This window comes from Xanthomonas pisi DSM 18956 (genome assembly GCF_001010415.1).
GTDB classification, from domain to species: domain Bacteria; phylum Pseudomonadota; class Gammaproteobacteria; order Xanthomonadales; family Xanthomonadaceae; genus Xanthomonas; species Xanthomonas pisi.
In genome coordinates this window covers 1-115,343 of the sequence record NZ_JPLE01000017.1, presented here as the reverse complement: position 1 = coordinate 115,343, position 115,343 = coordinate 1, and the positions used below count along the sequence as shown (strand labels likewise).

General features: G+C 64.2%; 101 protein-coding genes and 3 other RNA genes (1 of these 104 running past the window's edge). 43 read left to right on the top strand and 61 right to left on the bottom strand.

Annotated features, from left to right (window positions below; translation table 11 throughout):
- The 3 genes in view from Y887_RS05210 to Y887_RS05200 are tightly spaced (at most 48 nt apart) and all read left to right on the top strand, a layout consistent with a single transcriptional unit that may run on beyond the window.
- Window positions 1-38 carry the end of a class I SAM-dependent methyltransferase gene (locus tag Y887_RS05210; RefSeq protein WP_084725930.1) on the top strand. The gene continues 1,024 nt to the left of window position 1, outside the view, so only the last 38 of its 1,062 coding nucleotides appear in the window; its start codon lies beyond the left edge, outside the window; it ends in the stop codon at window positions 36-38.
- Window positions 39-86: 48 nt separating this feature from the next.
- Entirely contained in the window at window positions 87-2,594 is a 2,508-nt protein-coding gene (locus Y887_RS05205; protein WP_046963326.1) for a glycosyltransferase family protein, read from the top strand.
- Window positions 2,591-3,568, top strand: a complete 978-nt coding sequence (locus Y887_RS05200; RefSeq protein WP_046963325.1) for a CgeB family protein — start codon at window positions 2,591-2,593, stop codon at window positions 3,566-3,568. Before Y887_RS05205 ends, Y887_RS05200 begins: the two co-directional genes overlap by 4 nt.
- 49 nt (window positions 3,569-3,617) lie before the next feature.
- Here the strand turns inward: Y887_RS05200 and Y887_RS05195 are convergent, their stop codons facing one another.
- Together Y887_RS05195 and Y887_RS05190 are read right to left on the bottom strand one after the other, a co-directional pair.
- On the bottom strand, window positions 3,618-4,088 hold the full coding sequence (locus tag Y887_RS05195; protein WP_146093403.1) for a hypothetical protein: 471 nt from the start codon (window positions 4,086-4,088) through the stop codon (window positions 3,618-3,620).
- Window positions 4,089-4,193: 105 nt separating this feature from the next.
- On the bottom strand, window positions 4,194-5,912 hold the full coding sequence (locus tag Y887_RS05190; protein WP_046963323.1) for a hypothetical protein: 1,719 nt from the start codon (window positions 5,910-5,912) through the stop codon (window positions 4,194-4,196).
- 196 nt (window positions 5,913-6,108) lie between these two features.
- On the opposite strand from Y887_RS05190, the gene Y887_RS05185 reads away from it, so the two are divergent.
- Together Y887_RS05185 and Y887_RS20115 are read left to right on the top strand one after the other, a co-directional pair.
- Window positions 6,109-7,713 (top strand): hypothetical protein, encoded by a 1,605-nt coding sequence (locus Y887_RS05185; RefSeq protein ID WP_146093404.1) that lies wholly within the window; start codon window positions 6,109-6,111, stop codon window positions 7,711-7,713.
- Between the two features lie 20 nt (window positions 7,714-7,733).
- Complete coding sequence (locus Y887_RS20115; RefSeq protein WP_146093405.1) at window positions 7,734-8,255, top strand: hypothetical protein; 522 nt, start codon at window positions 7,734-7,736, stop codon at window positions 8,253-8,255.
- Between the two features lie 41 nt (window positions 8,256-8,296).
- On the opposite strand, the gene Y887_RS05180 is transcribed toward Y887_RS20115, so the two are convergent.
- The 12 genes from Y887_RS05180 to Y887_RS05130 all read right to left on the bottom strand — a co-directional run bounded on the left by Y887_RS05180 (window position 8,297) and on the right by Y887_RS05130 (window position 19,621).
- Window positions 8,297-9,781 carry a hypothetical protein gene (locus Y887_RS05180; protein WP_046963321.1) on the bottom strand — a complete coding sequence of 495 codons (1,485 nt, stop codon included), beginning with the start codon at window positions 9,779-9,781 and terminating at the stop codon, window positions 8,297-8,299.
- Between the two features lie 73 nt (window positions 9,782-9,854).
- Window positions 9,855-10,247 carry a GtrA family protein gene (locus Y887_RS05175; RefSeq protein WP_046963320.1) on the bottom strand — a complete coding sequence of 131 codons (393 nt, stop codon included), beginning with the start codon at window positions 10,245-10,247 and terminating at the stop codon, window positions 9,855-9,857.
- Complete coding sequence (locus Y887_RS05170; protein WP_046963319.1) at window positions 10,244-11,542, bottom strand: NAD(P)/FAD-dependent oxidoreductase; 1,299 nt, start codon at window positions 11,540-11,542, stop codon at window positions 10,244-10,246. The genes Y887_RS05175 and Y887_RS05170 overlap by 4 nt, the downstream gene beginning before the upstream one ends.
- A gap of 40 nt (window positions 11,543-11,582) precedes the next feature.
- Window positions 11,583-12,527: an NAD-dependent epimerase/dehydratase family protein gene (locus tag Y887_RS05165; RefSeq protein WP_046963318.1), complete on the bottom strand. Its 945-nt coding sequence runs from the start codon at window positions 12,525-12,527 to the stop codon at window positions 11,583-11,585.
- A gap of 31 nt (window positions 12,528-12,558) precedes the next feature.
- Window positions 12,559-13,230 carry a class I SAM-dependent methyltransferase gene (locus Y887_RS05160; RefSeq protein WP_046963317.1) on the bottom strand — a complete coding sequence of 224 codons (672 nt, stop codon included), beginning with the start codon at window positions 13,228-13,230 and terminating at the stop codon, window positions 12,559-12,561.
- 29 nt (window positions 13,231-13,259) lie between these two features.
- Window positions 13,260-13,988, bottom strand: coding sequence for an SDR family oxidoreductase (locus tag Y887_RS05155; RefSeq protein WP_046963316.1), 729 nt, complete (start codon window positions 13,986-13,988; stop codon window positions 13,260-13,262).
- Window positions 13,989-13,990: 2 nt separating this feature from the next.
- On the bottom strand, window positions 13,991-15,292 hold the full coding sequence (locus tag Y887_RS05150; RefSeq protein WP_046963315.1) for an FAD-binding oxidoreductase: 1,302 nt from the start codon (window positions 15,290-15,292) through the stop codon (window positions 13,991-13,993).
- Window positions 15,292-16,680, bottom strand: a complete 1,389-nt coding sequence (locus tag Y887_RS05145) for a UbiA family prenyltransferase (RefSeq protein ID WP_046963385.1) — start codon at window positions 16,678-16,680, stop codon at window positions 15,292-15,294. The genes Y887_RS05150 and Y887_RS05145 overlap by 1 nt, the downstream gene beginning before the upstream one ends.
- A 95-nt stretch (window positions 16,681-16,775) precedes the next feature.
- Window positions 16,776-17,771, bottom strand: coding sequence for a lysylphosphatidylglycerol synthase transmembrane domain-containing protein (locus Y887_RS05140; protein WP_046963314.1), 996 nt, complete (start codon window positions 17,769-17,771; stop codon window positions 16,776-16,778).
- Window positions 17,772-17,794: 23 nt separating this feature from the next.
- Window positions 17,795-17,870: non-coding RNA, sX9 sRNA (locus Y887_RS18645), on the bottom strand.
- Window positions 17,871-17,930: 60 nt separating this feature from the next.
- On the bottom strand, window positions 17,931-18,875 hold the full coding sequence (locus Y887_RS05135; RefSeq protein WP_046963313.1) for an electron transfer flavoprotein subunit alpha/FixB family protein: 945 nt from the start codon (window positions 18,873-18,875) through the stop codon (window positions 17,931-17,933).
- Window positions 18,875-19,621 (bottom strand): electron transfer flavoprotein subunit beta/FixA family protein, encoded by a 747-nt coding sequence (locus Y887_RS05130; RefSeq protein ID WP_046963312.1) that lies wholly within the window; start codon window positions 19,619-19,621, stop codon window positions 18,875-18,877. The genes Y887_RS05135 and Y887_RS05130 overlap by 1 nt, the downstream gene beginning before the upstream one ends.
- A 231-nt stretch (window positions 19,622-19,852) precedes the next feature.
- On the opposite strand from Y887_RS05130, the gene rfbB reads away from it, so the two are divergent.
- From rfbB to rfbD, 4 genes are read left to right on the top strand one after another with little or no spacing between them, the layout of a single operon-like run.
- A complete protein-coding gene (gene rfbB, locus Y887_RS05125; protein ID WP_046963311.1) occupies window positions 19,853-20,908 on the top strand; it encodes a dTDP-glucose 4,6-dehydratase in 1,056 nt (351 codons plus the stop codon).
- Between the two features lie 57 nt (window positions 20,909-20,965).
- Entirely contained in the window at window positions 20,966-21,853 is an 888-nt protein-coding gene (rfbA, locus tag Y887_RS05120) for a glucose-1-phosphate thymidylyltransferase RfbA (RefSeq protein ID WP_046963310.1), read from the top strand.
- The gene (gene rfbC, locus Y887_RS05115; protein ID WP_046963309.1) at window positions 21,850-22,407 is read left to right on the top strand and encodes a dTDP-4-dehydrorhamnose 3,5-epimerase; all 558 of its coding nucleotides are present in this window, start codon (window positions 21,850-21,852) and stop codon (window positions 22,405-22,407) included. The genes rfbA and rfbC overlap by 4 nt, the downstream gene beginning before the upstream one ends.
- A complete protein-coding gene (rfbD, locus tag Y887_RS05110) occupies window positions 22,404-23,312 on the top strand; it encodes a dTDP-4-dehydrorhamnose reductase (RefSeq protein WP_046963308.1) in 909 nt (302 codons plus the stop codon). Before rfbC ends, rfbD begins: the two co-directional genes overlap by 4 nt.
- 104 nt (window positions 23,313-23,416) lie before the next feature.
- Here the strand turns inward: rfbD and Y887_RS05105 are convergent, their stop codons facing one another.
- Both Y887_RS05105 and Y887_RS05100 read right to left on the bottom strand, forming a co-directional pair.
- Window positions 23,417-24,820: a mannose-1-phosphate guanylyltransferase/mannose-6-phosphate isomerase gene (locus Y887_RS05105; protein WP_046963307.1), complete on the bottom strand. Its 1,404-nt coding sequence runs from the start codon at window positions 24,818-24,820 to the stop codon at window positions 23,417-23,419.
- Window positions 24,821-24,869: 49 nt separating this feature from the next.
- Window positions 24,870-26,216 (bottom strand): phosphohexomutase domain-containing protein, encoded by a 1,347-nt coding sequence (locus Y887_RS05100; RefSeq protein ID WP_046963306.1) that lies wholly within the window; start codon window positions 26,214-26,216, stop codon window positions 24,870-24,872.
- 133 nt (window positions 26,217-26,349) lie between these two features.
- Between Y887_RS05100 and Y887_RS05095 the strand changes: the two genes are divergently transcribed.
- Both Y887_RS05095 and Y887_RS05090 read left to right on the top strand, forming a co-directional pair.
- On the top strand, window positions 26,350-27,081 hold the full coding sequence (locus tag Y887_RS05095; RefSeq protein ID WP_046963384.1) for a CoA transferase subunit A: 732 nt from the start codon (window positions 26,350-26,352) through the stop codon (window positions 27,079-27,081).
- Window positions 27,081-27,716: a CoA transferase subunit B gene (locus Y887_RS05090; RefSeq protein ID WP_046963305.1), complete on the top strand. Its 636-nt coding sequence runs from the start codon at window positions 27,081-27,083 to the stop codon at window positions 27,714-27,716. The genes Y887_RS05095 and Y887_RS05090 overlap by 1 nt, the downstream gene beginning before the upstream one ends.
- 32 nt (window positions 27,717-27,748) lie before the next feature.
- Here Y887_RS05090 and Y887_RS05085 read toward each other — a convergent pair whose 3' ends face one another.
- Together Y887_RS05085 and Y887_RS05080 are read right to left on the bottom strand one after the other, a co-directional pair.
- A complete protein-coding gene (locus Y887_RS05085) occupies window positions 27,749-29,836 on the bottom strand; it encodes a glycoside hydrolase family 99-like domain-containing protein (protein ID WP_046963304.1) in 2,088 nt (695 codons plus the stop codon).
- On the bottom strand, window positions 29,833-31,482 hold the full coding sequence (locus tag Y887_RS05080; protein ID WP_046963303.1) for an electron transfer flavoprotein-ubiquinone oxidoreductase: 1,650 nt from the start codon (window positions 31,480-31,482) through the stop codon (window positions 29,833-29,835). The genes Y887_RS05085 and Y887_RS05080 overlap by 4 nt, the downstream gene beginning before the upstream one ends.
- 125 nt (window positions 31,483-31,607) lie before the next feature.
- Here Y887_RS05080 and Y887_RS05075 point away from each other — a divergent pair, with 125 nt between their 5' ends.
- A complete protein-coding gene (locus Y887_RS05075; protein WP_046963302.1) occupies window positions 31,608-32,204 on the top strand; it encodes an alpha-ketoglutarate-dependent dioxygenase AlkB family protein in 597 nt (198 codons plus the stop codon).
- A 296-nt stretch (window positions 32,205-32,500) separates the two neighbouring features.
- Here the strand turns inward: Y887_RS05075 and Y887_RS05070 are convergent, their stop codons facing one another.
- The 4 genes from Y887_RS05070 to Y887_RS05055 all read right to left on the bottom strand — a co-directional run bounded on the left by Y887_RS05070 (window position 32,501) and on the right by Y887_RS05055 (window position 36,222).
- Window positions 32,501-33,145 (bottom strand): ABC-type transport auxiliary lipoprotein family protein, encoded by a 645-nt coding sequence (locus tag Y887_RS05070; protein WP_046963301.1) that lies wholly within the window; start codon window positions 33,143-33,145, stop codon window positions 32,501-32,503.
- A complete protein-coding gene (locus Y887_RS05065; protein ID WP_005991785.1) occupies window positions 33,142-34,068 on the bottom strand; it encodes an MlaD family protein in 927 nt (308 codons plus the stop codon). The genes Y887_RS05070 and Y887_RS05065 overlap by 4 nt, the downstream gene beginning before the upstream one ends.
- A gap of 2 nt (window positions 34,069-34,070) precedes the next feature.
- Window positions 34,071-34,907, bottom strand: coding sequence for an ABC transporter ATP-binding protein (locus Y887_RS05060; RefSeq protein ID WP_046963300.1), 837 nt, complete (start codon window positions 34,905-34,907; stop codon window positions 34,071-34,073).
- Between the two features lie 85 nt (window positions 34,908-34,992).
- Window positions 34,993-36,222, bottom strand: coding sequence for an ABC transporter permease (locus Y887_RS05055; RefSeq protein ID WP_181113082.1), 1,230 nt, complete (start codon window positions 36,220-36,222; stop codon window positions 34,993-34,995).
- Window positions 36,223-36,271: 49 nt separating this feature from the next.
- Between Y887_RS05055 and Y887_RS05050 the strand changes: the two genes are divergently transcribed.
- The gene (locus tag Y887_RS05050) at window positions 36,272-37,531 is read left to right on the top strand and encodes a threonine/serine exporter family protein (RefSeq protein ID WP_046963298.1); all 1,260 of its coding nucleotides are present in this window, start codon (window positions 36,272-36,274) and stop codon (window positions 37,529-37,531) included.
- Window positions 37,532-37,590: 59 nt separating this feature from the next.
- On the opposite strand, the gene Y887_RS05045 is transcribed toward Y887_RS05050, so the two are convergent.
- From Y887_RS05045 to Y887_RS05035, 3 genes are all read right to left on the bottom strand, one after another.
- A complete protein-coding gene (locus tag Y887_RS05045; protein ID WP_046963297.1) occupies window positions 37,591-38,055 on the bottom strand; it encodes an H-NS histone family protein in 465 nt (154 codons plus the stop codon).
- Between the two features lie 147 nt (window positions 38,056-38,202).
- Entirely contained in the window at window positions 38,203-39,894 is a 1,692-nt protein-coding gene (locus tag Y887_RS05040; protein ID WP_046963296.1) for a proline--tRNA ligase, read from the bottom strand.
- Window positions 39,895-40,157: 263 nt separating this feature from the next.
- Window positions 40,158-40,556, bottom strand: a complete 399-nt coding sequence (locus tag Y887_RS05035; protein ID WP_046963295.1) for a DUF4124 domain-containing protein — start codon at window positions 40,554-40,556, stop codon at window positions 40,158-40,160.
- Window positions 40,557-40,679: 123 nt separating this feature from the next.
- On the opposite strand from Y887_RS05035, the gene pssA reads away from it, so the two are divergent.
- The 6 genes from pssA to Y887_RS05005 all read left to right on the top strand — a co-directional run bounded on the left by pssA (window position 40,680) and on the right by Y887_RS05005 (window position 45,748).
- Complete coding sequence (gene pssA / locus Y887_RS05030; RefSeq protein ID WP_046963294.1) at window positions 40,680-41,453, top strand: CDP-diacylglycerol--serine O-phosphatidyltransferase; 774 nt, start codon at window positions 40,680-40,682, stop codon at window positions 41,451-41,453.
- A gap of 10 nt (window positions 41,454-41,463) precedes the next feature.
- Window positions 41,464-41,928, top strand: coding sequence for an alanine acetyltransferase (locus tag Y887_RS05025; RefSeq protein WP_046963293.1), 465 nt, complete (start codon window positions 41,464-41,466; stop codon window positions 41,926-41,928).
- Window positions 41,925-42,407 (top strand): ribosomal protein S18-alanine N-acetyltransferase, encoded by a 483-nt coding sequence (gene rimI, locus Y887_RS05020; RefSeq protein WP_181113085.1) that lies wholly within the window; start codon window positions 41,925-41,927, stop codon window positions 42,405-42,407. The genes Y887_RS05025 and rimI overlap by 4 nt, the downstream gene beginning before the upstream one ends.
- 288 nt (window positions 42,408-42,695) lie before the next feature.
- Window positions 42,696-42,920, top strand: coding sequence for a hypothetical protein (locus Y887_RS20110; protein WP_157004312.1), 225 nt, complete (start codon window positions 42,696-42,698; stop codon window positions 42,918-42,920).
- A 310-nt stretch (window positions 42,921-43,230) separates the two neighbouring features.
- A complete protein-coding gene (locus Y887_RS05010; RefSeq protein WP_046963290.1) occupies window positions 43,231-44,364 on the top strand; it encodes a pectate lyase family protein in 1,134 nt (377 codons plus the stop codon).
- Window positions 44,365-44,650: 286 nt separating this feature from the next.
- Window positions 44,651-45,748: a pectate lyase family protein gene (locus tag Y887_RS05005; RefSeq protein WP_211256980.1), complete on the top strand. Its 1,098-nt coding sequence runs from the start codon at window positions 44,651-44,653 to the stop codon at window positions 45,746-45,748.
- A 279-nt stretch (window positions 45,749-46,027) separates the two neighbouring features.
- Here Y887_RS05005 and Y887_RS05000 read toward each other — a convergent pair whose 3' ends face one another.
- On the bottom strand, window positions 46,028-48,001 hold the full coding sequence (locus Y887_RS05000; protein ID WP_046963288.1) for a transglycosylase SLT domain-containing protein: 1,974 nt from the start codon (window positions 47,999-48,001) through the stop codon (window positions 46,028-46,030).
- A 272-nt stretch (window positions 48,002-48,273) separates the two neighbouring features.
- Between Y887_RS05000 and Y887_RS04995 the strand changes: the two genes are divergently transcribed.
- Window positions 48,274-51,153: a TonB-dependent receptor gene (locus tag Y887_RS04995; RefSeq protein ID WP_046963287.1), complete on the top strand. Its 2,880-nt coding sequence runs from the start codon at window positions 48,274-48,276 to the stop codon at window positions 51,151-51,153.
- 201 nt (window positions 51,154-51,354) lie between these two features.
- Here Y887_RS04995 and Y887_RS04990 read toward each other — a convergent pair whose 3' ends face one another.
- From Y887_RS04990 to Y887_RS04950, 9 genes are all read right to left on the bottom strand, one after another.
- The gene (locus Y887_RS04990) at window positions 51,355-52,557 is read right to left on the bottom strand and encodes an FAD-dependent monooxygenase (protein ID WP_046963286.1); all 1,203 of its coding nucleotides are present in this window, start codon (window positions 52,555-52,557) and stop codon (window positions 51,355-51,357) included.
- A 58-nt stretch (window positions 52,558-52,615) separates the two neighbouring features.
- On the bottom strand, window positions 52,616-53,068 hold the full coding sequence (locus tag Y887_RS04985; RefSeq protein ID WP_046963285.1) for a MarR family winged helix-turn-helix transcriptional regulator: 453 nt from the start codon (window positions 53,066-53,068) through the stop codon (window positions 52,616-52,618).
- Window positions 53,069-53,260: 192 nt separating this feature from the next.
- The gene (gene betA / locus Y887_RS04980) at window positions 53,261-54,931 is read right to left on the bottom strand and encodes a choline dehydrogenase (protein WP_046963284.1); all 1,671 of its coding nucleotides are present in this window, start codon (window positions 54,929-54,931) and stop codon (window positions 53,261-53,263) included.
- 157 nt (window positions 54,932-55,088) lie between these two features.
- Entirely contained in the window at window positions 55,089-56,561 is a 1,473-nt protein-coding gene (betB, locus tag Y887_RS04975; protein WP_046963283.1) for a betaine-aldehyde dehydrogenase, read from the bottom strand.
- A 38-nt stretch (window positions 56,562-56,599) separates the two neighbouring features.
- On the bottom strand, window positions 56,600-58,579 hold the full coding sequence (betT, locus tag Y887_RS04970) for a choline BCCT transporter BetT (RefSeq protein ID WP_046963282.1): 1,980 nt from the start codon (window positions 58,577-58,579) through the stop codon (window positions 56,600-56,602).
- Window positions 58,580-58,713: 134 nt separating this feature from the next.
- Entirely contained in the window at window positions 58,714-59,451 is a 738-nt protein-coding gene (locus Y887_RS04965; protein WP_046963281.1) for an endonuclease/exonuclease/phosphatase family protein, read from the bottom strand.
- Between the two features lie 49 nt (window positions 59,452-59,500).
- The gene (locus tag Y887_RS04960) at window positions 59,501-60,316 is read right to left on the bottom strand and encodes a thiol:disulfide interchange protein DsbA/DsbL (protein ID WP_046963280.1); all 816 of its coding nucleotides are present in this window, start codon (window positions 60,314-60,316) and stop codon (window positions 59,501-59,503) included.
- Between the two features lie 91 nt (window positions 60,317-60,407).
- Window positions 60,408-61,058 carry a thiol:disulfide interchange protein DsbA/DsbL gene (locus Y887_RS04955; protein ID WP_046963279.1) on the bottom strand — a complete coding sequence of 217 codons (651 nt, stop codon included), beginning with the start codon at window positions 61,056-61,058 and terminating at the stop codon, window positions 60,408-60,410.
- A 95-nt stretch (window positions 61,059-61,153) separates the two neighbouring features.
- Window positions 61,154-61,942, bottom strand: coding sequence for a c-type cytochrome (locus tag Y887_RS04950; protein WP_046963278.1), 789 nt, complete (start codon window positions 61,940-61,942; stop codon window positions 61,154-61,156).
- Window positions 61,943-62,085: 143 nt separating this feature from the next.
- Between Y887_RS04950 and yihA the strand changes: the two genes are divergently transcribed.
- Together yihA and Y887_RS04940 are read left to right on the top strand one after the other, a co-directional pair.
- Window positions 62,086-62,709 carry a ribosome biogenesis GTP-binding protein YihA/YsxC gene (yihA, locus tag Y887_RS04945; protein ID WP_046963277.1) on the top strand — a complete coding sequence of 208 codons (624 nt, stop codon included), beginning with the start codon at window positions 62,086-62,088 and terminating at the stop codon, window positions 62,707-62,709.
- Between the two features lie 333 nt (window positions 62,710-63,042).
- Window positions 63,043-64,407, top strand: a complete 1,365-nt coding sequence (locus Y887_RS04940; RefSeq protein ID WP_046963276.1) for a glutamate--cysteine ligase — start codon at window positions 63,043-63,045, stop codon at window positions 64,405-64,407.
- A gap of 274 nt (window positions 64,408-64,681) precedes the next feature.
- On the opposite strand, the gene Y887_RS04935 is transcribed toward Y887_RS04940, so the two are convergent.
- Together Y887_RS04935 and Y887_RS04930 are read right to left on the bottom strand one after the other, a co-directional pair.
- Complete coding sequence (locus tag Y887_RS04935) at window positions 64,682-66,166, bottom strand: ATP-binding protein (protein WP_046963275.1); 1,485 nt, start codon at window positions 66,164-66,166, stop codon at window positions 64,682-64,684.
- Window positions 66,163-66,882: a response regulator gene (locus Y887_RS04930; protein WP_104611981.1), complete on the bottom strand. Its 720-nt coding sequence runs from the start codon at window positions 66,880-66,882 to the stop codon at window positions 66,163-66,165. Before Y887_RS04930 ends, Y887_RS04935 begins: the two co-directional genes overlap by 4 nt.
- A 137-nt stretch (window positions 66,883-67,019) precedes the next feature.
- On the opposite strand from Y887_RS04930, the gene Y887_RS04925 reads away from it, so the two are divergent.
- Window positions 67,020-68,120, top strand: coding sequence for a glycosyltransferase (locus tag Y887_RS04925; RefSeq protein ID WP_046963383.1), 1,101 nt, complete (start codon window positions 67,020-67,022; stop codon window positions 68,118-68,120).
- A 297-nt stretch (window positions 68,121-68,417) separates the two neighbouring features.
- Here Y887_RS04925 and Y887_RS04920 read toward each other — a convergent pair whose 3' ends face one another.
- A complete protein-coding gene (locus Y887_RS04920; RefSeq protein ID WP_046963273.1) occupies window positions 68,418-69,590 on the bottom strand; it encodes a TDT family transporter in 1,173 nt (390 codons plus the stop codon).
- A 107-nt stretch (window positions 69,591-69,697) separates the two neighbouring features.
- On the opposite strand from Y887_RS04920, the gene Y887_RS04915 reads away from it, so the two are divergent.
- From Y887_RS04915 to Y887_RS18640, 9 genes are all read left to right on the top strand, one after another.
- Entirely contained in the window at window positions 69,698-70,612 is a 915-nt protein-coding gene (locus tag Y887_RS04915) for a LysR family transcriptional regulator (protein WP_046963272.1), read from the top strand.
- 219 nt (window positions 70,613-70,831) lie between these two features.
- Window positions 70,832-71,107: a metal/formaldehyde-sensitive transcriptional repressor gene (locus Y887_RS04910; RefSeq protein WP_046963271.1), complete on the top strand. Its 276-nt coding sequence runs from the start codon at window positions 70,832-70,834 to the stop codon at window positions 71,105-71,107.
- Window positions 71,108-71,171: 64 nt separating this feature from the next.
- A complete protein-coding gene (locus Y887_RS04905) occupies window positions 71,172-72,281 on the top strand; it encodes an S-(hydroxymethyl)glutathione dehydrogenase/class III alcohol dehydrogenase (RefSeq protein ID WP_005993098.1) in 1,110 nt (369 codons plus the stop codon).
- Between the two features lie 67 nt (window positions 72,282-72,348).
- Window positions 72,349-72,924 (top strand): S-(hydroxymethyl)glutathione synthase, encoded by a 576-nt coding sequence (gene gfa / locus Y887_RS04900; protein WP_046963382.1) that lies wholly within the window; start codon window positions 72,349-72,351, stop codon window positions 72,922-72,924.
- Between the two features lie 59 nt (window positions 72,925-72,983).
- Window positions 72,984-73,814, top strand: coding sequence for an S-formylglutathione hydrolase (gene fghA / locus Y887_RS04895; protein WP_046963270.1), 831 nt, complete (start codon window positions 72,984-72,986; stop codon window positions 73,812-73,814).
- A gap of 715 nt (window positions 73,815-74,529) precedes the next feature.
- Window positions 74,530-74,889 carry an ArsR/SmtB family transcription factor gene (locus Y887_RS04890; protein WP_211256979.1) on the top strand — a complete coding sequence of 120 codons (360 nt, stop codon included), beginning with the start codon at window positions 74,530-74,532 and terminating at the stop codon, window positions 74,887-74,889.
- A 9-nt stretch (window positions 74,890-74,898) separates the two neighbouring features.
- Complete coding sequence (locus Y887_RS04885; protein ID WP_046963268.1) at window positions 74,899-75,114, top strand: hypothetical protein; 216 nt, start codon at window positions 74,899-74,901, stop codon at window positions 75,112-75,114.
- Window positions 75,111-75,572, top strand: a complete 462-nt coding sequence (locus Y887_RS04880; RefSeq protein ID WP_211256978.1) for a hypothetical protein — start codon at window positions 75,111-75,113, stop codon at window positions 75,570-75,572. The genes Y887_RS04885 and Y887_RS04880 overlap by 4 nt, the downstream gene beginning before the upstream one ends.
- Complete coding sequence (locus tag Y887_RS18640) at window positions 75,518-76,333, top strand: DUF4386 domain-containing protein (RefSeq protein WP_211256977.1); 816 nt, start codon at window positions 75,518-75,520, stop codon at window positions 76,331-76,333. The genes Y887_RS04880 and Y887_RS18640 overlap by 55 nt, the downstream gene beginning before the upstream one ends.
- Before the next feature lie 348 nt (window positions 76,334-76,681).
- Here the strand turns inward: Y887_RS18640 and Y887_RS04870 are convergent, their stop codons facing one another.
- Window positions 76,682-78,091, bottom strand: a complete 1,410-nt coding sequence (locus tag Y887_RS04870) for an aminotransferase-like domain-containing protein (RefSeq protein WP_046963267.1) — start codon at window positions 78,089-78,091, stop codon at window positions 76,682-76,684.
- Window positions 78,092-78,221: 130 nt separating this feature from the next.
- On the opposite strand from Y887_RS04870, the gene Y887_RS04865 reads away from it, so the two are divergent.
- Both Y887_RS04865 and Y887_RS04860 read left to right on the top strand, forming a co-directional pair.
- Entirely contained in the window at window positions 78,222-79,013 is a 792-nt protein-coding gene (locus Y887_RS04865; protein ID WP_046963379.1) for a PhzF family phenazine biosynthesis protein, read from the top strand.
- Window positions 79,010-79,930 (top strand): DMT family transporter, encoded by a 921-nt coding sequence (locus Y887_RS04860; RefSeq protein WP_046963266.1) that lies wholly within the window; start codon window positions 79,010-79,012, stop codon window positions 79,928-79,930. Before Y887_RS04865 ends, Y887_RS04860 begins: the two co-directional genes overlap by 4 nt.
- A gap of 39 nt (window positions 79,931-79,969) precedes the next feature.
- On the opposite strand, the gene Y887_RS04855 is transcribed toward Y887_RS04860, so the two are convergent.
- On the bottom strand, window positions 79,970-80,308 hold the full coding sequence (locus Y887_RS04855) for a hypothetical protein (RefSeq protein ID WP_046963265.1): 339 nt from the start codon (window positions 80,306-80,308) through the stop codon (window positions 79,970-79,972).
- An 86-nt stretch (window positions 80,309-80,394) separates the two neighbouring features.
- Window positions 80,395-81,339, bottom strand: coding sequence for a DegV family protein (locus tag Y887_RS04850; RefSeq protein ID WP_046963264.1), 945 nt, complete (start codon window positions 81,337-81,339; stop codon window positions 80,395-80,397).
- Between the two features lie 448 nt (window positions 81,340-81,787).
- On the opposite strand from Y887_RS04850, the gene Y887_RS04845 reads away from it, so the two are divergent.
- Entirely contained in the window at window positions 81,788-82,603 is an 816-nt protein-coding gene (locus Y887_RS04845; RefSeq protein ID WP_046963263.1) for a GH12 family glycosyl hydrolase domain-containing protein, read from the top strand.
- 360 nt (window positions 82,604-82,963) lie between these two features.
- Complete coding sequence (locus Y887_RS04840; RefSeq protein WP_104611964.1) at window positions 82,964-83,755, top strand: GH12 family glycosyl hydrolase domain-containing protein; 792 nt, start codon at window positions 82,964-82,966, stop codon at window positions 83,753-83,755.
- Window positions 83,756-83,941: 186 nt separating this feature from the next.
- Here the strand turns inward: Y887_RS04840 and Y887_RS04835 are convergent, their stop codons facing one another.
- From Y887_RS04835 to Y887_RS04805, 7 genes are all read right to left on the bottom strand, one after another.
- Window positions 83,942-85,543 carry a rhamnogalacturonan lyase B N-terminal domain-containing protein gene (locus Y887_RS04835; protein ID WP_046963262.1) on the bottom strand — a complete coding sequence of 534 codons (1,602 nt, stop codon included), beginning with the start codon at window positions 85,541-85,543 and terminating at the stop codon, window positions 83,942-83,944.
- 211 nt (window positions 85,544-85,754) lie between these two features.
- Complete coding sequence (locus Y887_RS04830; RefSeq protein ID WP_104611982.1) at window positions 85,755-86,087, bottom strand: hypothetical protein; 333 nt, start codon at window positions 86,085-86,087, stop codon at window positions 85,755-85,757.
- A 22-nt stretch (window positions 86,088-86,109) separates the two neighbouring features.
- The gene (locus tag Y887_RS04825) at window positions 86,110-86,865 is read right to left on the bottom strand and encodes a hypothetical protein (RefSeq protein ID WP_245879414.1); all 756 of its coding nucleotides are present in this window, start codon (window positions 86,863-86,865) and stop codon (window positions 86,110-86,112) included.
- 21 nt (window positions 86,866-86,886) lie between these two features.
- On the bottom strand, window positions 86,887-87,306 hold the full coding sequence (locus Y887_RS04820; RefSeq protein WP_046963261.1) for a ribosomal maturation YjgA family protein: 420 nt from the start codon (window positions 87,304-87,306) through the stop codon (window positions 86,887-86,889).
- The gene (locus Y887_RS04815) at window positions 87,303-87,884 is read right to left on the bottom strand and encodes a hypothetical protein (RefSeq protein WP_046963260.1); all 582 of its coding nucleotides are present in this window, start codon (window positions 87,882-87,884) and stop codon (window positions 87,303-87,305) included. The genes Y887_RS04820 and Y887_RS04815 overlap by 4 nt, the downstream gene beginning before the upstream one ends.
- A gap of 265 nt (window positions 87,885-88,149) precedes the next feature.
- Window positions 88,150-89,430: an amidohydrolase family protein gene (locus Y887_RS04810; protein ID WP_046963259.1), complete on the bottom strand. Its 1,281-nt coding sequence runs from the start codon at window positions 89,428-89,430 to the stop codon at window positions 88,150-88,152.
- Window positions 89,427-90,827 (bottom strand): amidohydrolase, encoded by a 1,401-nt coding sequence (locus tag Y887_RS04805; protein ID WP_046963258.1) that lies wholly within the window; start codon window positions 90,825-90,827, stop codon window positions 89,427-89,429. The genes Y887_RS04810 and Y887_RS04805 overlap by 4 nt, the downstream gene beginning before the upstream one ends.
- Before the next feature lie 140 nt (window positions 90,828-90,967).
- Between Y887_RS04805 and Y887_RS04800 the strand changes: the two genes are divergently transcribed.
- Window positions 90,968-91,528 (top strand): DUF924 family protein, encoded by a 561-nt coding sequence (locus Y887_RS04800; RefSeq protein ID WP_046963257.1) that lies wholly within the window; start codon window positions 90,968-90,970, stop codon window positions 91,526-91,528.
- Between the two features lie 92 nt (window positions 91,529-91,620).
- On the opposite strand, the gene Y887_RS04795 is transcribed toward Y887_RS04800, so the two are convergent.
- Entirely contained in the window at window positions 91,621-92,490 is an 870-nt protein-coding gene (locus Y887_RS04795; RefSeq protein ID WP_046963256.1) for a hypothetical protein, read from the bottom strand.
- A 96-nt stretch (window positions 92,491-92,586) separates the two neighbouring features.
- Window positions 92,587-93,513: a Grx4 family monothiol glutaredoxin gene (gene grxD / locus Y887_RS04790; RefSeq protein WP_046963255.1), complete on the bottom strand. Its 927-nt coding sequence runs from the start codon at window positions 93,511-93,513 to the stop codon at window positions 92,587-92,589.
- A 45-nt stretch (window positions 93,514-93,558) separates the two neighbouring features.
- Between grxD and Y887_RS04785 the strand changes: the two genes are divergently transcribed.
- Together Y887_RS04785 and Y887_RS04780 are read left to right on the top strand one after the other, a co-directional pair.
- Entirely contained in the window at window positions 93,559-94,356 is a 798-nt protein-coding gene (locus Y887_RS04785; protein ID WP_181113088.1) for a polysaccharide deacetylase family protein, read from the top strand.
- Window positions 94,357-94,838: 482 nt separating this feature from the next.
- A complete protein-coding gene (locus Y887_RS04780) occupies window positions 94,839-96,956 on the top strand; it encodes a TonB-dependent siderophore receptor (protein WP_245879415.1) in 2,118 nt (705 codons plus the stop codon).
- Between the two features lie 4 nt (window positions 96,957-96,960).
- Here the strand turns inward: Y887_RS04780 and Y887_RS18635 are convergent.
- The 4 genes from Y887_RS18635 to Y887_RS04765 form a co-directional block, all read right to left on the bottom strand.
- Window positions 96,961-97,036, bottom strand: a non-coding RNA gene (locus Y887_RS18635) — sX9 sRNA.
- A gap of 142 nt (window positions 97,037-97,178) precedes the next feature.
- Window positions 97,179-97,850, bottom strand: a complete 672-nt coding sequence (locus tag Y887_RS04775) for a methyltransferase (protein ID WP_046963252.1) — start codon at window positions 97,848-97,850, stop codon at window positions 97,179-97,181.
- Between the two features lie 456 nt (window positions 97,851-98,306).
- Window positions 98,307-98,957: an SGNH/GDSL hydrolase family protein gene (locus tag Y887_RS04770; protein ID WP_046963251.1), complete on the bottom strand. Its 651-nt coding sequence runs from the start codon at window positions 98,955-98,957 to the stop codon at window positions 98,307-98,309.
- Window positions 98,957-100,228, bottom strand: coding sequence for a pyridoxal phosphate-dependent aminotransferase (locus Y887_RS04765; RefSeq protein ID WP_046963250.1), 1,272 nt, complete (start codon window positions 100,226-100,228; stop codon window positions 98,957-98,959). The genes Y887_RS04770 and Y887_RS04765 overlap by 1 nt, the downstream gene beginning before the upstream one ends.
- A gap of 152 nt (window positions 100,229-100,380) precedes the next feature.
- On the opposite strand from Y887_RS04765, the gene rsgA reads away from it, so the two are divergent.
- The 3 genes from rsgA to Y887_RS04750 all read left to right on the top strand — a co-directional run bounded on the left by rsgA (window position 100,381) and on the right by Y887_RS04750 (window position 103,574).
- A complete protein-coding gene (rsgA, locus tag Y887_RS04760; RefSeq protein WP_046963249.1) occupies window positions 100,381-101,472 on the top strand; it encodes a ribosome small subunit-dependent GTPase A in 1,092 nt (363 codons plus the stop codon).
- Window positions 101,472-102,734, top strand: coding sequence for a flavohemoglobin expression-modulating QEGLA motif protein (locus tag Y887_RS04755; protein ID WP_046963248.1), 1,263 nt, complete (start codon window positions 101,472-101,474; stop codon window positions 102,732-102,734). The genes rsgA and Y887_RS04755 overlap by 1 nt, the downstream gene beginning before the upstream one ends.
- A gap of 159 nt (window positions 102,735-102,893) precedes the next feature.
- Window positions 102,894-103,574 carry a type 1 glutamine amidotransferase domain-containing protein gene (locus Y887_RS04750; protein ID WP_046963247.1) on the top strand — a complete coding sequence of 227 codons (681 nt, stop codon included), beginning with the start codon at window positions 102,894-102,896 and terminating at the stop codon, window positions 103,572-103,574.
- Between the two features lie 100 nt (window positions 103,575-103,674).
- On the opposite strand, the gene Y887_RS18630 is transcribed toward Y887_RS04750, so the two are convergent.
- The 3 genes from Y887_RS18630 to Y887_RS04740 form a co-directional block, all read right to left on the bottom strand.
- Window positions 103,675-103,750, bottom strand: a non-coding RNA gene (locus Y887_RS18630) — sX9 sRNA.
- 287 nt (window positions 103,751-104,037) lie between these two features.
- Window positions 104,038-105,957, bottom strand: coding sequence for an alpha-amylase family protein (locus Y887_RS04745; protein WP_046963246.1), 1,920 nt, complete (start codon window positions 105,955-105,957; stop codon window positions 104,038-104,040).
- A 35-nt stretch (window positions 105,958-105,992) separates the two neighbouring features.
- Window positions 105,993-108,446, bottom strand: a complete 2,454-nt coding sequence (locus tag Y887_RS04740) for a TonB-dependent receptor domain-containing protein (protein WP_046963245.1) — start codon at window positions 108,444-108,446, stop codon at window positions 105,993-105,995.
- Between the two features lie 266 nt (window positions 108,447-108,712).
- Between Y887_RS04740 and Y887_RS04735 the strand changes: the two genes are divergently transcribed.
- A complete protein-coding gene (locus Y887_RS04735) occupies window positions 108,713-110,038 on the top strand; it encodes an MFS transporter (RefSeq protein ID WP_046963244.1) in 1,326 nt (441 codons plus the stop codon).
- A 171-nt stretch (window positions 110,039-110,209) separates the two neighbouring features.
- Here Y887_RS04735 and Y887_RS04730 read toward each other — a convergent pair whose 3' ends face one another.
- The 4 genes from Y887_RS04730 to Y887_RS04715 all read right to left on the bottom strand — a co-directional run bounded on the left by Y887_RS04730 (window position 110,210) and on the right by Y887_RS04715 (window position 115,214).
- On the bottom strand, window positions 110,210-111,241 hold the full coding sequence (locus tag Y887_RS04730) for a LacI family DNA-binding transcriptional regulator (protein ID WP_046963243.1): 1,032 nt from the start codon (window positions 111,239-111,241) through the stop codon (window positions 110,210-110,212).
- A 377-nt stretch (window positions 111,242-111,618) separates the two neighbouring features.
- A complete protein-coding gene (phbB, locus tag Y887_RS04725) occupies window positions 111,619-112,359 on the bottom strand; it encodes an acetoacetyl-CoA reductase (RefSeq protein ID WP_046963242.1) in 741 nt (246 codons plus the stop codon).
- A 116-nt stretch (window positions 112,360-112,475) separates the two neighbouring features.
- On the bottom strand, window positions 112,476-113,804 hold the full coding sequence (locus Y887_RS04720) for a CitMHS family transporter (RefSeq protein WP_046963241.1): 1,329 nt from the start codon (window positions 113,802-113,804) through the stop codon (window positions 112,476-112,478).
- 216 nt (window positions 113,805-114,020) lie between these two features.
- Window positions 114,021-115,214 (bottom strand): OprO/OprP family phosphate-selective porin, encoded by a 1,194-nt coding sequence (locus Y887_RS04715; protein ID WP_046963375.1) that lies wholly within the window; start codon window positions 115,212-115,214, stop codon window positions 114,021-114,023.
- Window positions 115,215-115,343: the final 129 nt, after the last annotated feature.

Below are 115,343 nucleotides of genomic sequence, written 5' to 3'. Positions count from 1 at the left end.
TGGGGCCATTGCGGCGGGTGCGCAGATTGTTCGGTTGATTTGCACCTGATTACCCACCACCCCACGGCGACGAATGGTATGTCTCGATGAAGCAATGGCGCGTTCTGATCCTCGATACGAAGAAGAGCAATCCGAATCACTACATCTGCTTAGCCATGGCCAGGGCCTTGGCCGAAGTGGACGCGGTGGAGTGCGTGGTGCGTGCAGACTACGCCGACGCCGTTTTGGCAGCCGAGCGTAGTGCCTGCAATCTCTTCATCGCCTTCGACGGGGAGCAACTGGACCGCCCCATCGTCGAGCGCGTCGCTCAGGTGTGCGGACGCAGCGTACTTTGGGTGACTGAGGACCCGTACGAACGCAGCATCAACGTCGCTAATGCTGATCTTTTCGATCTGGTGTTCACCAATGACTCGGGAAGTGTGTCTGGATATGGCGGCAAGGGAGTGTCGCTGCCGCTGGCAGCCGATCCACGCTTCCATTTTCATGCCATTCCCGATGATCACGACGATGCCCATTATCTGTACGATCTGTTTTTCGCAGGTACGGCATGGCCCAATCGCTCCGACTTCCTTGCGCGCCTGCAGTCGGCGATTCCGGAGATTAATCTGAAGCTGGCATTGCCCGCTAATCCTTATATTCCGGCACCCAAACTCGGCATGGATCCGAGCGCCTACGACTGGCGCACGCCAAATACCGAATTCGCCCGGTTCGCCAACCGTAGCCGTTCGGTTCTGACCCTGCATCGTTCATTCTCGTCTTCTGGTAACGATCCAGTGGCGCATACGCCTGGTCCGCGTTTCTTCGAAGTCGCGCTGGCGGGTGGTTTTCAGCTGGTCGATGTTTCTATTCCTGAGATCCGGGTCCAGGACTATTACCAAGACGGCCGCGACTACATTGGCTTCGACGGTCCTGCAGATTGTATTGAAAAACTCAGGCACTACCTAGCCCGTCCCGGGGAGCGTATGGCGGTCGCCCGATCGGCGCAGGCGGTTACGCTGAAGCAGCATCTATACCTACACCGGGTGGAGTATCTACTGTCTTGTGTGGAGGCTTTGCAGAGCGAGCCCGAGTCAATCAAGAAGCCTGGCGAGCTTTCTCCACTGGCTCGACGTAAAGTTCTGGTCGTGTCGCACAATATCCTCGGTGTAGCTCCTTACGGAGGCGTGGAGGTCTATCAAGAATCAGTACGCCAGGCATTGGCTGGCGAGATCGAGTTCCTATTTTATACGCCCGACCGTAGCGTCCAGCCTAGCGGCAGCCGCTATACATTGCGCAACGAAGCACTGGAAGTCATCGAATCGATCGACTTTGATGGAGGGCTGGACGAGGCCGCATTGACCTGTTCCCTGCGCGAAGAAGCTTTTTCCGGGTTGCTTTACAAGTACGGCATTGAACTGGTGCATTTCCAGCACCTGATAGGGCATCCGCCTTCGATCTGCCTGCTGCCTGCAGCTTTAGGGTTGCGTTGTCTCTTCAGTCTCCACGACTACTATGCCGTATGTTCTCGCTTCAATCTGCTCGATTATCGCGAGGTGTACTGCAATATTCCCTCGTTGCCGATCGAAACTTGCGATGTTTGCCTAAATGCTTCGCGGGGTGCTGACACCGGCAGCCAAGCACGCCGACGCGCTTTCTTCAGTCGCGTGCTGGAAAACATGGACGTGCTGCACGCAAATACGCCCGGAGTCGCTGCGCTCTACGAGCGGATGTATCCGGGTCTGTCGGACTCCGGCCGTCTTCGCGTCAATGCGGTCCCCATGCCAAAGGATGACGAAATAGCTGCTGTGCCGTTGCCGCAGTTACACCGGGGCAAGTTGAGGGTTGCCATACCCGGCAACTTCACTCGCAACAAGGGCGGCAACGAACTGATCCATGTGCTCAATCAACTGCGTTACGATGAGGTGGAAATCAGTATTGTGGGTCCGGTTCCGGCTGAATACCAGACGATTCTGGATATTCTTAAGATTCCCAACCTGAAGCTGCATGGTGCCTATAAACCAGGAACCTTGAAGCAGATCCTGGCAGGTTATGATCTGTCGATCCACTTCTCGATTTGGCCCGAAACCTACTGCATTAGCCTGTCCGAAGCATGGTCTGCCGGAGTGGTTCCGATTGTTTCTGATATCGGGGCTCTGGGAGAGCGGGTGATCCATGGGGAAAATGGCTACGTAATTCCAGTCAGCGAAGCCGGCAGTATGGTTTGCCTGATCCGCCAGCTGATTGCCGACCGTTCCGGCTTGGAAGCCATACGTGGCCGCGTGTTGGCGGCGACCACGCAACACCATGACGAACACATGCGGTGGCTCCGTGACCTGTATGTCGAGCTGCTGCCGCTGCAGCCTTTCGTGCGGCGTACGCAAAATTACCCGCGCGGCAACACCATTCGAGATCTCGGCATTTTACTCGTCGAACCGAACTGGGTAATCCCGCCGCGTGCGGCAAGCGTCGCCGATGGAGGTAATGGCCCAACTCCGGTCCTCCCGGTAGGCCTCGTACGCAAGGCATACCGTTTCTATAAGAAAAACGGGCTTGGAACTACGATCGCGAGAGTTCTACAGGAAATTGCGCGGCGCCTCGGAGGAGTGCGAACATGACTGCTATTGCGCAAAAGATCTTAGTCAGCGGGGCATCTCCTGACAACCAGAACCGCAATGTCGTTCTGCGCGAGTATGTGGCAGAAGGGTTTGCGCAACTGCCGCAAGTAGTGCAAGCGTTGGCAACCCCGCTGGAGTTTGCCGCTGAACGTGCGAGCGAGCTGCAGCCAGATGTAGTTGTCTGTTTTGGTTCGTGCATGCCTGACGATGCCGAGTATGCGCGTCTCCGCCGTTACTGCACGCAGGCTGGTGTGCCTATGGTGTTCTGGCTGCACGATGACCCTTATGAGTTCGATTACAACTACAAGATCCGTCACGTTGCCGATATCGTCTTCAGCAATGACCGCTGGTGCGCCGAGCACTATGCACACCCGTTTGCGCGGCACTTACCTCTGGCTGCTAGCCAGCGAGCACATTGGCGGCCGGTTCACGCGGACAAAGACATCAACATTTTTTTCTGCGGCGTCGCTTTCGCTAACCGTAAGCGCCTCTTGGGCGACCTGCGCAAGACCCTGCAGTCATACGATGCGATGATTCTTGGTGATGGCTGGCCCAATGAGCTCGCGTTCTGCAGCAATCGTCGACTGCCTAATGATCAGCTGTCCGATCACTATGCGCGGTCTTTGGTGACACTCAATATGGGCCGTGATTTCAATTACGCCAACGATCGCTTCAAACTCGAGCCTTCTACACCTGGGCCGCGAACCTTCGAGGCTGCTATGGCCGGAACCACTCAGGCGTTCTTCGTCGAGAGTCTAGAGATCACCGAATACTACCGCCCTGGTAGCGAAATCCTGCTTTACAACTCGGCTGCTGAGTTTGCACACCTGATGGATCAGGTACTGTCGGATCGTAGTGGGTGCGCACGTATCGCAGAGGCGGCGCAACGCCGCACCATCAACGAACATACCTACCAGGCACGCGCGCAGCACATTCTCGATGTCGTAGACGAGTGGCGCGCGTTAGGTAATTGAGCCCTCATCGGGTCTGAAGACGGGGGGCGACGCTCCCACGCCCCGGTTACTACTGTGCGGCCACTTCCGCCACCACGACCTTGGGATCTCGCATTAGCGTCCAGATCCCCTGCTGCGCACTCGGTACCAGCTGAATCTTTACGTTATCTCCAGCCAGTGGTGCAAGGTCCAGTTCAATTCGGGTCCATTCGGTCTGTTTTTCCAGGCTGGGCGTCAGTGTCGCCTGCAGGGGCGGCTTGCCCGGCGCGAGTGCAAGCACTCGGAACTCGACTTCGGTAGCACGGTCGCGGGGCCACTCCGGATGCACGCGAACCTCAGCGACAAAGCGACTGCGCCGCGTCGCCGGCACATGATCGAAACGCAGCCATTGTCCAGTATTGATCCATGATTCGTGGTGCAAGGGCGGGTCACGATCTGGCCGATTTATGCCGAGAATCGCCCCCCCCGTTCCGATAGACAGAAATTCGAGTCCAGCGACCGAGGTCGACTTGCTCGCCATTCTCGACAAAGCCGCCGTCATTGCTGAGTCGGTAGACCAGGCGAGGAGCAACGAGTGCGCTGACTGCAACGAAACCGACTGCAACAGCCATGCAGAGATTAGGAGTCAGCCATTGCAGATGACGGCTCATCGAACATGCTCCGGAATTCCTCCTGGAAGGGGCAGCCGGAGTGGCCGCGGCCAAGCGATGCATGCAGCGGTAAACAGCATGCCTACCGCGATTGCGGCGAGGTAGTAAGCGTTGAACTCGCCGACGTAGCGTCCTGGTGGGTAGCGCCAGAAGTAGATCATCAGGTACTCGGCAATCATCGCCAATCCAATGACAGTCATCGTGCTGTTGCGCAGCAAGTGGAATCCGATGGAAAACGATATCAGTACTGGTATCGCTGCGAACATCATGATCGGCAGAAGGAAATGATCGTCGCGTCGGTATAGCCCAAGGCCTGGAATCAGGGGCAGGAGGAAGAATGCAATTAGCGCCAGCCGCGGCAACCACTGTGATGAAGTGGCATGTGTCAGGCCTCGGTAAGCGACAGCGCCGCCAATCAGCCCCAGTGCGAACCAGGCGCGCATGAATTGCGTGCGGAATAGAGTCTCACCCAGTGCGCGCCAGCCGGTCGCCTCGTTCGAGAGGCGATAGTTGAGTATCAGGTCGAGCGTTTCGATTGGCAAAATTCCCTTGATTATGTTTATCCATGGCAGGTTCACGAGGTTCGTAGCATTCGTCGAGGCATAGAATCCCTGCGCGATCTGTTCGGCGCTATGGTGCAGGCCATGGGTGACCGAAACGTTGTAAAGATAATATGTACGAAGCGGGGTGGCACTTCCGGTCAAGTGTTCCGCTGCGAACCAAGCGGCCGGTACAGCCAGGCAAATGAGTAACACTGCTGCCAATCGGGGCCAGGCCATTGACGACTGTCTCCACCCTTGGGCTATTAGGGTGAAGATCAGTACTCCCCCAAATGACAAATGGGCCCAGAGGAAGGACCCGTGTGCGAAGAACGACGCACCGCTGAGCAACATTGCTGCAATCCACTTTTGGCGTAGCGCTTGATTGCAGGCATAGCACAAGAGCGCAAGTGCCAGCAATTTGGGCCATGCCCCAATGCTGTTGAACACAAGGAAGGGTGATGCCAGAACCAACAGGCTGATGATCAACGCGCTACGGCCACGACTGAAGCGTTCGACGATGCCCAGAAGGCTGAGTGCAGCGATTGCGTTGATCGCAATCCATAGGCTGACATAAGCGAACGCGGTCAGTTCTGAGTAGTCGAAGAACCTGGAAGGTAGACGGATGCCGAAAGCGGGTAGGGTGCCGGCGGTGATGATTCCACCTAGGAATGGGCGGTCGAACAGAGCAAAATCCTCTGCGCCGATAAGGTTTTTGCCAAACAGTAGGTATTGCGCCTGCAGCGCTGCCTGGGGCGAGTCACCCGGAGTGATGTTGGTCAGCGTGTAGATGCTCCAGAAGATCGTCACGCCACGCCCTGGACCACCGTGGAAGCTAAGTAGCAACCCGAAACAGACCAAACTGTAGGATATAACCAGCAGGGTCGGCATGCACAGGCCTGCAAGCTGAGGCCGCCGCCAGCGCCAACTAACCAAGCAACCGGCAAGCAGGATCCAAAGCGATGCCCCGCTCCAAGACGGCGCGACAATGAGAAACGCACTGGCCAATAATACGTGGGCCAGCAAACCGGCAAGCAGCACCGAGGCGCCGCTTTCCCAGCGGCATGTGATGCCGCGGACCCATGTGTGCCCGACGGTGCTCCCGACAAGACAAAGAAGTACTAGGTAGGCGGGACCTACCAGCGCCGCTAGAGTGGCGGTCTGTAGCTGACTCATCCTGTGATCCCAAAGCTTGCGTTGCCGTAATCGTCCGGTGCAGACGATTCACTATTATAAGGTTGCCGCGTACCAAGTAAGCCGAAGCATCCTAGCGATACGATGGCGTGATCAGACTGCAGAATTGCTCTATCCTCTAGCCATCGGGCTGCAGTCTCGGGAGCTGCAGCCCATTTTTCTTACGGGGGTGTTGAAGATGATGGCGATGCTGGTGGCACTGGGGTTGATCGCATTGACCGCCTTATTGGTGCTTGTGGTAGGCGGAGCCATTGTTGCCTGTTCTGCGCGTGGCCGTATGCTCATGGGATTGGAGTTGTTGTCTTACTCCATTGGGTTCGGGATCTTGGGGCTCGCGATTCTAGGCGTGGGCGTCGTTTCGGTGTCTCTGGATTATCAGACCAATGCATGGGTGCTGCTCTCCATCGGATTGCTATTGTCGTGTGTCCAGTGGTACCGAACAAACATCTTTTCGCGCATGTTTGGATCCAAGGCAGGTACGTTAGCGACGGATGCACGAATTGCGATACTGGGATGGCTGTTGATGGCCAGTATCCCGATGTTGATTACCTTCTTACCGGTCAAGATGCCCTCTGACCTGCCGGATGGCGCATACGTGATCAAGAACGACCACTTGCATGTCAGGGTGCAGGTGATGATGGGGGCAATGCCAGCCGACAATTTCATTCCTTTCGCTGCAACGGAGTACTTGCTGCGCGATATCTCCTTCGCGGAGGAGCGGCCCTTGATGCCGGGCCAGGAACTCGCCAACCGACCTATCTTGATGTCGCTAGCGGCTGTGCCGCTGCGTGCTGCAATGGGCCCTCCGCAAAAGGTGGTCGGGCCGTTGCCTACGTTTCGCTATGTTGGCAAGCAGTGGCCTGACGTCGGAAGCTTTGGCGACGATCGTAGCTACCGTCGGTTTCTGGCAGTGGCTTTGGTCCTGAATGCTTCGCTCTTTGTCGGCGCTGCATTGCTCTTCCAATACTTCAGGCTGCGGCGCGGCTACTGGGTCGCGGGTCTACTGGTCTTCGGCAGTAGTCCTTATTTTATCGGGCAGACGCTATTCGCCTGGCCAAAATCGCTTGCTGCGTTCTTCTTGTTGCTGAGCGCCTTTACCTTGCTGGCCCGCGACCGCACCTGGGTCGCTGGCCTGTTGGCTGCTTTGGCCTATTGGTCGCACCCGTATGCCGTAGTGTTCATCGGTGCATTTGCTTTGTATCTCTTGATCCGGGAACGAAACGATCAAAACCCTCGCCGCGGACTGTTGCCGTTTGCGATAGTCGCCACCGGAGGACCAGTGGTTTGGTGGGCGTGGGCGTACTGGTACCTGCAGTTGCCATCGGACTTGGTTGAACAGAATCTTAGCGTGAGCGCAGGTTTGGCGTCACACGCCGCAACGCGTTTCATTAACCTGCTTAATGCAATCGCACCCATCAGCTTCCATTCTTTACCATCTGTCGTCGACTTGGTACAAGCATCTCTGCTTGGCATTGTCGGCGCTGTCGGGCTTCTGCTGTTGCCCCAAGCCGCATTCGCATCTGTCCAATGCATCCGCCAGCATTCCAAGGAATTTGTATTGCTGCTGGCATTGCCTTCGGCGTTACTGATCGGTGTGTTCAGCGTACTGACCATTCCCGCAGTTCACGGCCTTCATGCAGTTTCCGTGGCGCTGCTGATGCTATCCCTGCGCTGGATGCAGCAGAGAAACCTTACTTCACTGATGCTGGCCTGCGTCACAGGGCAGCTCGTAATCAATATCGCCTTGTTACTGCATCGCGGTCATGCGTTGCTGTTCGGCTGAACCGTCTTTTTGGAGGAATCATGCATAAACACCTTCTTGTCAGCCTCTTGCCGTTCTCGTTGGCGGCTTGCCATCAACATCCTCCTCGCGATTGCCAGCTCGGTGCCAATGTTCAGGTGCAAGTTCGCTCGCCATTCGACGATTCTTCCAACCGATCCATTCGGCTCTCTGCAGGCGAGACGATCCGTGGAACTTTTTCTCCTGTCGGAGCATTGCGGGTGGATTCCATTGCGGTGCAGATTGGAAATGGCGGAGGAGCCGCAGACGGCGAAGTGGAGTTCCGCCTCTGCCAGGATGGCCGTTGTGTCGAGGGCAAAGCTCCGCTGCAGGGTTCGAAGGACAATGATTATCTAGAGATTGGATTACGTCCTAATCTTGGTGTGACGTTCGAGGGAGGCGTGATCAGTTACGAATTCAGAAGACTGTCCGGCACCAAGGAAATGGTGGCTTGGATCTATCCGGGTATGGGGCGGCAGACTGGATTAACGTTGACTGCAGGTAGCACGGCTGAAACGTTGAACCTAATGCTTCGGCAACACTAGCCTTCAGCGGGGCAGGCGTGCCGACCTGCCCGTCATCATTTTCATTTACCTTGGTCTTGGAATTTCACGCAGTCGCGGCAGCCAAGTTCGCTTTCTAGCAATCCGCTGAACTGATGCAGTTCAGCGTGGAACTCGGGATCCAATTCTAAAAGTGGACGGTCTTGAATGAAGCCTGTCGTCTTCAGTTGCATACGGGCGTCATTCACGACCTTGGACCAGCTTACCGAGAATGGCGTTGCGAAAATTGGCCAAAGCGTCGTCACCGTCGTGAAAAAGACGTAAGTCGCGATCGCGGCCCCTCCGCCAATCGCGCTGGTGGGCAGGATGGCCCAATTCCCCAGACTTTTTGCCATCGGAATCAGAAGCAAGGGGGTGAGTAGAAAAATGAAAAACGCGGGAAAGATCAGGTAGCGAGTGCCGAATAGAAATGGATTTATCGCGGTGTTTCCAGGTGAATACTGGAGGCGAACCACGATCAGGGCGCAATAAAGCCCCAGCGAAAACGCGAAGATTCCAGTAAGCAGTCCGTAAGCGACCAGTAACGGCTTCTGCTCCCGTCGGCCCTTCCATAACAGTGCGATCGCTGTCGCGACCAGGGCGAGAAGTAGCGCGTACCCATATGCTGCGTCGGTGGCATAGGTATCGGGATTCGGCCAAGGGAAGCGGCCGTTAGCCCAAAGCGAGCGGGCACCGCCCTGGACAGACCCCATGTAGAGAGCGCCCATTCTGGTCACTTGATCGCCCCAGCCGACCGCCCGCTCGCCAGTCGCTTGCTCGGGGCTCTGTGCCATGACTGCGGCATGTATCAGTGTCATGATCGTAGCCGCCGTAGCGGCTGCATATGCCTTGGCTGGCAGTCTGAGTGCCCATGTACATGCGATGGTGGCCACGATGACCGTAACGCTGATCGTGAAGCCCACGCCGAACAGATGCATCGAGGCATAGCCCCATGCGAGAGCCCAGTAAATGTGTTTGATGTCACTCGTGCGTGTGGCGTTCAGCAGATTCGACGTTGCCATTGCGCCGCAAGAAATACAAAGCAGCTGGGCGGCCATGAATGGCCACGTCGTCAATTCTAGAACGGTGGGTTGTACGACGAATGCCATTGCCACCAGCCCTGCGATGACCGCGCAGGCCCGCTGATGCAGAGACGTAAATACAAGTGCGGAGCGGCTGAGCAGATAGAGTGAGGTCGACAGAAGTCCGAGCACAAGCATCTGACGAATGAACCAGTACTGCTCATCAGCGCCAAACCAACCCGCCTGCACGAACTCCAAGACGAAGAACACCGGTGTGAAGTGGCCGTTGCGAGCATGCGTCAACAACGGCTTGATGAAATCGAAATGGTCGCCATGGCTCCAGGCTTGCGCGATGAACAAGCCCGATTCTGCCTTGAACGGCGTTATGTTGAGCCCGATCAGGTGGCTGTATGCCGCAATGAGCAAGGAGGAGACGATGAAGGCGATGACAACGTGCCAGGTGTCTACCGCTTTGCTTGCGCCGTTGAAATGCTCGCTGGGAATCATGTCGTATGGAGTGCTTGTCATTGAGTGGAGCAGGAAGGTTAGAGCGCTGGCTGGCTGGGTGGGTGCGTCGTTGTTAGCTGCGGAAAGATAGTCGTTTGTGACCGATGTAACTCGTCAGCACCGGAGTGGCGACGCCGATGGCGTGCGCAATGGTCTCCGCGCCGCGAGTGACGCCCAACAAGGGCAGCAGCCAACGAGCCAGCAGTAGGCTGACGCAGAAGGTTTGCAGGAGCGCAATAGCATTAACGACCAGGAACCACATCACCTGCGAATGCGCTGCGTTGCTGGTGTCCTTGAAGGCAAGTTGTCGCATCAGCACGAATGCCACGACAAGGCCAACCATGAAGCCCAGAACGATCGCAAGTGAGTATGGCAACCACTGGCTGAAGAGGATGCGCGAACAGAAATTGGCAGCGGCTGCAATGCCACCGGATACGATAAACATGAAAAAGCGTTTGCTGATCACGGCTCGCCTGCTGCAGTCTCGGCCAGCGTGGTACCGACTGCCAAGCTCTCGGAAATCGAGCGATCCTCAGGATAGTAATACGCTGTATCGGCCATATAGAAGCCGGTCAATGGTGTCTTCATCGCCGGCAGCATGTCCTGAAAACCTGGGGGGCAGATGGTCTGCGCAAATTCGTAACGGTGACAGTGCGTGGCGAGGACCCACTCCGGTTTGAATGCCGGGTTGATCTTGGGCATGTAGCTGATGACTTCATCGATCAGCTGCTGATTGCTCCATTGCCACTTCGGGTGGGTTTTGGGCATGTAATAGGGCGCGTACAGGATCTTCTGCGCGTTGTCCGTGCCCGGGTTGAGGTTGCTGTATTCGATCACGCCCGGAATAGCGATGCCGTCATCGCTGATATTCATCCAGAAGTTTTCGCTGATCGGTTGGCTAAGCTTGAGAATGACGCATGCGACCGGAATATTTTCGATTCGCCGTATGGAATCAGCGAATGCCGTAGGCAGTCCCGGAACCATCGCCGGCACGTACTGAATCGGTGCAGTTGAGATCACTGCATCGTATGCGTGGAATTGATTGCCCACGCGAATACCAGTGACCTTGCCGGCTTCGGAAACCACTTCATCGATCGGCTGGCCGAGCAGGATACGGCCGCCGCGACGCTGGATCTCGGCCACCATGGCATCCAGCAGGATTGCCGAGCCGCCCTGCAGATAACCCAGGCTCTCGTTGAACAGGTTGCGGCGGGAGAGGGCGATGCGTTTGATGCGCGTGCCGATCCACGATGCCGACAGGTCGTTGGCGTACTCGAAGAACTTCAGGCCGAACGCTTTCTCCCACATGACCTTGTAGGCTTTCTTGCCGATCCAGCCTGTGATCCAGTCGCGTGCGTTCTCCTTGTCGAGCGCTGACCAATCGGAGATGCTCTTGGTGTGCATGACGTGCAGCGCATAGCGCAGCTTGCTGATCGGGCCGAGGTGCGGGAAGCTCAGCAGCGCGAACGGTGAGCCCCATTTATACAATCGGCCATCGTAGAAATACCCCATTTTGGTGTCGGTCCACTTCAATTTGTCGGCCATGCCAAGGCGATCGAGCAATTTGAACAATGGGTAATCGGTTTTGCAGATGAAATGGTAGTAGCGTTCGATCGAAAGGCCGTCGAAGTCGAACGCCGCCGACATGCCGCCGATGCGGTCGTCGCGCTCATAGATGTCCACCGCGTGGCCGCGGTCGAGAAGTTCGAGTGCGGCCATCAAGCCCATGGGGCCACTGCCGATAATTGAATACTTGCTCATGTCTGCCTTGGAGATGATGGATGCCGGCTTGTACGGCGTGTCAACGCTTGAGGACGATGTGACTGTAGCGCGGGTCGCAGTAGCTTTCGCGGATGGCCTCTTCGAACGGAGTCTGGGTTACGCCGAAAATAGCCTGCGTATCTACGCCTTTGAAGTCATCGCCGGCCGAGAGTGCCTTGAGTTGATCGGCGGTGAATGGAGGCTTGCTGCTGAATAGGCTGTACACCCGGAGTAAAAAGGCAAAGAAGCCAATCGGGATATGCACGATCACAGTGCGCAGTTGCTTTGCGCGCTTGATGGTACGAATGATATCGACGTAATCCACACGCGTGGCGCCGACGATATCGTAGATATTGCCCGCAGGTTCGCGTTCGATGCACTGCACGATGCAGCGACAAAAATCACGCTCGTACAACGGTTGGCGCATGAACTTTCCATCTCCGGGGATTGGGAATACCGGAGTGCGGGCCATGAAGCGCGATAGCCATCCCAGGTGCTTGGGATCGAACCAGCCGAACATCAACGTCGGACGCAGCACGCAGTGAGGGATTCCACTGGTGCGAACTAGCGCCTCCTGCAGCTTCTTTGTGTCTGTGTAGTCATCCGTGGCAACCGAATTCACCACCGATGAGCTGATATGCACCATGTATGGAACCTGGTGATCCGCGCAGGCCTTCAGCACGCGCTCGGTCGCCTGCAGGTTGTTGCGGTCGAACAATGTGCGGAACTTGCCGGTGATCTGTGCGTGCAGCTGTACCACCAGGCGAGCGCCTGCGAACGCTTCGCTCCAGGCACCAGGTTCGGCGAGGTCGGCCAAGATCGTCGTCACATCCGGATGCAGGTTGCGCAAGATATCGAGGTTGTGCTCGTGCTTGTCGATGGCGACCAGCTGCGTATATCCCTGCTGTTTCATCTCGACGATGAGATTCTGTCCCACCAGGCCTGCGGCACCGGTCAACACGATCTTGTCACTTTTCTGTGCCATGGCTGGACTCTGAAACGAATGGAGGAATGGGTCAGTCGCGCTTGTAGGCAACGACCAGCGCTTGCTTACCCAGGACGTGCCAGGCGAGCGGGATGCGCAGGTACAGCGATACCAGCCAGGGAGCCTGCGGTAGTCGGCTCTTGGTGGTATAGGGCAGGAATTTGGGGATCACCACCTGCGGATCCAATCCCGCCATCAGTACTCCCTCTACCAGGCTGCGGTCGCTTAGCGCCGTATGGTGGTCGAAGTAATCCCAATACTCGTCGTACAGAAAGCGAATATTGGGTTGCAAGATGATGACTCTTCCACCCGGCTTGAGCATACGTGCGCTTTCCCGCAGCGTTTGCAACACCAGATCCTTGGTTGGCAGGTGCTCAAGAAAGTTGCTCATGAACACCGCATCGACACTGGCGCTAGGGATCGAGCTGACTGCAGTGCACGACTCGTTGATGATGCGGATGCCATCGGCGGCGAACTTGCGCACGTCGGGATTGAGATCGACGGCGATCTTGTGCGCGGCTGGAATGTTGTTGATGAACTCGCAATACCCGGCTCCGATGTCGACCACGGTCTCATTCGGTTTGACGAACCGGCTGAAATACTGCGTGCACAACACTTGCCAGATCCGGTTCTTGTTGGCGAGTTCTTCCTTCGGGAAACGGTGTTGATAGAGTACGTCGAGATCTTGGTCGATGTCTGGCATCTCAGCACTTCCTCTGTGGGTGGAGCGGTTTATAGCGAGATGCGACGAAAAATGAATTCCGGTATGTTCTTGATCACCAGCATGATGGCCCACCAAAAAGCCGGCAGATAGGCGACGGCGCGACGCCTGTCCACTGCAGCGAGGATTCCCTTGGCGATCTGGTCCGGCTTTGCCCACAGTGCGCCCTTCTTGAAAGCCGCGGTCATGGGCGTGTCGACGAAGCCTGGCTTGATCGTGAGGACGTTGATGCCTTCCGTGCGCAGGCGCTGTCCCAGGCCGCTCAGGTAGGCAGTCACGGCCGCTTTGGCACTGCCGTAGAGGTAGTTGCTAGCTCGGCCGCGATCTCCCGCCACTGAAGAAATGACAGCAAGCGTGGCGCCCGACATTAGTCGCGGCACAATCGCTGCGCACAGGGCAATTGTGGAAGTGCCGTTGGTTGCGAACTCGTGCAGCGATAGTTCGACCGATGCGTTACACGCGGCTTGATCCGGTAGCGTGCCATGCGCGATCAATACGACATCGACGCCGCCCAATGCAGCCCAGGCAGCATCCAGGATCTCGCCATGACGTGCATCGTCGTTGACATCCAGCACGTCGATGCTGATTCGGGCGCCGCGGGTCGTGAGGTCTGCGGCAATTGTTTCCAGGCGCGTGGCCTGGCGGCCGAGCAGGTGGATGGCCGCCCCGCGTGCGGCGTAGCGTCGGGCGGTTGCTTCGGCGATGGCCGAGGTGGCCCCGATGATGAGGACGCGTTGCATGTCTACTCCGTGACCCGGCGCCAGAAGCCGGAAGAAAAACGTGGATCGAGATAGCCGCTGAATTCGCGCCAGCGGCCGTAGGCGCGCTGAAACGAGTGCGCCGCCATACGTGCGTCCTTGGCAGGGTACAGAGCGCCGCCAGTCTCGTCGACGATACGGTCGAGGCGTTCGAGCAGGCTCAATACAGCAGGGCCGGTATTGGGAAAATCCAGTGCCAGCGTGGTACCCGGCCTGGGAAAGGACAGCATGCCCAGGGACGGTGTGTTGCCGAACTCCTTCAGCACAGCCAGGAACGAGCCGCTACCACTGCGTGCGATTTCGCCCAGCAAAGCGTCGACGCCATCGCGGGAGGCGCTCGGCGGCAATACACACTGGTATTGCAGAAAGCCGGCGGGTCCGTACATGCGGTTCCAGTCCCGGATGCCGTCCAGCGGATAGAAGAACGGCAGGAGATGACTGACAGCGCGCTTGCGCGGTGCGGGTTGGCGCCAGTAGTAGAGCGTGTTGAAGGGCCGCAGCGACAGCTTGTTCACCAACGACATCGGCGGCGTGATCGGCATGGACAGGCCCTTGCCTGGAGGGGGCGGCCGTTCCTGGGGCAGCCCGGTACAATGATCGGCGCGGATGAAATGTCCACGGCCACGCGCCTTCCCGCTTGCCAGGCAATCGATCCAGGCGACGCTGTATTCGTGGCTATCTGCCGATGCTGCCGACAACGCAAAGAACTCATCGAGCGAGCCGAAGCGGATGTTCTCCGTTTCCAGCGCCGGGCTGGCGACGCGGCGTAATTGAAGTTCGGCCCAGGTGATCAGCCCGGTCAAGCCCAGCCCCCCCAACGTGGCTGCGAACCAGCCATCGGCATCGTGCGGCTTGCAGAGGCGGCGCTCGCCATCGCTGCGCAGCAATTCGAATGCGCGCAGGTGATGGCCGAAGCTGCCGGTACGGTGATGGTTCTTGCCGTGCACGTCGTTGGCGATCGCGCCGGCGACGGTCACATAGCGTGTGCCAGGCGTGACCGGCAGAAACCAGCCCTGTGGCAGCACCAGCTCGATGATGTCGGCCAGGGTGACACCGGCTTCGCAACGCAACACGCCAGTGGCCGGATCGAAGGCGATGAAGCGATCGAGTCCGCGCGCGCACAGCAGTGCGCCATCCGGGTTCAGGCAACTGTCGCCATAACTGCGCCCGTTACCACGCGGCAGCGCAAGGCCGTCGAATGCGGGCAGATTCGCCGCACGATCGTTGATCGGTAGCAGCATCTGCTGCGCTCTGGGATACCGCCCCCAGGATTGCCCCGCCACCATCAGATGGCGCTCAGGGCGAATAACCCGCACAGCACCACAACGATCTGGCTTACGCGATCGGTGGCGGCGAACACGATCGGGTCATCATGCATCTCTCCGCGATGGGCGATGATCCAGACCCGGCTCACCCAGTACAGCAACACCGGACACACCAGCCAGAGCAGCTTGGGATTGCGGTACAGCTCCACACTCTCGGGACTGTTGATGTACAGCGCCATCACCATTACCGCGATGTAGCCGGCTGCCGTGCCCATCGACTGCAGCAGCGAAAGGTCCTCCACCGAGTACGCACGCCCACTGGCCTTGGTCTTGCCGCTGCTCAACATGGCATGCAGCTCTGTGTAGCGCTTGAGCAATGCCAGCGATAGGAACATGAACATCGAGAAGGCCAGTAGCCAAAACGACAATTCGATACCGATCGCCATTGCTCCGCCGATGATGCGCACGGTGTATAGCGCTGCAAGCAGCACTACATCAATCATCACAATGCGCTTCAAACGCAGCGAATAGGCCAGGGTCATGACGTAATAGGCCAACAACACCAGCGTAAACTCGATGCTGCAGGCCAGGGAAAGCAGCAGTCCGGCAATGGTGAGCGCAGGCGCGACAAGCAGGCCTTGCAACAAGGGCAGTCGGCCAGCAGCGAACGGTCGCCTTCGCTTGCGCGGATGCTGACGGTCCGGGGTCAGATCGAGCAGGTCATTGAGGATATACACGCCGGATGCGCACAGCCCGAATGCCACCAGTGCAATTGTGGATTGCACTACCGATTCCAGATCCAGGAAGCGGTGCGCGGTGAGCAGCGGGACGAACACCAACAGATTCTTCAACCATTGATGCAGTCGCAGAGCCTTGAGCCATGCGCTGCCGCGCGATGGAGCGGGCCAGTGCGCATGCACGGTCGTGCGTTGTGCGGCGGCCTTTGCAAGCGCGGTGCCATTGTTGACGACCCAGGCGCCGCCGGCCTTGTCCCACACGTGCAGGTCCACGCTGCCGTTGCCGGCGTAATCGAAGTTGCCCTGGCCGAACGTCTCAACCAGCACATCTGCCTTGTTGCGGCCGGACAGGTTGCGCTTGCCGTCGCTTGCGATCACTTGTTCGAACAAGCCCAGATGCGCGGCGATTGGCGTCACCAACAGCGCGTCAGAGGCGGTGCACAGCACCCGCGGGCGCTGTGTCGTGGTTCGCAGAAGCTCCAGTACCTGGGGGTTGTAGGGCAGGGTTTCTGCGGGCAATGCCACGCGCGAGGCCAGCTCGCGTTTCAGTGCCGCCTTGCCGCGCAACAGCCACAGCGGCAGCAGGAACAGATACAGCGGGCTGCGCGCCAGCAAGGCGAGCAACGACTCGTAAAGGATGTCCGAATTCAGAAGCGTGCCATCCAGATCCACGCACAAGGCGCGTCCCGAAACAACCGGACGAGTGGAGCTGCTGGTAGGGGCGGACATCGACGGCCTGGCGATCCATTGCGGGGCCGCGATTATACCTAGTCGACTAGGCTTGCCTCGTTTTGTAAGGCAAATTCGGCGATCGACATGGCCACCGCGCCAACTGCGATCGCGTACCAGAGCGTGACCAAGCGCGCGGCGACAGCGACCGCAATTGCGTCTGCGGCGGAGATTCCGAGCCGATCAAGCATCAAAACAATGGCTAGTTCGGTGGTGCCCACACCTCCCGGAACGAAAGACAATGCGCCAATCAGCATCGCCAGTGGGTAGATGCCGAACGCGACAACAGGATCTAGCGGCAAGCCCATGCCTGTGCACAATCCCACGAATACCGCCGACGTTAGCCCCCAAGCGATCGACCCGGCAAGCATGCTTTGCGCGAAGGCTCTAAGGTCCAGGCAGCTGCGTAGTTCCAGCACTGCGGCGAGGCCGAAACGGGTCAGGCGTCGCAACCATGTTCCAGGCAAGTGTTCGCCCAGGGAGGTCAACCGGTCGAGTAGAGCGGGCCAGGCCGCTGCACCGAACAACACGCATACAAAACCCAGTACCACTGCGGCCAGGGCTCCCAGGGTCGGGAACACCGGTGCAGCCAGCAGCGAAAAGGACAGGATCACCAGCAGGTCGGATGCACGCTCGAAGACGAAGACCCCAAGCGTGCGCTCGGGCGGAATGCCCATGCGCGCGAAGTAGCGGATACGCATCAGCTCACCCGCCTTGCCGGGCGTAGCAGTCAGCGCAAAGCCCGCCAGATAGCCAGCCAGACCGTGCAAGAACGGTACTCGATGTCCCTTTCGGCGCAGCAACCAACGCCACCGCCAATATCGGAACAAATAAGTGATGGACACCGGCACGATTGCCAGCGACATCAACTGCCAGACATCGCCTAGCTTGGAGAAGGTACCGTTGCCGTGATCCAGCCACAGCAGTACAGCCACGTACCCCGCACACAGCACAAGCACGAAGGCGGCCAGATAATCCAGACGATGCCGCGGCTTGGCGGCATCGCTGATATTTGGTGGCGAGGGTGGAGCCATTGCAGCCGACAGGACCTTCGAAAGGCTAACGAAATGTCGCGAACAGTCGCCAGGAAGGTTTCGGTAGCGCTCGGTAGCTGGAATGTACGAATCGTACATGCCGCACTGAGCCCGGGCTGCGCCGACCTGGCAACGTCGCTGGAGTTTCGTCAGGTGCTCTTAGCCCAGCGCAGCCTCCAACTCAGGCAGCAGCGTAAACAAATCCCCCACCAACCCGATATCGGCGATCTCGAAGATCGGTGATTCCGGGTCCTTGTTGATCGCCACGATCGTGCCGGCGTCCTTGATGCCGGTCAGGTGCTGGATCGCGCCGCTGATGCCGATCGCCACGTAGAGCTCGGGCGCGATGATCTTGCCGGTCTGTCCGACCTGCAGCTCATTGGGCACGTAGCCGGCATCGACCGCCGCACGCGAAGCACCGACGGCGGCACCGAGTTTGTCGGCCAGGCTGTAGATGTGCTTGAAGTTCTCGGCCGAGCCGACGCCGCGGCCGCCGGAGACCACGCGCTTGGCGCTCTGCAGGTCGGGGCGGTCGGAGTTGCCTGCAGCCAGGCCGATGAAGCGGGTGTGCGTCGGCAGTGCGACATCGATGCTGGCGGGCTCGACCGCTGCGTTTCCGCCGGTAGCCGCTTCCGGCCACGAGGCGCTGCGCACGGTTGCCACCACGACCTGGTCGGCCGGTGCCTTCACGGTGATGATGGCGTTGCCGGCGTAGATCGGGCGCTTGAAGGTATATGCATCTTCGACCGTCATCAGGTCGGAGATCTGGTTGACGCCCAGCAGCGCGGCCACTACCGGCATCAGGTCCTTGCCGAACGTGGTGGAGGGGCCGAAGACATGGGTGTAGCCCTGACCGGCCAGCTGCGCGATCTGGGGCCCGAGCACCTGCGCGACGGCGTGTTCGTTGGCAGCGTTGGTCACCGTCAGCACGCGGGCAACACCCGCCAACTGCGCGGCCTGGGCCGCAACGGCCGCAGGATCGGCCGCCAGCACGACCACGTCGATCGACTCGGGCGACACGGCCAGGCCGGCGCTCAGGGTCTTGGCAGTGGCCGCGTTGAGCTGGCCGTTGAGGTGTTCGGCAACGATGAGAATCTTGGCCATTACAACAACCCCTTCTGCTTGAGTGCGGCCACCAGTTCGGCGGCGTCCTTGACCATCACGCCGCGGCTGCGCTTGGCCGGCGCCGCATAGTGGGTGGTGGTCAGACTGTCGTGCGCGTCCACGCCCAGATCGGCGAAAGCGAGGGTCTCCATCGGCTTGCTCTTGGCCTTCATGATGTCCGGCAGCTTGATGAAGCGCGGCTCGTTCAGGCGCAGATCGGTGGTGATCACCGCCGGCAGGTCCACTTCCAGCGTTTCCAGACCGGCATCCACTTCGCGCGTCACCGTGGCCTTGCCATCGGCAACCACCAGCTTGCCGGCGAAGGTCGCCTGCGGGCGACCCCACAAGGTGGCCAGCATCTGGCCGGTCTGGTTGGCGTCATCGTCGATGGCCTGCTTGCCCAGGATGACCAGATCCGGCTGTTCCTTCTCGACCAGCTTCAGCAGCGCGCGTGCGGCAGTCAGCGGCTGGATGGCCGCATCGGTGACCACGTGGATGGCGCGGTTGGCACCCATCGCCAGGCCGTTGCGCAGGTGCGCGGCGGCATCGGCCGGGGCGAGCGTGGCGACCACCACCTCGGTGGCAGTGCCGGCATCGCGCAGGCGCAACGCCTCTTCGAGGGCGATTTCGTCGAACGGGTTCGGCGACAGCTTGACGCCGTCGGTCACCACGCCGGAGCCATCCGGCTTGACCTGAATGCGGACGTTGTAGTCCACCACGCGCTTGTAGGCGACGAGGATTTTCATCGTGTACGAGATCCTTCAGCTATTGCGGGAAGGCCCGGCCGCGGCGGCAGGCTCGGGAGTGCGCCCATTCTAACCGGGCAGCATCCACCATGCGATGGCGTATGGATGCTGCGGTGCGACATGGGAAGCCATGCGGACTCGCTCGCGCTTAAGCTCGATAATGCCCGGACCGTATATCCTGTGTGGTTTGAAAACGCAGCGCGGTTCGCGCGCGACCAGGAGGGGTAGACAGTGGCGACTTGGCTAGTAACCGGCGGTGCCGGCTTCATCGGCGGCAATTTTGTTCTTGAGGCGGTCTCGCGCGGGATTCGCGTGGTCAATCTCGACGCGCTGACCTACGCAGGAAATCTGAACACGTTGGCATCGCTGCAAGGCAATGCCGATCACGTGTTCATCAAGGGCGATATCGGCGACGGGGCGCTCGTCACCCGGCTGCTGCAGGAGTACCAGCCCGACGCGGTCCTGAACTTCGCAGCCGAAAGCCATGTGGATCGCTCGATCGAAGGCCCCGGTGCCTTCATCCAGACCAATGTGGTCGGCACCCTGGCATTGCTCGAGGCGGTTCGCGATTACTGGAAGGGATTGCCGGACACGCGTCGCGACGCGTTCCGTTTTCTGCACGTCTCTACCGACGAGGTCTACGGCACGCTCGGCGAAACCGGCAAGTTCACCGAAACCACGCCCTATGCGCCCAATTCGCCGTATTCGGCCTCCAAGGCCGCCTCGGACCATCTGGTACGCGCGTTCCACCACACCTATGGTCTGCCGGTGCTGACCACCAATTGCTCGAACAACTACGGCCCGTACCACTTCCCCGAAAAGCTCATCCCGCTGGTCATCGCCAAGGCACTGGCTGGCGAGCCGCTGCCGGTCTACGGCGACGGCAAGCAGGTGCGCGACTGGCTGTTCGTCAGCGATCATTGCGAGGCGATCCGCACGGTGCTGGCCAAGGGCAGGGTCGGTGAGACCTACAACGTGGGCGGCAACTCCGAACGTCAGAACATCGAAGTCGTGCAGGCGATCTGCGCACTGCTGGATCAACATCGTCCGCGCGAAGATGGCAAGCCGCGTGCGAGCCAGATCACCTACGTCACCGATCGCCCGGGGCATGACCGTCGCTATGCGATCGACGCCTCGAAACTGAAGGACGAGCTGGGCTGGGAACCGGCTTATAGCTTCGAGCAAGGCATTGCGCAGACGGTGGAGTGGTATCTCAACCACCAGACATGGGTGCAGGGCGTGCTGGATGGCAGCTATCGGCTGGAACGGATCGGCGCCGCGGCATAACGCGCGCACCTCCCAAGCGCCCATGCACTGCTGTGCGGGCTTCAACAGGACTACCTCATGACACAACGCAAAGGCATCATCCTGGCAGGCGGCTCCGGCACCCGCCTGTATCCGATCACCAAGGGCGTCAGCAAGCAGTTGCTGCCGGTGTACGACAAGCCGATGATCTATTACCCGCTCAGTGTTCTGATGCTGGCGGGCATCCGCGACATCCTGATCATCAATACACCCCATGAGCAGGCACTGTTTCAGTCGCTGCTGGGTGATGGCTCGCAGTGGGGAGTCAACATCCAATATGCCGTGCAACCGAGTCCCGATGGACTGGCGCAGGCGTATCTGATCGGTCGCGATTTCGTCGATGGCAAGCCGAGCTGCCTGGTATTGGGCGACAACATCTTTCATGGGCATGGCCTGACCGAGACCTTGCGCCGCGCCGATGCGCGCGAGCAGGGTGCAACCGTCTTCGGTTACTGGGTCAATGACCCGGAGCGCTACGGCGTTGCCGAATTCGATCAGCACGGCAAGGTCATCGATATTGCCGAAAAGCCCGAAAAACCCCGCTCCAACTATGCGGTCACGGGGTTGTATTTTTATGATGGCAAGGCCAGCGACTATGCGGCTGCGCTGAAGCCATCGCCACGCGGAGAGCTGGAGATCACCGATCTCAATCGCTGCTATCTGGATGCGGGCAACCTGCATCTTGAGCCGCTAGGGCGTGGCTATGCGTGGCTGGATACCGGTACGCATCAGTCGTTGCACGAAGCAGCCAATTTCATCGAGACCATCCAGATGCGGCAAGGTCTGCAGGTGTGTTGCCCTGAAGAAATCGCGTTTGGCCAAGGCTGGATCGATGCCGAGCAACTGGAGCGCCTGGCAGCACCGTTGCGAAAGAACGACTACGGCAAGTATCTGCACGAATTGGCGTTAAGAGGAGTTGTTCCATGAAAGTGATTGAAACCAAGCTGTCTGGCTGCGTGGTGATCGAGCCGGCGGTGTTTGGCGATGAGCGCGGCTATTTTTTCGAGACCTGGAACGCGGAACGTTTTGGCCAACAGGGTTTGCCGACGCGGTTCGTGCAAAGCAACGTGTCGACTTCGGCCAAAGGCGTGCTGCGCGGCTTGCACTACCAGTGGCCGCGGCCGCAGGGCAAGCTGGTCAGCGTGCTCGAAGGGGAGGTTTACGACGTGGCCGTTGACGTACGTCATGGCTCGCCCACCTTTGGCCAGTGGGAGGCAGTGATATTGAGCGCAGAAAACAAAAAGCAATTCTGGATTCCGGAAGGCTTTGCGCACGGTTTTGCGGTGCTGTCAGAGCGTGCGGTCTTCAGTTACCTGTGCACTGACGTCTACGTCAAGGAAGCCGATGCAGGCGTGCGTTGGGACGATGCAGCGATCGGGATCGACTGGCCGATCAGCGACCCGGTGCTTTCCGCCAAGGACGCAGCTGCGCCGTTCCTGTCCGATGTGCCGGTCGAGCGCCTGCCGGTGTTTTCGCCGTGACCATTTTGGTGTTCGGCGCAAACGGGCAGGTCGGCACCGAATTGTTGCGCGCGCTTGCGGCCGATGGCGCGGTAATCGCGACGACACGCAGTGGTCAACTGCCTGATGGCAGCGCTTGCGAAACTGCCGATTTCGACGCGCCAGGCACGTTGACAGGTTTGCTGGACCGCATCCATCCAGCCGCTGTGGTCAATGCTGCCGCCTACACTGCGGTGGACCGTGCCGAGCAGGATCGCGACAGCGCCATGCGTGCAAATGCGCAATCTCCAGGCGTCATCGCGCAATGGTGTGCCGCGCACGATGTGCCATTGGTGCATTACTCCACCGATTACGTCTTCGACGGGCAAGGCACCGCTCCCTATCGAGAAGAGTCGCACACCTCGCCGCTGGGTGTGTATGGCGAAACCAAGCTTGCCGGCGAGCAGGCGATTCGGGCGTCGGGCGCCCAACATCTGATCTTGCGCACTGCCTGGGTGTACGCCTCGCATGGCGCCAATTTCCTGCGCACGATGCTGCGCGTGGGTGCAGAGCGCGACGAACTGCGGGTGGTGGCCGACCAGATCGGTACACCAACGCCTGCTGCCTTGATTGCCGATGTCACCGCGCAGTTGCTGCGTCAGCACAGTCCCGGCACGTCGGGGACCTGGCACCTGACGGCGGCGGGCCAGACCAGTTGGCACGGGTTTGCCGAGGCCATCTTCGATCAGGCCGTCGCGGCGGGCTTGCTCGCGCGCGCGCCGCGTGTCGTGCCGATCACCACAGCGGACTACCCGACGCCAGCAAAACGGCCGGCATACTCGCGGTTGTCGGTCGACAAGCTGCAGAACGATTTCGGCATCGTGTTGCCGCAATGGGAGGCCGGTTTGCAGCAGGTGATTGCCGAGTTGACGGCGGCCAGACGTTGACGGCAGCGCCCGGGTCGCGGTGACGCCACGGATCAGATCCACAACAAAAAACAGCCGGGATTTCCGGCTGTTTTTTGTTCAGAACAGATAGCGCAAGCGGCCGATCAGGCGCGCCCGTAGGTATCTTCGAAACGCACGATGTCGTCTTCGCCCAGGTAGCTGCCGGACTGTACTTCGATCAGCTCCAGCGGCAACTTGCCCGGATTGCGCAGGCGATGGGTCACGCCCAGTGGGATGTAGGTACTCTGGTTTTCGGTCAGCAGCAGGACCTCGTCGCCACGGGTGACTTCGGCGGTTCCGCTCACCACGATCCAGTGTTCGGCGCGATGGTGGTGCATCTGCAGGCTCAGCACCGCACCGGGCTTGACGGTGATGCGCTTGACCTGGTGACGTTGGCCCATGTCGATGGAGTCGTAAGCGCCCCACGGACGATAGACCTTGCGATGCCAGGTGGCCTCGGAACGGCCAGCCGTCTTGATCTGCCCGACCACGTCCTTGACCTCCTGGATGCGATCGCGATGACCGACCAGCACGGCGTCCGGCGTCTCGACGACGACCACGTCTTCCAGGCCGACCATGGCGATCAGGCGCGAGCCGTAGGCGTAGGTGTTGCGGCAGTCGACCTGGATCACGTCGCCATGATGCGCGTTGCCGTGGGCGTCCTGCTCGGACACATCCAGCAGCGACGACCACGAACCGACGTCGTTCCAGCCGGCATCCAATGGGACCACGACCGCATCGGCGGTCTTTTCCATCACCGCGTAGTCGATCGAATCCGACGGGCTGGCCGCGAACGCGTCCTTGTCCAGGCGGGTGAAGTCGGCATCGCGCTTGCCGTTTTCCCAGGCTTTCTGGCAGGCATCAGCAATGGCCGGGTGGAACTTGCGCAGTTCCTCCAGGTAACGCGAGGCACGGAACAGGAACATGCCGCTGTTCCAGTAGTACTCGCCGCTGGCCAGGTAACCCTGCGCGGTCGCCAGGTCGGGCTTCTCGACGAAACGCTCGACGGCGCTGGCGCCAGTGCCGGCACCGGCCTTGATGTAGCCGTAGCCGGTTTCGGGCGCGGTCGGCTTGATGCCGAAGGTGACCAGCTTGCCTTGCTCGGCCGCACCAGCTGCTGCCGTCACTGCGGCCTGGAACGCGGCTTCGTTCTGAATGACGTGATCGGACGGAAGGACCAGAAGCAGCGGGTCGGCGCCGTTGCGCATGGCTTCCAGGGCAGCGACCGCGATCGCCGGGGCGGTATTGCGTCCCTTGGGCTCCAACAAAATGGCAGAGGGCTTCACGCCCAGCTGCTGCAACTGCTCGGCTGCCATGAAGCGATGTTCTTCGTTGGCAACCACGATCGGCGCATGGCCTGCGACCGGAGCCGAGCGCAGCCAGGTCGCCTGCAGCATGCTCTTGTCGCCGACCAGCGGCAGGAACTGCTTGGGATAGGATTCGCGCGACAGCGGCCACAGGCGCGTGCCGGAACCGCCGGACAAAATGATGGGTAGGACGTCGCTCATGGGCGGGGGAAACTCCAAAGTGCGTCTATGGGTGGGAGAGGAGAGTCAATCAACCGCGCAGCAAGTCGGAAATCTCTTGCGTGCGGCTTTCCAGCAGTGCGGCATCGCCGCGCGTTTCCACGTTCAGGCGCAACAGCGGCTCGGTGTTGGAGCTGCGCAGGTTGAAGCGCCACTGGCCGAAATCCGCACTGATGCCGTCGGTGTAGTCCAGCTCGGGCGACAAGTCGGCGTAGTGTTCCATCACGCGGGCGACCGAGGCCTTGGCATCGGCAACCTTGAAGTTGATCTCGCCGCTGCACGGGAACTTCTGCATGCGCGCTTCGACCAGGTCGGCCAGCGAACGACCGGACTGCGACACCAGCTCGGCGATCAGCAGCCACGGGATCATCCCCGAATCGGCGTAGGCGAATTCGCGGAAGTAGTGGTGCGCGCTCATCTCGCCGCCATACACGGCGTTTTCGCTGCGCATCTTTTCCTTGATGAAAGCGTGGCCGCTCTTGCACAGCACAGGGATGCCGCCGGCTTCCTCGACCTGCTCGACCGTGTTCCAGGTCAGGCGCGGGTCGTGCACGACCTTGCCGCCGGGCTGCTTGGCCAAAATGGCCTGCGCCAGCAAACCGACCAGGTAATAGCCTTCGATGAAGCGTCCGGTGTGATCGAAGAAGAAGCAACGGTCGAAATCGCCATCCCATGCGATGCCGAAGTCGGCGCCATGATCCTTGACCGCCTTGGCGGTTGCATCGCGGTTTTCCGGTAGCAGCGGATTGGGAATGCCGTTGGGGAAGTTGCCGTCCGGCTCATGGAACACGCGCACGAATTCGAAGGGAAGATGCGGTGCAAGCAGGTCAACGATCAGGCCCGCGCCGCCATTGCCCGCATTGACGACCAGCTTGAGCGGCTTGAGCGTGCTGCGGTCGACGTAGCTGAGCAGGTGCTCGAGATAGGCGGTCTTGTCGGTGCGGCTCTGCTCGCTTGCGGTGGGCTCGCCGGCTGCAGCGGTATCGGCAGCAACCGTGTCGCGGATCGCGAACAGGCCGGTATCGGAACTGATCGGCCGGGCCTGCTCGCGCACCAGCTTCATGCCGTTGTAGTCCATCGGATTGTGGCTGGCGGTGACCATCACGCCGCCGGCGGCCTTCAGGTAATCGGTCTGGAAATAGACCTCCTCGGTGCCGCACAGGCCGATGTCGATCACCTCGCGGCCGCTGGCACGCAGGCCTGCCGACAGCGCGTCCTGCAAGGCCGGGCTGGCCAGGCGCACGTCGTGGCCCAGGACCACGGGCCCTTGATCCAGCTGCGCCGCCAGTGCCACGCCGATCCGGCGGGCCAAGTCCTCGTTGAGTTCATCCGGCACGCGGCCGCGAATGTCGTAGGCCTTGAAGGCGGGTAGCGTCATGGGCAATTCCTGAGGTGGGGGACACCCGAGTTTAGCGGGTGCGCCGTGTCTTGGGTGTGGCGGAATTGCGACCGGGGACAGGGAACAGTCAGCGGATAGAATGGGCCTTTACATCAGCGAGGCGAGGGCGGTGATGCGCAACGATGGAGAGGGGAAGGCCGGCGGTAAACGCTATGCCGACGCAGCTGCAGCGCTGGATGGCGTGCTGGCCGATGGCCAGACGCTGGCGGTGGGCGGCTTTGGTTTGTGCGGGATTCCCGAGGCCCTGATCGCCGCCGTGCGCGACAGCGGGGTCGGCGGATTGACGGTGATTTCCAACAACGCCGGCGTCGATGGATTCGGGCTTGGCCAACTCCTGGCCACCCGGCAGATCCGCAAGATGATTTCGTCCTACGTGGGCGAAAACAAGGAATTCGAGCGCCAATATCTGGCTGGCGAGCTCGAGCTGGAATTCAATCCGCAGGGCACCCTGGCCGAGCGCCTGCGTGCGGGCGGTGCGGGAATTCCCGCGTTCTATACCGCTACCGGCTACGGCACCATCGTGGCCGAGGGCAAGGAAACCCGGCAATTCGACGGCAAGCACTATGTGCTGGAAACGGCGCTGCATGCCGATGTCGCGCTGGTCAAGGCATGGCGCGCCGATACCGCCGGCAACCTGGTCTTTCGCAAGACCGCGCGCAATTTCAACCCGGCCTGCGCCATGGCCGGCCGCGTCTGCATTGCCGAGGTCGAGGAACTCGTGGAGCTGGGCACGATCGACCCGGACCAGGTGCATCTGCCTGGCATCTACGTCGACCGGCTGGTGCTCAACACCGCACCGGAAAAACGCATCGAACAGCGCACCGTGCGCGAAGGACAGCACTGATGGCCTGGACCCGAGATCAGATGGCCGCACGCGCGGCACGCGAATTGACCGACGGCGCTTACGTCAACCTGGGGATCGGCCTGCCGACGCTGGTGGCCAATCACATCCCCGACGGCGTGGACGTGTGGCTGCAATCGGAAAATGGCCTGCTCGGCATCGGCCCGTTTCCTGCCGAAGACGAAGTGGACGCCGACCTGATCAATGCCGGCAAGCAGACCGTGACCGCGCGCGCCGGTGCCAGTTACTTCGGCAGCCACGACTCGTTCGCGATGATTCGTGGCGGCCACATCGACCTGGCGATCCTCGGTGCGATGCAGGTCACCGACCGCGGCGATCTGGCCAACTGGATGGTGCCCGGCAAGATGGTCAAGGGCATGGGCGGGGCGATGGACCTGGTGGCCGGCGTCAAGCGCGTGGTGGTGCTGATGGAACACGTTGCCAAGGACGGCAGCCACAAGATCCTGCCTGAGTGCGACCTGCCATTGACCGGGGTGGGCGTGGTCGACCGCATCATCACCGACCTGGCCGTGTTCGATGTCACTGCCGATGGGCTGGTCCTGGTGGAAGCGGCCGACGGGGTGGGGCTGGAGGAGTTGCGCGCCAAGACCGGCGTGGGTTTCACCGCGCAGCGATAGGCGAGGCCGATGTCATTGTCCGCAGAGCGCCTTTATGGCGCCCTGCGGGCGTAGCGATAAGGCGTTGCCGAGAGAGGTTTGCTCACTCCCAGAACCTGTTCGATCGTTGTGAGCCGGTGTCCGGACTGGGTCACCGTAACGCCGACAAATCGTTCGATCGCATGTGCCAGGGTTCCGTCAATCTGGCCTTGCTCGCTCTCGAATTCGCTCGGCTGCAGGTGCGCGTCGAGCAAAGGACGCAGCGCCCCGAGTCGGGCCCAGAACATGCTGCCCGACGCAAACTGGCTCTGTTCTGCAACTGCGGCGCTGCCAGTGCGAACGGCCAGGTAATCCAGGGTGTCGGCATTGGCCCCGACAAAGTCGGCGACCGGCAACACATGTTCTGCCGGCGCGACGAGCCCGAGCAACGGATCGGCGGCAAACGCATCCACAATTGCGTCGACGTGGCGTTGCGCTAACAGCGCTGCAAGCATTTCACGTCGCCAGGCGTCGCCGTCGTTGCGGTGAGTCGATTTTTTTGTGTGAAGTTTGACTAACAGTTGTTCGCCTTCGTCGAGCAGTCGATTGGCGACATGCAGAAAGGGAAGAACGTCGCGGCCGCGGTTCTCGAAGCCTTCCACCTCGGCGTGCAGCTCACGTTGCGCCACGCGCTGACGAACCTGCTTGACCAGCGTGGTCTCGGTGGTGATCACAAGTCGCAGCGGCATACCCAGTCGAACGATTGCATCGAGCGTTTCGTCCAGAACGTCCAGATACCAGGCATGCAGGACAACGCAAAATTTATGTTTGCAGGGCGTTGCAGTACATCCGGTCGAAGTCAGCAGGGCCTGCCGTGTAGCCTCCAGCCAGGCATGCCCGAGACGCGTATCGGGTTCGAGCACCGCGCCTTCTGCCCACTCGTTCCAGGCGTTGATAAAGACCATGCGATGCACTGGCGGGGCGTCGGCGAGGCGGTGCTGTACGGTGTGCGACAACCAGTCGCGATATCGACGAGGCGATGCGTGCAGAAAGACGCGTCCCTTTCCCGAGCGACGCGGCTCATTGTCCCAGCCCGGATTGACGCCGGGATAGAGCGTGTAGTCGCGCAACGGGCGCTGTTCCATGTCACGCGCCAGCTCTCGCCAATCCAGTACTTCGCCGTTGAAGTCGAGATTTATCAGGCGCTGCTTGGCGACGACCGACGGGGGGGTACTCATGTTCGGTGGAAATTCGACGGCGGCATCAAAGCCGATATCGCGTGGATCGGGGCGTTCGAACCCCTGCACGTAGGCAAGATGGATGTCGCCGATGCCGTTGTCACGACACCAGGCGCGCCAGCGCGCTGCCGTCTGCGCTGGCTCGGGTAGCAGATGGGGGCGGTAGACGAGCAAGAGTGGACGCCCATCCACACGCAGGTACTTCGGGTTGCGCATGTAGGACGCGACATGTGCGATGAAAGCAAGATCGTCGTCGGCATCGTGCGCCTGATCGATCAGGATATCGTCGCCGCGCCCGTCCCAGCGGCGTGCCCACTTCTCGTTGGCCCAGCAAAGGCAAAAAGGCAGCGTGATCGAGTCATCTTCGTGCCACTGGCGAATCGGCATTTCCAGCAGAGTCTTGCCGGCGAACCAGTAGAAATAAAAGCAAAACGCACCCAGGCCGTATTCCTGCGCCAGCCGCGCTTGCTCACGCAGGATCTGAGGATTTCGGAGGTCGTAAAAGCCCAGGTCGGCGGGCAGCCTGGGTTGCAGGTGACCCTCGAACTGCGGGAGGGCACGGGTGACGTTGCGCCACTCCGTGAATCCTTTGCCCCACCAGGCATCGTTTTCCGGGATGGGATGAAATTGCGGCAAATAGAACGCAACCAGAGTGGCTGGAAGCGTCGCAGGCAAGGTGGCTGGGCGATACCCAACGTGGCCGATCGCAGCTTCATCGCCACGGATGACGGCGCGTCGCGAGGCATCGTAGCCTGCGCATCCTCGCTCAGGCTCCGGCACCCACCCAGAATGTCTGTCCAGAAACCACATGCGCCAACGGTCACGCGTTGCTTCGCTCAGCGGCAATGCACGAAACGCAGCGCGCAGCAGCCCGAATAATTGCGCGCGCGCGCGTGAGCCCACGGAGCGACCAGATGCAGTCACAGGTTCTGGTAGTTCGGCCCCGAACCACCCTCCGGTGTGACCCAGGTGATGATCTCGTAGGGGTCCTTGATGTCGCAGGTCTTGCAGTGCACGCAGTTGGCGGCGTTGATCTGCAGGCGCTTGCCGGAGGGGCTGTTGGTGTCTGCGACCATTTCGTAGACGTTGGCGGGGCAGAAGCGGGTGCAGGGGTTGTCGTATTCCTGCACGCAGCGGGTGGCGCAGATGTCGGTGTCGAGCACCTTCAGGTGCACGGGCTGGTCTTCGTCATGCTCGGTGGCAGCGAAATACACCGCCTGCAGGCGGTCGCGCGGTGCCAGCGCGCGCGTGCCGTAGTCGCGTTTGGGTTGTTCGTAGTCGCCGAGCTTGTGCAGCGCCGACCAGTCCGCCTTGTTCTTCAACGTCCACGGCGAGGCGCCCTTGAGCGCGGTTTCCCAGGCGGCATTGAGCAGGCCGAACCACAGGCCTTTCTTGAAGCCGGGTTTGATGTTGCGCACTTCCTTCAGTTCGGCCATCGCATCGGAGGCGCGCAGCTTTGCGTCGAAACCCTGCGGGGCCAGCTGTGAGTGCACCAGGTGTTCGGCGGCCAGCATGCCGCTGCGGATCGCCTGGTGGGTGCCCTTGATCTTGGGCACGTTGAGCAGGCCGGCGGTGTCGCCGATCAACAGGGCGCCTGGCATTTCGACCTTCGGCAGCGACTGCCAGCCGCCGGTGACGATGGCGCGCGCGCCGGCCGACAGGATGCTGCCGCCTTCCAGCAGCGACTTGATCAGCGTGTGGTTTTTCCATTGCTGGAAGGCTTCCCACGGCTGGTACCTCGGGTCGCTGTAGTCCAGTCCGCTGACGTAGCCGAGGGCGACCTGGTTGTTGTCCAGGTGATACAGAAAGCTGCCGCCGTAGGTGCGATTGTCGGCGGGCCAGCCGATGGTGTGCACGATCTTGCCGGGCGTGACGCGGCCTTCGGGCACCTGCCACAATTCCTTGATGCCAATCGAATAGCCCTGCGGGTCGCTGTCTGCGGTGAGGTCGAAGCGCGTGAGCAGGCGCTTGGTCAGATGCCCGCGCGCGCCTTCGGCCAGCACGGTGACCTTGGCGCGGATATCGATGCCGGCCGTATAGCCGGGCTTGTGCGAGCCATCCTTGGCCACCCCCATGTCGCCGATGCGCACGCCAATCACCTGGCCGCTGTCGTCATGCAGCGTCTCGGCGGCGGCAAAGCCCGGGTAGATTTCCACGCCCAGCGCTTCGGCCTGCGGCGCGAGCCAGGCGCACATCGCGCCCAGGCTGACGATGAAGTTGCCGTGGTTGCGCATGCCTGGCGGCACCACCGGAAACTTGCGCGCGCTGTCCTTGCCGAGGAACCAGAACTCGTCGTCGGTGGCGGCCACGCAGATCGGCGGCGGGTTGTCGCGCCAGCCGGGCAGCAAGGCGTCCAGCGGGCCAGGCTCGATCACCGCGCCGGAGAGGATATGCGCGCCGATGGTGCTGGATTTTTCGATCACGCACACACTCAACTCGGGGTTGAGCTGCTTGAGGCGGATCGCGAACGACAGCCCGGCCGGACCGGCGCCGACGGTGACGACGTCGTATTCCATGACGTCGCGCTCGACCGTCTCTGACGCTTGCGCGCCGATTCCCGCTTCCGACATTGCTCCGCTCCCGTTGGCTCGATGGCTGGCGCGTATTTTCCGGGATTGCATGTGATGGCGGCAAATCGCCTCGATTCATCCGCCGCTACCGGTGCGACCCGAGGCGCGCGTGCTAGCGTTTGCGCATGAAGATACGCGTTGCACTGCCGCACGCTCGGATCCATTGGTGTCGCGGCTGGTTACAGGCCGCGCACGCCGATGCGCTGATGCAGGCGCTGCTGGACCAGGTGCAGTGGGAGGTGCATCGCATCCGCATGTTCGGGCGGGTGGTGGATTCGCCGCGTCTGAGCAGCTGGATCGGCGATCCGGACGCCAGCTATCGCTACTCGGGCACGCAGTTCGCGCCGCAGCCGTGGTTGGAGGTGCTGCGGCCGGTACGCGCGCGTCTGCAGGATGAAACCGGCTGCCCGTTCAACAGCGTGCTGGTCAATCGCTACCGCAGCGGAGCCGATGCGATGGGCTGGCATAGCGACGATGAGCCGGAGCTGGGCGCGCAGCCGATGATCGCATCGCTGAGCCTGGGCGCGACGCGACGGTTCGCCTTCAGGCATCGCGACGATGCGGCGTTGAAGCAGGCGCTGGAGCTCGGTCATGGCGATCTGTTGCTGATGGCCGGGGAGACTCAGCGGCACTACAAGCATGCGTTGCCGCGCACTGCGCGCCCGGTGGGGGAGCGGATCAATCTGACCTTTCGACAGATTGCGACAGGTGTGAGGCGTTAGCTGCGGCAGTGGGGTGGGAGCTTGCGTATGCGTCTGCGGCTGCGGTGCCGGCGCTGCTGAGGTCGAGCGTGCGTTGCACATCGCCAGACGCGCCGGGTGGGTCGGGGCGCGTTGGCCCTCATCCGGCGCTGCGCGCCACCTTCTCCCGCGCGCGGGAGAAGGACAGTGCATGCGCGGTGTAGCTGCGTTGTCTGCCATCCGCCATCCGCCATCCGCCATCTGCCATCTGCCATCTGCCATCCGCTGCCAGCTGTCAGCGGAGACACTTGCTCCCGGCGGCACGCAGCTTGGTTGGCCTACGGTGTGCGCGGCAGGTTCTGGCTATCCTGCTGGCCGGTGACCAAGGTCCAGCCGACCAGCTCGGTGGTGACCTGCATCATCGCCTGTTCGAATGCCGCTGCTACAGCAGCCGTGTCGGTGCCGCTGGACGGGCGTGCGACCAGGAAGGTGCGCGATGCGGCCACGCGTTGATCTGCCGAATGCAGCAGCTTGGCGTTGAGCTCGATCGTGGCCGAGGGCAGCGACTGGCCGGCGTAATCGGCTTCGAAGCGGCGCAGGTCGATCGCCAGCTTGTAGTCCGAGCGGATCCCGGCGCCGATGCGCGCAACCGCGGCGATCTTGCCGGAGTCTTCGAACGCGCGCACCACGCTGTCTTCCAGCATGTCGGTAGCCGGTTGCGCCCAGCCGGCGCCGTGGTAGACCTGCAACTCGCCCGGTGTCGGGCGCACGTTGATGCGCGGGCTGTCGATGATGCGGGCCGCGCTTGGCTTGGCGACCGCCAGCTGCCAGGTCACCTGCGGCCAGGTGGGATTGGGCGTGACGCGTACGGTGGGGGCATAGATCGTGGCCGGCTTCTGGTCGCCACCGGTCAGGACCGAGCAGCCGCCCAGCGCCAGCAGCGAGACGCACAGCAGGGGACGCAACAGGCGCATGGCAGTCATTTCGGTTCGAACTCCTTGGGTGCGTCGCGACCGAGCAGGTAGCGCGCAGGGTTGTTGTCCAGTTTGTCGCTGACCCGGCGCAGGTCGCGGATCAGACCGCGCAATTCGGTCAGTGTCGGTCCGAGCTGGCCCAGGCCGTCGTTGGCGAAACTGTTGATGGCCGCACGGTTCTCGCCAAGGATGTTGTCGGCGTTGCCGGCGGCCGAATCCAGCTTGACGAGCGTTGCGTCCAGCTTGTTGAGGATGCCCGGCAGCTGCTGCACCAGGTTCTGGTCCAGCCGCTTGATGGTGCCGTTGGTGGTGGTCAGGGTGGTGTCCAGATTGCGCGCGGCATCGCGTGCGCTGACGATCAGCGCCTGCATGCCTTCGTCGCGGTCGGCGATGCCGCCGCTGATCTTTTCCAGGTTCTGCAGCGTGGCCGAAATGCTGGCCACGTTCTTGTCGGAGAGCATTTCGTCCATGCGCTCGACGATGCGGTTGGCGGTGTCGGTGATGTTCTGCAATGCCGAGGGCGTGGTCTGGATGATCGGCGCATCGCTCTTGTCGATGGTGGTCAGCGACGGCGCCTCGGGCGTGCCGCCGGAGAGCTGGATGATCGACGGGCCGGTCAGGCTTGTGATGGCCAGCTTGGCGCGGGTGTCGCTCTTGATCGGCGTGGTGGAGTTGACCCGCACGTGCGCCACCACCTGGCGCGGGTCGTTCGGCGCCAGGGTCAGCTCGGTGATCGAGCCCACCGCGATGCCGTTGTATTGCACGGGGCTGCCGACCGACAGGCCGGTGACCGCCTCGCGGAACACCACCCGGTACTGCTGCCAGGTGCGGTCGGAGGAGTACTTGGCCGCCCACAGACCGAACAGCAGCAAGGCCAGGCCTGCCACGATGGTGAAGGCGCCGATCAGGACGTAATTGGCTTTGGTTTCCATGCTCAGGCGGTCTCGGTGGAGTCGGTCTTGGCCGCGCGCGCGGCGCGGGCACGCGGACCGTGGAAATATTCCTGGATCCAGGGGTGATCGATCTGCTCGACCTCGGCCAGCGGCGCGTTGGCGATCACCTTGCGATCGGCCAGCACCGCGATGCGGTCGCAGATGGCATACAGCGTATCCAGGTCATGGGTGATCAGGAACACGGTCAGGCCCAGCGCTTGCTGCAGGGTACGGATCAGACGGTCGAAGGCGGCCGCGCCGATCGGGTCCAGCCCGGCAGTGGGTTCGTCCAGGAACAGCAGCGGTGGATCCAGCGCCAGCGCCCGCGCCAGGCCGGCGCGCTTGCGCATGCCGCCGGACAATTGCGAGGGCAGCTTGTCCAGCGCATCGGCCGGCAGGCCGGCCAGCTTGATCTTCAGCAGCGCCAGCTCGAAATACCAGCGCTCCGGAAACTCGCCGTGATGTTCCTTCAACGGCACCTGCACGTTTTCGCCGACGGTCATCGACGAAAACAGCGCGCCGTCCTGGAACAGCACGCCGGTGTTGCGGGTGATGTGCTGGCGGTCGGCAAAGCGCCCGGAGCGCGCGTCTGCGCCCAGCACCTGGATGCTGCCGGCGTCCGGCTCGCGCAGGCCCAGGATGCTGCGCATCAGCACCGACTTGCCGGTGCCCGAGCCGCCGACCACGCCCAGGATCTCGCCACGCCGCACGTCCAGGTCGAGTTCTTCGTGCACGACCTGGCTGCCGAACCGGTTGGTCAGTCCGCGTACCGAAATCGCCAACTGGTCGTCGTCGGCCTCTGGGCCGGGATTGGAGAGTGGGGATTGGGGATTGGTCACAGCACCGCGCTCCCGAATGTCGGGGCGCTAGCGGCGCGTCTGCCTTGCACGAATCCCGAATCCCGAATGTCGAATCCCTGTCTCATCACCACCCCATCTTCATGAACCACAACGCCGCAATCGCGTCGAGGATGATGACCAAGGAAATCGTCTGCACCACCGAGGAGGTAGTGCGTTCGCCCACCGACTGCGCGGTACCGCTGACCTTCAGCCCCTCCAGGCAGCCGATCAGGCCGATCACCAGCGCAAACAGCGGCGCCTTCGACAAGCCGACCAAAAAATGCCGCAACTGGATGGTGTCGTGCATCCGCGCCAGATACATCTGCGGCGGGATATCCAGATCGAACGCGCCCACGGTGACGCCACCGGCCAGGCCGGCGATCATCGCGATGAAGGTCAGCAGCGGCAGGGTGAAGATCAGCGCGAGCAGGCGCGGGATCACCAGCAGGTCGATCGGATCCAGTCCCAGGGTGCGGATGGCATCGACCTCTTCGCGCGACTTCATCGCCCCGATCTGCGCGGTAAACGCGCTGGCGGTGCGTCCTGCCAGCACGATGGCGGTCAGCAGCACGGCGAACTCGCGCAGGAAGGCGATGGACACCAACTCGACCACGTAAATTTCCGCGCCGAAGTCGCGCAGGATGGTCGAGCCCAAAAATGCGATCACCGCGCCGACCAGATACGACAGCAGCACGACCAGCGGCACTGCATCCAGGCCCACCTGCTCCATATGGTGCACGGTGGAGGTCAGGCGGAAGCGGCGCGGCTCGTGGATCAGCCGCATGATCTTGACCAGGTTCTCGCCCAGAAAGCTGTTGAGTTCCAGGATGCCCTGGCCGACACCGTGGGTGGTGCGGCCCAGGCGATCGAGCGCCGCGACGAAGCCATAGTCGCGTTTGGGCTTGGGGCGCTCGTCGTTGAGTTCTTCGATGGTGCACACCAGGGCCTGGTGCTCATCGCGGAAATCGATCGCGTCTTCCTTCAATCCCATGCGGCCGGCGAAGCGCAGCAATTGCAGCACGCCGGCCGAATCCAGCTGCTGGATGCCGCGCGCGTCGATGCGGCGCACCCCATCGGGCACGGCCTGCAGCAGTTCGGCCTGGGGCAGGGCGGTCGCCAGGACCCAGCTGCCGGAGAGTCGGACCTGTGCCTGATCCTGCGTGTCTTGTTCGATGCGTGGAGGTTGCGGTTTGATCATGGGTGGCCTGTCCGTGGCGCCAGCATACCGCGCCGGTGTGAGCGAAAGATGGGGACGCCACCGCCGCGATGTCCGTGCGGCCGCCAACGGGGGCGCCGGCCACGCGCGCTGCGGCATACACTGGCGGCCTCGCCGCACGGCGTTTTCCCGATCCGACCCGCCACGCATGTCCGCTGCCACTGTTGTCTTACCGTCCGCCAGCGCCACCTACGCCCAGCGCGTCGCCTTCGTGTCGGAAATTGCCGGGCGCCTGCATTCCTATGGCACTACGGCGCAGCGCCTGGAGGCCGCGGTGGTGGGGCTGTCGCAGAAGCTGGGCCTGGATTGCGAGCCATGGTCCAATCCCACCGGCATCATCCTGAGCTTCAGCGACCCGACCAAGGCGATCGGGTCCAGCGACATCACCCGCGTGATCCGGCTGGCGCCGGGCGAGAACGATCTCTACAAGCTCAGCGTGGCCGACTACGTGGCCGACAGCGTGGCCAACGGCCGCATGAGCATTGCGCAGGGCCACACCGCGCTGCGCCGCCTGGACCGTGAAGTCGACCGGCGCGGCAAGACCTTGCAGGTCCTGGCCTTCGGACTGGCCGCGGCCGGCGTGGCCGGATTGTGGAAGTTGCCCTGGCTGGATATCGCCACCGCCGGCGCGATCGGCATGTCGATCGGCCTGCTGACCCAGTACACCGACAGGCGGCCGGCGACCAAGGAAGCCGGCGAAGCGCTGGCCGGCCTGCTGGCTGGCGTGGTCGCCGCGCTGGTGGCGTCGCTGGTCGGGCCGTTGAATCTCAACACGGTGATCATCGCCTCGCTGGTGGTGCTGTTGCCGGGCATGTCGCTGACCAATGCGTTCAACGAGCTGGCCAGCCAGCACTGGGTGTCCGGCACGGCGCGGCTGGCCGGTGCGGTGACCACGGTGCTCAAGCTCACGGTGGGCGCCGTGATCGCGGTGACGCTGACCCAGTTGATGGGCCTGCACCCCCAGGTGGCGGCCTTGCGTCCGCAGGCCGGCTGGGTGGAATGGGCCTCGTTGCTGGTGGCCGCTTATGCGTTTGCGGTGTTGTTCAAGGCCAATCGGCGCGATTATTTATGGATCATGGCCGCGGCGATGTCCGGTTATGTCATTGCGCGTTATGCCGGGCATGCCTGGGGCGGTCCGGCCGGAGTATTTGCCTCGGCCATGGCATTGACTGCCGCCGGAAATCTGTTCGGGCGGGTGGTGCAAAAACCCGGTGCGCTGATTCGATTGCCTGGCATCATCATGCTGGTTCCCGGCAGCGTCAGCCTGCGGGGATTTTTGACCCTGGTGCAGCAACAGGATGTCAGCGTCGGACAAGCCGCATTGTTGGCGGTCACCAATATCGTGATGGCTTTGATGGCCGGTTTGCTGTTTGGGAACCTGCTGATTCCGGCGCGCAAGAATTTATGAGCGGCCAGAAAATTAGCCAATAAAAACGCCGGCAATGCCGGCGTTTTTATTGGTCTGGATCAAGCGGCCTTGGACTTCTTGGTAGCGCGCTTGGTGGCCGTCTTGCGGGGCGCGGCCTTCTTTGCCGATGCCTTCTTTGCAACGCCGCCGACCTTGCTGATCAGGAAGTCTTCCACCTTCTTGCCGGCAGCGGTCAGTTCGGCCAGCCAGCGCGGCTGCTTGCCACGGCCGGTCCAGGTTTCCTGGGCATTGGACGGGTTGCGGTATTTCGGCGCAACCTTGCCCAGCTTGCGGCCGGCGCGCGGACCCGGCTTGCCTGCAGCGGCCGGGCGACCCGGGCCGGCACTGGCGGCGGTACCAAACAATTCTTCGATGGAATAACCCTGGGCTTTCGCCGCGCGGGTCAGTTGCGTGCGCACCTTGGCGATCGGGGCGCGCTTGGCAACCACGGTCTGCTGCTTCTTTGCATTTTTGATCAGGGCGCCCAACTGCTTGGCCGACAGGCCAGAAAGATCGATCGACATCACTACTCCGGAAGATTGAGAGAGAAAGAATGCCGATCCTTGGCAGCGGCGGCCATCATAATGTCAGAAAACCCGCATGACAAATGCGCCGAAATAAATCGGCGCCTTGTGTTCATCCAATTAGAGCGTGATTGCCCGGTTTGATCATCACCCCAGGCGGGAGAATAATCCGGCCTTATCCAGGTTTTCCGCCGATTCGGCGGTGCGGGCGCGATATTCAAATGTGCCGGCTGCCAATCCACGTTCCGAGACCACCACCCGATGCGGAATGCCCAATAGTTCCATATCGGCAAACATTGCGCCGGGACGCAGGCCGCGATCGTCCAATGCGGCGTCGAGACCGGCGGCGATCAATTCGTCCAGCAATGCCTGGGCGGCGGCGACCACCTGGGCGTCCTGCTTGGGGTTGATCACGCACACCACCACCTGCCACGGCGCCATCGGGGCAGGCCAGAGGATGCCGGCATCGTCATGGTTCTGCTCGATTGCCGCCGCCACGATGCGCGAAATGCCGATGCCGTAACAGCCCATCTTCATCACCGCGACCTTGCCGCCTTCGTCGATGACGGTGGCCTGCAGCGCCTGTGCGTACTGGCTGCCGAGCTGGAACACGTGCCCCACCTCGATACCGCGGGCCAGGCGCAGCTCGCCGCCATCGGCGGCGCGCTCGCCGTCGATGACGTTGCGCACATCGGCCACCGTCTCCGGCTCGGGCAGGTCACGGCCCCAGTTGACGCCCGCAAGGTGGGCGCCGGCCACGTTGGCGCCGACCACGAAATCGGCCATGGCCGCGACATCGCGATCGGCCACCACGCGCACCGGGCGGGCGGTGTTCAGCGGCCCCAGGAAGCCCGGCTCGCAGCCGAGGTGGTCGCGGATCTCCGCCTCGTTGGCCAGGCGGTAGTCGGCCAGGCCGGCCACCTTGGCCAGCTTGATCTCGTTGACCGCGTGGTCGCCGCGCACCAGCACCAGCACGAAGCCGGCGGCGGTCATCACCGCCACCGACTTGACCGTGCGCTGCAACGCGATGCCCAGCAGCTGGGCGACGTCTTCGCAGGTCTTCTGGGTGGGCGTATCGACCTGGCGCAGGGCCTCGGCCGCTTCCGGACGCGGACCCGGCAGCGCGGCGCTGGCGGTTTCCACGTTGGCGGCGTAATCGGAGGCCGTGGAGAACGCCAGCGAGTCTTCGCCGGAGTCGGCGATGACGTGGAATTCCTGCGACGCATCGCCACCGATGGCGCCAGAGTCGGCCTGCACCGCGCGGAACTCCAGTCCCAGGCGGGTGAAGATGCGGGTATAGGCCGCACGCATGTTGTCGTATTCGCGCGCCATGTCCGCATCGGTGAGATGGAACGAGTAGGCATCCTTCATCAGGAACTCGCGCGCACGCATCACACCGAAGCGCGGACGGATTTCATCGCGGAACTTGGTCTGGATCTGATAGAAGTTCAGCGGCAGCTGCTTGTAGCTGTTGATCTCCTGGCGCGCGAAGTCGGCCGCGGCCTCTTCGGCGGTGGGGCTGTAGCAGAACTCCTGTTGCTTGCGGTCGCTGATCTTGAGCAACTGCCCGCCGAACTTCTCCCAACGCCCGGTGGCGTCCCACAGCTCGCGCGGCTGGATGGTAGGGAGCAGCACCTCCACGGCGCCGGCGCGGTTCATTTCCTCGCGCACGATCGCCTCGACCTTGCGCAGCACGCGCAAGCCCAGCGGCGACCAGGTGTACAGCCCGGAGGCCAGCTTGCGGATCATGCCCGCGCGCAGCATCAGACGGTGGCTGACCAGCTCGGCGTCGGCCGGGGTTTCCTTGGTGGTGTGCAGGTGGAACTGGGAAAGACGCATCGGGCTTCGCTTGGGCGGAAAGCCCATAGTTTGCCAGTGTCGCGCCCTGCCGGTCATCGGCCAGTGGCTGCGCGGCGGCAGTGACAGGCATCCGGCTTGCCTGGTCAGGCGGCCGTGACGCCGGAGCGTCGGCCTGCCGTGTGAGCCCGGCCGCAGTGCCGAGGCTGTGGTTGCGTCGCCTTCGATATGCCACGCGCCAATGTCGCGGCGCGATGTCTCACTCTCGAATGCCCCGACGGCCGCGCACGCTGCGCCAGCTGGATTCAGTTCGCCGGGCCGCCGGTCGTTGCCGGCTTGCAATAGGCCTTGGCGGCGGCTTCGGCCAGGTTGCGCTGCGCGGCGCGGGCATCCGGGTCCAGCGGGGTGCCGGGCTTGCCGTCGCCGGCGCCCATGGTCACCTCGCCCTTGCCGCTGAGCAGTTCCAGGTTGCGACGTGCAGTGAGGCAGTCCGCCGATTCCGGGGTGGCAGCCTCTGGCGCGGCGATGGCCGCAGTGCCGCTGCGGGCGTCGATCCGGCGCGCTTCGTAGCGCTGGCCGGTCGGCGGCGGGGTTTCGGTGTAGTGGGTCACGCCCTTGGCGTCCTTCCACTTATACAGATCGGTGGCGCCTGCAGTGGCGCTGAGCAGCAGCAACAGGGCGCAAAGCCCGGACGACAGGTGCATGTGGCTTCCCCTGGATGATTCCCGCCGCGATTGCAGCATCCACGGCCCGCGCTGGCAAGTGATCGCGCCGCGGGGGGGCCGGCGCGCTACCGCCGGACGGACCTCAGGCCCTACACTTGCCGGATGGATGAAATGAGACCGCCCCCGCGCTCGCGCACGATTTATCTGCTGCCTAACCTGTTCACCACCGCCGGGCTGTTTTCCGGTTTCTACGCCATCATCGCCGCCGCCAATGGTCAGTTCGTCCAGGCGGCGATGGCGGTGTTCGTGGCGGCGGTGATGGACGGGCTGGACGGCCGGGTCGCGCGCCTGACCAACACCAGCAGCGAATTCGGCGTGCAGTACGACTCGCTGGCCGATCTGGTCAGCTTCGGCATGGCTCCGGCGCTTGTGATGTACCACTGGTCGCTGTCGGCGCTGAAATACGACAGCAACGTGATGGGCCGGGTCGGCTGGTCGGCCGCCTTCCTGTATGCCGCTTGTGCGGCGCTGCGGCTGGCGCGCTTCAACACCCAGGTCGGCGTGGTCGACAAGCGCTGGTTCATCGGCCTGGCCAGTCCGGCCGCGGCCGGCTTGATGATGTCCTTCGTGTGGGCGTTCGCCGACGATAGCCTGGGTTTCGATGGCGAGCAGCTGCGCTACGTGGCGCTGGCGGTCACAGTGGTGGCGGCGCTGTTGATGGTCAGCCGGATCCGCTTCTGGAGCTTCAAGGGCGGCGCGCGTGGTCCGCGTGCCGACCGTGTGCCGTTTCTGGCATTGGCGGTCGCCACGGTGGTGATCGCGTTGTTGGTGATCGACCTGGCGCGGTCGCTGCTGGTGATCGGCGTGCTGTATGCGTTGTCCGGCCCGGCGATGTGGCTGTGGCGGCGCTGGCGGCGCGTGCCCGAGCTGCCATGAGCCTGCACCCATGAGCGAGTCCGCGCACGAGCCGGTGTGGTCGGACCTGCAGGTGTCGTGCCTGCAGGCGATGGGGCACACCGTGTATCTGGATCGCGACACCGCCGATGCGCTGCCTGCGCCGATGGACGGTATAGAGCATGCGCCGGCGCCTGCACCCGTGCGTGAGCCGCGTCTCGCGCCGGCGGCTCCGGCGGTTGCACCGCCGCTACGTCGCACCGCGCCCGCTGCGCCGGCCGAGTCGCGTGCGCCCGGTACTGCTTCGGCCGCTGCACCGCCACGACGCAGTCGCGTTGGTCTGCCCGATCGCTTGCAGATGGCGTTGCTGCGCGCGTCCGGTTGCGACCCGGGCGACCCGACGACGCAAGCCTTGATGGCCTCCTGGCCGCTGGCCGAGTTGCGTGGCAACCCGGCCGCCAAGCGTGCGCTGTGGCCGCAGCTGCGCGCGCTGCGTCGCCGGCAGGATCCGGCGTGAGCGCAATGAACGCCCCGCTGCCCACGTCGCTGCGTGCCATGCGCGAAAGCGACCTGGACGTGGTGATGGAGATCGAGCAACGTGCCTATCCGTTTCCGTGGACGCGCAGCATCTTTCGCGATTGCCTGCAGGCGGGCTACCCGGGCTGGGTGATGGAGCAGGGCGGCCAGGTCATCGGCTACGGCATCATCAGCGTTGCCGCTGACGAGGCGCATATCCTCAACGTCTGCATCGCGCCGGAAGCGCAGTCGCAAGGACACGGCCGCGTGTTGTTGCGTGCGCTGATCAAAGGCGCCTGCGACCGTGGCGCGCGGCGCGCATTTCTGGAAGTGCGCCCGTCCAATCCTTCGGCGATTGCGCTGTATCACTCCGAAGGCTTCAACGAGATCGGCCGTCGCCCGCGCTACTACCCCTCCCACACCGGACGCGAAGATGCGCTGGTGATGGCGATCGAGTTGTTCTTCGAGGGGTTTTCCTGAGCGACGCGGCAGCCCCGCCTGTGCGGGTTGCCCATCATCGAATCAATTGCAGGTGCCGACCGCACGCATGAGGTGTGCGGATATCGACGGCCGTGCGCATGAAGCGTGCGCGCCTGCCTGAGGGCGCTCAGACTTGGGCCGAGGCAGTCAATCGCGTACGGGTCTGGCGTGCACATTGGTTGTTGCATGCGAAAGCGACGCAGGCCGGCATGTTCTGCTGCGTGCATGGCAGCGCTGCAGCGATGTTGGTCGGAGCGATGGTGTCGATCCTGTTGTCATGACGAGGGCTTGCAGCAAGCGACACGCGTGTGCCGCGCGTTTCATCCGGTCAGCGGCATCACCGGTGTTTTGCGTGTGCTGGTTGCTCGCATGGCGCGTCGCGGTTTCCACACTTGTCTCGATCGGATGCAGTGCGTTCGCGTCGAACGCCTCAAGCGTGCGCGCAACGTGCACGCGCGTGTCATCGGCACGTTGCAATCGATGCTTTTGCCTAGAAAAAGCGCGCACATGTGATCGCGGCAACACGCTGGCTCGGATACATGTCCAGCTGCAATGCGACACGCATCATGCTGCGCTGCAGTGTCCCTGGCGCTGTCTCCGCATGTCTTGATTGCAGCGTTTTGTCTTCTCCGTGGTGTCCCGCAACCGTTTGCGTGACTGCGCGTGCACATCGATGCATTGCCTAGATACAAGCGATTGCGATGCTCCTAGTATCCGTGTCGCGGAACTGAACATTACAGAGATGAAAAGTACGTTCCGCAGTCGATAGACGAGGGGTGTGCCGCCGCGCGGCGCATCGAACCCATTCGAGGGAGACATCAAGATGAAGCCGAAATTTTCGACGGCGGCCGCCGCGTCGCTGTTTGTCGGGTCGTTGCTGCTCACTGGCGTTGCAAGCGCCGATCCTGCGCTGGAAGCGGCGACCACCGGGTGGGCGACACAGAACGGCGGCACCAAGGGAGGCTCCAAGGCCGCCGCTGCCAATATCTATACCGTCAAGAATGCCGCCGAGCTGAAGGCCGCGCTGAAGGCCAGCGTGGGCAGCAACGGGCGCATCATCAAGATCAGCGGCATCATCGATGTCAGCGAAGGCAAGCCGTACACCAAGACCTCGGACATGAAGACGCGTGCGCGTCTGGATATCCCGACCAAGACCACCTTGATCGGCATCACCAGCAACGCCGAAATCCGCGAAGGCTACATGTACGTCAAGGCCAACGACGTCATCATCCGCAACATCACCATCGAAAATCCATGGGATCCGGAGCCGGTCTGGGATCCGGATGACGGCAGTGCCGGCAACTGGAATTCCGAGTACGACGGCCTGACCGTGGAAGGCGCCACCAACGTCTGGGTGGACCACGTGACCTTTACCGATGGTCGCCGCACCGACGATCAGAACGGCACCGCCAACGGCCGACCGAAGCAGCATCACGATGGTGCGCTTGATATCAAGAGAGGGGCCAACTTCGTCACCGTCTCCTACTCGGCGTTCAAGTCGCATGAGAAGAACGGTCTGATCGGTTCCAGCGACAGCCATTCAAGCCTGGATAGCGGCAAGCTCAAGGTGACCATCCACAACACCCTGTTTCAGGACATTTCCGCACGCGCACCGCGGGTGCGTTTCGGCCAGGTGCATCTGTACAACAACTACCACGTCGGCAGTACCAGCAATAAGGTCTACCCGTTCTCGCACGCGCATGGCGTGGGCAAGGAATCGAAGATCTTCTCCGAGCGCAACGTGTTCGACATCAGCGGCGTGAGCAGCTGCGACAAGATCGCCGCCGACTACGGTGGCAGCGTGTACCGCGACCAGGGCTCGCTGCTCAATGGCAAGGCCTTGAGCTGCTCCTGGAACAGCAACATCGGTTGGACGCCCCCTTACACCTACAGCCTGCTGTCGGCCGACAAGGTGGCTGCGGACGTCAAGGCAAAAGCAGGCGCCGGCAAGCTGTAAGCAATCGCACCTGCTGGAAACGTTGCCACGCGCAGTGCACGAGAACGTGCGCTGCGCGTGGCGCGTAACCATTCCAAAAACGCAGGTGCTACATGTTAAAAATGTACTTTTAAATAATGTACATAAGCATTAGCATCGGCCGGGTTCGCTAGGGGACTGGCCTGTTGGCCTGGGCGAACGCACGGGGAGCACGCCGCGCAGCGGCGTGTCACGCATCACTCAATCAAGAGACTTCATCACCATGTCGAACGCATCGACTGTTGTGGGACGTACCGTTGTGGGCGTTATGTTGAGCGCCGCGTTGTTGTCGACCACCGCCTATGCAGCAGACCCTGCGCTGGAAATTGCCACCACCGGCTGGGCCACCCAGAACGGCGGCACGAAGGGCGGTTCCAAGGCCTCTGCGGCGGACATCTACACCGTCACCAATGCAGCGCAATTGAAGGCCGCGCTGAAGGCCAGCGCGGGCAGTAACGGACGCATCATCAAGGTCAAGGGTGTCATCGACATCAGCGAAGGCAAGGCCTACACCAAGACCTCGGACATGAAGACGCGCGCGCGTCTGGATATCCCGACCAAGACCACTCTGATCGGCGTCGGTACCAACGCAGAAATCCGCGAAGGCTATTTCTACGTCAAGGCCAACGACGTCATCGTGCGCAACCTCACCATCGAAAATCCGTGGGATCCGGAACCGAAGTGGGATGCCGACGATGGCGACAATGGCAACTGGAATTCCGAGTACGACGGCCTGACCGTGGAAGGTGCCACCAACGTCTGGGTGGACCACGTGACCTTTACCGATGGTCGTCGTACCGACGATCAGAACGGCACCGCCAACGGCCGCCCCAAGCAACATCACGATGGCGCGATGGACGTCAAGAAGGGCGCCAACTTCGTGACCATCTCGTACTCGGCGTTCAAGTCGCACGAGAAGAACAGCCTGATCGGTTCCAGCGACAGCGCCTCCAGCACCGATAGCGGCAAGCTCAAGGTGACCATCCACAACACCTTGTTCGAGAACATCTCCGCACGTGCACCGCGGGTGCGTTTCGGCCAGGTGCATCTGTACAACAACTACCACGTGGGCAGCACCAGCAATAAGGTCTACCCGTTCTCGCACGCGCATGGCGTGGGCAAGGAATCGAAGATCTTCTCCGAGAACAATGCCTTCGACATCAGCGGCGTGAGCAGCTGCGACAAGATCGCTGCCGACTACAAGGGCAGCGTGTACCGCGACCAGGGCTCGCTGCTCAATGGCAAGGCCTTGAGCTGCTCGTGGAACAGCAACATCGGCTGGAAGCCGCCGTACACCTACAACCTGCTGTCTGCCAACAAGGTGGCTGCAGACGTCAAGGCCAAGGCCGGCGCCGGCAAGTTGTAACGCGACACGCAGCGCTGCGATGGTTGCAGCGCTGCAGGCATCACACAACGCACGCAGCGATGCGGGCGTTGTGCGTTTGCTCGGTTACCATCGATGCCCGCTTGAGAACAGTCAGCGAGGCCAGGCCGCAACGCCAGCGCGCTTCAAACGACGCAATCGCCGCGTATCCTGCAAGTGGCGAGGCATCGCACGTCGATCAAGGAAGGTTCGCGTCGAGCAACGCACTGGCACAAACGCGACCGTTGGGTCGCGCGGCCATGCCGGTCGGCGCAAGTGCGCTCAATCCTGCGCTGCGTTGCTCGCACTCTGGCCTGGCGTGCACACCGGTTTCTGGCGCTTGTCCACCAGTTTGCCCATCAGGCGGTCGCTCAGCGGCAGCATGTCGCCGTTGAGGCGCCAGTCGTAGATCACGCTGAAGGCGAGCACACGCGCGACGTATTCACGGGTTTCCTTGTAGCTGATGGTCTCGATCCAGAAGTCCGGGTCAAAGCCCGGCCGTTGCGATTGCCAGCGCCCGGTCGGGCCGGGACCGGCGTTGTAGGCGGCGATGGTGAGATAGGGCAGGCCGTAGGTGTTGAGCAGCTGGCGCAGGTACGCGGTGCCGATGGCGATGTTGGTGTCCGGCTCGTACAGGCTGGCGGCACCTGCGTAGCCGGGCAGGGCGATGCCCTTGGCGACCGCCGCGCCGGTGCCGGGCAATACCTGCATCAAGCCCATGGCGTTGGCAGGCGACCGCGCGCGCGGATTGAAGATGCTTTCGGCACGGATCTCTGCGGCAACCCAGGCCGGGTCGATGGCGTTCTTGGCGGCTTCGCGGCGAATGCCCTCATCGTGATGCAACGGGAAACGCAGCGAATACAGCCGTTGCTCGTCCGGCTGTTTGCCGAGCGCAAACACCGCGCGGTCGAACCAGCCGTTGTCGCTGGCCACTTCCACTGCCAGGCGGCGCTGGGTGTCGTCGAAGCGGCTGGCGGCATCGTTCCATTCGGCCACGGCCCAGCCAGGGCGATCGATCTGGAACAACGCAATCGCACGGGTCAATGCCGGGTCGCGCGCCACGGCGGCCTTGGCCTGCGGGCTGTCCTTGGGCTCCCACGGGCACAGCCGATACGGCTGCTGCAGGCGGTCGGCGGCCAGGAAGCCGTGGAAGGTGGGCGACTGCGCAGCGGCGCGATACAGCGGCTGTGCGGCGGCTGCCGAACCGGTCTTCTCGGTGAGGCGCGCTTCGAAATACTGCCAGCGCGAATCGGCGCGCTGGCCGGCCGGCATCTTGCGGATGGCGGCCAATGCCGCAGGCCAATCGCCGCGCGACATCGCCTCGCGGGCGCGCCATTCGTGCAGGCGCTCGTCGTACGCTGCATCGGGCACTGCGTTGAGCCTGCGGGCCGAATCCGGCAGGTAGGACGCCACCGTCCACAACGCAATCTGATACAGCACCTGCCCGCGTTGCGCCTCGCTCAACCCCAGCGCGCTGGCGAACTGCGGCAGCTGTTGCTCGGCGGCATCCGGGTCGGTCTTGGCCAGCTTGGCCAGGCCATCGACGGCGATGCGGCGGCTGCGTTCGGTCTTGGGCCAACCCAGCGCACGCGGGTGGACCTTGTCGAGAAAGGCGGCGTAATCGGTGGCCAGTGCCAGATCGGCCGCCGGCAGGCTGCGCGCCGCTGCACGCATCACTGCAGGCAACTGCGCATCGGCAGCGGCTTCCACCCGCTCCCAGCGCAATGCCGGGGTGAGTTCGCCGCGCGACTCCAGCCCCGCCACCACCGGGTCGCAGGCATCGGGCAGGGCCTTGCCGTTACGCCACAACGTCAACGCATCGCGGCTCCACTGTGCGTCCAGCTTGCCGGTGGCCTGGCGCGCGGTCAGCTGCGCGCAGCGCAGGCCCAGGTTGTCGGTGGTCTTCCAGTTGGCCAGCAAGGTGGTCCAGTCCTGGCGGCGCGCGACTGCCGGCAGCCAGGTACTGCGGAAGCTTTCGGCCACCGGCTGGCCGGCGTAACGCTGCAGGAAACCCTGCGCCTGCGCGTTGGAGACGTTGTCGATGTTGCGCTTGAGCGCGGCGTACTCCAGCCAGCCGTACAGCGGATGGCGGCTCAATGCAGAGAGCTGGGCGGGATCGGACTGGCCGCGTTCTGCGGCAGCGATCGCATCGCGCATGGCAGTCAATTGCGGATCCAGGCTTTGCGCATGCAGCGCAGTGCTGCCAAGGCACAACAGGCCGACGAAAACAGTGGCAAGACGCGGGAAATAAGTCATCGCGCGACTATACCGAAGCAGGCCTGAGCGCTTGAGTGAACACGTATCGCAACCGACAGCGTGCGGTACATCGACGCCACCCGGCGGCGAGGGTCTGGACCATGCGCCTGCGCGTTCGGTATCGGCATCAGCGCATGCACCACGCACTGCGACGCGCATCGCAGTGCTGCACCGCCAGATTGCGGCGCGTTAAGGTTTCGTTTAAAACTCAGGATGGACCGCAGGGCACGGGGGCGTGCGGACACTTGGAAATCCTTCTGGAGAGAGAAAGGATGAAGCGTCTGATTGCCCCGTCTCGGTCATGCATGGCCGTGCAGCTGTCGTTGTGTCTGATCCCCACGCTGGCCTGGGCGCAACAGCCCGAAGCCGCCCCCGGCACGCGTACGCTCGATAGCGTGCAAGTCACCGGCACCCGCATCAAAACTGCGGAGCTGCAAGGTCAGGTGCCGATCCAGACGCTCAACCGCGCAGATATCGAACGTACCGGCCTGACCTCGATCGGCGAAGTACTGCAGGAACTCACCGCGTCCGGTTCGGCGCTCAATGCCAAGTTCAATTCGTCCGGCAATTTCGGCTTTCCGCCCGACGGCAGCGGCGTGGGTGCGGGTTCGGCGCAGGTGGATCTGCGCCACCTGGGCTCCAAGCGCGTGCTGGTGCTGGTCGATGGCATCCGCTGGGTCAACGAGTCGTCCGCCTCGGGCGTGGGCTCCTCGACCGACCTCAACACCATCCCGCTGGCGATCGTCGAACGCATCGAAGTGCTCGAAGACGGCGCTTCGTCGTTGTACGGCTCCGATGCGATTGCCGGCGTGGTCAACATCATCACCCGGCGCAGCTTCGACGGCGCGCAGGTCACCCTCAACTACGGCCAGTACGGCAAGGGCGATGGTGCCAACCAGGGCGTGGACCTGGCCTGGGGCACCAGCGGCGAGGACTTCAGCCTGTTTCTGGGCGCCAGCTACGTCAAGCAGGACCCGATCTATGCGCGCGACCGTGCGCAGGCGCGCTTTCCGATCCCGGGCACCGGACTGACCTTCGGCAGTTCGGCCACACCGGATGGGCGCTTTCAGTTCGTCGATCCCACGACCGGCGCGCGCCAGAACCTCACGCCCAATGCGGGCGTGGGCACCCCGCAATACGACGGCAGCGCGGGGTGCACACGCAGCGATGACTACCACTGCTTCGGCACCGCAGACCGCTACAACTTCGCCGAGCAGAACCTGCTGCTGACACCGTCCGAGCGCAAGGGCGTGTTTGCGCAATTTCGCTATTACTTCAACGACGACGTGCAGTGGTACGTCAAGGCTTTGGGCAATCGCCGCGAGTCGACCAACCAGGCCGCACCGGAGCCGATCTTTCTCGGCCCCGATGCCGGCACCGGCAATCCGCTCGCTGACAACATCGTGATTTCCGGCTTGAATCCGTTCAATCCGTTCGGCTTCGATCTGAACTCGGCCACCAACCTGATCCAGATCGGCCGGCGTCCGGTGGAGGGCGGGCCGCGTCGCTACGAGCAGCAGGTGGATACGCAGTACGTTGGCACCGGGTTGGTAGGTACGTTCGAAGCGGCCGCGCGCACCTGGTATTGGGACGTCAACGGCATGTACAGCAAGAACAAGGCCGAGCAGACCAACTACGGCAGCTACAACCTGTTCAACATCAATCTGGCCTTGGGCGACCCGGCCGCGTGCGCGGCGGTGGCCGGTTGCGTGCCGCTGGATATCTTCAGCGGCGCGGGAAGCATCACCCCGGACATGTTGCGCTGGATCCAGCCGGTGGTGCGCGACCGCAGCCAGAACGAGTTGAGCCTGTTCACCGCCAACCTCAGCAGCGAATTGTTCCAGCTGCCGGGCGGCGCGGTGTCGTTTGCCAGCGGCTACGAATACCGCAAGTACGAAGGCTCGTATCAGCCCGATCCGCTCACCGTGGCCGGCCGCTACAACGGCGTGCCGTCGTTGCCGACCTCCGGCAGCTACGACGTCAACGAGGCCTATCTCGAGCTCAATATCCCGATCTTCGCCAACTCGCCGTTGGGCGACAAACTCGACCTGAACATCGCCGGCCGCTATTCGGATTACTCCACTTTCGGTGGCGAGTTCACGCCCAAGTACGGTCTGCGCTGGCAGGTCACCGATGAGTTGGTGTTGCGTACCAGCTATGCCGAAGGTTTCCGTGCGCCGACCATCGGCGAGCTGTTCGGTTCGGCGGCGCGCGCCGATCTGCAGCTATCGGATCCGTGCTCGATCGGCCTGGGCGGCACCGCGCCGCGCGGCAGTGCGGCCAACTGCGCCGCACTGGGAGTGCCGGGCGGTTACCAGCAGGCCAACCAGCAGATCTCGGTCACCACCGGCGGCAACGAGCAACTGGATCCGGAGCGCTCGCGCAGCTTCAGCGCCGGCTTTGTGTTCAGCCCGGGCTTTGCCAGCAACGCCAGCTGGTCCGACCGTCTGGACATGGAGGTGACGTTCTATCGCCATCACGTCGATGGCGCGATCCAGGCCATCAACGCGCAGACCCAGCTGGATCTGTGCGTCGATACGCTGGATGCGCTGTATTGCGATGGCATCGGGCGCGCGTCCACCGGCGGCATCAACGCCTTCAACAACCGGCTGACCAACCTGGGCTCGATCAAGACCGATGGGTGGGACGTGGACCTGTTCTGGACGCTGCCGGAAAGCGCATTCGGCCGCTTCAAGCTGTCATGGCAAAACACCTTCGTGGGCCGTTACGAAGCATTGGGCGCGGCCGGGCAGCGGCAGCCGCAGGGGCCGGGGATCGAAGTGGTCGACAGTGCGATTCCCGAGTGGACCAGCAATGCCGTCCTGGATTGGTCGCTGGGCAACTGGACCGCATCGTGGACGGCGCGCCACATCTCCAAGCTCACCGAGCAGTGCGGCGATGCGGTGGAGTTTGCGGTGTGCTCCAACCCGGCCGACGGTACCAATCGGCTGGATGCGATCACCTATCACGATGCACAGGTGGGGTATCGCTTCGACTGGCTCAAGGGCCTGCAACTCAACGCCGGCCTGAACAACGTCTTCGACAAGGATCCACCGATCTGCCTGTCGTGCTCACTCAACGGTTACGACGCCTCGACCTACGACATCCCCGGGGGGCGGTTCTGGTATGTGCGTGCGGATCTGAAGTTCTAGCGGCGCCTGACGCTGCGTGGTTTCTTCGGCAGGAACCACGCAGGCGGCTTGGGTAACCGCGACGCTGCGGAGCGGTCGTCGTCGCAGCGCGCCTGGTCATGGCATGGGATGCGCAGGTGCCGGTTGCCTGGGTATCGCAGCGGTGCGCTTTGGTGCATTCGTTGTCGTTGTCATTGTCGTCGATCGGCGACAACGGCCCTGTCAGCGCGGCTCCACCGGGCGATAGTCTGGCAAGGCGATGCTGTTGGAATCGCGCGCGAAGCTGTTGTTGATGATGCGTCGGACAAGCGGGGTGCCTGCCAGGCGCATTGCGCCGCGCAGCAGCCTCAGCCCGACAGCGGAGTGCGGCCAGAGCAGGCGCGGGACGATCTTGGGGACGTTCTGCCCCTCTTTGACGAACGGACGCATGATCCGTTCGTAGTGCGTAAACGCCTGCGGCGCTGCGCTGGCCTGGGCGAGTTCACCGGCCAGCACATAGCTGCCGACCATCGCCAGCGTCGTGCCGATGCCCGACAGCGATGTGGGGCACCATGCGGCATCGCCGGTCAACACCACCCGGCCGGCGGACCATCGCGGCATGCGCACCTGCCGCAGTACCTCGAAGTAGAAATCGTCGACATCCTTCATCGCGTCGAGAATGCGCGGAAACTCCCAGCCGTCGTTGGCGAATTGCGCTTGCATGTAGCGCCGTTGCCGTTCCAGGCTCCACGCGTTCTCGCCCTCGGGCCGCTTCTGCAGGCCGAGATAGGCGCCCAGCTTGCCGTCCAGCGCGGGTTTCAACGCCGCGCCACGGCCGCCCACCGTGTTGTATTGCCTGGCATACGCACCGTCGTGCGGCAGTCGGGGAATGCTGAAGTAGGCGATGGTCATGTCCATCCAGTACGGCACGTTCTCGCCGGGAAACACCAGTTCACGCGTCTGTGCGCCGACGCCTTCGGCGACCACGACTGCGTCGTAGCGTGCGGAGCGGCCGCTGTGGAAGGTGATGTCGACGCCGTCCTGGTCCTGGGCAAGGTCGCGAATGCTGTCGCCGAAGCGATAGGGCACGCGCTCGCGGGTGGCGTCGTACAGGATGCGCGCAAGGTCGCCGCGCCGGATTTCCAGGTCGGCGGTGGGCCCGCTGTCGGTGTCGGATGCGTCTGCCTTGAAGCGCGCAATGACGCGATTGTCTTCGCCCACCCAATCGGTGCCGAGCTCCTTGGTACTGCGTTCGAATGCACGCGCTTCCAACCCCATGCGGCGCAGCACCTCGCGGGCATTGCCGCGCACGTCGACGTTCTGGCCGCCATCGCGAAAGTCCGGCGCGCGTTCGACGACCTCGACGTCGACGCCGTAGGCGTCAAGCCACCATGCTGCAGTGGTCCCAGCGACGCTTGCGCCGCTGATGAGAATCCGAGGGGACATGATGCCGCTCCTGCAGTGAATGTATATCACGCATGATACTTAAATATCATGCGTGATGCTATTCGCCTGCAACGGATTCCAGGTTGGCGATCAGTCGGCCAAGCAGAACGGTCAGCAGTTCGGCTTCCTCGCTGGAAAATCCCGAGACGCCGACTGCATTGAAGTGAAGCAGGGCCGTGCGCCCGGCGGCGGCGGCGTCTTTGCCAGCATCGGTCAACCGGACAGTGGCGGCGCGTTTGTCGCTGGACATCGCCTCGCGCGCAATCAGCGCCATCGCTTCGAGCTTGTCCAGCAGCGCGGCCATCGCCGGCTGTTTCACTGCGGAGTGGCGCACCAGGTCCCGCTGCAGCATCGGGCCTTTCCACGACAGCAGCAGCAACGGCGCGATGAGCGCTAGGGTCAGCCCGTGTTCGCGCAGGCGGGTGTCGACACTGCGATTGAAGACGCGCGCGGCATGGTTGGCCAGATAGCCGGGTGCGATGGCGGCTTCCGGGTGGATATCCGAGTTCATGCGCAAAGCATATCCCACGTGTGCGAAGCGATGGCCTGCCGCGCCTGGCGGCGCTGTCGCGGGGCGATGCAGCGTCGCCGGCGCGCCCTGGCTAGGGGCATCTTCCGGCAGACAGCGGTGCCTGGCGTCGCTTCGCGGCGAGTGCATGAGGCGTCGTTGCGCCACACGCATCCGCACAGCGTCGGCCGAGCGTTACCGACGCACCGGCGCGTCGCCGGCGATGTAGTAATCGGCGGTGCTGCGCGGCAGCGGCGTGCGACCCCGCATGCGGTCGGCGATCTTCTCGGCAATCATGATGGTGGTGGCGTTGAGGTTGCCGGTGATGATGCGCGGCATGATCGAGGCGTCGATGACGCGCAGGCCTTCCATGCCGTGCACGCGGCCTTGTCCATCCACCACGGCCATGTCATCGGTGCCCATCGCACACGAGCACGACGGGTGATACGCGGTTTCTGCACGCGAGCGGACGAACGCGTCCAGCTCGGCGTCGGTCTTGCAATCGGCGCTGGGGCTGATCTCTCGCCCGCGGTAGGCATCGAGTGCGGGCTGCGCGATGATCTCGCGCGTGATGCGGATTGCGTCGCGAAATTCCTGCCAGTCCTGATCGGTGGACTGGTAGTTGAAGAGGATGGACGGATGCTGGCGCGGGTCGCGCGAGGCGGCATGCACGCGCCCGCGGCTGGGCGTGCGCATCGAGCCGACATGTGCCTGAAACCCATGTTCTTTCACGGCATTGCTGCCGTTGTAGTTGATCGCCACCGGCAGGAAGTGGTACTGGATGTTGGGCCAGTCGAACTCATCGCGCGTGCGGATAAAGCCGCCGGCTTCGAACTGGTTGCTGGCGCCGGTGCCGGTGCCGGCGAACAGCCACTCGGCGCCAATTGCAGGCTGGTTCCACCATTGCAGCGCCGGGTACAACGAGACCGGCTTGGTGCACGCGTACTGGATGTAGACCTCCAGATGATCCTGCAGATTCTGGCCGACGCCGGGCAGGTCGTGGACCAGTTGGACGTCGAGTGCACGCAGCAGATCGGGCGCGCCGACACCGGAGCGCTGCAACAGCTGCGGTGAGGCGATGGCGCCCGCACACACCAGCACTTCGCGGCGCGCATGCGCATCGATGCCCTCGCTGCTGTTGCCGACCAGGTAATGCACGCCGATCGCGCGCTTGCCGGCAAACAGGATGCGGTCCGTGGTTGCATGGGTGACGATCTGCAAGCCATCGCGCGGCTTGGCCATGTCCAGATAGCCGCGTGCGGTACTGGCGCGGCGCCCGCGCGGGGTCACGGTGCGGTCCATCGGCCCGAAGCCTTCCTGCTGATAGCCGTTGAGATCGTCGGTGCGCGGGTAGCCGGCCTGCACGCCGGCATCGACCATGGCATGGAACAGCACGTTGTTGTCGTTCTTGGGCGTCGCCACGCTCACCGGGCCTTCGCCGCCGTGGTAGTCGTTGGCGCCGATGTCGCGCGTCTCGGCCTTGCGGAAGTACGGCAGCACATCGCGGTAGCTCCAGTCCTCCAGCCCCGGGCGTTTGGCCCAGTGATCGAAATCGAGCGCGTTGCCGCGGATGTAGCACATGCCGTTGATCAACGACGAGCCGCCCAGGCCCTTGCCGCGCCCGCACTCCATGCGCCGATTGTCCATGTGCGGCTCCGGTTCTGTTTCATAGGCCCAGTTGTAGCGGCGGCCCTGCAACGGGAATGCCAGCGCGGCTGGCATCTGGGTGCGGAAGTCCAGCCGGTAGTCCGGCCCGCCCGCTTCCAGCAGCAACACGGTGACGCCCGGATCTTCGGTCAGGCGCGCGGCCAGCACGTTGCCTGCCGAACCGGCGCCGATGATGATGTAGTCGTATTCGCGTTGCATGGTGGTCTCCTGTTGCGGTGCCGGCTTGAAGCGGCGTTCAAAACGATTGCGCAGTGGGCATTGATGCCGGTGCTCGAAGCGGCAGCGCTACCGCACACTGCAGCGTCTGCACGCCGCCGACATTGCTGGCGACGGTGTGCCAGGTGTTGCCAGTCGCTCAGAACACCGAGGCGTAGCGTTCCAGTTCGACCTGGACCGACTTGGTGCGGGTATAGGCCTGCAGGGTGGCCAAGCCGTTTTCGCGGCCCACGCCGGACTGCTTGTAACCGCCCACCGGCATCGGTGCGGGCGACTCGCCCCAGGTGTTGATCCAGCAGATGCCTGCTTCCAGGCGGTGGATCAGCCGATGCGCACGCGCCAGATCGGGCGTGACCACACCGGCGGCCAATCCGTAGGTGGTGGCATTGGCGCGCGTCACCGCTTCGTCTTCGTCGTCATAGGGGAGCAGGCTCAGCACTGGCCCGAAGATTTCCTCGCGGACGATGGTCATCACGTCGCTGCAATCGCTGAAGATGGTCGGTGCCACGTAGCAACCTTGCGCCAGCGCGCCATCGCGCAGGCGCTCGCCGCCGCACAGCAGGCGCGCGCCCTCGGCCTTGCCTTGTTCGATGTAGTCCAGCACGCGCTGCATGTGCGCGGCGCTGACCATCGGGCCGAAGGTGGTGCGTTCATCGAGCGGGTCGCCGATATGGATGCGTTGCACGCGTGCCAGCAGCCGCGCTTCGAAAGCGGTGCGCAGCGCGCGCGGCACGAACACGCGAGTGCCATTGGTGCACACCTGGCCGGAGCTGTAGAAGTTGGCCATCATCGCGATGTCCGCGGCCAGGTCCAGGTCGGCGTCGGCGCAGACGATCAGCGGGGATTTGCCGCCCAGCTCCATGGTCACGTCTTTCAATGACGAACTCGATGCGCTGGCCATCACCTTGCGTCCGGTGGCGGTGCCTCCGGTGAAGCTGATCTTTTCGATCTGCGGATGTTCGGTGAGCGCGGTACCCACGCTGGCGCCATCGCCGGGCAGTACGTTGAACACACCATCGGGCAGGCCGGCTTCGGTGAACAGTTCCGCCAGCTTGAGTGCGGTGAGCGGAGTGACTTCGCTGGGCTTGAAGATCATCGCGTTGCCCGCGGCCAGTGCCGGTGCGGCCTTCCAGAGCGCGATCTGGATCGGGTAATTCCACGCGCCGATGGCGCCGACCACGCCCAGCGGTTCGTGCCGGGTATAGAAGAAGCTCCCTTCGCGCAAGGGTACCTGCGCGCCTTGCAGCGCCTGCGACACGCCGGCGTAATACTCCAGCACGTCGGCACCGGTGACGATGTCCACGCTGCGGGTTTCGCTCAACGGCTTGCCGGTGTTGAGCGTCTCCAGCTCGGCCAGCGCATCGTTGCGCTCGCGCAGCAACGCGACCGCACGTAGCAGGATGCGCGAGCGCTCCACCGTCGTCAGCGCGGCCCACACGCGTTGGCCGGCCTTGGCGCTATCGACCGCAGCGTCCAGGTCGTCGGCGCCAGCGTTGTGCACGTTGGCCAGCACCTCGCCGGTAGCGGGGTTGGTGACTTCGAATGTGTGGCCGCCGCGGGCGGGAACATAACGGCCGCCGATGTACAGCAGCTGGTCGGGAAAACGTGGCATGACTAACCTCCTTGGGACGGTCGCCGCAGCGACGCAGCTCAGCGCGTGAGGTGCAGAAACTGCAGGTGACGCTCGTATTGATCGATGATGTCGTTGATGATCTGTTCGCGGCTGTAGCCAACCAGGTCGTAGTCCTGGCTGCCTTCGTACAGATAGACTTCGGCGCGGTAATACCGTTGGTTGCGGAAGCGTTGCGCCACGAACGACGGGGTGAGATACCCACGCATCACCACCTGGTAGCGGAAGCCTTGCTGTTCGCCGTGATCGACGCTGATTTCCATGTCGCCGTCGTCGATCCGGCTGCTGACCTTCCAGCCTTCTTCCTGCAGCTGCGCGGTCACCGCTTCGATCGCCGGGCGCACCTGGTCGTGCATGAAGCGGTAGACCTCGTCGCGCGCCGGGAAGTGCATCGCCTGGCCAAGCCGCTGGCGCCAGCCGCCGTGATGACGCGATTGCCCGATCAACGGACTGGGGCTGTAGAGCTGTGCGCGCTTGCGCTGCGATTCCTCGCTCAGCGCGCGCGACAGACCCCACGCCATCAGCAGCAACACCGCGGAAAACGGCAGCGATGCCAGCACCACCGCCGATTTCAGCGCGTCCATGCTGCCGGCCAGCAATAAACCTGCAGTGACCACGGCGGTGAGTACGCCCCAGAACACGCGCAGCCAGCGCGGGCCGTCGTCGTGCGGCTCGCCGCCGTGCGAGGACAGCGTGGACAGCACCACGGTGCCGGAATCGGCTGAGGTGACAAAGAACACGAAGCTGATTACCACCGTCACCGTGATCACCGTGCGGCTCCACGGATAGCTTTGCAGCAGCGAGTACAGCACTGTCTGTGGCGCATCGATGGCCTGTTGCGCCAACGCGCCCTGGCCATGATGAAGCAACTGATCCAGCGCGCTGTTGCCGAAGATCGACAGCCACGCCAGGGTGAAACCGAGCGGTATCAGCAACACGCCCAGCACGAATTCGCGAATGGTGCGGCCGCGCGAAATGCGCGCGATGAACAGACCGACGAACGGCGCCCAGCCGATCCACCACGCCCAGTAGAACACCGTCCAGTTGCCCAGCCAGTCGGCACGTCCGCCATAGGCGTAGACGTCGAAACTCTTGCCGACCACGCTGCCCAGGTAGTCGCCCAGGTTCTGCATCAGGGCATTGAGCAGATACTGCGTCGGACCGGCAAACAGCATGAACAGCAGCAGCGCGATCGCCAGCAACATATTGATGTCCGACATCCAGCGCACGCCCTTTTCCACGCCCGATACCGCCACCACGATGGCTGCGCCCATCATCGCCACGATCAACGCGACCTGCACCCAGTGCGTATGCGGCACATCGAACAAGGTGCTCAGCCCGGCATTGAGATGCAGCACGCCAAAGCCCATGTCCGCGCCGATGCCGAACACCGTGGCCACGATGCCCAGCGCATCCACGGTATAGCCGATCGGCCCATTGATGCGCTTGCCGATCAGCGGATACAGCGCCGAGCGCAGGGCCAACGGCAGGTTATGACGGAAGGCGAAGTACGCCAGCGCCATCGCCGCCAACGCGAACACGCCCCAGCCGTGCAGGCCCCAATGCAGGAACAGCAACTGCATCGCCTGTCGTGCCGACGCTTCGCCGCTGCCGGTGCCGCCTTGTGGCGGCTGCAGGTAATGGGTGAGCGGTTCGGAGACGCAGAAGAAGAAGAGCGTGATGCTGATGCCGGCGGCGAACAACATGCCGGCCCAGGAGAGATAGCTGAATTCCGGTTCGTCGTGATCGGCGCCGAGCTTGATGTTGCCGTAGCTGGACAACGCCACGCCGAGCACGAACACCAGATACACCGTCATTGCCAGCAGGTAGTACCAACCGACGTTGCGCGAGGCCCAGGTCTGCGCATCCAGCAACACGCGGCCGGCGTCCAGCGGAAACAGCGCAACCAGCAAGGCGAATGTGCACACCACCGTCGCCGCCAGCAAGAACACCGGCCGCAAGGTGCGCACCGGCAACGGCTGCGGCTCGACTGCACTCATACCGACGCACTCATACGCTGCGTATCACGTGACGTGCTCCCAACGAAAAACCGCCTGCGTTATCGCACAGGCGGTGTCTAGGGGGTGTGGTCGGTCGAGTTCGCCAGTGCGAACCCGTCGGCACTTTGCGTGCGCTAGCGCAGCAACTGCAGCGGAACGCGGATATCCATGCCGACTGCCAGGTGATCGGAGAACGCGGCAGGAATCGCTTCGGTGTGCTCGATCGCCAGGCTGTCGCTGACCAGGATATGGTCGATCGCCCGGTCCGGGCGCCAGCTCGGGAAGGTGTGCACCACGCAGCTCGGTGGCTGCAATCGCGTATGCCGATACAACGCCTGCATTTCCGGCCGGTCGGCCACGCAGTTGAAGTCGCCCATCAGCATCGCGTTGGGATGCTCGGAGAGCAGCTCGGCGATGAAGGCCAACTGGGACATGCGCGAATTGGCGCCCAGCGACAGATGCGCCACCGCCACCGCCAGCCCGTCGCGACCCTGCCCGAACTTGGCCAGCAGGATGCCGCGTCCGCCGATGCGGCCGGGCAGGGCGTGGTCCTGGACTTCCAGCGGTTCCAGCTTGCTCAGCAAGCCGTTGGCGCTGGAGGCCACCCCGCCCATGCGGCGGTTGGGTTGGTGGCTCCAGTAGTGGAAACCGGCACGTTCGGCCAGATAGTGGGTCTGGTTGGTAAAGCCCGAGCGCAGGCTGCCCGGGTCGGCCTCCTGCAGGCCGACGATGTCGCGGTCGCCGGCCAGCTTGGCGATGCTGTCCAGGCTGGTGCGCTTTGCGCCTAGCGGCAATGCATGCGACCAGCTGCGGGTCACGTAATCGCTGTAACGGCGGGTGCTGGAGCCGGCCTGGATATTGGCGGTCAGCACCCGCAGGGTGCGCGAGTCCGAAGCGTTCACGATGCGGCGGTCGCCCGGCTCATTTGGCCAGGGTGGCGCGTTCGCGCGCGATCAGGTGATCGGCGATGCGCAGCATGTCCGGGAAGCTCTTGCCCTTGACCAGGTACTTGCCGTTGACGATCAGCGACGGCGTGCCGGTGATCTGGCTACGGGTGGCGAACTGCTTGGCGCGGTTGGTCTTGGCCGAGACGCCGAAGCTGCTCATGGTGTCGATGAAGGTCTTCTGGTCCACGCCGTACTTGGCGTAGAAGGCAGCGATGTCCTGCACCGAATCCTTGCCGCGCTCGCCCTTGAGGGTCTGGTCGACGTGGATGGCCTTGTACAGCGCTTCGTGGGTCTTTTCCTGCACGCCCAGGGTCTCGGCGGCATAGAAGGCACGCGCATAGTCATCCCAGGGGCCGCCGAACATCGCCGGCACGTAGACGAAATGCACGTCCGACGGCAGGCCGGCCTTCCACGGACCGACCAGCGGCTGGAACGCGTTGCAGGCGGGGCAGACATAGCCAAAGATCTCGGCCACTTCGATCTTGCCGGCGGCCTGCTGGTACGGCTGGCCTGCCGGGATATCTACATAGTCGGTGCCGGCAACCGGCTCGGGGCCGTTCGGTGCGCGCGGAGCGGCGCTGGGCGCGGCAGCGGGCGCGGTGCTGGCGCTCTCGCCAACCGCAGGCGGTGCGGCGGGGTCGGCAGCCGGTGTGGCAGCGGCCGGAGCAGGCGCCGCTTCGGCAGCCGGCGTGGTGGCGGCAGGTGCGGTGTCGGACGAGCCGTCCTGGGCCTTGCAGGCGACCAGGATCGGCAGCAGCGCCATCAGCGTCAGGGCGAAGCGGGTCTTCATCGGATTGGATCTCCAGCGTGGGGCGAGGAAAGGGCCGGACGGCCGCGGGGCGCATGATGCCACGGGCGGCCGTCGGTGGCGGTTACGCGGTTCAGCGCTTGGCAGGCGCGGCGTGCTCGCGGGCGATCAGGTAGTCGGCCACGCGCAGCATGTCCGGGTAGTTGCGCGCGCCGATCAGGTAACGCCCGTTGACGATGATCGCCGGGGTGCCGGGCAGCTTGCTGCGCTGTGCAAACTCGCGCGCCGCCTTGAGCCTGGCGTCCACCGCCTCGCTCTTGAACGTGTCGACGAAGCGCTGCTGCGGTACGCCGTAGTCGGCATAGAACGCAGCCAGTTCTTCCGGCGCCACGTTCTGGGTCGGCACGCTCTGCTTTTCGTGGATGGCATCGAACATGGCGCGGTGACTGCGCTTGGCCACGCCGAGGATGTCGGCGGCGAAGTAAGCACGCGCAAACGCATCCCAGAACCCGCCAAAGGCCGCCGGCACCGGGGTGAAGCGCACGTAGGACGGCTGCTTGGCCGCCCAGGCTTCCAGCGTCGGCTCGAAGTGCGCGCAATGCGGGCAGGTGTAGCCGAACACTTCCACCACTTCGACCTTGCCGGCCAGTGGCGCGTACGGCTGGCCCCCGTCGATCAGGGTGTAGTCCTCGCCTTCGACCGGCGGCGCCGCCTTGTCGGCGGCGCAGGCCGAAAGTGGCACCAGGATCAACAACAGCAGGGACAGGCGGGAAAGCAGATTCATGCAGGCTCCGTGGGGGATGAGAGAGGGGTCGGGAAACGACGACGCCGGTCGCGGGACCGGCGTCGTGACACGGTGGGGCGGGTGGGCGCCTCAGCTCATGAGCGCGCCGGTGTCCCGGCAGGCGTCTGTGCAGCGGCGGCATCGTCGGCGCGATCGTGCAGACCTTGCAGATAGCTCGACAACGCCTGGATCTCCTGCTCGCTCAGCGGGCGTGCCACCTGCGCCATGATATTGAACAGCGCCGGATTGCGCTCCTGGGTGGTGCCGGCCTGGTACTCCTTCAGGCGCCGCGCGACGTAGTCGGCATGCTGGCCGCCCAGGCGCGGATACGCCGGGCCAGGATTGCCGCCACCGGACGGGCCGTGGCACGCCATGCAGGCCGGCACGCCACGCGCGATGTCGCCACCGCGGTAGAGCTTTTCGCCGACCTCGTAGAACTTCATGCCTTGATAAGGCCCTTCGGCGATCACGGCATCGTCGGCGACCCCGGCCGATGCCTTCTGGGTAGCGAAGTAGGCGCCCAGATCGCGCATGTCCTGCGCGGTGAGGTCCTTGACGAAGGGGACCATCACCGCCGACATCCCGGTATTGCGCTCGCCGCTGGCGATCAAGGCCACCTGATGCGCAACGTAGCGCTCGGTTTGCCCGGCGATGCGCGGGTACATCGCCACCGCCGGATTGCCGTCCGGGCCGTGGCAGGCCGCGCAGGCGGCCGCCTTGGCCTGGCCGGCCTTGGCATCGCCCCAGGTGGTCTTGGCCAGATCCACCTCCAGCGGCGCAACCCGCACGGGCGGTGGATCGGGGATCGGCGTGACCGCCGATTGCGCAAACGCCACGGCGGCAACGACCGGCACGGCGAGGACTAGCACACGAGCATGGCGCATCAGCTAAAGCTCCGTATGGACCCGGCCCGCGCGCGTTGGGTGCTGGCAGTGGCAGGCGTGCTTCGATTATCGACACGCCTTTGCGCCAGGGTCAACGAACAGTGCAGCAAAACCGTCGGGCCCGAACGTGCGATCCTAGCGGGATGTCGCTCCTTATCGAACAAGCCCGCTACCACCTGTCCGCCCACAACGCCCGGCAATTGCCCGACGATGGCGGCTACGAGGTGGCCTTCGCCGGCCGCTCCAACGCCGGAAAATCCAGCGCACTCAATGCGCTGACCCGCCAGAATTCGCTTGCGCGCGTCTCCAAGACCCCTGGCCGCACCCAGCAGCTGGTGTTCTTCCAGATCCAGCCCGAGCGCTATCTGGTGGATCTGCCCGGTTACGGTTACGCCAAGGTGCCGCAGGACCTGCAGGCGCATTGGCAGGCCTTCATCGACCGCTATTTCCGCACCCGCGAGGCGCTGCGCGGCCTGGTGGTGGTGATGGACATCCGCCATCCGCTCAAGGATTACGACCTGCAGATGCTCGGCTATGCCGCCGAACGCGGCCTGCCCGCGCACGGCTTGCTGACCAAGGCCGACAAGCTCGGCCGTGGCCAGCAGATGCAGACCCTGCAAAAGGTCAAGAAGGAAGTGACCTCGCGCTTCGGCGACAGCGTGACCGTGCAGACCTACTCCGGCGAATCGCGCCAGGGCGTGGACGAATTGCGCGGCATCGTCGGCGGTTGGCTGGGCCTGGACGTCGTGGCGCCTGCCGCGGAGTGAGGCCTGGCGGCTGCGATGGCCGCTGCCCTTTGATGCGATGCAAGACGGCGAGCCAGTGCTCGCCGTCTCCTGCGTGCCGTCCGCACGGTCCCGTCGGCAGCCGGGATCGGCGGGCGCAGCGGTTGCGGCCGGCTATTGCAACAGACACGGCGGCGGATGCGCCGACCGCAGCGATGCGCACGGCGGCCCATCCTGCGGCGTGCGCATGGATGGAAATCTCAGACCCGGCCGATAGCGGCAATTCTGGCATGCCCTACGGGTATAGTGCGGGCCTTGCGGTGGCTGGGGAGTATCCCCACATCGTCCCACCCCCTCACGTTTGCGAGCCTGCCCTTGTCGAGTCCCAGCCACGTTGCCGAAACGCCGATCACCGAACGCGCGGAACTGGTCCAGGTCCTCGCCTCCGGCGAGAAGCCCAGCGCGGACTGGCGGATCGGGACCGAGCACGAAAAGTTCGGCTTCCAGCTCGACGACCTGCGCGCCCCCACCTTCGAAGGCGAGCGTGGCATCCAGGCGCTGCTGACCGGGTTGACCCGTTTCGGCTGGGAACCGGTGCAGGAAAACGGCCACACCATCGCGCTGCTGCGCGATGGCGCCTCGGTGACGCTGGAGCCGGCCGGCCAGCTGGAACTGTCAGGCGCAGCGGTACAAACCCTGCATGACACCTGCGTGGAAACCGGCACCCATCTGGACGAAGTGGCGCAGGTGGCCGGCGAGTTGCAGCTGGGGTTCCTGGGCATGGGTTTCCAGCCCAAGTGGCGCCGCGACCAGATGCCGTGGATGCCCAAGGGCCGCTACCAGATCATGAAGAACTACATGCCCAAGGTCGGCTCGCTCGGCCTGGACATGATGACGCGTACCTGCACGGTGCAGGTCAATCTGGATTACGCCACCGAAGCGGACATGGTGCAGAAGTTCCGCGTGTCGCTGGCATTGCAACCGATCGCCACCGCCCTGTTTGCCGATTCGCCGTTCACCGAGGGCAAGCCCAACGGCTACCTGAGCTATCGCTCGCACATCTGGACCGACACCGACGCCGATCGCACCGGCATGCTGGATTTCGTGTTCGAGGACGGCTTCGGCTACGAGCGCTACGTCGATTATCTGCTCGATGTGCCGATGTATTTCTCGTATCGCAACGGCGTCTATGTCGATGCCAGCGGGCAGAGCTTCCGCGATTTCATGCAGGGCAGGCTGCCGGCCTTGCCGGGTGCGTTGCCGACGCTGCGCGACTGGTCGGACCACATGACCACCGCATTCCCGGAAGTGCGCCTGAAGAAATACCTGGAAATGCGTGGCGCCGATGCCGGCCCGTGGAATCGCCTGTGCGCGTTGTCGGCGTTCTGGGTCGGCCTGCTGTACGACCAGACCGCGCTCGATGCGGCCTGGGACCTGGTCAAGGATTTCAGCCCGACCGAACGCCACGCCTTGCGTGACGGCGTGCCCAAGCATGCGCTGGGCTTGCCGTTCCGTCACGGCACCGTGCGCGACCTGGCGGTGGAAGCGGTCAACATCGCCCGCGAAGGCCTGCGCCGGCGCGCACGCTTGAATGGCGATGGTCAGGACGAAACCGGCTTTGTCGATGTGATCGCCGAGATCGCCGAGAGCGGCGTCACCGCCGCCGAGCGCAAGCTGGCGCTGTATCACGGCGCATGGAAGGGCGATATCGACCGCGTGTTCCGCGAGTTTGCGTACTGAGTCATGCTGTCCGGTCGAATGCGCCGCGGTGCGGCGCGTCGTGCTGTGTGCCTGCGCGAGCGATGCGCTGTCGGTGGTGCATCCTTGCTTGCGCGGCTTCCGCACTGCTTGATGCGCATGGTCGCCGGCATGCTCGGCGTCGTTTGCCGGCGAGCGCGTTGCCGACACCGGATCGGCGCGATGGCCAGGTGCTGAACTGTTTCGCCGCAACCGCTGCGACGATGCCGCTGCAGGTCTTGCGTCCCTATCCGGTGCGGCCGGCTGCGGTCTGCCGTCAGCGCCGCTCCGGCATGCAGGGCAGGCGCACTGTCACGCGCAGCCCGCCCTGGGCGCGATTGTCCAGGCGCAAGTCGCCGCCGTGCGCCAGCACGATGCTATGCGCCACCGACAAGCCCAGGCCGATGCCGCCGGTGCCACGGTTGCGCGAGGACTCGCCACGCACGAACGGCAGCAGCAGTTGTTCGCGCTGGGTAGGGTCGATGCCGGGGCCGTCGTCGTCGATCCACAGCACGCCATCCTCGCCATCACGGGTGAGCTGCAGGCGCGCGCACTTGCCGTATTTCAAGGCGTTTTCGAGCAGGTTCATCACGGCCCGGCGCAATGCCAGCGGGTCGCCATCCAGGGTGATGGTCGGGCCGGGCAGCAGCACGGCGTCGGCGCCGATATCGGTGGCGTTGTCGACCACGCTCTCCACCAGCAGGCGCAGGTCCAGCGGCGCGCGTTCGCCGCGATGGCGATCGTTCTGGATGAAATCCAGTGCCGCAGAAATCATCGCCTTCATCTCGTCGATATCGGCCAGCGCCTTGTCGCGCAACGGCGGTTGCAGGTCGTCCAGTCGAAACGACAGCCGCGCCAGCGGTGTGCGCAGGTCGTGTGCGATCGCCGCCACCATGTGGGTGCGCTCGTTGATCAGCCGGTTCAGGCGCGCCTGCATCGCATTGAACGAATCGGCGGCGCGGACGATTTCCGGCGGGCCGCTGCGTTGCAGCGCGGCGGCGTGAGGATTGCGGCCCAGCCGGTCGGCGGCTTCGGCAAAACGCTTGATCGGGGCCGACAAGGCTCGCGAGAACCACCAGGCCAGCGGCACGTTGGCGAGCAGTCCGGCCAGGAACAGCAGCACGATATGGGTCTTGAATTCGGCCGACAGCCGCCGCCGCGGCGATTCCACCGTACGCCAGCGGCCATCGGGTTGCTGCAGTGCGGCGGTGAAGCCATCCAGCAACGGTACCCCGGGGGTCAGGCGTTCGCTTTCCCAGTCGTCGGGCGCCTGGTCCGGGCGTCGCCCGTTGCCGAACGGCGGGTCGCCGGCTTTGCGGCCGGACACCCATACGGGCGACATCCGTTGCCGGCCGTCGCTGCCTGCAGCATCGGTGGCGTGCGGCTGGCCGGGCAGATGCCGCGGTCGGTCGACGGCCAGTTGCGGGCTTTCGCGGTCGTCGGCACTGCGATAGAAGCGTACGCGCTGCGCGTCCACGTCCAGCCAGTGCGCCAGCAGCATCTCGGCGAAGGCGTCGCGGACCTGGCCGGGCGGTGCGGACGGCGGCTGCGCGCCGTCGTGCACCTTCAGGGTCTGGGTGCCGGCGGGCATGCGCGTGGACAGCAGCGCCACCACTTCCGGCGGGTGCACCGGCGGCTCGTAGACAGGCGTGCGCATCACCAGCAGGGCGATGCCGATGGCCTGGGCGGTGAGCAGGGCCACCGCCAGCAGGACGAACGTGCGGGCAAAGATCGACAGCCCGCGACGTGCCGGTTTGCTCACAGACGCGAGACGCCCGGCAGCAGCATGTAGCCTTCGTTGCGTACGGTGCGAATCAACTCGGTATGGACGCGCTCGTTGATCTTGCGGCGCAGGCGGCTGATCTGGCTGTCGATGGCACGGTCGTAGACGTCGGTATCGCGGCCGCGCGCATAGTCCAGCAACTGGTCGCGGCTGAGCACCCGCTGCGGATGCTCGACGAAGGTGCGCAGCAACGCGAACTCGCCGTCGGAGAGGTTGATGAAGATGCCGGTCGGGTCGCGCAGGTCGCGGCGCACCACGTCCAGTCGCCAGCCGGCGAATTCGTAGACGTTTCCGCGCTGATCGGCCTGCTCGTTGCTGGCCTGGCTGCGGCGCAGCAGGGCGCGTACCCGCGCCAGCAGTTCGCGCGGGTTGCAGGGCTTGGCCAGGTAGTCGTCGGCACCCACTTCCAGGCCGATGATGCGGTCGGTATCGTTGCCCAGCGCACTGAGCATGATGACCGCCGGCGAACCGCGTTCGCTGGCCAGGGCACGTGCGGCGCTCAGCCCATCTTCTCCCGGCATCATCACGTCGAGTACGATGAGGTCCGGGCGGCGCTGCGCCATGCGTGTGCGCATGTCCGCCACGTTTTCGGCAACGTCGACTTGGTAACCGTGGGCGCTCAGAAATTCGCCGATGAGCTTGCGCAGGTCCGGGTCGTCGTCGACCACAAGAACGCAGGGTTGTTGCATATCCATGGAGGTCATCGTCGGTGGCGCGGTGTTTGGGCCGCGCAGGGTGGTGGCTACCGGATACATGGTGCTCGCAGGTGCAAGGCTGGAACACCCATCATAATGATCAAATTTGTCAATTATTGGCACATGTGCAAGGCGACATGACGGGACGGGACATCACGCAGGAGACCATCGCTTCGACACTGCGCCATCCCGATGGCGAGTGCGTGCATGGCAAGGCGTTTCCGATGATGCGGGTGATCAGCCGCGATAACGGCGTGGGCCTGACCCGCGACATGGTACTGATGGCGCAGACCCTGCGCGCCGGCGGCGTGCCGGTGCAGGAACTGGGGTTCACCAGCCAGCGCTTGCAGGACACCGGGCGCGAGGTGCGCCTGTGGGCCAGTCGCGCGCTGTTCGGACGGGTCCCGCTGCAGATCTTTTCCGAACGCGTGTATGCGCGCTGCCTGCCACTGGGGCAGATCAACCTGTTGGTGCCCAATCCGGAATGGCTGTTGCCCAAATGGCTGCCGTTGCTGCCGAAATTCGACGCGGTGCTGTGCAAGACCCGCCATGCCGAACGGATTTTCCAGAGCCTGGGCTGCACGACGCGTTTCATCGGCTTCACCAGCCCGGATCGCTTCGATGCGCGGGTGCCGCGCCAGCGTGCCTTTTTCCATCTGGCCGGGCGCAGTACCGCCAAGGGCACGCGCGTGCTGCTGGAGACCTGGAAGCAGCATCCGGAATGGCCGCTGCTGACGGTGGTGCAGAACCCGCGGACGGCCGGCAAGCCGGTGGTGGCGCCGAATATCGATCACCGCGTGCGCTATCTCGACGATGCGGAATTACGCCGCCTGCAGAACGCGCATCTTTTCCACCTCTGCCCCTCCGAGGCCGAAGGCTTCGGGCACTACCTGATGGAAGCGCTGAGCGTGGGTGCGGTGACGTTGGCCACCGATGGCGAGCCGATGAACGAGCTGGTCACGCCGGCACATGGCGTGCTGATTCCGGTGGGCGAGGTGCGCCAGCGGCGCCTGGCGTCCTACTACTACGTCGACGCAGCAGGAATCGCGCAGGCGGTGGACACCGCGCTCGCCATGCCGCAGGTCGCGCTGGACGCGCTCTCGGCCAATGCGCGTGCGTTCTATCAGGCCAGCGATGCGGCATTCGCGGCGCGCTTCCGCAGCGCAGTGCTGGCGTCGCTGCCGGAGCATGCGCCGCAAAGCGCTGTCGGAATTGCGCCGGTCGTGGTCGATCGTTGAGGGGTGACGCGTCAGGCGGTGCGTGCGGTCGTGCCGGACTGTGTGCAACTGCCGGCTGTCGTCAGGGTCAGCACAGCGTGCGCGGCTGCAGGTAGGCATTGCTACAGCGTGCAACGTCACTGCCGTGGGTGCAGTTCACCCTGTTACCTGACTGCGCCGGTGTGGGCCGAGCCTGTTGGGGATGCAGTCATGGCACCGAATCCATGCGAGGCACGATCGCGCAGTTGCCGGCCGGGTCGGGTGTTGCAATGAGCTCATCCATGGCAACGGATCGATCCAGCACTCCGGCTGCAGCGCTCACCGCGCAGTCGTTTCGCTTTGCAGGTCTGCAATGCAGGGCGACACGAACAGGTTGCCGCGATAGGCGCCGGCCAGGGTCCTGATCGCCACCAGTGCCCAGACCACGCCAAGCACGACGACCAAGGCGACGCCGAAACCGGTGAAGAACATCAGCTGCAGCCGTGCGCCGAGCTGCAAGCTGGCCAGTGCGTAGACACCGAGCGGGAAGGTAAAGCCCCACCAGCCCAGATTGAATGGCACCTCTGCACGGAAATAGCGTGCGGTGATCAGCACCGACAGCAGCAGCCACCAGGCGCCCAGGCCCCAGAACAGCAGGCCGCCGATCGTACCGATGCCCGCGGCGATCCGCCCGAGGTCGGCCAGCCCGTGTGCGGCGAAGATCGCCGGGGCGTCGGCGCCCATCACCAGCATGCCCAGCGCACCGGTGCCGATGGGGCCGAGCGACAACCAGCTCGATGCTGCCATGCCGGCCGGCGGCAACCGATGCAGGGCCATGCGGAGCAGCAGGATGACCAGGATGCTCATCGCCACCGGCACCGAATACGCCCACAACGCGTAGCTGGCGATCAGCACCGCGAACCGCGTGCCGGCATCGGCAAGGTGCGGAGCCAGCAACCCGCCGCTGGCCGCCGCCACTTCGGCCGCCACCACCGGCAACAGCCATACGGCGGTCATCTGCTCGATGCGGTGCTGCTGCCGGGTGAACATCAGATACGGCACGCCCGCCCCGCAGGCCAAGGCCATCGCCACGTCCACCCACCACAAGGTCTCGGCCAGCGGCAGCACGGCGCTGCCCCATCGCGGCACGCCGTACAGCAGCAGACCGTTGATGATGGTCGCCAGGCCCATCGGGATGGTGCCCAGGAACATCGACGCGCCAGCGTGCCCCAGGATCCGCCTGGCTTCATCGAAGAACCGCACCCAGCGTGCGGCATACAACAGCGCGAAGACCACAAACAGCGCAGCGTTGCACATCCACAGGCACTCGCCGACCGCGGCCAGGCCCGGAGCCCGCCATGGCAGTTGCCCAAGCGCCAGCGCGAAAATGCCGGTGCCCATGGTGGCAGCGAACCAGTTCGGGGTGAACTGGCGGATGACTTCGCGCGGGCCGGACAGCGCCTTGAACGGGCGCAGCCTCCGGGGGACGGGCAGTGCAGTCGCAGTGGGCATGGCGGCGGGTGACGCGTCGGAGAATGTGATGGCAACAGTGTCCAGCGGCAGGACATAACTGTAAAACGGGTAATATCGTTATCAATTACTTGTAAAGCAGGTAGATCGTGCGGCTGACGTTGCGGCAACTCCAGATCTTTTGCGCCATCGCCCAGCACGGCAGTACCACCAGCGCCGGGCTGGCGGTGGCGTTGTCGCAGTCGGCCACCAGTGCCGCGCTCAATGAGCTGGAACATGCGTTGGAAACGCAGTTGTTCGATCGCGTCGGCAAACGCCTGGTGCTCAACGATGTGGGCGCGGCGTTGTTGCCGCAGGCGCGCAGGCTGCTCGATGGCGCACAGGAGATCGAGGCGGGATTCGAACCGGGCGCTGCGGCTTCTACCGGTCGTTTGAAGATCGGGTGCAGCACGACGATCGGCAATCATGTGTTACCGCTGCTGTTGCATGCGCTACGCAAGCAGGCGCCCACGCTGCGGGTGGATATGGAAAGCGCCAATAGCAGCGCCATTGCACGCAAGGTGGCCGACTTCGAGCTGGACATGGGGTTGATCGAAGGACCCTGCCATCTGCCGGAGCTGCGTGCCGAGCCGTGGCTGGTGGACGAGTTGCTGGTCGTGGTCGGTCGCCGGCATGCGTTGGCCAAGCGGGCCAAGGTCACGTTGACCGACCTGCGCGATGCCGACTGGCTATTGCGCGAGCCTGGCTCGGGCACGCGTGAAGAGGTCGAGCAGTTGCTGCTGCGGCATCTGCATGCATTGTCCGATACCCGGCAGATCGGCAGCTCGGAAGCGATCAAGAACATGGTGGTGCAGGGGCTGGGGGTGAGTTGCCTGTCGCGCTGGGTGGTGGATGAGCTGATCGCAACGAAGAAGTTGAAGCCGTTGACCGCTGGGCTGCCGCGACTGACCCGGCGGTTCTTTGTGATCGCCCATCGCGACAAGTTTTTTTCGCCCGCTCTCGAGCGCTTTCACGCCACCTGCTTGCAGTTCAAGCGCGAGCACGAGCAGCGCTCGCAACCTTAGCCGCGACGAGACGCCGCTGCGCAAATCGCCTGCGGCGATGCAGCAGGGCGACTGTCGCGGTCGTTTCTCGCCACTGCATGAAACCGCAACGCCGTTGATGTGAGGACGGTCACTTTCTGTCGGGTGCAGCGTGCGTATCGACTACCGGAACGCCGTCGGCATCGCTTTTTTCTTCCAGATGCCTATACTGCCCCCCAGTATTTCGGGTCGAGGGTCGGCATGCCGCATTCGCCGCTGGAAAAGAAACGCGCGCTGGCGCGGGTACGGCGGTTGCGCGGGCAGTGCGACGCACTTGAGCGCGCGCTGCAGTCGGGCGCAGACTGCGCCCCGGTGCTACAGCAGATCGCCGCGATCCGGGGGGCAGTCAATGGGCTGATGTCGCAGGTGCTTGAAGCGCATATCCGTGAAGACTTCGGACATGCTGCTGCGTCCGACGCGCAACGCGCCGAGCGGGTCCAGGACCTGCTCGGGCTGGTCCGGTCCTACCTCAAATGAACTCCCACCGGGCCGGCGCATGCCGCGTCCGTCCTCGCACATCCTCGTCAGGAGCGCTATTCCAATGAAATCCCGTGCAGCAGTCGCATTCGGACCCGGCAAGCCGCTGGAAATCGTCGAGATCGACGTCGCACCGCCGAAGGCCGGCGAAGTGCTGGTCCGCATCACCCACACCGGCGTGTGCCATACCGATGCCTTCACGCTGTCCGGCGATGACCCGGAAGGCATCTTCCCGTCGGTGCTGGGTCACGAAGGTGGCGGCATCGTCGAGCAGATCGGCGAGGGCGTGACCAGCGTCAAGGTCGGCGACCACGTCATCCCGCTGTACACGGCCGAATGCCGCAAATGCAAATTCTGTCTGTCCGGCAAGACCAACCTGTGCCAGGCCGTGCGCGCCACCCAGGGCAAGGGGCTGATGCCGGACGGCACCACGCGCTTCTCCTATAACGGTGAGCCGATCTACCACTACATGGGCTGCAGCACCTTCAGCGAATACACCGTGGTGCCGGAAATCTCGCTGGCGGTGGTGAACCCGGAAGCGCCGCTGGAGAAGGTGTGCCTGCTCGGGTGCGGCGTCACCACCGGCATCGGTGCGGTGCACAACACCGCCAAGGTCAAGCCGGGCGAAAGCGTGGCGGTGTTCGGTCTGGGCGGCATCGGCCTTGCGGTGATCCAGGGCGCGGTGCAGGCCAAGGCCGGGCGCATCCTGGCCATCGATACCAACCCGGGCAAGTTCGACCTGGCGCGCAGCATGGGCGCCACCGATTGCATCAACCCCAAGGACTACGACAAGCCGATCCAGGAAGTGATCGTCGAGTTGACCGATGGCGGCGTGGATTTCAGCTTCGAGTGCATCGGCAACGTCAATGTGATGCGTTCGGCACTGGAGTGCTGCCACAAGGGCTGGGGCGAGAGCGTCATCATCGGCGTGGCCGGCGCCGGCCAGGAAATCAGCACCCGTCCGTTCCAGTTGGTCACCGGCCGCGTGTGGCGCGGTAGCGCCTTCGGTGGCGTCAAGGGGCGCACGCAATTGCCGGGCATGGTGGAGCAGTCGATGAAGGGCGAGATCGATCTCGATCCGTTCATCACCCACACCATGCCGCTGGAAGAGATCAACGAAGCCTTCGACCTGATGCATGAAGGCAAGTCGATCCGCACCGTGATTCATTTCTGACCACACGGCCAGGAGCGGCGCGCGGCCGCTTCCGCGCACGTGGGACCGAGACTCCGGGAGGGGCATGATGGCTAACGTGTCGATTCATCCTTCGGTAGATGGTGGCGTTGCGCGAGGCGGTGCAGAACACTTTCAAGGGGGAACCCTCGAATGTCACTGCGCGAGCGACAAGGTGGTGGTGGAAGTGGGTGCGCAGACTGCACACAACCACGCATGCGGCTGCAGTAAGTGCTGGAAGCCCGAGGGCGCGACGTTTTCCGTGATTGCGGTGGCGCCGCGCGACAAGGTCAAGGTGCTTGCGCACGAAGAAAAGCTGAAGATCGTCGATGAAAGCGCGGCGATCCAGCGACACGCCTGCACGGCATGCGGCGTGCATCTGTTCGGCCGGATCGAGAACAAGGAGCACGCGTTCTACGGGCTGGATTTCGTGCACACCGAACTGTCCAAGCAGCAAGGGTGGTCGGCGCCGGGCTTTGCCGCATTCGTCTCGTCCATCATCGAAACCGGCACCCCGCCGGAGCAGATGGATGGCGTGCGCACGCGTCTGACCGAGCTGGGGTTGACGCCCTACGACTGCCTGTCGCCGGGATTGATGGATGCGCTGTCTGCGCAGGTAGCGCGCAAGAAGGGCTTGTTGCACTGATGGTCCAACCCTGCGGCCGGTGATCCGGCTGCAGGGTTTTCTCTTCGCAAGGAATCTTCATGGAACGTATCGAACACCGTGCCTGTTTTGGCGGTTGGCAGGATGTGTATCGGCATCAATCGCAGAGCCTGGGTTGCAGTATGCAGGTGGGCGTGTATCTGCCTCCCCAGGCCGCCGACGGCCCCTTGCCGGTGCTGTACTGGCTCAGCGGCCTGACCTGCACCGAGCAGAACTTCATCAGCAAGGCCGGTGCGCAGCGCTATGCCGCCGAGCATGGGGTGATTGTGGTGGCGCCGGATACCAGCCCCCGTGGCGACGATGTGGCCGATGCAGAGGGCTACGACATCGGCAAGGGCGCCGGCTTCTACGTCGATGCCACGCAGCAGCCCTGGGCGGCGCACTACCGCATGTACGACTATGTGGTGAACGAATTGCCGGCGCTGATCGAAGCGCACTTTGCCACCACCGGCGCGCGCGCGATCAGCGGCCACTCGATGGGCGGGCATGGCGCATTGACCATCGCCCTGAAAAACCCGGGGCGCTATCGCAGCGTATCGGCGTTCTCGCCGATCGTGGCACCCAGCCAGGTGCCGTGGGGCGAGAAGGCGTTTGGACAGTATCTTGGCGACGATCGCGACAGCTGGAAGGCGTATGACGCCACCGCATTGATCGCGCAGGCACAGGAGCGTTTGCCGCTGTTGATCGATCAAGGTGGCGCGGACGAATTTCTGGAAAACCAGCTGAAAACCGCGCTATTCGAAGACGCAGCCAAGGCGGCGGCATACCCGGTGACCGTGCGGATGCAGCCCGGCTATGACCATAGCTATTACTTCATCTCCAGTTTCATTGGTGAGCACATCGCGCATCACGCTGCGGCGCTGCGTGGTTGATTGTGTGGTTGGGCGCGTAGCGGATCGTTGTCCCTTCTCCCCTCGGGAGAAGGTGCCCCGCAGGGGCGGATGCGGGTACGGGCGAAGCTGGTGGAGTTTGGGTGTACGTAGGCTTCGCCGCGTACCCTCACCCCAATCCCCGCTCCGCGCCCCGGCCCGCGCTAGCAGCGCGGGCGGTCCAAGGCACGCGCACCAGTGGCGCGCAAGCAGTGCCTTCTCGCCCCGCCGGGAGAGGGAGTCGCGTATGAAAGTTGCACCAGGCAGTAGCGGCAAGATCGCTGTTTTGCTGCAGCCGCTATTTACGGTCAGTGCGGTGCAGTGCCGTCGTTAGCGTGCCAGGTGCGGCACACGCTTTTCGCCTCATCCGTCCAACGTCCGGCCGGCGGCTGGCACTCGCCTGGCGTGAGGGGCCTATCTCTGGCGTCACTGCGTTGGCTTACAGCTGGAAACAGACTTACCTAGCGCCGCCGTGCATAACGCCGCCATGCGCGATAGCGCTTGCCTGCACTGCAGCTCGTGCGTACTTCATGATGCGGCGTGTCCATGGTGCCCCCCGGCTCGCGCCTGCGGCAGCGTGATGCAGTGCTTTGCACAGCGTGTGCATCAGTCGGGCAACCAGTGCGGACAGACAATGCCGGTCGCTTACCCATACCGCCGGTAACGACTCCGCACTCCAGCATCGCGCTCATGCAAAAAGCCCCTCGCAACGCTTGACATGTCTGCACCTGTCAGATATTTCTTACGCATGAAAAATGGTGGGGCAACGACAGGGGATCGACTGCTGGAGATTCTTTCGGCGCTCGATAATCCGCACCGACTGAGGATTATTGCGGCACTGCAAACCGGTGGCCGCAACTACATCAGCAGCCTGGCGCGAGAAGTGGGGATCAGCCGTCCGCTCTTGCATCTGCATTTGAACAAGCTCGAGGCCGCAGGTCTGGTGACCAGCCAGCCCGAGGTGTCGCATGACGGAAAAGCGCTCAACTACTTCGAGGTCAGCGCCTTTCGATTGGAACTTTCACCTTCGGTCATTGCCGACGCAGCGACATCGCTGACCGACAAGACGGAAAAATAGGAGACGGCCTTGTCGGAGCATCTGTATCTTTTGACCATCTGCCTGCCGCTGGGCACGATCCTGCTGGTTTTCGGCATGCGCTATCTTGCTGCGATCAGGCAGGCCAAGGCGCAGCTGGATCACAACCAGGCCTACCGTGAGCTGGCCGAGAAAACGCAGGTTGCCTTGAACGACATGCGTATCCGCCTCGACGGTATCGAAAGAATTCTCAAGGACGTCGAATGATCGCGACCGAGACTGACGCCAGCGGTGCTGCAGTTTCTTCCGTGTCGGGGCGGACTTCGAGCGACGTGCCGCTCTGGCGGTTGTATGGCTTGCGCGCCGGCTATCTGCTGCTCGTGGTCGGCCTGGGTGTACAGGTCTGGCCGGGTATCGTGCTGCGCCACGACAGCTGGGAACTGATGGAGGGCGTGGTGCAGTGCATGCTGGGAGCGATGGGGCTGCTGGCATTGCTTGGCCTTCGCTATCCGCTGAAAATGCTGCCGCTGCTGTTGTTTGAAATTGCATGGAAGTCGATCTGGCTCGGCGTCGTCGCCGCGCCGCGGCTGTTGCACGACCGGATGGATGTCGGTATCTGGTCCACGCTGTCGGCCTGCCTGCTGGTGGTGGTCTTTCCGGTCCTGATTCCGTGGGGGCACGTCGTCTCGACGTTCATTCGCATGCCCGGCGACCGCTGGCGTTGACTGCTTTCTCGCTTCGCATACTCCCCACAACCACTGGACACTCCATGGCGTACGACATTCAAGCTCGCCCGCAGTTCTATGCGCGCGTCGCTGGCGCGCTCTATCTCGCCGTCATCGTCCTGGGTGGTCTGGCAGAGGGCTATGTAGCAAACGCACTGGTAGTGCCTGGCGATGCCCAGGCCACGCTCCACGCCATTGTGCAGCATGCGCAGCTCTGGACGCTGGGGCTGGCTGCGAATCTGGTGGTACCGCTGATCGCAGTGGTGCAGCTGTGGATCGAATACATGTTGCTGCGGCCTGCGGGGAGGGGCTTGGCGCTGTTGTTCGTGTTGTTGAATACCGCATCGCTTGCGGTGGAAGCCGTCAGCAAGTTGTTTCAGTTGATGGTGCTGCCGTTGGCTTCCGGCAGCACGTCGGCAGCCGATCCTGCGCATGGCTTCTCGCTGGCCGCGCTGGCATTGCTGGGACATGAAATTGGCTTCAATATCGCGCTGCTGTTTTTCGGTGCTGCCTGCCTGGTCAGTGGCACGCTGATCTGGCGATCGCGCTATCTGCCCAGGTTCGTTGGCGGATTGATGGTGTTGGCTGGGCTCAGTTATCTGGTGGCCTCGTTCGCCGAACTGCTGGCGCCTGCATTTGCCAAGCTGATCAATCCCGGCATTCTGTTGCCGGTTCTGGTCGGCGAGACGACGTTTTGTTTGTGGCTGTTGATTCGCGGAGTTGATCGGCGCCAGTGGGATGCCAGGGCTGCGCTGATGTAGACGCGATTGCCCTTCTCCGCTGGCGAGAAGGTGCTCTGCTGGGGCAGATGAGGGGACGGGTGAAGGCTCGTGCAGTTGGAACATGCGGGTGCTTCGCACCGTACCCTCACCCCAACCCCCGCTCCCGCCCCGGCCCGCGCTAGCGGCGCGGGCGCTCCAAGGCACGCGCGCCAGTGGCGCGCAAGCAGTGCCTTCTCGCCCCGCAGGGAAGGGGGCTCGCCACTGCGCATTTGAAAGTTCGCGTCAGGTAGGTGCGGCGATATCTTTTGTCGAAGTCGAAGTCGAAGTCGAAGTCGACGGCAAACGACAACGACAACGACAAATCGAACGTTGACGCCAACAACCAGGCTAACGCACCACCTGCGTCGCAAGCGTCGCCAACCGACGCATCGCGCGTTCCAGCGTTTCGCTCCATGGCTGGCCGCAGCTCAGGCGGAGATGATCTGCGTAGTCGCCACGGCTGGAGTACAGATGACCCGGCGAGGTGCCGATGCCTTCGGCCAACGCGACTTCGAACAAGGCCTGGCCACTTCCACCATCGGGCAACTGCAGCCACAGCGATAAGCCGCCCGCCGGGTCGCCGACGCGTGTGCCCTGCGGCCAATGCCGCACGATCGCATCGCGCAGGCGCTGGCCGTTGTCGGCCAGGGTGCGGCGTAGCTTGCGCAGATGCCGTTCCAGATCGTGTTGCGCGAGATAATCGGCCAATGCCAGTTGCGGCAAGCTGGCGCTGCCAACGGTGGAAAAATACTTGGCGCGTACCAGTGCGTCGGTCCAGTCGCCGCCGAGCAGCCAGCCCACGCGTAGCCCGGGCGACAGTACCTTGGAGAACGAGCCGCAGGTGATCACGTTGTTGTGCGTGTCGAAGTGGCGCAGCGGGCGCGGTCGCTGGCCCGACCAATCCAGCTCCCCGTAGATATCGTCTTCGATCACCACGGTGCCGTGGCGTGCGCAGCTGTCGAGCAGCGCGCGCTTGGCACTGTCGGGGGTGAGGCTGCCATTGGGATTGTTGAAGTTGGGTACCAGCACTGCGGCGCGTGCCGGCGTGTGTTGCAGCAGCACGTCCAGACGCGCGACATCGATGCCGTGGCCGGCGCGGCTGGGCACTTCCAGCACCTTGAGCCGCAACGCCGCCACGGCCTGCAGTATGCCGTGATACGTGGGCGCTTCCACCAGCACCACATCGCCCGGTGCGGTGAGCGTGCGCAGCGCCAGGCTGATGGCTTCCATCGCGCCGGCGGTGATCACCACTTCTTCCGCAGCCACCGTGGTTGCGCAGTGCGCATAGCGTTGTGCGATCTGTCGGCGCAGTGCGGCGTGGCCTTGCGGCGGTGCGTAGTCCAGCGCAGCGTTGCGTTGGCGCCGCAACTGACGTGAGAGTGCTGCCGCCAACTGCGCAGCCGGTAACAGCGCAGCGGCGGGAGTGGCGGTGTGCAGCGGCAGCAGGTCGGTGCGCGCCAGGGTGTCGAGCACGCGCTGCAAGGCCGGGTTGTCGACCATGCCCGGTTTGCGCCGACGCGTTGCGGGTGCTGCAGCTGGCAACGCAGACGCCGTGGTACGCACGAAGTAACCGGAGCGTGGCCGCGCTTGCACGCGTCCTTCGCGCTCCAATTGCAGGCAGGCCTGCACTGCGGTGGCTGTGCTGATGCCGTGGTTGGCAGCCAGTTGCCGGATCGAGGGCAGGCGCTCGCCGGCACGCAAGGTGCCGCCGTCGATCTGCTGTCGCAGCTGCGTGGCTAGCGATTCGTACAGAAGCATATGCCGGCACCTTCCATCTGTATTGGTCGATTTTCAGCTTATCTGAATCTGTCATGGTCGTGTGCCGCGTTGCAGACTGGCTGTGCCCGGTGAGTGCGCCAGGTGTGGGTTCTCTTCTGTGGGGTTGGCCGTGCTGCTTTCAGTATTTATCGTCGATGCGTTCACCACAGTGCGGTTCAAGGGTAATCCTGCTGCGGTGGTGCCGTTGCAGAGCTGGCTACCGGAGCCGCTGATGCAGGCGATTGCCAGCGAACACAATCTGTCGGAGACCGCATTCTTCGTTCGCGACGAGAGCGGTGTCTTTGACATCCGTTGGTTTTCCCCTCTCAAGGAGGTCGGCTTTTGCGGGCATGCGACATTGGCCAGCGCGTTCGTGATTGCGATGCATCACGACGTTGTTTTTCCGTTGCGATTGCGCGCGCCGGCTGTCGGTGAGATCGAGGTCGCCAGGGTGGCCGAGCATACCTTCGAACTGCGCTTCCCCAACCAGATGCCGCTGTTGCTGTCGGTAGTGCCGCAAGCCTTGTTGGCGTCTTTGTCGATCGCGCCGCAGGCTGTGTATGCGAATGCGCAGGCGTATATCGCTGTCTACGCCGATGAAGACCAGGTGCGTGAGGTGACGCCCGATCTCAGCCGGATGCTGGCGCTGGCGCCGCGTGATGTAGCGGTCACCGCGCCAGGGACCGGGCACGACTTCGTCTCGCGCTATTTCTGGCCGGCCAATGGCGGCAGCGAAGATCCTGTGACCGGGTCGATTCATGCCGCGCTGGCGCCACTATGGGCACAGCGGCTGGGCAAGACGGAGCTCAATGCGCTGCAGGCATCGGCGCGCGGCGGCGAGCTCACATGCCGGGTTGAGCCACAGCATGTGTATGTGCGTGGCAGCGCTGTGCAGTATCTGCAGGGAACGATTGCGCTATGAGCATTGCCTTGTCTGTTCAGGCGACATCGGCAGGCGCATCGCGCCGCGCGCTCTGGCAGTTGCTGGTTGCCGAAGTGTTGATCGGGTCGGTGGGGGTCTTCGTGCACGAGAGCGGGCAGGATCCGGTAACGGCGGTGTTCTATCGCTGCCTGTTCAGTGCGTTGTTTCTCACCGTATGCGGTGTGATCGGCGGTCAGCTGCGCGGGCTGTGGCGCGAGCGTGCGTTGGTGCGCGATGCGGCGATCAGCGGTGTGCTGCTGGTGTTGAACTGGGTGGCGTTGTTCGCCGGCATGGCGCGCTCGTCGATCGGCGTGGCGACGATGGTGTATCACGTGTTTCCGTTCGTGATGCTGATCCTGGCGGCGTTGCTGCAGGGCGAGCGCACGCGGCGCGCCGATCTGGGCTGGACGCTGCTGGCGTTCGTGGGTGTGGCGTGTTCGGCCGATCCGGCGCGGCTGTGGCAGGCGGCCGAGCGCGGCTATCTGCTCGGGATTGCGCTGACCCTGCTGGCGGCCCTGCTATGCGGCGCATCCTTGCTGATGTCGCGACGCATCAGTCGCGAGCGGCCGTTGGCGGTGGTCACGGTGCAGTGCTGGGTCGGGACGGTATTGCTGGCCGGATTTTCGAGCAGTGCCGCGTTGCATCCGGGCATGCATTGGGTGTGGCTGGTGGGCCTGGGCGTGATCCACAGCGGGATCGTGTACGTGCTGTTTTATTCGGCCTACCGGCATCTGCCTGTGGCCACGATCGCGGTACTGGCCTTCGTGTACCCGCTGGTCACGCTGTTGCTGGACTATCTTCTGTATGGCCATGCGCTGGTGCCGGTGCAATGGCTGGGCCTGGCGTTGATCGTGCTCGGCACGCTGGCGGTGAACCTCAAATGGCGCTGGCCACGCCGCGCATTGGCGCGGGCATGACCGCGCGCCGCCACGCATGCAGCATGGCGGCGCACACCGTCAACGCACGTCGCGCATTTCCCAGTGATGGCCGGCCAGGGCCTGCATGCGCTGTTTGAACAGGTCGCCGGGGATGCTGGTGGTGGCGACCAGGTCGATGCGCAGGTCGTCTTGCTTGCCGGTGACGGTGGCCGACGGATCGGTGATGCCCAGTGCCGGGTCCACCTCGTCCGGGTCGGCCTGGAGCTGGCGCCAGCGGTCGAACCAGGCCGGGTCACGCAGTGCGGCCTGCAACTGTTCGGCAAACGCGTCGGCGCCGTTGGCGGTGAAGCTCACCGATGGCGCGCTGCCGCGGGCGAGCTTGGGGTCGGGCAGGCTGATCGAGTAGCTGACAGGCATGGACACACTCCGTTGAATGACGGCGGCACACTAGCCGAGGCGGGGTGAGAACGCCGTCGAAGGCCGTGTGCCGTCCAGCGTTTGCTTCAGGCAGAAAAGCCATGCGCTTCGGCGGCGAAGGCCACCGCCAGTGCGCCCTTGCCCACGTTGACCATGCCGGTCAGGCTCATCACGCTTTCGAACAGCTCCACCCCATGGCTCTGACAGGCGGCCTGCAACGCGGCATAGCCGGGCAGGGCATGCAGCTCGGCCAGCTCGCCGCCATAGCCCACGCACACGGTGGGTGTCATCAGACCCTCGCGGAGCTTGCGCACGGTGAAGCCGAACAGTTTCTCGGCCGACGGCTCGAAGCCCTTGAGCTTGGCCACCGGTTCAGTGACGCCACGATACGCGCGCAGCACCGGCTTGATATCCAGTGCGCTACCCAGCGCCGCGCCGATCAGGCCCACGCTGCGATCGCCCTTGGTGCGCGCGCGCGCACGCAGGTAATACAGATCGCGCGGAATCATGTAGCCATAGGTGTGTTCGGCCAGCTGCTCCAGCCGCGTGCGGATCGCCGCCACGCCCTGGCCCTGCTCGCGCAGGCGCACCGCTTCCACCGCGGTGACGCCCTGGCCGGCAAACAGGTTCAAGGTATCGATCACGCGCAACGCGAATGGCGAGCTGTGACCTGCGGCCTGACGGATCGGCTTGTAGTCGTTGAGGATCGCGAAACTGGCCTGCATGGCGTTGTCGTAGATCTGGCTGCGCAGCTTGGAGATGGTCAGGCAGAACACGTGGTCGTAATCGATGACCAGGCGCTGCAGGAACAGATCGCGGATCTGGTTGACCGAAAACGGAGTGGTTTCCGCCTCGTGTCCACGTTCGGCTACGTGCGCCTGCAGAAAGCTCAGCGTGGCTTCTTCATCGCGGTGATCGGCCAGCACGGCTTCGCCGATGCGGACGCTGATCGGCAGCACGATCACGTTGTTGCGTTGGATGAAGTCCTGCGGCAGATCGCACGCACTGTCCACCACGATTCCGATGCGCATCGTCGCCCCCTCCGGCTATTGCGTCGTCTCTACAAGTGCAAACGCTATCGCAAAACCGGCCTGGCGCGTAGACCCATCGGCTGACTGCGTGTGCCGGCCCCGGGCCTGACCGTGGCCAATCGGGCGTCTACAGCGGCCAGGTGCCGGGCGGGCCACTAGGGCCGACGCAGGCCGGGGGAGGCATGTGGCTCTGCACCATTTGCGTGCCAGGTCGTGCCGGAACACTGAGCGATACATGGTGCCTGGCCGGGCCAATGGTGACGAACTGAGGACCAGGACACGTTCGGGCTGCAAGGTAGCGCCCGCTATCGTGCTTGGCGGGGCTGTCCTGCCGGAATCGCTATAGCTCCTTTCGCGGGGCCGCTGCTAGGGTCGGCCGCAACCGCTGCAGGGCGGTCCCGGGAGCGCCGCACTGGCGCCGCCGCGCTGAACACCATGGAGAGTCCACATGCACACCACCCCATCCAACACCCTCACGCAGACCGGTGCGCAGGCGCCCGCCACACGGCGGCGCGCATCGCGCTGGTGGAAGGCCGCGCTGGCAATCGGCCTGGTCGCGCTGGCACCGGCGGCGCTGGCCGGGCCGTACAAGATCTTTGGCAAACACTATGCATGGGTCAACAATTTCAACGACCCCAACAACATCATCCAGGGCACCTTCGGCACCGGTAGCACGCCGGAGCTCACCGTCACCTTCAACTTCGCCGACTACAACCTGTACGGATATCCGGCGATCGTGCGCGGCTGGCATTACGACTGGAATCCGACCACCGACACGTTGTTCCCCAAGCAGATTTCCTCGATTTCCTCGCTGCCGTTCAAGTTCACCTACAGCGCCGGCGGCACCAACCTGGCGGGCGACTTTGCCTACGACATCTTCTTCCGCTGGGATACCGCCAAGGGCAACCCGCAGCTGGAAGTGATGATCTGGGGCGACCACAACTCCTGGCCGATCGGCACTGTCACCGCCACCAAGGTGATCACTGCCGGCGGGCGCACGTTCGATCTGTGGGAAGGCTTCAACTCCGGTGCCGGCTATTACGTCTACACCTTCATCCCGACCGGTACCGCTGGCCAGCCGACGCTCAAGACCAGCGGCAATCTCAACATCGATGCCAAGCCGTTCCTGACCTGGCTGCAGAACAACCGTTCCAAGGACGGCCGTTACAACAACAGCATGTATCTGCATGCGGCCGAAGCGGGGTTTGAAGTGGTGCGCGGCAATGGCTGGGCCAAGGTCAGCGCCACGATGGACGCCAAGTAAGCCCCAAGCGTCGCGCATGGACCGTCAGCGCAGCGGTGTCGGTCCATGCAGGCGTAGGTCGGTGATGGGCTGCACGGTGGTCCGCACGCTGCGACCCGATGGTGGCTACCGCTGAACTACGCTGTATCGCACAACGATGTGGTCGTTTGGGCGGCGCATGCAGACGCATGCGTCGCGCATCGGACGAGGCCACGGTGATCGGTCTGCAGGGATGGCCATGTTCGCGCCCCGTCAGTGCGCGGGCATTCGGCGTGGCGTCAAGGCGTCATTGCGCCGGATGTGCCCACGGTCATCGCCCACCCGCTGGCGTGTTGCCAGATGGCGAGCGTGGCCCATCCATCCATCATCGGAGTTCACCTCATGCATGTGCACGCTCGTTTCCGTCTGTCCTTGCGTTGCGGCGTTTTGCCGCGCGCCGCTGCGCTGGCCCTGGTACTGGTCGCCTCCGGCGCCAGCGCCGCGACCGGCGAGACCAAGGTCTACGGTACGCAATACGCTTACAACAATAATTTCAACGACAATACCAACAACATCAAGCCGACCTTCGGCTCCGGCAGCACGCCCAGCCTGACCGTCACCTATAACTTGCCCAGTGGGCAGTTGTACGGGTATCCGGCGATCTGCCGCGGCTGGCATTACACGATGAACCCGGCCACCGACAGCTATTTCCCGCACCAGGTCTCGAAGGTGGGCAGCCTGAGCGGGACGCTGGCCTTTACCACCAAGGGCAGCGGACAGACCGGCGACTTTGCCTACGATCTGTTTTTCCGCAAGGACACCAGCAAGGGCAATCCGCAGCTGGAAGTGATGATCTGGGGCGCCAACAATTCCTACCCGCTGGGCACGTTGACGGCGTCCAATGCATTCACCTCCGGCGGTGTGACCTACGATCTGTGGGAAGGCAATAACTCGGCCGCCGGCTACTACGTCTATACCTTCATTCCGCATGGCAGCGCCGGCAACAGCAATGCGCTTCCGGCCAAGGGCAGCCTCAATGTCGACGTCAAGGCATTTTTGACGAGATTGCAGGCGCTACGCGGCGGCGATGGCCGCTACAGCAGCGATCTGTATCTGCAGGTGGTGGAGGGCGGTTTCGAGGTCACCGGCGGGATGGGCTCGGTATCGCTCACCGGTTCGATCGCGGCCAAATAGACCCGGCAACTCGCCATCGATGCGATGGCATGGCGCATGCATCAAGCGCGGTCGGCATGCTGTCGGCGCGCAACGCCCGATGCGCCGTCATCCACGGATGGCAACGCCAGCTTGAAGCATGGCCACCATTGCACGTAGGTTCGCGCAGTGGTGGCCATGCCGGTGTTTACAGCAGGCGCATCGGATTTACGGCACTACCAACTGGATGCTGTCGAACACGACCGCCGGGCTGAGGTAGCCGTTGTCCGGCGATCCCGATGCAAGCCCGATCTCGATGCGGTTGCTGCCGGCCTGCAGTGCCGAGGCGGGAATGTCCACCTCATACAGCGTGTTGTTGCCGCGCGTGGTGCCGCGGGTGATGCCACGCGTCTTGGGCTGGTTGGGGACGGCAGGAAGCGGTCCATTCCAGCGTGCGTTGACGGCAACCTGCGGGCGCGCGCCGAACTGCGCCAGTGGCACGAACATCCGCAGGCGATAGCTGCGGACTTCATTGGATGTCAGGGTGAAGTCGATGCGGGTCGGCGTGTTGATGCTGCGCCACTGCACGGCGGGAAAACTCCCCACGCTGCTCGATCCTATGCTGTAGGTGACCGGCACCCAGCGCATGCGCGTGTCGGACGGATGCGCACGCGGCAGCAGGTCGGCATGGCGAAATCCGGCCGGCGTGCCGTCGGGCACACCGATCTGCCATTTCACCGTGCCCGGCAAGGTCACGGCCTGCAAGGCCACCTGCGGGCTTGCATTGGCGAATACTTCCACCTCGCGTTGCGCCACTTCCAGCTCGTTCTGGTACAGGGTCATGCGGTAGCGGCCCGGGCGCACGCCGGCCACCTGGTAATCGCCGCTGCCGTTGGCGGTGGCCCAGTACTGCGCCTGGTCGTTGCGCAAGCCGATCACGGCCGGTTGACCGGACAGCACGCCGCCGACCCGACCGCTCACCGCACCGCGCCCGCTGCCGGCCAGATAGCCGCTCAGCCCCAACGTGGCATCGACAAAGTCGGTGCTCAGCTGCGCGCTGTTCGGAGCGCCGCCGTCGGTAAACAACAGGCCGTAGACGCCATGCAGGCCGCCGCGAAACGCTTCGGTCTGGGTGTGGTCGGAATACATGTAGTTGTAGAGCTCATGCGTCACGCGGGTCTTTTGCGTGGCGATGTCCTTGAAGAACGGCCCGCCGGAACTGCGCTCGCGGTTGCTCATCAGCATGAACACCGCAATCCCCGAGCCGCTGACCCCATGCACCCGGTCGTCGATCATGCGGCGCGCCGAATAGAACTTGGAGCTGGTGCGCCCGTCCGGCAGCAGGAAGACGTCTTCGCCTTCGATCACGCTGCCGACATTGGAGTCGGGTTCCTGTTGCGCGTTGGGCAACTTGGCGACGTTCAAGCGCGCAATGAAGCGCAGCTCGCCCACCGGTAGCAGGGTCGGTGCGTAGGTGGCCATGTAGATCGCATTACGGCCCTTGCGAGCGATGTAGTACTGGGTCAGATCGCCGGCCTTGGCCGACACCACGATCGCCCCGCCGACCACGCGCGCGTCCACGCTGGCGCTGCCCAGGCCCGAGGCGATATGCGAGCCCTTCGATTCGGTGGTCTGCAGCTCGTTGTCGCGGTAGCGCATCGACACGATGTCGCCGTTGTTGGCATTGACCGAAAACACCAGCTCGGCCCCGGTGTCCACCACCACGCGGTCGCCACTGCGGGTGAATCCGAAGGCAGCCATGGCCGGTGCGCTGACGCCGCCGTACAGGCACAGCGCGCATGCCAGCATGCGCAAGGTGGGGTGGAGCATGTTCAGTTCCTCAGTCCAAGCAAGGGTGTGGCCGCGATGCCGCTGCGCGATGCTAGGCGGGCGCGACCTGTGCTGCGAGTGCTCCAGATGCAGAGCGTGCACCCGGTTCAAACTTCAGCAATGAACCTAAGTGCGGGTCACGCTTGCACTGCGACCTGGAGTGGAACGCGTTGCTGGGTGACTGCGATGGCTGCGCTCGATCGCAGGTGTGCTAGAGCTGGCTCAGCGCGTCGCGGACGCCGGCAATGGCGGCAATCCATTGGTCGCGTTTGCCGATCACAAAGCGGTGCTCATCGCCGTTGTCCAACCGCACGGCCAGCGATGTCGGCGCCACCGGCAGCAGCCCGAACAACCGTGTCCAGCGCGGTTGCAGCGACACGATTGCGCTCAGCGGCACGGCGAGCGAACGCGTTTGCACGTTGAAGGCGTGTGGCTGGAACAGCAGCGCGTCTGCAGTGAGGATCAGGCGCCCGCCCACGGCCTCGATTCCGCGCTGCAGATTGGCCGGCGCCTGGCGCAGCACCGCGCGTTGGATCGAGCGCAATCCGCCGCCTGCAAACATCATGTCATCGGTCTGCATCGCTGGCGTCACACGTGCGGCGCGGCTGCCAGTTCCAGGCACCTTGCGCATTGGCCAGACGGACTTGCCAGTGTTGGGTGTCGTCGCTCAGGCAGGTGGCCGTCGCCTGCAGCTGCGTGCCGAACCATTGCGGTGCGCTCAGTTCGGCGATGCCGCTCGTGCCATCCCGGCTGAGCAGCATGCTGGTTGTGGAGATCAGCACGCGCTTGTTGAAGTCCATCACGCGCCACTGCTCGCCGTCCATGCCGTCGCGTTGCGTAACGGCCAGATAGCGGCTGCGATCCGGCGCGATCACCACCTGGGTACCGCCGGGAAGCTGCTCACCGCTGCGGGTGTCGATCAGCACGCCGGAAAAAGTGTCGCCATCGCGATGATGCAGCAACACGTACGCATCGCGGCGATCGCAATAGCGGTACTCGGCGCCGTCCAGCGGCGCATCGTAGGGCGGGGTGTCGTCGAACACCTGCGTGCCTGCATCGGTTTCCACGTCCAGCCGATGCGCGCCCACGCGCCGCACGCGATCGCGCGCGCCTGCGGCAAGCGCGGCGGCCTCGCGCGCGGCATCGTCCAGATCCGGGCAGTGCAAGCTCACTGCGGTGCGGGCAGGCGTCGTTGCAGCGGCAGCGATCGCCCCGGCACTCGATGACGGGGCGGATGCGCTTTCGCGCCCACAGGCGCCCAGCGCAAGCACGGTGGCAATGGCGGCGCAGCGGACGATGGCTGAAGACAGAAGGGGGGACATGGCATTCCAGGAAAAACAGGATCAATCGATCAGCGGGGCTGCAGGTGCCACATGCGGTCGCGGTCGCAACAGCGCATCGCAGCCGAAAGCCACACCGCCGCCGATGGCATACATCAGCACATCGTGCAGCGTTGCGGTGTTGCCGAGCGCGATATAGGCCGCACTGCCGGGGTGCAGACCAAGCCGGTCGGCCAGATGGATGGCCTGCAAGCCTTCGATCGCGCAGCCGATGGCGATTGCCAGGGTGCAGGCCCATCCCGGCGGGCAGCCAAACACGCCGCGCAGGCCGCAATAGACCAGCGCCACGGCGAGCACATCGCCCAGGCTGCCGCGTACCCACGCACCGCCGATCCAGCCGGCAGCGATCGCCACTTCGATCAGCAACAGTGCAACGGCCACCAACAGGTAGCCCGCCCGCGCGCGCAACGACAGCGTGCTCATGGCGTCCTTGCGGGCTGCCGCTGGCGGCCCATGGTGAAGGTGCTGGCAAGTGGAATGTGGATGCCGCGCTGCCGGTCGTTGACGGTGACCTGCACCTGCCAGCGGCCGGGTGGGTCGCTCGCCTCCGCACGCACGGCCAGGCTGACCTGCGCCAGATACACATGGCGTGGGTCGCCTTCGATGTGCGTCTGCAGGCACGGCGCATCGACCGTGTTCTGCTCGGCATGCCCGGTGGGGTCGATGACGCGGATGCTGCACACCACATCGGCGCGGCGTTGCGCATCCAGCCCGGGATTGGACAGAAAAATCAGCGCGAACAGTGTGTCGCCGGTCGCGACATGGTCGACCTGATTGAAGTGCGGAGCGGTGTCGCTGGGCGTGTTCCACTTCTGTTGCCAGTCCGCATCCGGTGTCAGCAGCAGGCTGGCGCCCATGTCCTGCACGGTCTTGCGGCTGGGCGATTGTGCAACCGACTCGCCCTGGGCGTTGATCCACCCCGATTGCGCCATGCCCGACAGCGGCAGCAACCCGAGGCAGGCAGCGATGATGGATGAACCCAGGCGGGGCGGCAGGCGCATCGGCAGTCCTTGCGAGTGATGCCGGCAGGCTGCCGGCGATGGTGGATGCGCAGGCTGGTGCACGCGCGGGCCTGCGTTGGCAAAACCAGTGCGATACACGTGCGCATCGACGCAGGCAGCACCTGCAACAGCCGAAGCGAGCAACCAGTCCCCAGCTGAGCATGGCCGGCGCGGATCAATCGCAGTGTACGAGGCGGACATGTCGATTGAGAGCACCGGCCGCGCCTGACTGGCGGTCGCCCAGGCGTGGTGTCGTTGGCGACGCTTATTTCAGATACGCACGCGGTAGCGGCCCTGCCTGCTGCAGGTAGCGGTCGCGCAGTTCGGTCTGGCGCGAGCGCATCGGCATCTCGCGCCCGCCCAACCAGACCTGTTCGGCATAGTGCGCAACATCCAGCGGGTCGCCTTCCCACAGCACCAGATCGGCCTGCTTGCCCACCGCGATGCTGCCGATACGGTCGGCCACGCCGAAGATCTCTGCGGGCACGCGGGTCAGCCCGGCCAGGCCGGATTCCCACGGCAGACCGTTGGCCACCGCATTGCCGGCCAGCTGGCGCAGCTTGCGTGCATTGTGCGAGGCATCGCCGCTCTGGCTGAAGCTGACCTCCACACCGGCCGCGCGCAGGCGCGCGGCATTTTCGAGCGTGGCGCCGATCTGATCGAAGGTGGCCGGCAGATCGGCCAATGCATTGACCAGTACCGGCACCCTGGCCTGCGCCAGTTGCGGCGCCAGCTTCCAGGCTTCGGCGCCACCGGCGATGGCGATGCGCACCTTCTCGCGTTGCGCCCAGCGCAATAACTGGCGGATGTCGGCCGCGCGTTCCACCTGCACCACGATGCGACCTTGCCCGGCCAGATACCTGGCCAGCACGCTGCGGCCCATCGGGGTCAGCAAGGCATGCGGCGAATCGGCCGGTACGCGGCCGCGCGCTTCGGCCACCAGTTGATCGAGCAGCATCCATTGCGCCGCTCGCGAGCTTCCGGTGAGATCGGACGCCGCTGCGCCGATGCGGATGAACAAGGCATGCGGGCCGACCGGGTCCGGGCTGCCGTCCAGCCGCACGATGCCGCCCTGGCCGGCGATGAAGGCGCCGCTGGTGGTGGCGCCGAGCGCGGTGAAGCCGATGCCTTCCACGCGCGCCACCGGCACCAGCACCGAGTCGGGGTTGTAGGCCAGGGTGACGTCGAACTCGGGGCGCATCGGTTGCTCGGCCAGCTTGATGCCGCTGTCCACGGTACTGTCTTCGCCGGACACCTCTTCGATGCCGATCTCGGTGATGCCGCCGAACAAGGCCGGCGTCAGCGGGCGTCCCCTGGCATCGATCACGCGGCCATCGGCAGGCGCGGCGAGATTGCTGCCGATCGCGCGGATCACGCCGTTTTGCACCAGCACGTCGGTGTGCTGCAGCGTGCCCTGCGCGGTGGCGGTGTGCACGGTGGCATCGCGGATCAGCACCTGCTGTGCGACTGCAGGCACAGCCAGTGCGGCCATCACCAGCGCGGCCAGCGCGCGCAGGCGCGGGCGTGCGAACCCGGCGCGGCTCATCGTGCCACCTCCTGGCCCAGCATGAAATCCGACACCGGCTGCAGTGCGCGGTCATGCCGGTCGTAGACCTGCGCACCGTCGATGTACACCTGTTCGGCCAAGGCATAGGAACTGAAAGGATTGCCGTTCCACACCACCACATCGCCCATCTTGCCCGGCTCCAGCGCACCGGTCTGTTTCTCGATACCCAGCGCCTTGGCGGCGTTGCTGGTGAGCCAGCGGATGGCGCGTTCGGGCGCGATCTCGGTGCCGCTGCGGCGTGCGTTGGCGATCACCTTGGCGGCCTCCTGGTTCAAGCGTTGAATGCCTTCTTCCGAATCCGAATGCACGATGGCGCAACTGTTGGCCGGTCGGTCGACCATGGCGATGTTTTCCTGGATGCCGTCGAAGGCTTCCATCTTGAAGCCCCACCAATCGGCCCACAGCGCGCCGCAGACGTTTTCCTGCGCCAGCCGGTCGGCCAGCTTGTAGGCCTCCACGCCGTGATGGAAGGCGGCGATGTGGAAACCGAATTCCTTGGACAGGTCGAGCATGGTCGCCATCTCGTCGGCGCGGTAGCAATGGATGTGCACGCGGATATCGCCATTGATGGCGCCGGCCAGCGTGTCGAGTTTGAGATCGCGCTTGCCGCCGGCATCGCCGCTGCTGTCGTTGTCGCCGCCGCTGCTCCACCAATGGCGTTTCTTGGCGGTGGTCTTTTTCGGCGCATTTTTCTGCAGGTAGTCGGCCGCATCGATGAACGCGGCGCGGTAGCCGGCCACATTGCCCATGCGGGTGGCGGGGCCGCCCTTTTCGCCGTACACGCGCTTGGGGTTTTCGCCGCAGGCCATCTTCAGCCCCCACGGCGCGCCGGGAAACTTCATGCCCTGGTAAGTGGTCGAGGCCACGTTCTTGAGCGTGACGCCGCGTCCGCCGATCAGGTTGGCCGAGCCAGGCAGGATCTGCAGCGACGTGATGCCGCCGGCCAGTGCGGTGCCGAAGCCCGGATCCTGCGGCCAGATCGAATGCTCGGCCCACACGTTGGGCGTGACCGGTGCGGTCATCTCGTTGCCATCGCTGTGCGCGCTGACGCCGGGGCTGGGATACACGCCCAGATGCGAGTGCACGTCGATGATGCCGGGGGTGACCCACTTGCCGGTGCCATCGATGCGGCGCGCGTCGGCCGGCGCTGCAAGTGCGCGGCCCACCGCGGCCACCTTGCCGTCGCGCAGCAGTACATCGGCATCGTCCAGCCGCTCGCCGGTGCCGGTCAGCACCGTGGCGTGCTGGATCAGCACCGGACCGGACGCAAGCGCGCGGTAGGTGCTGGGGTAGGGGTCTTGCACAAACCGCGACGCCGCAGACGCAGGCCCGCACAGCAGCGCCGCGCCAAGGGCGGCGAACAGGATGGAACGCATGGATTTCCCCGGTGCAACGAAAGCGTAGGCCGCAAACCTAGCCGCCAGCGCCGTGCTTGCCAAGTGCTGAAGGTGCGGTTGCGGCTGCTTCATCACATGTAAGCGTGCATGCTGTGCCGTATTCCTCAGGGGGAGCGTCGATGATTGCCAAAACAGAGCGCAATAAGCAGGCCGATGTGGTGCTGGCTTTCTGGGAGCTGGCCGGTTCGGCCCGCTGGTTCACGCATAACGATGCGTTCGATGCCAATTTTCGCCAGCACTTCAGCGAGCAGCATTTTGCTGCTGCGCGGGGCGACTATGCGCACTGGATGGCGCGTGCCGAAGATGCGCTGGCGCTGCTGATCCTGCTGGACCAGTTTCCGCGCAATGCGTTCCGGGGCAGTGCGCATGCCTATGCGACCGACGGGCTGGCGTTGCGTCATGCCAAGCAGGCGCTCGAACATGGGTTCGATCAACAGGTGTCTGCGCAACTGCGGCTGTTTTTCTATCTGCCGTTCGAGCACGCAGAAGATCTGCAGGAGCAGGCGCGCGCCATGCAGCTGATCGCGGCCCTGGGCGAGGCGGAGACGACGCGTTGGGCGCAGGAGCATCAGCAGATCATCCAGCGCTTCGGGCGCTTTCCGCATCGTAATGCGGTGCTGGGGCGCGAGACCACCGCCGAAGAACAGCAGTTTCTCGACGAGGGTGGATTTTCCGGTTGAGCGCTGGCGTGGCGCGTGCGCCATGCGCCTTGATGCGGCTCTGCGCCAATGCGCGCTGCCGTCACTGGCATCGCGCATTGGCACCACTGCGATCAGCAGCCGCCCGGCAACGCTTCCGAGCGCCAGCCGGCGCCTTCGCCTAGCAGCAGATAGAACCCGTAGCTTTCGTAGCCGCTTTCCGAGAGCACGAAGTCCAGCGTGCCATTGCCGTCGATATCGCCGAACTGCAGCAGGTGCGTCCGCAGCGGCAGGTCTTCGCAATCATCGCAGCCGCTGGCCGCGCTGCCACGGCGGAACTGCCAGCGGCTGCCGTCGTGCTCGAAGATCGCAAGCACCACGAGCACGCCGGTCGGGTTGTCCGGATTGCCGGTCTTGGTCGGATGGTTTGCGGTGAGCACCGCCACGCGCCGCTGCGGCTGCTGTGTATCGGTCACGATCTGCAGCGACGCTGCGTCCTGCGCGCGGTCCGCCTCGAAGGCCGCCAGCGCTTGGGCCAACGCCGCCGGCTTGACGCTCTTGCGCAGCTGCGCGGTGTCGCCCACCTGACGCAGCAACTGCGCCTGTTCGGCAGCAGTGGCGGCGCGCCCGGCGAAACGCTTGCCCGGATTCAGATCCACCGTCGACAACAGCGGCGAGTGCGCCAGGGTGGGGTTGCCCTTCAAGCGCAGTTTCGACGTGCCGCCGCACATGCTGTTGTCGTCCACGCTCAGCGCGGCAAGCCGCAGGTTGGCGGTGGAAACGCCGTTATCGAAAGCCTGCAGCGGTTGGTTCAATAGCGACTTGGGCAGGGTGGAGTCGTTCGCCACGGCCTTGCCCAACCACACCGGGATGTATTCCAACGGGTCGTCGGACGGCTGGCTGTCGTAGGTCGGCACCAGCAGGACGGCGCGGGTGGGGGCGGCGGCATGTGCGGCCAGTGGCAACAGGGCGGCCATTGCGAGCGCGATCGAACGGGTGTGCATGTGGCGAAGTCCTTGTGGGTGTCATCCATGAAAAAACGGACGCTCCATGGAGCGCCCGTTTCGGTATGCAGCGGTGCGTGGCGTCGGTCGCCGCGCTCAGTATTTCGCCACGCCGTTGTCCACCTCGTCCGACCAGGCGTCGATGCCGCCGGTGACGTTGTAGACGTTGCTGAAGCCCAGCCCGCGGAAATGTTCGGCGGCCTGCAGGCTGCGCCCGCCACGGTGGCACAGGAACGCCAGCGGGGTGTCCTTGGGCAACTGTTCGATGGCGGTGCGCTCGTGCGCATCCAGGGTGCGGAACGGTGCGTTGACCGTGGCCAGCGCACGTTCGTCGGCCGGGCGCACGTCCACCAGGGTCAGCGTGCCGGCCTTGAGGCGGTCGTCGGCGTCGCGCACCGACAGCTCCTGCACCGGCTTGGGCGCGTTGGGGTTGTCGATGGCCAGGCCGCGGCCGCGGATGTCGTCCACCCAGTCGATGGTGATGCCGTCGGCGCGGCGTGCGCTGGCCAGGTCGAACTGCACGCGCAGGCCGTTGGATTCGGCGGCGATGGCGTTCGGGTTGGTCGGCGCCAGCTGGAAGTTCGGCTGAAAATTCGCATCGATGGCCAGCGTCAGCGACGCATCCGGCGCATCGGCCAGCGCGCCCTTGAGCATCTCCACCGCAGCCGGGGTGATGGTGATCCTGGGCGGGCTGCGATCTGGCGCCTGCAGGCCGAGCATGCTGCTCAGCTCGCCGCTGTCGGCCATCTGCAGGATGATGTCGCTGCCGCCGATCAGCTCGCCATCCACGTATAGCTGCGGAATGGTCGGCCAGTCGCCGTAGGCCTTGATGCCCTCGCGGATCTCCTGGTCGGCCAGCACGTTGACGTGGGCATAGTCGATGCCCAGCCCGTCCAGCACGCCGACCGCCTTGGCCGAAAAGCCGCACTGCGGCATGCCGGGCTGGCCTTTCATGAAGAGCACCACGCGGCTGGATTGCAGCAGCGTATCGATACGGGAACGCAGGGCGGGATCGAGGGACATGGCAGCACTTCGGTGAGAGCGTGGAGACCGGGCATTCTACGCCGCATGGCATCATGCGGCATGACCACGCCGGAAACGCTGTATCGCATCCCTTCCCACCCCTACCGCTGGGTGGGCTTGTTCGCCCTCTCGCAGGTCGCGGTGGCGGTGCTGTGGTGGCATCTGGGCTGGGCCTGGGGCCTGCCGGCGCTGCTGGTGTCGCATGCGTTGTTCGTGGTGCCGGTGTTCCTGCCGCGCGCACGTTTGTACGCGCCGGTCCTGGCGCAGCTGCCCGGCGCCGCGCCGCAGGTCTGGCTGACCATCGACGACGGCCCGTCCGACGATACCCCGGCCATTCTCGAACTGCTCGATGCCTACGACGCCAAGGCCACCTTCTTCGTGGTCGGTGCGCGTGCCGAGCAGCGGCCGGAACTGGTGCGCGAGATCGTGCGCCGCGGGCACGGCATCGGCAACCACAGCCATACCCATCCGCAGGCCTGGTTCTGGGCATTGGGGCCGCGCCGCATGGCGCAGGAAATCGGCCTGGCGCAGCGCACCCTGGCCAGCATCACCGGGCAGGCCCCGCGGCTGTATCGCTCGGTGGTCGGCATGACCAACCCCTTCGTCGCCTCGCCACTGCGCGCACACGGGCTGACCCGTGTGGCCTGGAGTGCACGCGGCTTCGACGGCGTGCGCTGCGAGCCGGACGCCACCATCGCGCGCATCGTGCGCGACCTGCACCCCGGCGCCATCGTGCTGCTGCACGAAGGCGCTGCGCACGGCCACAACCTGGCCATCCTGCGCGGCGTCCTGGAGGCGATGCGGGTGCGCGGGCTGGTGGGGATCGTGCCCGGAGCGAAGTAACGCGCGCGGATGTCGCGTTGTCGTAGACCTGCAATCGGGACGCGGGCGGTGCACTGCCCGCGGCATCGATGCACGTGGGCCTTGCGGCAGCCAAACGCGGTCGGCCATGCATGGCGTCCACCAATTCCCATACGCGCCGATCGGCTGTCCGGGGCCGTCATCGATGGCATGGCACGTAGATTCCGCGCCGCAAGCCGACGGGCGTGTTGCCGGGCGCCCGCCCGGTACGTCGTGTACCGGAACAGACGCTTTGCCGTGGATTGCAGCGCATCCAGCGTGCGCCTCTATTGACAGCGCTCCGGCCCGGATCGACCATGCGCGCCCCAGCCAGCTCTTGGGTCGCATCGTGCACGGTGTGGCCGCGCCAGCCTCAGTCGCCGTCATCGACGGCAGCTTCCGATCATGAGGCTGACACCATGTTCCATCGCCCCGCTTCCGTGCGCGCCGCTGCGCGTGTCGATCCGAGTGTCCCGCGTGCCGGGATGACGCGGTCCTTGCTTGCGCTGGCCTGCGCGTGCCCGGCGCTGGCCGCCGCGCAGGCAAACGCCCGCGATCCGGTCGATCTGGATCGCCTGCAGATCACGGCGCATCGCGGCGCCGCCACCGAAGGCAACGATTCCTACACCGCCGATGTCGCGCGCAGTTCGACCAAGCTGGAACTGTCGCTGCGCGACACGCCGCAGTCGGTGGTGGTGGTGACGCGCCAGCAGATCGTCGACCGCAACCTGCAATCGCTGCAGGACGTCACCGATATCGTTGCCGGCTTCAATTCGCCCACCTGGGACACCGAGCGCACCTACATCACCGCGCGCGGCTTCGAGGTGGATTACTACCGCATCGATGGCATTCCCACCGACTACAGTGGCGATGTACAGCAGAACATGGCCATCTACGACCGGGTGGAGATCGTCCGCGGCGCCAATGGCCTGACCTCCGGCGCGGGCAGCCCGGCCGCGTCCATCGATCTGCTGCGCAAGCATGCCGACAGCGAGGTGCCCAGCGGTCGCATCGATCTCTCGGCCGGCCGATGGGACCGCTATCGCGGCACCGTCGATGCGCAATCGCCGTTGAACGCGGCCGGCACCGTGCGCGGCCGCGTGGTGACCAGCCATGAGGACAAGCGCTCGTTTCGCGATTACTACAGCAAGCGGTCGTCGCTGTTCTACGGCATCGTCGATGCAGATCTCAGCGATGCCACCAGCGGCTACATCGGCATCAACAAACAGCGCAACGATGGTCGCGGCACCACCTGGGGCGGAGTGCCGGCGTATTTTAGCGATGGCAGCCGCACCAACTTTGCGCGTTCGGATTCCTTTACGCCGCGCTGGGCGCGTGGCGTGGCCGATACCACCAACGCATTCGCCGGCCTGACCCATCGCTTCGACAACGGTGCGCAGCTGCAGGTGGAGTATTCGCATCAACGGTTCGAAACCGACTGGAAGTCGGTGCTGTTCGGCTATCTCGATTACCCGGACAGGGACACCGGCCTGGGCCTTGCCAGCACTTTTGGTGGGCGCTATCCCACGCTCAGCGCACAGAACAGTCTGGACGCCTACCTCAGCCTGCCGCTGACGCTGTGGGGCCGCGAGCACGCGATCGTGGCCGGCGCCACCTGGATGAATCGCAACGTGCGCAGCTGGTCCAACGCACCGCTGCAACCGTTGACGGCGGAAAGCGTCTACGCCTGGACCGGCACGATGGCGCAGCCGCAATGGACCGCGCTGACCAGGGGCGAAGACCGCGATGTGCGCCAGGTTGCCGCCTATGCGGCCGGGCGCTTCCAGCTGAGCGACACCTTGAAGGCGATCGTCGGTGCACGCATCACCGACTGGAAGAATACCGACCAGCTTGTGCCTGCAAATTCGTACGAGCGCCGCGGCCGCACGACGCCGTATGCAGGCCTGATTTTCGATGTGGACGACCGCCATTCGCTGTATGCCAGCTACACCGGCATCTTCAAACCGCAGAACAACCGCGACCGCGATGGGCGCTATCTCGCCCCGCTGGAAGGCAATGGCTACGAAGTGGGCGCCAAGGGCGAGTATCTCGGCGGCCAGCTCAATGCCGCGTTGGCGCTCTTCCGCATCGAGCAGGACAACCTGGCGGTCAACGACCCGGGGCAACTGGTGCCCGGTACCACCACCCAGGCCTATCTCGCCGCCAAGGGCACCGTCAGCCAGGGGGTGGAGGTCCAGCTCGACGGGCAACTGTCGGAGCAGTGGCGCATCGCGTTCGGGTTCGCCCAGTTCGATGCCAACGACGCCAGCGGTGTGGACGTCAACCCGACCAGCCCGCGCCGCGAAGCCACGTTGTTCACCAGCTGGCAGACCGGACCGTGGCGGCTGGGCGGCGGGCTGAGCTGGCAGTCGGCCATCCACGAGCTGATGGCGGGGCCGCAAGGCACGACGCAGCGGCTGACCCAGGGCAGTGTGGTGCTGGCCAATGCGATGGCGCGCTACGACATCACTCAGGACTGGTCGGCGCAGCTCAATGTGCGCAATCTGTTCGATCGGCGTTACTACGCCAACATCGTCTACCAGAGTCAGTTGATCTACGGCGACCCGCGCGATGTGGAGCTGACGCTGTCATGGAAGTTTTAAGAGCGGCTCACAAAACGTCGCGAGCGCTCCTCAGGTGGGTAAGGACGGCGCGGAGGAGCCGGACTGTACGCGCGGTACATGCCGCATCGTGCACCGGCCGCGCAGTAGGCGTGTCAGCTGCCCTGGGGCAGTGGTGCGTGCGTCGAGTGCGCACGTCAGCGATGGAGACGGTGCATGCGGACACCGCGTCTGCCTGCACCGTTGTCGCCACTGCGGCAGCGCTCAGCGCGGCTCGGCCACGATCAACCAGTTGTTGAACGGCGTGTTGCCGTACAGCGGTGCGAAGCTTGCACGCAGGCCGGCCGCATCCAGGTGCGCCTGCAGGCTGTCGCGGGTGGGGTAGCTGCGCGGCATGCGCTGCATCCAGCCGCTCAGATGGGCCAGCACGTCGGTGACACGGCTGGTGCGGCCACGGCCGCTGGCATCGCCCAACGCGCTGCGAATCACCAGCTTGGCGCCAGGGGTGAGCATCTGCGCCACGCTGCGCAGCAGGCTGGCCTGCATGTCCGACTGCAGATACTGCAGCACGTCCAGAATGGTGACGCTACCCTGATGCTTCGGCCATGCGACGCTCAGATCGACCACGTCGAACCTGGTGTTGCCCAACCCCGAGCGTTGCGCGATGTGCTGCGCACGGCGGATCTTGGGCGCATCCACATCCACGCCGTGATACGCCAGCGCCTGGCCATCGGCACGCAAGGCATGCGCCAGCAAGCCCAGCCCGCAGCCCAGATCCAGGACCGGCGCAGTGGTGCTGCGCAGCTGCGCCAGCACACCCGGATACAACGGGTCGGTGCGCAGCTTGGCCTGCGTGTAGTAGTAATCGTAGCGGTTGCCGAGCGGATGCTTGGGCAAGAATGCGCGTGCGATCGCCAGCGCTTGTGCGCGGCTCATCGGCTGGGTGGCGGTGCTGTGCAATGTCGTTCCTTGGCAATCAGGCGTGCTGCGCGACTAGCTTAGGGCCACTCGTACCGATTGCGGTAGGCCTGGGTGGCGTTTTCGCGATGCATGACCGCAGGCAGTGGCGCGTGTCGTCGCCATCGCGTGCGCCAGGTCCGAGCCTGCGTTGCGTCCGCGAAAAGCAAGCGCGTGGCGGTGAATCGAGGCACGGCAGCACGGTCGCTGGGCATCAGGATTGCGCTACAGCAACAGATCCGCAGCACGCACGATGCGCGCAACGAGGAACAAGGCAGCACGTCTGCGCTTTGGAACACCTGCCAGACCGTAGCGCGCAGTGGTCAGGTGGGCGTAGAAAGCGAGCTCAGAACCTGTGCGAACGAGTGAGCGACGTCGCATCGAGCAGCGGCCGCGTCCGTCTTTCAGTGGGCCCAATCGTCCTGTTAGCCGCGCTTAGGCAAGCGGATCCACAGGCCCGACCGCGCCCAGCGCATCGCGCGCAGCAGGCAGCGCGACCGCTGCCCAACGCGCGTACATCGCACCGGAGGGGTGCAGGCCATCGTCGACCAGCATGTCGACGGCGTCGCCGCCATCGCGACTGATGGCGGTGATGTCGATAAACCGCACCGCGCGCGCTGCGCAACGTTCCGCGGCCACGCGGTTGAAGGCGTCGATCTGTGCCGCGATCAGCCCGGCATCGCCGCCCTGCGCGCGCGCAAACGGGGTCAGCCCCCAATCGGGGATGGAGAGCACCAGCACGCGCGCGGCATGGCCGCCGGCAAACGCGACCGCGCTCTGCAACAGGGCATCGAACTGGGTGCGGTACTCGTCCAGCGAGCGCCCGCGGTACTGGTTGTTGACGCCGATCAGCAGGCTGACCAGAGCGAACGGCCCCTGCGGTGCGGCCGCCTCGATACCGGCCTGCAGTTCGTCGGTGGTCCAGCCGGTGGTGGCGACGATCTGCGCCGGCGCCACGTTCCACCCGTGGGCAAGCAGGCCATCGACCAACTGCATCGGCCAGCGCTGCCCAGGGGCGACGCCTTCGCCAATGGTGTACGAGTCACCCAGCGCCAGATAGCGCAGTGGCGTGGCAGGCGCCGCCATCAAGCGACGCTGCGCGACTTGAGTGGCACGACCTTGGTCACGGCCTCCGCACGGCGGGCCAGTGCGCGGTCGATGCGCGCGAACACATCGCGCATGACGCTGGCTTCCGGCATCAGGGTCACGCGGAAGTGATGGCGGTACGGCACGTTGAAGCTGGAGCCGGGCACCACCAGCACGCCTTCTTCGTTCATCAGGTCCAGCGCGAACGCGTGATCGTCGAAATTGCGCGCGGCCGCACCGACCACCGCCGGGAAGGCGTACAGCGCCCCGGCCGGCGCCACCAGCTGCAGATGCTCGCTGGCCGCACAGGCCTCGATGACCGCACGGCGGGTTTCGTACAGGCGGCCACCGGGCGCGCACAACGCGGAAATGGTGTCCGGCCCATTGACCGCCGCATCGATGGCGTACTGGCCCGGGACGTTGGCGCACAGGCGCAAGGCGCCGAGCAGGTCCATCGCGTTGCGCAGGTCGTTGATGCGCGACTGCTCGCCCGACAGCAGCGCCCAGCCCACCCGCCAGCCGCAGGCGCGGTGCACCTTGCTCAGCCCGCTGAAGGTGATGCACGGGTGCGCACCGGCCAGCGGCGCCACCGGCACGAAAGCCGCGTCGTCGTACAGCACCTGGTCGTAGATTTCGTCGACCATCAGCAGCAGGTTGTGCTTGGTGGCGATCGCCACGATGCGCTCCAGCAACTCGCGCGAATAGCTCGCACCGCTGGGGTTGTTGGGATTGATCAGCACGATGGCGCGGGTGCGTGAGGACACCAGCGTTTCGATCTCCACCGGGTCCGGCTGGAAGCCGTTTTCCGGCGCGCAGCGGTAATACACCGGGCGGCCATCGTTGAGGATGGTGGCCGCCGACCACAGCGGGTAGTCGGGCGAGGGCACCAGCACTTCGTCGCCGGGGTTGAGCAGGGCGCGCAGCGACAGGTCGATCAGCTCGCTGACCCCGTTACCGACGAAGATACGGTCCGGATGCGCATCGGGGTGCTGGCGCCGCGAATACGCCTTGGCGATCGCCTCGCGCGCTTCCGGCAGGCCCTGTTGATGGGTGTAGGGATCGGTGCGGCCCATGTCGTCGGCGATGGCGCGCTGCAGATGCTCCGGCGCGCGGAACCCGAATGCACCCGGGTTGCCGATATTGAGCTTGATCAGTTTGCGGCCCTGCGCCTCCAACTCCCGCGCTCGTCGCGCCAGCTCGCCCCGGATCTCGTAGCGGACTTCGGACAGACGCTCGCGGATGGCGAGCGGCTTTTGCGGGGCAGTGGACATGCGACGGGCCGGTGGCAGGCGTGAGGCTTGGCATGGTAGCGGAAATATGACAGGCGGGCATGCTTGCATCGGCAACGATGTCAAGAGGCGTGTGAGGGCAGGCCGTGAGCCGATTGCACAAGCCACTGCGTCCAGCCAGCTAGAATCGCCCGATGAGCGACATTTCCCCCAATTACCCCACCCTCCAATCCATCGGCTGGCCCTGGCCCGGCCCTGCCGAGGACTCGGCCTGGCAGGCGGTCTTTGCCGCGCATCCGCAGGCGTTGCCGGCACGGGTGGTGGAGCAGCATCGCACCGGCTATGTGGTGGCCGATACGCCGGAGGCCAGTCTCAAGGCCGAGTCGTTGCCGGAGTGGCAGCGGCCGCGGTTCCCGAGCCATGAGCGGGCCGCGGTGGGCGATTGGGTGCTGATGGAGGGCAAGCGCATTGTGGCGCTGCTGCCGCGGCGCACTTCGATCAAGCGCGGGGCCGCTGGCGAGCATTACCACCAGCAGGTGATCGCGGCCAATATCGATACGGTGTTCATCGTGTGCGGGCTGGATGCGGATTTCAATCCGCGCCGCATCGAGCGCTATCTGCTGTTGGTAGGCGGTGGCGGTGCGCAGCCGGTGGTGGTGCTGACCAAGGCCGATCAGACCGAATACGCCGAGGACGCATTGGCGGTGCTCGAGGAATTGGAAGCGCAGAACATCCCGCTGCGTGCGGTCAATGCCAAGGATCCGGACAGCGTGGCGGCGTTGCGGCCGTGGCTGGGCGATGGCCGTACCGCGGTGCTGGTGGGCTCGTCCGGTGCCGGCAAGTCGACGCTGACCAACACCTTGCTCGGCACGCAGAAGATGAAGACCAATGCGGTGCGCGAGAACGATTCGCGCGGCCGGCATACCACCACCCACCGTGCGCTGATTCCGTTGCCGTCCGGTGCCTGCCTGATCGACACGCCCGGCATGCGCGAGCTCAAACCGACTGGCGAAGAGGATCTGGCTGAAGGCGGCTTCTCGGATGTGGAGGCGTTGGCGGCACAGTGCCGCTTCAACGATTGCGCACATATCGCCGAGCCCGGCTGTGCGGTGCAGGCGGCGATCGAGGCCGGCGAGCTGGATCCGGAGCGGGTGGCCAATTACATGAAGCTGCGCGTGGAAGTGACCGCTGCGGCCGAAAAGCTTGCGACCCGCGTCGCCCAGAACGCCCGTGGCAAGGGCTCGGGCAAGCGGCCGGCCAGCGTCGATCGTCCCGGACGGCGCTGATGCCAGCGCGCAAGGGGCCGCCGGACATCGTCCACCACGCGGCGCTGGATGCGCGCCTGGTCAAGGCAGTGCGCGGTGTGCGCCTGCTCGCCCTGGCGAGCTGGCCGCGTGCGTTGCAGGAGCCGTTCCTGCAGGGTGTGGCGCGCGGGCAGCCGGAGCTGCCGCAGGTGGAGTATCCGGTTCTGGATTTCGGCGATACCCGGCGCGAGCTGGCGGCGATCGCCAAGGATGCCGATCCGCATCACCCGGTGGGCGCCTACCTGATCGACTCGACACATAGCTGGGGCCTGGCTGCTGGCCTGCTGGAATCGCTGGGCACCCCGGCAGTGAGCGATTACTCGGCGCAATTGTTCGGCGTGCCCGACGACCCGATGCCGGGCAACGGCCCGAGCACGCGCGAGGCGGCGCGGCATTTCATCCAGATCGCGCAGGAGCTGGACCGCGAACTGCTGGCGCCGGAAGAGCAGGTGCCGGTGTCGGCAACCGCCCTGCGCATGCAGCTGCAGAACGATCTGGATGCCTTCTTCGAAGGGCGCGTCATCACTGTCACGCTGGACCCGGATCTGCTCGCCAAGGCTGCGGCAGGCGCGCACCGCATCCGCCTGCGCAGCGGCGCCACCTTCAGCGATTACGACCGCGCGCAGCTGTTCCATCACGAAGCCCTGGTGCATTCGCTCACCGCGCTCAACGGGCGCGCGCAGCTGCATCTGCCCAGCCTGGGTATTTCCTCGCCGCGCACCACGGCGACGCAGGAAGGGCTGGCCACGTTCGCCGAGCAGATCACCGGCAGCATCGATATCGAACGCATGAAGCGCATCAGCCTGCGCATCGAGGCGATTGCGATGGCGCGCGCGGGAGCGGACTTCATCGAGGTGTTCCGCTATTTCACCGACAGTGGCCAGAGCGCCAGCGAAAGTTTTTCGTCGGCGCAACGCGTGTTCCGCGGCGTGCCCACTGCAGGCGGCGGTGCGTTTACCAAGGACACCGTGTACCTGCGCGGCCTGGTCGCCGTGCATACCTTTTTCCGGCATGCCTTGCAGCGCGACCAACTGCAGCTGTGCCGTTATCTGTTCGCCGGCAAGATGGCGTTGGGCGATGTGGCGCGTTTTGCGCCCTTGTTCGACAGTGGGGTGTTGGTTGCGCCGCGCTGGCTGCCGCCGTGGGTGAGCCGGGTCAGCGGGCTGGCCGGCATGCTGGCGTTTTCGTTGTTCGCCAATCGCATCCGCATGGATCAATTGCAGCCACCGGCAATGAATGTCTGAGATGACACACTGCGTTCGATGAGTGCATGTACGCGATCACAGGGTGATCGCGTCGGTGAACCTGCGCAGGCACGCCCGTGCGGTCTACACGAGGCTGCAACGAGCCGGACTGCACACTGCATGCCTCGCCCGATCCGGGCCATAACACGAGGCAATGCGATGAAAATCTTGATGGTGCTCACGTCTCACGACCAGCTGGGCGATACCGGCAAGAAGACCGGCTTCTGGCTGGAAGAATTCGCCGCGCCGTACTACGTCTTCAAGGACGCCGGCGCCGACATCACCGTGGTCTCGCCCAAGGGCGGCCAGCCGCCGCTGGACCCGAAGAGCGACGAGCCCGATGCGCAGACCGAAGCCACCAAGCGCTTCAAGCAGGATGCCGATGCGCAGAAGGTGCTGGCCACCACGCATCGCCTTGCCGACGTCAAAGCAGAGGATTTCGATGCGCTGTTCTACCCGGGCGGTCATGGCCCGCTGTGGGACCTGGCCGAAGACAAGCAGTCGATCGCGCTGATCGAAGCCTTTGCCGCAGCCGACAAGCCGCACGGCCTGGTCTGCCACGCGCCCGGCGCACTGCGTCACGTCAAGGGCAGCGATGGCAAGCCGCTGGTCAACGGCCGGCGCGTGACCGGCTTCACCAATGGCGAAGAAGAGGCGGTCGGTCTGACCAAGATCGTGCCGTTCCTGGTCGAAGACGTGCTCACCGAACTCGGTGGGAAGTACGAGAAGAAGGCCGACTGGGCGGTGCATGTGATTGCCGACGGCACCCTGGTGACCGGCCAGAACCCGGCTTCGTCGGAAAAGACAGCTGAGACCTTGCTCGAACTCGCGAAGCGCTGATCCCGGTTGTCGTCCGATTTTTCTGCTGAAGTCTTGCGACAGCGACACCAGCAGAAACATGGGAAGCAGCGACGATCCATCGATCGTTGCTGCTTAGAGCGGCTTATAAAACGTAGCGAGCAGTCGTCAGGTGGGCGTCGGCGACGCGGAGGAACCGCAGTGTACGCGTGGGACATGCCGCGCCGAGCACCGGCCGCGCCCGCCTGGCGCTGAGCGCAGTCGTCTTGTTAGTTGCTCTTAGGTTTTCGCTTTGCATCTCAATAACCGTAAGGTGCCTGCCGCTCATCGCGTACCGAAAGCGGTGACGCCAGGTCGATGAGAAGGCCCAGTCATTCGGGCGAAGCGATAAAAATCCAGGTGCAAGAGGTGCAAGCCCCTCTCCCGTCGGGAGAGGGGCTGGGATGAGGGTGCGGCTTACCCAAAACGCTGCAGATCACCGCTCGGCGCATCACGCCGGGCATGCTCAAACATCACGCTTCAACCAACGAACGCCGTAAGCCGGGAGCACAAGCACCGCGCTATCGCTCGGCGCTGCGGCATCCACATCATCGTCAGTCGGCAACACCGTCCATCCATCACCACCAATCGCTGCGAGCGTCAACTCACGTGGCTGCTCGCCGAAGTTATGCACGGCCAGGAAGCTGTCGCCACGCGTCAACGCAAAGAGCTGCGGGTCGCCCAGCGTAATGCTGCCAAGCGCCTGATCAGCGGCCAGGGCGGGAAGTGCAGCACGCTGCTGGATCAATGCGCGTAGTCGGCGATACACCTTCCCGGCCAGGCAATTTGCATCGTTGCGCTGCGTCGCGATCTGCCAGTCCATCGTCGGGCGATGCAGCCAGCGGCCTTCATGCTGACGGTGCGCATCCATCCGGTAACCGATGTCGTTGGGCAGTGCGAGTTCGTCGCCCATGTAGATCAGCGGTACGCCCGGCATCGCCAGCGCGATGGCATAGAGCAGCACCAAGCGATCCACTGCAATGCGCAACGCCGCTGCATCGCCGGTCTCCTGCGCGGCCTGGATACCTGCGAGTGCGGCGGCCATGCCGTTGGTGCCGTGCACGCCGTCGCCGCTGCTCTGGAAACTCTCGCCGCGCGCGTAACTGCCCGGCACCTCATTGGCATAAAAGCGCGCAACATCGCGCAGTGCGAATGGCGGCTGCGCGGCATTGCCTGCCGCTTCGTGCTGCAACACGTTCCAGCCGATGTCGTCGTGGCAGCGCACATAGCTCAGCCATGCGCAGTTGGCCGGCAATGGCGGGCTGTGTGCAATCACCTGATGCAGAATATCGCCGCGTTGCAGCGCCAAGGCCGACCAGCCAGCCGCCATCAGCGTGCTGTGGTAAGCCAGATGGCATTCGTGGCTCTGGTCTGCGCCGCTGCCGAAGTAGGGAGGCAGTTCGGCCATCGGCACGATGGCCTCGGCCTTCATCACCACCGACGGCGCGACGATGTCGGTGACCGCACGCAGCGCCACCAGCAAGGTATGCGCCTCGGGCTGGTTCATGCAGTCGGTGCCGGTGCGTTTCCACAGATAGGCGGTGGAATCCAGGCGGAACGCTTCCACTCCCAGGTTGGCCAGCTGCAGCATCGCCAACGCCATCTCGCCGAACACGGCCGGGTTGCTCCAGTTCAAATCCCACTGGTAGGGATAGAACGTGGTCCACATCCACTGCGCGGTGTCCTCCACCCAGGTGAAATTGCCCGGTGCGGTATGCGGAAACACCTGCCCCAGCGTGGCTTCGTACTGGTCGGGCAGGCTGCGGTCGGCGAAGTGGTGGTAGTAGTCCAGATAGCGTGCATCGCCGGCGCGTGCGGCCATTGCCCAGGCGTGATCGTCGGCGGTGTGGTTGAGCACGAAGTCCGCGCACAGGCTGATACCGGATGCGCGCAGTCGCGTGGTCAGGGCGACCAGGTCGTCGTTGCTGCCCAGGCTGGGCTCGACCTGGCCATAGTCGCTGACCGCGAAACCGCCGTCGTTGTCGCCGGCGCGTGCGCGCAGGAAGGGCAGCAGGTGCAGGTAGCGCACGCCCAGCTCCTGCAGGTAGGGCACGCGTTCGGCCACGCCCTGCAAGGTGCCGGCGAAGCGGTCCACGTAGGCGCTGTAGCCCAGCATGTGCTGTGCGCCGAACCAGCCGGGCGTGCGGGTGGCGTCGAGCTGTTGTAATGCCTGGGGGCGTTGTTGCGCGCTGCTGCCGAGTGCGGCCAGCCACTGCGTCAACCACGCCGCGTAGTCGGGACGTTGCCCATACAGCGACTGCAGCGCCTGCAGCAGGCGCGGTGCGTGTTGGTCAAAACGCGTCAGCAACGAGGGGGCGTGCTGTGCATCCAGTGACGCGGCAAAGGCCGCGCGCCAAGCGGTGGAATCGATGAGGGAGGTGCTCATTGGAAGCCGCCGGGCCTGGGCCCGGCGCGGGGTCCTTAGAAGTCGTAACGCAGGCTGATGCTGGTGGTGCGGCCGGCAATCGAGCGCGCGCGGATGATGCCGTTGGCCGGAATCGTGGCTTCTTCGGCTTCGGTCAGACCAAAGGTGTTGAACAGGTTGTTGACGTTGAGCGCAACGGTGAGCGCATCGGTCACGCGGTAGTCGCCGAACAGGTTGACCTGCGTGTAGCCGGGCATCTTCAGCTGGTTGGAATCCTGCGTGTAGGCATCGGTGGTGCCGATCAGGTTCACGCCGAACTGGTAGCCGTCGCCGCGATAGCTCGGGGTCAGCTGCCAGACGACATCGGCCTGACGACGCGGCACATTGCCGGTGTTTTCCGGGGTGATCTGGTCGCGGGAGATCTCCGCATCGGTCCAGGTCAGGCCGCCGTTGACGGTAAAGCCCTCGTAGCGATAGCTGGCTTCCAGCTCCACGCCGTGGGCTTCGTAGCTGCGGTTGAAGAAGCGCTGGCTGGTGACTTCGAAGTTCTGCTCCTGGGTGCGTGCGGAAAACGCGGTGGCGAACAGGCTCAGCCCGTCGCGACGCCACTTCAGGCCGGCTTCGGCCTGGCGCACCACGTTGACGCCCTCGTCGGACGACACCGAGCCATCGTCGCGCACCACGCCGAACAACAGGCGATCTGCATTGGCGCGAGCGCCGCGGCTGATGCGCGCAAAGGCGCCCAGGTCATCGTTGATCAGATAATTGGTCCCCAACGAATACGACAGGTAGTTCCAGTCGTAGTCCACCGGGCGTGCGTTGGCGGTGTCGACCGTGGCCACGCGCTGCTCCACCGGCTGGATCACGCCATCGCCGTTGACGTCCAGGTTCTGCGCGATCGCAGTGCCGCTGTAGCTGCCACGCGCATCGCCCATGTCGTAACGCAGGCTGCCGTCGATGCTGAACTTGCCGCTGTCGAAGGTGAGGGCGACGTACGGCGCGTTGACGTCGTAGCGCACGTCGTAGCTGCGGGTGATGCAGCAATCGCCCCAGAACGGGGTGCCGTACGCATACAGGCCGTTTTGCGAGCGCGACACGCCTGTTGCGTCGACCACGTTGAGCAGGTGCGAGTCGCGGCCCAGGCTCTGCACGTAGGAGTTCCAGGTCCAGTCCATGTCGATGGTCTGGCGCGAGCTGTAATAGCCCATGCGCAGATTCAGCGTGCGGCCGTCGCCATCGAACTCGCGCGAGAGGCTGAGGTCGTTGGTGACGTTGCCCAGATCGTTGATGGCGACATTGAACAGATGCGTGCGGATCGCGGTGCCGGTGTAGGCCTGGCCGGCATTCGGGCCATCGGCCTGCACCAGCTGCGCGCCGGCGCCGCCGATGGACGATGCCAGCGAGGCGGCATCGGTGACTTCGGCCGGGAACGGGCTGACGAAGCGGCCGCTGTTGTCGGCGATGCGGAATTTCTCGCTCAGGTTCCAGCCACTGCCCAGGTCGAACCAGGCTTCGGCGCCGATGGTGCGCGAGATCGGATGCATACCGTCGCCCAGGTCGGTGCGGCGCGGCCGGTTGTTGCCATCCAGGCCGACATCGGTGGGGAAATTGCGGCTGTACAAGGTGTCGTTGCCCGGATCGAAACCGGCAAAGCCGCCCAGGTCCGGGGAGCCGTCGCGGCCACGCACCGAAGTGGGCACCGGCAGATAGCCGGCGGCGCGGTCGTTGAGGTATTTGCCGTACACACGCACGTAGCCGTTCTCGAACAGGCGGGTGAGGTTGGCCTTGAGCTGGCCGCCCTTGTCGGTGGTGTAGCCGGCATCGCGCACGCCGTCGCCCTGGCGGAAGAAGCCGCCGATGTTGAACTGCCAGTGCTCGGCGAATGGCGCGCCGTAATTGAAGTCGATGCGGGTGTTGTCGTAGTCCAGGCCGCGACTGACGCCGACGCTGCCGCCTTCGGTGTCGCCGGTCTTGCTGATGAAGTTGATGATGCCGCCGGGCGCATTGCTGGTGAACGTCGAGGCCGAACCGCCGCGGATGGCTTCGATGCGATCCAGCGTGAAATCCGAGCGCAGGAAGATATCGGCATTGCCGAAGGCGATGTCGCCGAATTCCATCACCGGCAGGCCGTCTTCCTGCAGCTGCAGGAACTTGGCGCCACCGGAGGCCACCGGCAGGCCGCGCACGGCGATGTTGGCGTTGCCTTCGCCGCCGCTGGATTCGGAGCGGATGCCTGGGATGTTGCGGAAGATCTCGGCGGTGCTGCGCGGCGCCGACTGCTCGATCGCCTCGGCGCCCACGGTGCTGACCGACACGCTGGACTTCAACTTGGTGGTGGCGGTGGAGGTGCCGGTGACGAACACCGAATCCAGATTGACCGCGGCGCTGTCGGCGGCCGGCGGAGTGGCAGGTGCGGCGGCGGTGTCCTGAGCCAGCGCGGCGGGCGCGCACAGGCAGGAAACGACCGCACAGGCCAGGGCATGCAGGCGCAGGGTGTGCAAGGTGGACATCGCGATTCTCTCTCTCACAGGTGGTGGTATGCCGACGCCTGCATCGTCCCCTCCCAGGGAATGGCCGTGCGGCCTGCAGCGCGAGCGCAGTAATACGCCCGACTACAATCGATTGCAATCTTGCAACGCAGCATTTCAAGCACCGGATAAAGTGACTGTTTTCTTCGGAGTGACTTGTTGCGGCGCAGCGTTACAATCGATTGCATAACCGGCAGGGTACAGTGCGCTGCGGCCACTGGGAGCCGCACCGATGCCCTGGGCCCCGCATGCCGTCGACCGCTCCTCCGCTCTCTTTCGCGCGCATCCTGGCGCTCAATGCCGGTTTCTTCGGCGTGCAATACAGTTTTGGGTTGCAGCAGAGCAACATGAGCCCGATCTACAACTACCTGGGCGCCGATCACGCCAGCCTGCCGTACCTGTGGCTGGCCGGGCCGATCACCGGGTTGGTGCTGCAGCCCTTCGTCGGCGCGTGGAGCGACCGCTCGGTGACCCGCTGGGGCCGCCGCATGCCGTACATGGTGCTCGGTGCGCTGGTGTGCAGCCTGTGCCTGCTGGCGATGCCGTTCAGTACCGCGTTGTGGATGGCGGTGTGCCTGCTGTGGGTCCTGGATGCGGCCAACAACGTGGCGATGGAGCCCTACCGTGCGCTGGTCAGCGATGTGCTTGCGCCACCGCAGCGGCCACTCGGGTATCTCACCCAAAGCGCGTTCACCGGCCTGGCGCAGACGCTGGCGTACCTGACCCCGCCGCTGCTGGTGTGGTTCGGCATGAATCAGGACGCTGCCAACGCGCACCATATTCCCTACGTCACCATTGCCGCGTTCGTGATCGGCGCGGGCTTTTCGGCCGCGTCCATCCTGCTGACTGCGCGCAGCGTGCGCGAGCCTGTGCTTGCGCCGGCCGAGATCGCGCGCATGCGTCAGAGCGGCGCCGGCCTGGGCGCAACCGTGCGCGAAATCGTCGGCGCCCTGCGCGCGATGCCGCCCACCATGCGTCAGCTGGCGCCGGTGATGTTGTTCCAGTGGTATGGGATTTTCTGCTACTGGCAGTACATCGTACTGTCGTTGTCGACCACCTTGTTCGGCACCACCGACGCCACCTCGCACGGCTTCCGCGAGGCCGGTCTGGTCAATGGGCAGATCGGTGGGTTCTACAACTTCATCGCGTTCGTGGCGGCATTTGCGATGGTGCCGGTGGTCCGCCGCTTCGGCCCCAAGTACACGCATGCGGCCTGTCTGTTGGCGGCCGGTGTCGGTATGTGGGTGCTGCCAGGCATCGAGAACCGCTGGTTGTTGCTGCTGCCGATGATCGGGATTGGACTGGCCTGGGCCAGCATGATGGGCAATCCGTATCTGATGCTTGCCGACAGCATTCCGCCCGAGCGCACCGGCGTGTACATGGGCCTGTTCAATCTGTTTATCGTGCTGCCGATGCTGATCCAGATCGTCACCCTGCCGCTGTATTACGAGCGGCTGCTGCACGGCGACCCGCGCAACGTGATCCGCCTGGCCGGCGCGCTGATGCTGGCCGCCGCAGTGGCGATGCTGTGCGTGCGGGTCCGCAAGTCGAAAGTGATATTGGCAGATTCGTAGGAATACCTTGCTGATATCGCCGGCTGCCGAAGATGCGAGACGTGCATGCCTGCCGGGTTGCCTGGGTTGCCGAGTACGGTGGACCGACTGGCCGTCCCCCCCCTCATCCGCCCTTCGGGCACCTTCTCCCNNCAATCCGCAATCCGCAATCCCGAATCCCGAATCCCCGCCTCAAGCAGACTCGCGCACCACCAGCTTCACGGGCATTTCAACCGATTCCACTGTCTCACCCGCGATCAGCGCCAATAGCCTGTCTACCAGCAGGCGCGCGGCCAGGCCCAGATCCTGCCGCACCGTGGTCAGCGGTGGCTGGCTGTAGGCGGCCAGCGGAATATCGTCGAAGCCCACCAGCGAGATGTCCTGCGGCACGCGATGGCCGGCTTCGACCAGGGCGCGAATGGCGCCCACGGCGATCACGTCGGAGGCCGCAAACAGGCCATCCGGTGGATCGGTCTTCTTGAGCATGGCGCGGGTGAGGCGGTAGGCATCTTCGCTGACGAAATGACTGCGCGCATGCAGGCGGGTGTCGAATTCCAGCCCATGCCGCTCCAGGGCGTGACGGTAGCCGGCAAACCGCGGCGCCACTTCCGGCAGCTGGTCGTCGCCCAGAAACGCAATGCGCTGGCGGCCGCTGGCGATCAGGTGTTCGGTGGCGAGCGCGCCGCCCTGGAAGTTGTCGCTGCCCACGCTGATGTAGGCCTGGCCATCGATGCGGCTACCCCACACGGCCATCGGCAGGCCGTCGCGTGCGGCTTCGTCCAGTGCGGCATGTTCGGAGCTTTGCCCGAGCACGATCACGCCGTCGGAGCGGCTGCCGCGTGCGAGCTGCTCCACCCAGCCGTCCTGATGCCGGTCCAGCTTGGACAGCAGCATGCTGTAGCCGCGCCCGGTGAGCTCTTCGGCCAGCAGCGCCAGCATGGTCATCAGGAACGGATCGGACAGCGGTTGGTCCAGCGCGTGCATCATCGGCACCGCAACGCTCACGGTGTTGGAGCGCCTGGCGCGCAGGCTGCGTGCGACCGGGTCCACCTGATACCCGGCATCGGCGGCGATCTGCTTGATGTAGGCGCGGGTGCGCTCTGCCACCACCGGGCTGCCAGCCAAGGCGCGCGACACGGTGGACTCGGACACGCCCGCCATGCGGGCAATGTCGGCCATCTGCGGGCGTGCATTGGGCGTGGTGCGTTCTGAAGGTTTGGCCATGGCAGCGCACTGCGGAAAAGCCAGAGTGTAATCAGTTCGTACTAGAGGCGGGTTGTTCGCGTAGTGGCGGTCGCTTGTGCGCACAGGCGCTGCGCCATTGCGCACACGCGTCCTAGCGCTGCGATCGCGATTGCGTCATGCGCACCAGTCGGGCGCGGCTGACGGGTGGTGGGTCGCCGGGCAGCGGGACATCGGCAGCCAGGAGTGGCGAACACGAACTCGGCAGCGGCTGGCAGATCGGAGGCAGCGTGCAGGACCGGAGCGCGGTACCTGCCGATCGCGGGCACGGCGCTGCAGGCGCTGGATGAATCGTTCTGCGCGATCGCAGCGGGCGTGCCGATGCGTGCACGCCAGCCGTTTGCAGCCAACCGCCGCTGTCAGCCCATGTACAGACCACCGTTGACCGCGTAGTCGGCGCCCGTCACATAGGCCGCATCATCGGAGGCCAGCCATGCGCACAGGCCGGCGACTTCGACCGGCTTGCCCAGGCGGCGCACCGGCACCGAGGTGGCCAGGCGGTCGAGCACATCCGGTGGAAAACTGCTGATCGACGCGCTGGCGATATAGCCGGGCGAAATGGTGTTGACGGTGACGCCGCGCGAGGCGACTTCCTGTGCCAGCGCACGGCTGAAGCCATGCATCGCAGCCTTGGCGGTGGCGAAGTTGATCTGCCCGATCTGGCCCTTGTGCGCGCTGACCGAGCCGATATTGACGATGCGTCCCCACCCGCGCGACGTCATGCCGTCGACCACCTGCTTGGTGATGTTGAACAGCGAATGCAGGTTGCTGGCGATCACCGCATTCCAGTCGTCGCGCGTCATCTGCCGGAACAAGGTGTCGCGGCTACCGCCGGCGTTGTTGACCAGCACATCGATCTCGCCGACTTCGGCCTTGACCTTGGCGAAGGCGGCTACCGTGGAATCCCAGTCGGCGGCATTGCCTTCGGAGGCGACGAAGTCGAAGCCCTGCTCGCGCTGTTCGCGTAACCACGACGCCTTGCGCGGCGAATTGGGTCCGCAACCGGCAACCACGGTGTGCCCGCTGCGCGCGAGCTTCTGGCAGATCGCAGTGCCGACACTGCCCATGCCGCTGGTGACGTATGCGATGCGGAGAGTCATTGGGTGAACTCCTTCGGAGTTGGGATTCGGGATTGGAGATGAGGGAATTCGCAACAGCGGGCTTTGGCGTTCGCTTTTGCGAATCTCCAATCCCGAATGCCGAATCCCGGCGACGGTCAGCGCGCCAACGGAAACAAGCCAAACACCAATCCACCCGCCAGCATCAGCATCGAGATCAGCACCGCCCACTTCAGGGTGAAGCGTTGATGGTCGGCAAAGTCGACCTTGGCCAGTCCGACCAGCAGATAGGTCGATGGCACCAGGGGGCTGAGCAGATGCACCGGCTGGCCGGCCAGCGAGGCACGGGCCATTTCCACCGGAGTGATGCCGTAATGGCCAGCCGCTTCGGACAGGATCGGCAACACGCCGAAGTAGAACGCGTCGTTGGACATGAAGAAGGTGAACGGCATGCTGACGATTGCGGTGATCACCGCCAGATACGGACCCCAGCTGTCCGGAATGACCGCCAGGAAACTGCGCGACATCGCTTCGACCATGCCGGTATTGGACAGGATGCCGGTGAAGATGCCGGCCGCGAAGATCAGCGACACCACCGACAGCACGTTGCCGGCGTGGTTGACCAGCCGGCGGCGCTGTTCGGCCAGATTGGGATAGTTGATCATCAAGGCCAGCGCGAAGCCGATCATGAACAGCACCGGCATCGGCAGCACGCCGATCACCAGCGCGGCCATCAGCGCCAGGGTCAGGATCAGATTGACCCACAGCAGCTTGGGGCGCTTCATGTCTTCGGTGTCTTCCACGCGCGGCAGCGCGTCGTTGTCCTCGGGAATGCTGGTGTCCAGCCAGTTGCCGTCGGCCGGCAGGCGCACCACGCCCAGGCGGCGGCGCTCGCGCATGCCCAGATACCATGCCAGCGCGATGATGCCGGCAATGGCCAGCAGCATCGCCGGCACCAGCGGTACGAACACATCGGCCGGGTCCACATGCAACGCCGTCGCCGCGCGTGCGGTGGGGCCGCCCCACGGGGTCAGATTCATCACGCCGCTGGCGAGGATGGTCACGCAGGTCAGGTTGAGCGCGTTCATGCCCAAGCGCTGGTACAGCGGCAGCATCGCCGAGACGGTGATCATGTAGGTGGTGGAGCCATCGCCATCGAGCGAGATCAGCATCGCCAGGATCGCGGTACCCATCACGATCTTCAGCGGGTCGCCCTTGACCAGCCGCAGGATGCGCCCGACCAGCGGATCGAACAGCCCGGCATCGATCATCACCCCGAAGTAGAGGATTGCGAACATCAACATCACGCCGGTGGGCGCGATCTTCTTGATGCCCTCGAGCATCATCTCGTTGATGCCGGAGCCGAAGCCGCCCAGCAGCGCGAACACGATCGGCACCGTGATCAGAGCCACCAGCGGCGACAGCCGCTTGCTCATGATCAGGTACATGAAGGTGATCACCATTCCGAAACCGAGCGCGGTCAGCATGCGGGCAAATCCTTTGGGACGTACGGCAGGGAGAGGGTGGAGCGCACCGCTGCGCAGGACACGTTGCGGTGGTGGTGCGTAGCTGCAAGAACGCCGTTCATTGCGTCGCTACCGCAACGGCAAAGGCGACGTCCTTCGTGCGTGCATGGCGACGGCGCTGCAGCGCGGCGACGCATGCCGACAGGGGGTGGAACCGTGGCGCGATGCAGCGGTGCATCAGAAGTCGTACTGAAACCGGCCGGTCACCGCCAGCGTGTGATCGACCACCGCATTCATCGTGCGGTCGCGGTTGCGGCTGTCGATGACATTGAGCATCACACGCAGATTCGGCTTGAAGTACCAGTTGCCGCCCAACGTCCACGACTGCGTGCTGGCATCGATGAAGTTGGGCTGTCCATCCAGATGTTGGTCGCCACGCATGTGGTCGTAGCGCAGCGCCAGTTCGAACGCGCCGCTGGGCCGATTGGGCGTGGCGATACGGCTGAAACGGCCGGTCTTGCGATCGTAGCCGCGCGATTCGCCGGTGACGAACCAGCTGACCAGACCGTAGCTTGCCAGGACCTTGGCATGCTGGCTGCCATCGTCGAGCAGACCGCCGCTGAATTCGCTCTGCCACGACCACGGGCCCAGCACTTCGGCATATTCCAGCGACCACTTGTCGAAGTCGGTATCGCGGCCATCGGCAAATCGCGCCAAGGTGATGCGGCTATTGTTGGCCAGATCGTTCTCCGGGCGTGGCCGGATCAACAGCGATGCCGCACCGTCGCTGCCCGGATGCGAGTAGCGCTCGTGCGCCAGCGACACGCCCAGGTGGCGCAGCCGTGCCTCGCCCATCTCCGGTGCGAAGGTCAGCCGCGTGCCCAGCGCGCCGCCCTTGGTCGAGGAATTGTCGATACTTTCCAGGCTGTAGAGCGCCGTGGACCAGGTGGCATCGGGGCGATTGGCTTGCCAGGAAATGGCCTTGCGATAGATCGGCGCCAGCGTGGTGGAGGCATAGCCGCGTTCCAGGAACGGGCCATAGTTGGAGCCGGTGCGGTCGTCCAGGGAGAAGTACTGCTTGAACTGGCCCACGGTCAGCGTACCGGCAGAAAACTTCTTGGCGATGTACACATCGCGCGCCAGGATGCCGCGGCTACCGGATTCGTATTGCAAGCCTGCAAATTCCGCCTCGGCCTTGTAGTTGAAGCCATAGAACTTGCCTGCCACATCCAGCCACACACGACGGAACTGGGTGTCGTTGCGCTCGGGCGTGCCGCGTTCGTCGTTGTCGAACACGGTGAAATCCCAGTGCACGCGCCCGCCCACCTCGGCAGTGACCGGGCCGGCGTCATCGGCCGCCTGTGCAGCCGGTGCCAGGCAGATCGCAGCGCAGGCGGTGAAGGCGCGCAGACGCAAGGTGTCGTTGCTCACAGACCCTCCCAGGTACATGTGTGAATCACGTTCAGCGATGCACCACGACGACCGCCGTGGCGCGTTGGCTGCAGCCTAGTCCCGCGAAGCTGTCATGGACCTGTCGTTTGGGGCGGGGATTGGGGAGTC

Coding starts and splice junctions, on each gene's coding strand:
- Y887_RS05205 (WP_046963326.1), top strand. CDS start 87: ATGAAGCAATGGCGCGTTCTGATCCTCGATACGAAGAAGAGCAATCCG.
- Y887_RS05200 (WP_046963325.1), top strand. CDS start 2,591: ATGACTGCTATTGCGCAAAAGATCTTAGTCAGCGGGGCATCTCCTGAC.
- Y887_RS05195 (WP_146093403.1), bottom strand. CDS start 4,088: ATGACGGCGGCTTTGTCGAGAATGGCGAGCAAGTCGACCTCGGTCGCT.
- Y887_RS05190 (WP_046963323.1), bottom strand. CDS start 5,912: ATGAGTCAGCTACAGACCGCCACTCTAGCGGCGCTGGTAGGTCCCGCC.
- Y887_RS05185 (WP_146093404.1), top strand. CDS start 6,109: ATGATGGCGATGCTGGTGGCACTGGGGTTGATCGCATTGACCGCCTTA.
- Y887_RS20115 (WP_146093405.1), top strand. CDS start 7,734: ATGCATAAACACCTTCTTGTCAGCCTCTTGCCGTTCTCGTTGGCGGCT.
- Y887_RS05180 (WP_046963321.1), bottom strand. CDS start 9,781: ATGATTCCCAGCGAGCATTTCAACGGCGCAAGCAAAGCGGTAGACACC.
- Y887_RS05170 (WP_046963319.1), bottom strand. CDS start 11,542: ATGAGCAAGTATTCAATTATCGGCAGTGGCCCCATGGGCTTGATGGCC.
- Y887_RS05165 (WP_046963318.1), bottom strand. CDS start 12,527: ATGGCACAGAAAAGTGACAAGATCGTGTTGACCGGTGCCGCAGGCCTG.
- Y887_RS05160 (WP_046963317.1), bottom strand. CDS start 13,230: ATGCCAGACATCGACCAAGATCTCGACGTACTCTATCAACACCGTTTC.
- Y887_RS05155 (WP_046963316.1), bottom strand. CDS start 13,988: ATGCAACGCGTCCTCATCATCGGGGCCACCTCGGCCATCGCCGAAGCA.
- Y887_RS05150 (WP_046963315.1), bottom strand. CDS start 15,292: ATGGTGGCGGGGCAATCCTGGGGGCGGTATCCCAGAGCGCAGCAGATG.
- Y887_RS05140 (WP_046963314.1), bottom strand. CDS start 17,771: ATGGCTCCACCCTCGCCACCAAATATCAGCGATGCCGCCAAGCCGCGG.
- Y887_RS05135 (WP_046963313.1), bottom strand. CDS start 18,875: ATGGCCAAGATTCTCATCGTTGCCGAACACCTCAACGGCCAGCTCAAC.
- Y887_RS05130 (WP_046963312.1), bottom strand. CDS start 19,621: ATGAAAATCCTCGTCGCCTACAAGCGCGTGGTGGACTACAACGTCCGC.
- rfbA (WP_046963310.1), top strand. CDS start 20,966: ATGACACAACGCAAAGGCATCATCCTGGCAGGCGGCTCCGGCACCCGC.
- rfbC (WP_046963309.1), top strand. CDS start 21,850: ATGAAAGTGATTGAAACCAAGCTGTCTGGCTGCGTGGTGATCGAGCCG.
- Y887_RS05105 (WP_046963307.1), bottom strand. CDS start 24,820: ATGAGCGACGTCCTACCCATCATTTTGTCCGGCGGTTCCGGCACGCGC.
- Y887_RS05100 (WP_046963306.1), bottom strand. CDS start 26,216: ATGACGCTACCCGCCTTCAAGGCCTACGACATTCGCGGCCGCGTGCCG.
- Y887_RS05095 (WP_046963384.1), top strand. CDS start 26,350: ATGCGCAACGATGGAGAGGGGAAGGCCGGCGGTAAACGCTATGCCGAC.
- Y887_RS05090 (WP_046963305.1), top strand. CDS start 27,081: ATGGCCTGGACCCGAGATCAGATGGCCGCACGCGCGGCACGCGAATTG.
- Y887_RS05080 (WP_046963303.1), bottom strand. CDS start 31,482: ATGTCGGAAGCGGGAATCGGCGCGCAAGCGTCAGAGACGGTCGAGCGC.
- Y887_RS05075 (WP_046963302.1), top strand. CDS start 31,608: ATGAAGATACGCGTTGCACTGCCGCACGCTCGGATCCATTGGTGTCGC.
- Y887_RS05070 (WP_046963301.1), bottom strand. CDS start 33,145: ATGACTGCCATGCGCCTGTTGCGTCCCCTGCTGTGCGTCTCGCTGCTG.
- Y887_RS05065 (WP_005991785.1), bottom strand. CDS start 34,068: ATGGAAACCAAAGCCAATTACGTCCTGATCGGCGCCTTCACCATCGTG.
- Y887_RS05055 (WP_181113082.1), bottom strand. CDS start 36,222: ATGCCGCAGCGCGCGTGGCCGGCGCCCCCGTTGGCGGCCGCACGGACA.
- Y887_RS05050 (WP_046963298.1), top strand. CDS start 36,272: ATGTCCGCTGCCACTGTTGTCTTACCGTCCGCCAGCGCCACCTACGCC.
- Y887_RS05045 (WP_046963297.1), bottom strand. CDS start 38,055: ATGTCGATCGATCTTTCTGGCCTGTCGGCCAAGCAGTTGGGCGCCCTG.
- Y887_RS05040 (WP_046963296.1), bottom strand. CDS start 39,894: ATGCGTCTTTCCCAGTTCCACCTGCACACCACCAAGGAAACCCCGGCC.
- Y887_RS05035 (WP_046963295.1), bottom strand. CDS start 40,556: ATGCACCTGTCGTCCGGGCTTTGCGCCCTGTTGCTGCTGCTCAGCGCC.
- pssA (WP_046963294.1), top strand. CDS start 40,680: ATGGATGAAATGAGACCGCCCCCGCGCTCGCGCACGATTTATCTGCTG.
- Y887_RS05025 (WP_046963293.1), top strand. CDS start 41,464: ATGAGCGAGTCCGCGCACGAGCCGGTGTGGTCGGACCTGCAGGTGTCG.
- Y887_RS05010 (WP_046963290.1), top strand. CDS start 43,231: ATGAAGCCGAAATTTTCGACGGCGGCCGCCGCGTCGCTGTTTGTCGGG.
- Y887_RS05005 (WP_211256980.1), top strand. CDS start 44,651: ATGTTGAGCGCCGCGTTGTTGTCGACCACCGCCTATGCAGCAGACCCT.
- Y887_RS05000 (WP_046963288.1), bottom strand. CDS start 48,001: ATGACTTATTTCCCGCGTCTTGCCACTGTTTTCGTCGGCCTGTTGTGC.
- Y887_RS04995 (WP_046963287.1), top strand. CDS start 48,274: ATGAAGCGTCTGATTGCCCCGTCTCGGTCATGCATGGCCGTGCAGCTG.
- Y887_RS04990 (WP_046963286.1), bottom strand. CDS start 52,557: ATGTCCCCTCGGATTCTCATCAGCGGCGCAAGCGTCGCTGGGACCACT.
- Y887_RS04985 (WP_046963285.1), bottom strand. CDS start 53,068: ATGAACTCGGATATCCACCCGGAAGCCGCCATCGCACCCGGCTATCTG.
- betA (WP_046963284.1), bottom strand. CDS start 54,931: ATGCAACGCGAATACGACTACATCATCATCGGCGCCGGTTCGGCAGGC.
- betB (WP_046963283.1), bottom strand. CDS start 56,561: ATGCCACGTTTTCCCGACCAGCTGCTGTACATCGGCGGCCGTTATGTT.
- betT (WP_046963282.1), bottom strand. CDS start 58,579: ATGAGTGCAGTCGAGCCGCAGCCGTTGCCGGTGCGCACCTTGCGGCCG.
- Y887_RS04960 (WP_046963280.1), bottom strand. CDS start 60,316: ATGAAGACCCGCTTCGCCCTGACGCTGATGGCGCTGCTGCCGATCCTG.
- Y887_RS04955 (WP_046963279.1), bottom strand. CDS start 61,058: ATGAATCTGCTTTCCCGCCTGTCCCTGCTGTTGTTGATCCTGGTGCCA.
- Y887_RS04950 (WP_046963278.1), bottom strand. CDS start 61,942: ATGCGCCATGCTCGTGTGCTAGTCCTCGCCGTGCCGGTCGTTGCCGCC.
- yihA (WP_046963277.1), top strand. CDS start 62,086: ATGTCGCTCCTTATCGAACAAGCCCGCTACCACCTGTCCGCCCACAAC.
- Y887_RS04930 (WP_104611981.1), bottom strand. CDS start 66,882: ATGGATATGCAACAACCCTGCGTTCTTGTGGTCGACGACGACCCGGAC.
- Y887_RS04925 (WP_046963383.1), top strand. CDS start 67,020: ATGACGGGACGGGACATCACGCAGGAGACCATCGCTTCGACACTGCGC.
- Y887_RS04920 (WP_046963273.1), bottom strand. CDS start 69,590: ATGCCCACTGCGACTGCACTGCCCGTCCCCCGGAGGCTGCGCCCGTTC.
- Y887_RS04910 (WP_046963271.1), top strand. CDS start 70,832: ATGCCGCATTCGCCGCTGGAAAAGAAACGCGCGCTGGCGCGGGTACGG.
- Y887_RS04905 (WP_005993098.1), top strand. CDS start 71,172: ATGAAATCCCGTGCAGCAGTCGCATTCGGACCCGGCAAGCCGCTGGAA.
- gfa (WP_046963382.1), top strand. CDS start 72,349: ATGGCTAACGTGTCGATTCATCCTTCGGTAGATGGTGGCGTTGCGCGA.
- fghA (WP_046963270.1), top strand. CDS start 72,984: ATGGAACGTATCGAACACCGTGCCTGTTTTGGCGGTTGGCAGGATGTG.
- Y887_RS04890 (WP_211256979.1), top strand. CDS start 74,530: ATGTCTGCACCTGTCAGATATTTCTTACGCATGAAAAATGGTGGGGCA.
- Y887_RS04880 (WP_211256978.1), top strand. CDS start 75,111: ATGATCGCGACCGAGACTGACGCCAGCGGTGCTGCAGTTTCTTCCGTG.
- Y887_RS04870 (WP_046963267.1), bottom strand. CDS start 78,091: ATGCTTCTGTACGAATCGCTAGCCACGCAGCTGCGACAGCAGATCGAC.
- Y887_RS04860 (WP_046963266.1), top strand. CDS start 79,010: ATGAGCATTGCCTTGTCTGTTCAGGCGACATCGGCAGGCGCATCGCGC.
- Y887_RS04855 (WP_046963265.1), bottom strand. CDS start 80,308: ATGCCTGTCAGCTACTCGATCAGCCTGCCCGACCCCAAGCTCGCCCGC.
- Y887_RS04850 (WP_046963264.1), bottom strand. CDS start 81,339: ATGCGCATCGGAATCGTGGTGGACAGTGCGTGCGATCTGCCGCAGGAC.
- Y887_RS04845 (WP_046963263.1), top strand. CDS start 81,788: ATGCACACCACCCCATCCAACACCCTCACGCAGACCGGTGCGCAGGCG.
- Y887_RS04840 (WP_104611964.1), top strand. CDS start 82,964: ATGCATGTGCACGCTCGTTTCCGTCTGTCCTTGCGTTGCGGCGTTTTG.
- Y887_RS04835 (WP_046963262.1), bottom strand. CDS start 85,543: ATGCTCCACCCCACCTTGCGCATGCTGGCATGCGCGCTGTGCCTGTAC.
- Y887_RS04825 (WP_245879414.1), bottom strand. CDS start 86,865: ATGTCCCCCCTTCTGTCTTCAGCCATCGTCCGCTGCGCCGCCATTGCC.
- Y887_RS04820 (WP_046963261.1), bottom strand. CDS start 87,306: ATGAGCACGCTGTCGTTGCGCGCGCGGGCGGGCTACCTGTTGGTGGCC.
- Y887_RS04815 (WP_046963260.1), bottom strand. CDS start 87,884: ATGCGCCTGCCGCCCCGCCTGGGTTCATCCATCATCGCTGCCTGCCTC.
- Y887_RS04810 (WP_046963259.1), bottom strand. CDS start 89,430: ATGAGCCGCGCCGGGTTCGCACGCCCGCGCCTGCGCGCGCTGGCCGCG.
- Y887_RS04805 (WP_046963258.1), bottom strand. CDS start 90,827: ATGCGTTCCATCCTGTTCGCCGCCCTTGGCGCGGCGCTGCTGTGCGGG.
- Y887_RS04800 (WP_046963257.1), top strand. CDS start 90,968: ATGATTGCCAAAACAGAGCGCAATAAGCAGGCCGATGTGGTGCTGGCT.
- Y887_RS04795 (WP_046963256.1), bottom strand. CDS start 92,490: ATGCACACCCGTTCGATCGCGCTCGCAATGGCCGCCCTGTTGCCACTG.
- grxD (WP_046963255.1), bottom strand. CDS start 93,513: ATGTCCCTCGATCCCGCCCTGCGTTCCCGTATCGATACGCTGCTGCAA.
- Y887_RS04785 (WP_181113088.1), top strand. CDS start 93,559: ATGGCATCATGCGGCATGACCACGCCGGAAACGCTGTATCGCATCCCT.
- Y887_RS04780 (WP_245879415.1), top strand. CDS start 94,839: ATGACGCGGTCCTTGCTTGCGCTGGCCTGCGCGTGCCCGGCGCTGGCC.
- Y887_RS04775 (WP_046963252.1), bottom strand. CDS start 97,850: ATGAGCCGCGCACAAGCGCTGGCGATCGCACGCGCATTCTTGCCCAAG.
- Y887_RS04770 (WP_046963251.1), bottom strand. CDS start 98,957: ATGGCGGCGCCTGCCACGCCACTGCGCTATCTGGCGCTGGGTGACTCG.
- Y887_RS04765 (WP_046963250.1), bottom strand. CDS start 100,228: ATGTCCACTGCCCCGCAAAAGCCGCTCGCCATCCGCGAGCGTCTGTCC.
- rsgA (WP_046963249.1), top strand. CDS start 100,381: ATGAGCGACATTTCCCCCAATTACCCCACCCTCCAATCCATCGGCTGG.
- Y887_RS04755 (WP_046963248.1), top strand. CDS start 101,472: ATGCCAGCGCGCAAGGGGCCGCCGGACATCGTCCACCACGCGGCGCTG.
- Y887_RS04750 (WP_046963247.1), top strand. CDS start 102,894: ATGAAAATCTTGATGGTGCTCACGTCTCACGACCAGCTGGGCGATACC.
- Y887_RS04745 (WP_046963246.1), bottom strand. CDS start 105,957: ATGAGCACCTCCCTCATCGATTCCACCGCTTGGCGCGCGGCCTTTGCC.
- Y887_RS04740 (WP_046963245.1), bottom strand. CDS start 108,446: ATGTCCACCTTGCACACCCTGCGCCTGCATGCCCTGGCCTGTGCGGTC.
- Y887_RS04735 (WP_046963244.1), top strand. CDS start 108,713: ATGCCGTCGACCGCTCCTCCGCTCTCTTTCGCGCGCATCCTGGCGCTC.
- Y887_RS04730 (WP_046963243.1), bottom strand. CDS start 111,241: ATGGCCAAACCTTCAGAACGCACCACGCCCAATGCACGCCCGCAGATG.
- phbB (WP_046963242.1), bottom strand. CDS start 112,359: ATGACTCTCCGCATCGCATACGTCACCAGCGGCATGGGCAGTGTCGGC.
- Y887_RS04720 (WP_046963241.1), bottom strand. CDS start 113,804: ATGCTGACCGCGCTCGGTTTCGGAATGGTGATCACCTTCATGTACCTG.